Below are 115,343 nucleotides of genomic sequence, written 5' to 3' on the forward strand. Positions count from 1 at the left end.
GCGCGGCGACACCTCCATCCCCCTGCGCGCCCACTACGACAACCTCTACATCGACACCTGGACCCCCACCCTCGACATCACGATCATCTTCCGCACCCTCGGCCGCGTCCTCCTCAGCGGCAGCTGACGGCTCGCCGGACTACCTGGTCACCGCCCCGGCCCGCCCGACATACTGCGGCCGGCACAACCGCGAGAGAAGCGACCGATGAACCCGAGCACCGGAGGGGGACCGCTGAGCAGCGACACCGAGCGTGCCGCGTCCCCGGCCACCGACGGGGGCGCGGTCTCGGCGCGTCCGGGCTGGCGGCGGTTGTTCAGCCCGGCCGGGGTCGTCGGGCTGATGGTGCTCCTGATCTGCGTGCCCGTCCCGCTGGGCGGCGGCGCGTTCCCGGCGGACGCCCTGGCCGGGGTCCTGCTGGTGGTCGTGGGGATCACGGCGCTGCGGGACCGGTTGCGGCTGTCGACCACCACGGCCGCGCTGCTGGGCGCGACGGTGTTCGCGGCGTCGATCGTCGCGCTCACCGGCACGAACGCCGCAGAGAGCTTCGAGGCGTGGGCCCGCTACCTGCAGCTGTTCGCGCTGGTGCCGCTCGTGGTGGTGCTCTCGATCCGGGACCGGGCAGGCGCCGAGATCGTCGTCCATTCGATGATCCTCGCCGGGGTGATCCAGGGCGTGGTGAGCATCGTGCAGGTCGCCACCGGCTCGGGTGCGACGTTCCAGGGCTCGAACTCGCGCGCGACCGGCACGTTCGGGGGCGAGGACGTCATCGCCGCCTCGGTGATCATCGGCATGGCGATCACGGTGTGCGTCGGCCTCGCCATCTCCGCGACGGGCCGGCGCAGGCTGGTGTACATCGGCACCGCGCTCGCACTGCTGCTGCCGCTGGGGCTCACGCTGAGCCGCGGCAGCTGGCTCTCGACGGGGTTCGCGCTGGTCATCGTGCTGATGTTCGCGGGATGGCGGGTGTTCGTCGCGACGGCGGTGATCGGCGCCGCCGCACTGGTGGTGCTCGTCGGCGGCTTCGGCGTCGGGCAGGACCAGGTGGGCGAGCGGCTGACGTCGATCGGGGAGGCGGACTCGTCCACCAACGACCGCATGGCGCTGTGGCAGACGGCCGTCGACATCTGGATCGACCACCCCGTGACGGGTGTGGGGCTCAAGGAGTTCCCCCGCTACCGCGACACCTACGCGCCGCTGGACCTCAGCTCGGGCTCCACCGTCGGGCAGTCCGGCGGCAGCGGTGACGGGCTGGGCCAGCAGGAGCTCCTCTCGCCGCACAACCAGTACCTGCTCGTGCTCTCCGAACAGGGCGTGGTCGGGTTCCTGCCGTTCGCGGCGCTGCTGCTGGTGTCCACGATGACGGCGGCCCGCGCGGCCTGGCAGGGCCCGCGCGCGGCGCGCGGTCTCGGCGCGGCGATCGTCGGCCTGTCGTTCTGGCAGCTCTTCCAGTTCGTCTACGGCGACCTGGGCGGCGCGACGAGCCTGGTGACGTCCGTGGTGATCGGGCTCGCGCTGTGGTTCGGGCTCGAGCAGCGCGCGGTGGAGTCAGCGCCGTCAGCGCCGTCAGCGCCGTCGGGGACGTCAGCGCCGTCGGGGACGTCAGCGCCCTCGGCGCAGTCTTCGGAGGCCGCCTCGTGAGCGCCCCCAGCGAATCCGTCGTCGCGCGCGCCGCGGCCGTCTCGGCGCTGCTCGCCGGGATCGGCTCGGCGTTCGGCCTGGGCCGCGACGTGCTCGTCGGGGCCCTGTTCGGCGCGAACCAGCAGACCGACGCGTTCTTCGTCGCCTGGACGGTGCCCGAGGCCACGGCCCCGCTGCTCATCGAGGGCACGATGGCGTTCGTCATGGTGCCCGCGTTCGGGCGGGCCCTCGCGGCGGCGGAGTCGGCGGCCCAGGGGCGCCGGACGGGCAAGCTCGACGACGACGGCGACCCGATGCGGGAGCTGATCGAGGCCACGTTCCTGCGGATCGTCGTCGGGCTGGGGCTGGTCGCGGTGCTGATCGCGGTCGCGGCGCCGTGGCTGATCGGCGTGCTCGCCCCCGGCCTGGAGGACCCGGGGCTCGCCACGAACTGCCTGCGCGCCGTCGCCGTCACCGTGCCGCTGTTCGGGATCGCCGGCTACCTCGCTGCGGGGCTGCGCACCCACTACGTCTTCGCCCCGCCCGCGGCGCTCAATCTCGCCTACAACGTCGGGATCATCACGACGATCCTGCTCACCTACCAGTGGCTCGGCGTCCTGGGTGCGGCGATCGGGATCTCGGTGGGCGCGGTGCTCATGGTGGTGATCCAGGCGCCGTCCGCGGTGCGCAGGCTGCCGATGCCGCGCACGTTCTCGCTGCGCAAGACCACCACGCTGCTCGCGTTCGCCGCGTTCCTGCCGGTGGCGGCGCACTCGCTGGCCCGGCAGGCGCAGGTGCTCGTGGAGCGGTTCGCGGCCGCGCCGCCCGCGTGGTTCGGGGCTCCGCTGGCCGAGGGCACGATCTCGCACCTCAACTACGCGCAGAAGATCGCGCAGATCCCCATCACGCTGTCGTTCATGGCCGCCGCCGTGACCTTCCCGATCTTCGCGAAGAGCGTGGCGAGCGGCTCGCTGCACGAGGCCCGGCGCCGCATGGAGATCGACACCGCGGTGCTCGGCGGGATCGCTCTGCTCGTCATCGCCTACCTGAGCCTCTACGCGACCCCGGTCGTCGAGGTGCTGTTCCAGCGCCGGGAGTTCGACGCCGAGGACACCGCGGCGACGGCGGCGATCCTGCACGTCTACGTGCTGGGCATCCTCGGCCAGGCGCTGGTGAGCCTGCTGGTGCGCCCGTTCTTCACCTACCAGAGCCGGATCTGGTTCCCGGCCGTCGCGATGCTGTGGGGCCTCCTGGTCACCGTCGTGGCGACGTTCCTGCTGGTGGGGCCGTTCGGGGCGCAGGGGATCGCCGGGGCGAACGCGCTCGGCATCTCCGTCACCGCCGTGATCCTCGCCGTCGGCGCCCGGACGCGCCTTTCCACCGCGCCGACCCTCGCCGCCTACGGGCGGATGGCCCTGCTGGCCGTGCCCGTCGGGATCGCCGCGCTCGCCGGGCTCGGCGTGCACTACCTGCTCGCCGGTGCCCCCGCGATCGTGCTCGCCGGCGTGGGCGGGATCGTCATGGTGGCGGTGGCCTGCGGGCTGGTGGTGCTCGCGCTGCGGTGGCGCGGCAGGCGCGCACTCGACCCGGGAGGCAGGCCGTGAGGTTCCCGTTCGTGCTGATGTACCACTCGGTCGGCCCCGGGGTGAGCCCCGAGGAGGACCCCTACCAGCTCACCGTCACCCCCGAGCGGCTCGACGCCCAGCTGCGCGCCCTGCACCGCCAGGGCAAGCGGGGCATGTCGATGCGCGACCTGCTCGCCGCCGGTGGCCGCGGCGTCGGCCTCACCTTCGACGACGGCTACGTCGACTTCGTCGAGCAGGCCGTGCCCGTGCTGCGCCGCCACGGCGCCACGGCCACCGTGTACGTCCTGGCCGGTCGCATCGGCGGGGACAACTCCTGGGACGCCGACGCGCCCCGCAAGCCGCTGATGACCGCCGCACAGGTCCGCGAGGCCGCGGACGCCGGGATGGAGATCGGCTCGCACGGCCTGATGCACCGCCACCTTCCGCAGCTCACCCCGGACGAGCTCACCGAGGAGCTCGCGGGCAGCCGGGCCCGGCTCGCCGACCTCGCGGGCGCAGGCGTCGACAGCTTCGCCTACCCCTACGGCGACGTCGGGCACCGGGAGGTGGCGGCGGCCCGTGCCGCGGGTTACGACCACGCCGTCGCCGTGGACGCCCGCGCGGTCGGCGCGTCGCGCCACGCCATGCCGCGCAGCTACGCCGGTCAGCGCGACGGCGGGCTGCGGCTGCTCGCCAAGCGGGCCCGCGCGCTGGTCCGGGAGGTGCGCGGATGAAGGTCCTGCACGTCATCACCGGCCTGGACGCGGGCGGTGCCGAGCAGTGGCTGCGCCTGCTGCTGCGCCACAGCGCGGCGGACGCGGACGTCCTGGCCCTGACCAACGCCGGGGTCCTTGCCGACGCGATCCGCTCCGACGGGGTGGCGGTCACCGATCTCGGCATGCGCGGCAACCGCGACGTGGCCGCGATCCCGCGGCTCGTGGCGCACGTCCGTCGCGGCCGCTACGACCTCGTCCACACCCACCTCTACCGCGCCCAGCTCTACGGCGCGATCGCCGCGCGGCTGGCCGGGGTGCGCCGCGTCGTGAGCACCGAGCACTCGCTCAACGACACCCTCATCGAGGGCCGTCCGACGGACCGTCCGGGCGTGCGCGCGCTCTACATGACCGGGGCGCGGCTCACCTCGCGCGTGATCGCGGTGTCCGAGCCTGTCGCGCGCCGCCTCGTGGCCTGGGGCGTGCCGCGGGAGCGGGTGCGCGTGGTGCCGGTCGGCATCGAGACGGCGGAGTTCGCGTTCGACCCGGCCGCCCGCGCGGCCGTCCGCGCCGAGCTGGGGATCGCGCAGGACGCGGTCGTCGTCGGCGGCGTGGGACGGATGGTGGAGCCCAAGCGGTTCGACATCCTGCTGCGGGCACTCGCACCGTTGCCCGGGGTCACCGCCCTGCTCGTCGGCGAGGGACCCGCCCGGGAAGGGCTGGCGGCGCTCGCGGCGCAGCTCGGCATGGCGGACCGCGTCCGGTTCGCGGGCAGGCGCGTCGACGTCGCGCGCGTGCTGTCGGCGATGGACGTGTTCGCGTCGCCGTCGCCGGAGGAGACGTTCGGCGTGGCGATCCTCGAGGCCATGGCGTCCGGGCTGCCGGTCGTCTACGCGGCAGCACCCGCCCTCGACGCCCTGCCCGAGCAGGCTCGCGCCGGGGCGACGCTGACGCAGGCCACGCCCGCTGCCGTCGAGGCCGCCGTGGTGGCGTTGCTGGGCGGCGGCCGTCCGGTGGATCGGCCGGCTGATCGGCTGTCGGATCGGCTGTCTGATCGGCTGTCGGATCGGCTCAGCCCACCGGCGGCGCTCGCCGACTACGATGGGGCGACGCTGGCCCGCCGCATCGACCGGATCTACACAGAGTGTCTGGGTCCGGCGCGGTCGGCGTCCGGGCGGACGGGCTGAGGGGAGCGCGGCATGGCTCGCGGTATCGCGAGGTCGGGAGGGCGACGGTGAGCCTGCGCTGGGTCATCGCCGTCCTCTGCGTCCTGCTCGGGGTGGCGGGCGGGTTCGCCTACACCCGGCTCGTCACGCCCTCCTACGAGTCCACCGGTTACGTCATCGCCACCGCCCAGGCCACCACGACCACGCAGGGCACCATCCCGGGCGACGAGCGTCGCGCGGTGCAGGTCGCGCAGACGCTGTCGCGCCTGGTCGACCAGCAGGAGGTCCGGGCCGCCGCGGCCACCGCCGCCGGGCTCACCCCCGATCAGGTCGGCAAGCAGGTGCAGGGCCGGGCGATGCCGGAGTCGTCCACCATCGAGATCACCGGCACCGCCACCACGGCGGACGGCGCTGCGCGGCTGGTCAACGCCGTCGCGGACGAGCTCGTCAAGCTCAACACCGACCGCATGGCCGCCACCGGGGTCACCCTCGCGGTGCTCAGCCCGGCGTCGGTGCCCACCTCACCCAGCTCACCGGTGCTCGTCCTGGACGTCGGCGTCGGCGCGGGCGCGGGCATCCTGTTGGGCGCGCTGTACCTGCTCGCCACCGGCGGGTCGCGGCGGTCGCGGGGGCAGGCCGCACCTGTCCCGCTGCCGGGCGCGTTCCCGGTCGGGCCGCCCGTCCCGCCGCCGGGGCCGGGGGCCCAGCAGGGCTTCCCGCAGGGGCCGGGGCCGCAGCCCTACCCGCTGCAGCAGCCGCCCGCGAGGCCACCCCAGCCGCAGCCCAACCGCCCCGGCGGGGCGCCCGGGTTCCGCCAGCCTCCGCCGCCCCCGCCGCGGCAGGGCATCGCGCGACCCCCGGGGCCGCGCCGCTGATCCGGTCCCACCCACACGCAACGAGAGGCGCGTTCGTCCCACTCAGCTGGACGAACGCGCCGTTCGTTGCGACCGGATCAGAACGTGAACGGCATCCGTAGCACGCGGTTGTCGAAGCTGGACGCCGCGATCGTCGGCTCGCCCGCCATCCGCACCTCCGGCAGCCGCCGCAACAGCTCGCCGAACATCGCCTTCATCTCGGTACGGGCCAGGTGCGCCCCGAGGCAGAAGTGCGCCCCACCGCCGCCGAACCCGACGTGCGGGTTGGGCGCGCGGGTGACGTCGAAGACGTCCGCGTCCGGGAAGACCTCCTCGTCGCGGTTGGCGGAGACGTAGAACAGCACGACCCGGTCCTCGGCGCGCAGGGAGTGCCCACGCCACTGCGCGTCCCGGGTGACGCGGCGGCGGAACTGCCGGATCGGGGTGGAGAAGCGGACCATCTCGTCCACGGCGCCGGGCAGGAGGGCATCCAGGTCCCCGAGCAGGACCGCGCGCTGGTCCGGGTGCTCGGTGAGCAGCTTCAGGCCCAGCGCGATCGCGTTGCGTGTGGTCTCGATGCCCGCCACGAGCAGCAGCGAGAAGAACGAGCCGAGCTGTCTGCCCGACAGGCGCTGCCCGTCCACGTTCGCGGTGACGAGCGCGGAGACGAGGTCGTCGCGCGGGTCGCGGCGGCGCTCGCGGCCGACGGCACGCACGAGCATGTGCAGCTTCGCGAGCGCCCGCAGGTTCTGCCCGGGCAGCCGCAGGAGCGGCCTGCGCACGCCGATGAACTCCGTGGAGTCGCTGACCTGCGCGAGCACCCACTCGCGGTCCTTCGGCGCGATGCCCATCATGTCGCAGATCGTCCGCACGGGCAGCTGTGCGGCGACGGCGTGCACGAAGTCCTCGGGCCGCTGCGCGATCACGTCGTCGACGATCTCGCGGGAGGCGACGTGGATGTCGTCGACGATCGCGGCGACGCGTCTCGGCGTGAACGCCTTGGACACGACGGTGCGCAGGTTCTTGTGCGCCTTGCCGTCCATGTTGACCATCGACTCGCCGAACACGGCCTTCACCCACGCGGGCGGCTCCGGTGTCGTGACGGCGGGCTCGTTGGAGAACAGGTCGGAGTCCTTGCTGGCGGCGACGACGTCCGCGTGCCGGACGAGGGCGTGGTAGCCGCGCCCGCCGGCCGGGGTCACGAACACAGGGTGCTCCAGGCGCCGCAGCCGGGCGAACACGTCGCGCCGCTCCGCCTCCGGTCGTTCCCAGAAGCGGGGATCGGCGAGGTCAGCGGCGAGCTCGGCGGCAGCCCCATCGGACGTGACTTCGTCGTGATCGGACATGGCGGCCAGTCTGCTCCGTCCGGGCGGCGCCGAGGAAGTCACTGTGCCTTACGGTCCGGTGCAGGTCGATGACCACGGACGGCCGCTGCTGGTCATCGAGCGTCGTGATCGCCATAATTCCCGCGGCCGTGAATCTGGGGGCGACTGTGACACGTGCGGTGAGGCCGCAGCTCGGCATCGACCTGGGCGACGGGTGGTTGGCGCGGGTACACCGCAGCGACGCCGCGCTGCACGAGGTCGCGCAGGAGTGGGACGCGCTGTGGCAGCGCTGCCCGTCCGCCACGCCGTTCCAGGCCAGGGCCTGGCTCACGGCCTGGTGGCGCCACTACGGCAGCCCGGGCGCGCTGCGGCTCGCGGTCGCCCGCCGCGACGACGAGCTGGTCGGCCTGGGTGCGTTCCACTCCAGCCGGGGCGGACAGGTCCTCGTCCCGCTCGGCGGCGACCTGTGCGACTGGACGGATGTGCTCGCGGACCCGTCCTGCGAGGCGCAGGCCCTCGACGCGCTGTCGGCGGCGCTGCTGTCCGAGCCGGGCTGGCGGGTGATCGACCTGCCCGAGGTGCGCGCGGACGCCGTCGCGCTGCGCTGGGCGGCGCGGTGGCGCGGCACCGTCCGCCACGAGGCCGGCTCGATGTGCGCGGAGCTGCCCGCCCGCCCGTTCGACGACGTCGTGGCGGCGATCCCGGGCTCGTCCACCCGCCAGTCGATGCGCCGCTCGCTGCGCAAGATGGACGCCGCGGGGCTCACCGAGACCGCCGTGGATCGCGACGGCGCGCCGGACGCGGTGGTGCGGCTGCTCACCCTGCACGCCGAGCAGTGGGCCGAGCGGGGCGGCATGACCCCCGAGCACGGCAAGCCGCGGTTCGCCCGCTTCCTCACCCTGGCGGTGCCGGACATGGTGGCCGGCGGGCAGGCCACGCTCACCGACTACCACCTGGACGGCGAGACCGTCGCCACGAACCTCAACCTCGTCGGCGCGGACATCGTCGGGGGCTACCTCTACGGTGCCCGGCCGGACCTGTTCGGCCGCGTCAACGTCACCGCGATGCTCATGCGCACCTCGCTGGGCGACGCCGTCGCCCACCACGCGAGCACGTTCAGCATGCTGCGCGGCCGCGAGACCTACAAGAGCACCTGGCAGGCCCACGAGGCGCCCAACCAGCGGCTCCTGATGGGCCGGCCCGGCCGCCGCGAAGTGGTGGCGTACGCGGCAGCGCTGCGGGCCCGCGCCGGGCTCGCCGACGTCGCCCGCGAGCGGGTGCCCGCGGTGCGGGAGGGGCTGCTCAAGGCCCGCAGCTGGCTGCGCAACCCCGCGCGGGCCCGGGAGGAGATCGCGGCGGCGGCGAAGGCCGGTGGCGTGAAGGTGCGCGCCGGGCTGGGCCGGGCCGGGGAGGAGCTGCGCGATCCGGCTGCTCTCGCCGGGAAGGCCGCCGCGGCGGGCCGGGCCGCGCGGGACAAGGTCGGGGGTGCGGCGAAGGAGGTCGCGGGCGCGGCCCGGGAGAAGGCCCCCGCGGTGCGCGACACCGTGAAGGACACGACGAGGGATGCGCTGCGCCGCACCCGGGACGCCGCCACGACACTGCGCCGCAGGCACGCCACGCCGGCCGCGGACCCGGCCGCCGCAGAGCCCGGCCCGGCACCGACCCCCGAGCCCACCACACCCCCGGCCGACCCGCCGGCGCAGGGGTAAGGCTCGCGGTAAGAGAAGTCTTACCCGGGGCAACGAGACCCTTCCCCCGCGGCGATGTCGACGAGAGCGTGATCGGACGACCCTGAATCCCGTCAGAAACAGGCGGGACCAGGGGAGTCACGATGACCAGCACGACGATCGACACCACGATCACCGTCGAGCTGCGCACCGGCGCGACCACCCCGTCGGTCCTGCACGTCGCGCAGCCGGTCGACGGCGGCGTCGCCCGCTACGTCGTGGACGCGGCCACCGACCAGATCGCCCGCGGCTGGACCGTCACGGTCGCCTGCCCCACCACCGGTTGGCTGCCCGAGGAGCTGGACCGCCGCGGGATCGCCCGCGTCGAGTGGAACGCCCGCCGCGCCCCCGGCCCGACCGTCCCCGCCGAGACCGCCGCCCTGCGCCGCATCGTCGCCGACGTCACCCCCGACCTGGTGCACCTGCACTCCGCCAAGGCCGGCCTCGCGGGCCGCCTGGCCCTGCGTGGCGCCCTGCCGACGCTGTTCCAGCCGCACGGCTGGTCCTGGCTCGCCGCCAGCGGCGCGATCGCCACCGCCTCGCGCATGTGGGAGCGCGTGGCGACCCGCTGGGCCGACGCCGTCGTGTGCGTCGGTGCCGGCGAGGCCGCCCAGGGTGTGGACGGCGGCGTTCGCGGCCGCGTCGAGGTCGTCCGCAACGGCGTCGACCTGGACCGCTTCGAGGTCGCCGACACCGCCGCCCAGGCTGCCGCCCGCGCCGAGCTCGGTCTCGACATCACGGCCCCCCTGGGCGTCTGCCCGGCCCGCTGGGCGCGCCAGAAGGGCCAGGACGTGCTGCTGGCCGCGTGGGCCGCCGTTCGCGAGCGCTGCCCCAACGCCCAGCTCGCCCTGGTCGGCGGGGACACCCCGGCCGGCCTGGTCGACGAGCTGCCCGAGGGCGTCGTCCTCGTCGGCGACGTCACCGACGTCCGCCCGTGGCTCACCGCCGCCGACGTCGTCGTGCTGCCGTCGCGCTGGGAGGGCCTGTCGCTGGCGCTGCTCGAGGCCATCGCCACCGGCCGCTCCACCGTCGTCTCCGACATCCCCGGCCTGGCCGACGTCGTCGACGCGACCATGGGCGCCACCGTCCCCGTCGAGGACGCCGCCGCGCTGGCCGACGCCCTCGCCGCCCGGCTGGCCGACCCGGCCCTGACGATGACCGAGGGCACGGCCGCCGCCGCAGCCGCCGCCGGTCTGGACGCGCGCATCACCTTCGAGACGCTGGCCGGCCTGGTGCAGGACGTGCTGTCCCGCCAGGGCGTCGCCGCCTGAGACCCGGGGGGTCGGGAACGCGGTTCCTCGGGGCGCTGGTTCAGCGCCCCGAGGAACCGCCGGTGTGTGCCGGCGAAGCCGGGTCGACGGCTCGCTGTCCGCTCAGGGCGCGCTGAGCCGCCCTTCCCGTGTCGAGTCGACGTGCGCCCGGTGCTGGGCCACCAGGCGCTCGGCGGTGGACAGCATGATCGCCGGGGGTCGTCCGCCTGCCACGCACGCCGGGCACGTCGTCAGGCACAGCACTTCGGCGGGGACGGGCCGCGCCGCCGCGGGCCGAGAACGACGGTCGCTGAACGATCCTCAGTTCCCGAAGTACTGCTGCAACACCGCGGCCGACTGCGGGTTCGGGCAGGTGCTGCTCTCCGGCCCCGTCGCCAGGACGGCGTGCGGGCAGTAGTTCGTGTACGTCGAGTAGACGGTGTCGTGGGTCTGGATCCACTCCGACATCCGGCGGACGTACTCCGGGTTGTCGCCGTTGCGGAACAGGCCCCACTCGGGGAACGAGATCGGCTTGCCGCGCTGGGTGGCGAAGTCGACGTGGTCCTGCAGGCCGTAGTCCTCGCTGACGAACTCGTCGAACGGTGCACCCATCGGCTGGTCGTAGGTGTCCATCCCGATGATGTCCACGACGTCGTCGCCGGGGTAGCACTGTGTCCACGGGATGGCGTCCTCGCCGCGGCTGGGGTTGAAGTCGAACACGAACTGCTGGCCGGGCGCCGAGCGCATCGCCCCGACGACGCGGCGGAAGAACTGCTGCCACGCCTCCGGGTTCGGGGCGCAGCGGTGGGAGTAGGTGGTGCCGTTCATCTCCCAGCCGGGGACGATCACGGCGTCCGCGAGGCCCAGCTGCACCAGCCGCTGGCCCAGCGTGCGGTAGACGTCGTCGAACTGGCCGTTCGCCCCGGCCGCGAGCAGGTTCGCCACCTGGGCGTCGGTGAGTGCCTGGCCGCCCTGGCGGGCCGTCTGCTCGTCCGCCTCGTTCGGAGCGGCCATGGGCACGTTCAGCACGAACAGCGCGTCCGGGTTCTCCGCCTTCCACCGCGCCCAGGGCTGCAGCAGCTGCGGGGAGCCCATGACGTCCTGGAACGTGGCGCCCGGCAGGTAGGTGTGGCCCACTTCGAGGCGCCGGCCGCCGAGGAACTCCTCGAACTCCGGCATGCGGTCGATGCCGAGCTGGTCCGAGCCGAGGAACACCCCGAACAGCTGGCGCTGCGACACCGCGCCGGCGCCGGGGGCGACCGGCACCGGCGAGGCCATCGGGTTCGGGTTCAGCTTGTCGTTGATCAGGCTGGCGCAGCCGGCGCACAGCACGACGACGAGGGCGACCACCGCGGCGCGCAGCCCGACCCGCCGTGCCGTCCGCTGGCTGGTCAGCTGCTTGGTCCTCGGCCCCCGGCGCACGCGGGGGAGCCTAGCGGAGGGGGAGGTGTGTCCCCCGTGTTGTCCGCGGACGACCAGGGCTCCGGTCAGCGGCTCGTCAGACCAGCCCGAGCGTGACGAGCAGGTCCGCCAGCAGCACGTCCGGTGCCTCCGGCGCGAGCCCCCTCGCGGTGAACCACGCACCCACCCGGGCAACGTCGCGGTGCACGTAGTCCGGCCCGCGCGGGTTGGCCACCACCGACACGACCTGCGGCAGGTCGATGAGCACCAGCCGCCCGTGGTGGACGAGCAGGTTGTAGGCCGAGAGGTCGCCGTGGGTGAGGCCGTGCCGCGCGAGGCCGCGCAGCCCCTCCACGAGCTGCTCCCACAGCAGCGCCAGCTCGTCCGGGGCGGGGCGCAGCTGGGCGAGCCGCGGCGCCGCCGTGCCGTCGGGGTCGCCGACGAACTCCAGCAGCAGCTCGGTGCCGTGCACCTGCACCGGGTAGGGCACCGCGACGCCGTCCGACCACAGAGTGGCGAGCGCGCCGAACTCGGCGTCGGCCCACTGCCCGGACAGCAGCTCGCGGCCGTACCCGGTGCGGCGCGCCATCGCACGGGTCTCCCGGGAGCGGCGCACACGTCGGCCCTCCAGGTAGCCCGCGTCGCGGTGGAACAAGCGGTGCTCCGCGCTGCGGTAGCGCTTCGCGGCCAGCAGGCAGCGGCGGTCCGTGCCCGGCACGGCCCGCTCCACGAGGTGGACGTCGGCCTCCTTGCCGGTCTTCAGCACGCCCAGCTCGGTGTCCACGGCGGCGTGCTCGGTGACGACCCACGGCGGGCGGGGGACGGGGCCCTGACGGGCCTGGTCGAAGGTGGACCAGCGGTCCCCGTCGGGTGGGGCGTCGGCGTCGGTCACGTCCCAGGCGGGTGGGGCGGACCGGCGGGGGGTCTCGGGTTCGGCGTCGTGGTCGTCGAACCGGCGGCGGGAACGGGTGTTGCGATCGCGCAACGGGGGGCTCCAAGGGAGGTGTGCCCCGCGCGCGGAATGGTCACCCGGACGCGGGGGAGGGGATCGGACGGGGGCACGCACCGTCCCGGGCGATCTCGGACACGACGCACCTCCTCCCGTTCGAACCCTGCCGCTGCCCGCGGCCCGCACACCGTGGCGTCCCGGTGGGGGCTGCGGCAAGCGAATTACGCGGGGACGACCACCTGCAGCGACCCGGCGCGCCGCTCCACCCGCATCCCGGCGCGGCGGGCCACCGCGGCCACCCCGGCGGCGTCGCCCGGCTCGGCTCGCGACGACACCAGCACCCGCGCCAGCAGCCCCTTGTGCGCCTTGTTGAAGTGGCTGACGACCGTCCGCCGCCCGTCCGGGTGCTCGGCCAGCACGGTCACCGTCACCGCGCCCTGCACCCGCGCCAGGGCCGCGTAGGAGCCCGAGCGGAGGTCCACGACCAGCTCGCCGGCCGCAACGACGTCCGCGAGCAGCGGTTCCAGCACCGGCTTCCAGCGGGCCGCCGCCGTCGGGCCGCCGGGCAGCGTGGATCCCGCCGAGAACCGGTAGGCCGGGATCGGGTCGGCGAAGCGGACGAGCCCGAACAGCGCCGATCCGACCACCAGACGGTGGCGGGCGCGGGCCAGCGCGGCGCCGCGCAGCGAGGCGACGTCGAGCGCGTCGTAGAGGACGCCGGTGTAGCGGTGCAGCGCGGGCATCGTCGGCGACGTCCACAGCGCCGCGTTGCGCGCGATCTCGGCGTCCTGCCGGGGTGAGAGGCCCAACGCCGCACGGGCGGCGGCCGGGTCGGCGGCGAGCTTCACCAGCTCGTCGGCCAGGTCGCGGCGGGTGTGCGTCAGCTCAGGGAAGGACAGGCACGCGAGATCCAGCGGCGGGCCGTCGCCGCCGTCCCGTTTGGTCTCCGACGGCGGCAGCAGGACGAGCACGTGGGGCAGGGTAGGCGTGCGACGGTGGAGTAACGTCGCAACCCTGTCCACGACGATGGAGCTCCCCGCCGCCACCGGTGCCTGGCGCGAGGGCGATCCCGCAGGCAGGCGCCGCTGGCTCGCGCTGCCCGGACCGCTGACCCTCGAGGCCGGTGAGGAGCTGCCGGACGTCCGGATCGCCTACGAGACGTGGGGCGAGCTGAACGCGGACGCCTCCAACGCCGTCCTCGTCCTGCACGCCCTCACCGGGGACAGCCACGTGGCGGGCCCCGCGGGAGACGGCCACCCGACGCCCGGGTGGTGGGAGGAGGCGTTGGGGCCGGGGAAGGCGCTCGATCCGGCACGCTGGTTCGTCGTCGCACCGAACATCGTCGGTGGCTGCCAGGGCACCACCGGCCCCTCCTCCACCGCCCCGGACGGTCGGCCATGGGGCAGCAGGTTCCCGCTCGTCACGGCCCGCGACACCGTCGCCGCCGAGGTCGGCCTCGCCGATGCGCTCGGCGTCCGGCGCTGGGCGCTGGTCGTCGGCGGCTCCATGGGCGGCATGCGCGCCCTCGAGTGGGCCGCCACCCAGCCCGACCGAGTCGAGCGGCTCTGCCTGCTCGCGAGCCCCGCCGCCACCTCCGCCGAGCAGATCGCCTGGGCAGCGCCGCAGCTCGCGGCGATCCGGCAGGATCCCGGCTGGCAGGGCGGGGACTACCACGACGCGCCGCCCGGCCGCGGCCCGCACCTCGGCCTCGGCATTGCGCGGCGCATCGCGCACCTGAGCTACCGCAGCCCCCTCGAGCTCCAGACCCGCTTCGGCCGCGAGGCACAGGAGGGCGAGGACCCGTGGCGCGGTGGCCGCTACGCCGTCGAGTCCTACCTCGACCACCACGGCGCCAAGCTCGTGCGCCGCTTCGACGCCGGCAGCTACGTGCGGCTCACCGAGCTGATGAACGCCCACGACGTCGGGCGCGGGCGGGGCGGAGCCGCCGCGGCGCTGTCCCGCGTCACCGCCACCACGCTCGTCGCGGGGGTCAGCTCGGACCGGCTCTACCCGCTCGAGCAGCAGCAGGAGCTCGTGGCCGGCATCCCGGGCGCCGGTCCGCTGCGGGTGATCGACTCCCCGTACGGCCACGACGGCTTCCTCATCGAGGCCGCCGTCGTCGACGGCCTGCTCACCGAACTGCTCGCGTCCTGACAGGGTACTTACGGGACCTACCCGAGCACCCCGTGGTGTCCTTACCCTGGCGGGGTCGCCGGACCGCGGCGACGCTGCGCTGACCTGCGGGCTGACGGTGGTGGCGGACGGCGGTGGACTGACGACATGGGGACCCCGAACCCGGGCACGCGCGTGGACGCCGCACGCGCCGTCGTGCTTCCCGGCGATGGCGCTGCCATCCGCCTGCCGGGGCTGCTGTGCCTGCTGCGGCCGTCCACGGCCGACGCCCCGTCACCCGGGCTCGGGCACCTGGCCCGCCTCGTCGAGATCCTGACCGAGAACTCCGCCGCCCATCCCACCAGCCCGGGGCGGCCCCTCGCGCGGCGGCTCGGCCGCTGGCTCGGGTCGCTCGATCCCGGTCCGGACTTCGGCACGATCGCCGCCACCGAGGCGGGCATCGCGATCTTCCTGCACGGAGGGGTGGACGCCGTCGTCGGCGGGCAGCGCCACTCCGCGCGGGACTCCGGCGCCTGGCTGGACCGCCTGCTGGAGTACCCCGCCGGGCCGCTCGTGCTCCTGCCGAGCGACGAGCCGACCCCGGACAACTCGCCGCGGGGCGTGTTCGACCTGCGCGGCGGGGTCGTCCCCGCGGGGACGGTGCTGCTCGTGCCGCGGTCGGGGACGCTGCCGTCGGTGCTCGCGACTCCCGCGGTCGGCGGGTGCGCGGACGGGCGTGGTGCCGCCGAACCCGCCGCCGCAGAGCCCGCTGTGGTCGCCGAACCAGCCGCCGCCGAACCCGCCGCCGAACCAGCTGTGGCCACCGCCAACGCCGCCGAACCCGCCGCGGCCGCCGGAGCTGTCGAGGTGGACGTGCCGGCCGTGGCCGGGGTTCCCGCGCCGGTGGCGGCCGGTGGGGGGCCGGCTACCGCGATGGCGGTGGCGAGCACCCCGCCCGCCCCCTTGCCCGCCGTGGGCCGCACGCTCGCCGTGCCCCCGCCGATGCCGTCCGGCGAGCCGGTCGCCCTCCCCGAGCCGGCCTCCGCGACCACCGGGCTCGCCGGGCCCGTCACGTCCGCAGGCCGGCGCCACGCCCGCATCTCGCCGATCCTCGGCGTCGGACCGGACGAGCCGCCCCGCGCCCCGCTGGACACGGGTGCACCGCCGCACACACCGTGGCCCACCTCGGGGGACGGCGCGCCGGAGAGCCTCCCGGACGGCGCGGACGGCGTGCCGATGGCCGCCGGGTTCCGCTGCGCCCGCGACCACCTCAACGACCCGCGCAACCACTTCTGCGTCGTCTGCGGCATCCGGATGAACGAGCGCACCGGCGTCGTGGAGATCGGGCCACGTCCCCCGCTGGGGGTCCTCGTGTTCGACGACGGCTCCACCTACACCCTCGACGCGGACTACCTGCTCGGCCGCATGCCGGAGAGCGACCCGCGCGTCGTCGGCGGGGAGCTGCGCGCGCTGCCCGTCGAGGACCCGCAGGCCCAGCTGTCCCGCGGCCACCTGGTGATCAAGCTGGACGGCTGGGACGTCACCGCGATCGACGAGTCGACGAACGGCACGCTCGTGGCGTACGCGACGGACCGGGCCTGGTCGCGGCTCACCCCGCGCACGCCGCTGCGGCTGCTGCCGGGTACGCGGGTGCGGGTGGGCGGGCGCAGTTTCGTGTTCGAATCCCCCTCGGGCGTCCGATGACCACCGGCGCGGGATACGGTGCGATGGTTCGTCGATTCGGCCGGGGGTGGTGGACGTGAGCTCGTTCCTGGAGGTCTGGCGGCCTGCGGGCTCGGATCTCGTCCCGCTGTCCGGCGAGCGGATCACGATCGGGCGCTCCGAGGAGAACGACGTCGTCCTGTCCGACGACGGGCAGGTGTCGCGCGTGCACGCGGTCCTGGAGCCGCTCGCGGGGGGCTGGAGCGTGCGTGACGTCGGTTCCAGCAACGGCACGTTCGTCAACGGCAAGCGGCTGGCGAGCGAGGTGCGCCTGACCGCGGGCGACGAGGTCCGCGTCGGCCGTACCCGGATCGTGCTGCGCGGCAACCCGGGGGCGAAGGACCCGGGGGCCACCGAGACGACGGTGCTGCCACCCCAGCTCACCCCCCGCGAGCGGGACGTGCTCGTGGCGCTCTTCCGGCCGATGGCCGCGGGGGAGATGTTCGCCGAGCCGGCGTCCACGCGGGCGATCGCCCAGGAGCTGTGGGTCTCGGAGGCCGCGGTGAAGCAGCACCTCCTGCGGCTCTACGACAAGTTCGGCGTGGTGGACGGCGAGCGGCGCCGCACGCGGCTGGCGAACGAGGCGATCCGCCGGGGCGCGATCAGCCTGGCCGAGGTGCGGGCGGCGCCCGCCCCGCCGGGGGCGACGCCCACCTCGTAGCCGCAGGACCGGCCGCACCTCGACCATGATCGCCAGGACCGGTGCAGGACGCTCGTATGTGAGCGCCCTGCACCATTTCCGGCGATCATGACGGCCGACGCGGGCTGGTCGATCAGGTCGCCGGGTCGGGCACCCGGGCGTCGACGACGATGCGCGCGACCGTCTGGTCCAGGTCCTCGTCCGCCTCGACCTCGCCGGGCCACACCCGCACGACGGTGGCCGCCGTACCGGTCGGGCCTGCCGTGAGGCCGGGGACGGTGCCGGGAACGACGACCAGCGCGCCCTCGGAGCCGGCGGGCGCGGCCTCGGCCGCGATGCCGTGGCGGCGCAGGGCCTCGACCGCCGCGGACGCACGACGCCCGGAGCGGCGATCGTCGGTCGCGCCGACGAGCAGTCGGCTGCCTCGGGCGAGAGCGGCCTGGGCGCCGATCCGGATGGCGGCCCGCCCGGCGGCCGAGCCGTCGACGAGGACCAGGACCGGCCCGTCCTGCGCCGCACCGGGGCGGACCCGGCCGCGGACGGCGGCGTGCAGGTCCGGCAGGTCCGCGTCGCTTGTGGCAGCAGCGTCGGGGTCGTCGCCCTCGGGGACGAGCACCACGTCGGCCGCGACGGCCTCGCCGACGCGGGCCAGCTCGGCGCGCGGATCGGTGGCGAACCGGGCCACGACCGAACACTGCACGCGCCCGCCGGCCTCGACGTCGTGGGCGATGCTGCGCAGCGCGTCCCCGGCCGCGGCGATCAGCGCCAGCTCGTTGCCGAGCCCGCCGCCGACCTCCAGCTTCGGCTGGGCCGGGAGGATCCGGCACAGCACCACCCGGGCAGGCTGCTCGTGCCCGGCGGCATCCGCGCCGAGCCGGGCGAGCGAGGCGGCCGCGGCCGCGGGCCCGTCCGGACCGCCGGCCTCCTCCGGCACCGCGACGACGACGGTGTAGGCGTCGACCTGGCCGAGCTCCTCGCGCTCGGCCGCGGCGATGTCGCGCTGCACGATGCGGTCCGGGTAGACGATGTTGAGCAGCGGCGAGGCCATCGCGGTGGTGATCAGGGCCATGAGCACCATCAGCGTGAACAGGTTCTGGTCGAGCACGCCGAGCTGGACGCCGACGGTGAGGATGACCAGCTCCGTGAGCCCGCGGGTGTTCATGAGCAGGCCCAATGCGCCCGCCTGACGCTTGGGGATGCGGCGGGTGCGGGCGGCGGCGTAGGCGCCGATGAACTTGCCGCCGATCGCAACGAGCAGGATCAGCACGAGCTCCCAGACGCCGATCAGGCCGACGGCGCCGATGTCGACGCGCAGACCGGTGACGACGAAGAACACCGGCAGGAGCAGCAGCAGGCTGATCTGCTCGATGCGCTCCAGGATCTCGCGGGTGAGCCCGGCCGCGCCGCGCCGCGGCATCGCGGTGCCCAGAATGAACGCGCCGAAGATCGCGTGAACCTCGATCTTCTCGGTGATGTACGCGCTGATCAGCAGCAGCACGAGGACGATCGCGAGCATGTCCGCGGTGAGCCGGCCCTCGCGGTTGTACCAGGGCACCATCCGCGACAGCAGCGGGCGGATCACCAGGAACATGAACGCGGCGAACAGCGCCGTCAGCCCGAGGATCTTCGCGACCGAGAGGAAGTTGCCGTCCGCCGCACCGACGGCGACCACCACGGCGAGCAGCGACCACGCGAGCACGTCGTCGACGGCGGCGCAGGCCAGGGCGAGCACGCCGACGGTGGTGCGCTGCATTCGGCGCTCGGTGAGGATCCGGGCCAGCACGGGGAAGGCCGTGATCGACATGGCGGCGCCGAGGAACAGCGCGAACGGCAGGAACGCGATGTCCTCCGTGCTGCCGTCCGGGTTGGTGAACACGCCGTGGTTGGCATACAGGTAGGTGGACAGCAGCAGACCGAGCGAGAAGGGCAGCACCACGGAGGTGAGCGAGACGGTCAGCGCGGTCGCGCGCCGCTGCCGCAGGGTCGACAGGTCGACCTCGAGGCCGACGAGGAACATGAACAGGATCAGCCCGATCTGGGCGATCACGTTCAGGTAGGGCCGCACCTCCATGGGGAACAGCACCAGCGGCAGGTTCCCGGGCAGGAGGCCCAGCAGCGTCGGCCCGAGCGCGATGCCGGCGACGATCTCGCCGATCACGGCCGGCTGGCCGACACGTTGCGCCAGGCGGCCGAAGACGCGCGCCATCGCCACGATGATCGCGATGTCGAGAAAGACGTAGATGAGGATCTCTTTGGCCGACATTGACCTGGGCCCCCTGGCTCTCCGGCACGGGTCCCCGATGCGGGATCCACCCCGCTCCCCGGCCGGTCGCGGGGGATGCTAGCCCCGGTCGCGCGGCGTGAGGAAGGTATGAGGTCCCCACCTCGCGGGTGGGGTGAGCCCCACCGGAAACCGGAACCGGGACGACCGGCCGCCGGGGCGCTCGCTACCCTTCGACGGGTGCTGACCAGGATGTCGTCGCTGTTCCTGCGGACCCTGCGCGAGGACCCGGCCGACGCGGAGGTGCCCAGCCACAAGCTGCTGGTCCGCGCCGGCTACGTCCGGCGCGTCGCGCCGGGGGTCTACTCCTGGCTGCCGCTGGGGCTGAAGGTGCTGCGGGCGATCGAGGAGATCGTGCGCGAGGAGATGGACGCCATCGGCGCCCAGGAGATCCAGTTCCCCGCGCTGCTGCCGCGCGAGCCCTACGAGGCCACGAACCGCTGGACCGAGTACGGCCCGAACATCTTCCGGCTCAAGGACCGCAAGGGTGGCGACTACCTGCTCGGGCCCACCCACGAGGAGCTGTTCACGCTGGTCGTGAAGGGTGAGTACAGCTCGTACAAGGACTACCCGGTCATCCTGTACCAGATCCAGAACAAGTACCGCGACGAGGCGCGGCCGCGCGCCGGGATCCTGCGCGGGCGGGAGTTCCTCATGAAGGACTCCTACTCGTTCGACCTCACCGACGACGGTCTCGCCGAGTCCTACCGGCTGCACCGCGACGCCTACACGCGGATCTTCGACCGGCTCGGGCTGCGCTACGTCGTGGTCAAGGCGACGTCGGGCGCGATGGGCGGCTCGGCGAGCGAGGAGTTCCTCGCCGAGGCCGAGACCGGCGAGGACACCTACGTGGCGAGCCCCGGCGGGTACGCCGCGAACGTCGAGGCCGTGACGACGACACCCCCGCCCGCCCGCGCGGTCGAGGGCCTGCCCGAGGCGCAGGTGCACCACACCCCGGACACCCCGACGATCGAGTCGCTGGTCGACTTCCTCAACGGGGCGGGCCTGGGCCGCACCTTCACCGCGGCGGACACGCTGAAGAACGTGCTGGTCAAGATCCGCAGGCCTGGGGCTCAGGAGTGGGAGCTGCTGGCCGTCGGCGTGCCGGGCGACCGCGAGGTCGACATGAAGCGGCTGGAGGCGGCGCTGGACCCCGCCGAGGTGGCGCTGCTCGACGAGGCGGACTTCGCCCGCAACGGCTTCCTCGTCAAGGGCTACATCGGGCCGGGAGCGCTCGCCGCGAACGGGGTGCGCTTCCTCGTCGATCCCCGCATCGTGACCGGCACGGCGTGGGTGACGGGCGCCGACAAGGCCGACCACCACGTCGTCGACCTCGTCGTGGGCCGGGACTTCACCCCGGACGGCACGATCGAGGCCGCCGAGGTGCGCGAGGGCGATCCCGCTCCCGACGGCAGCGGGCCGCTGTCCGCCGCGCGCGGCATCGAGATCGGGCACGTGTTCCAGCTCGGCCGCAAGTACGCGGACGCGCTGGGGCTCGACGCGCTCGGCCCGGACTCGAAGCCCGTCCGGATCACGATGGGCTCCTACGGCATCGGGGTGTCGCGGCTGGTCGCGGTGATCGCCGAGCAGAGCCACGACGCGTCCGGGCTGATCTGGCCGCGGGCCGTGGCGCCGTTCGACCTGCACGTGGTGATCGCCGGCAAGACCGGCGAGATCGCCGCGGGCGCCGAGCGGCTCGCGGCGGACCTCGAGGCCGCGGGCCTGCGGGTGCTGCTGGACGACCGCTCGGCCAGCCCCGGGGTGAAGTTCACCGACGCCGAGCTGATCGGGGTGCCGACGATCGTCGTCGTCGGCCGGGGGCTCGCGAACGGCCTGGTCGAGGTCAAGGACCGCCGCAGCGGCGAACGCACGGAGATCCCGGTGGACGGGGCCGTCGCGCACCTCGCCGCGCTCGTGCGGGGCGCGTGACGGCTCACCCGGTGCGCACCGACGCCCGCCGCCACCAGTCGTAGAGGGCGGCGGCGTCGGCGTCGTCGCGGCGCACGTAGCCCATCGTGAGCGTGCCGTCGTCGATCCAGAGCAGGTAGGCGGCCGAGGGGCCGCCGCCCCGGGCGGCCACAGCGCACGCGATCCAGCCGCCACCGGTCACGGGACCCGCCGCCCCCGCGGCGAGGCGGGCCCGCACGGTCCGGCCCTGCGGGCAGCCGTCGACGGTCCCGCTCTCGGTCAACCGGCTGTTCCCCGCACCGACCTGGCGGGCGAACTCGCGCTGGAGGGCGTCGGCGCTCGGGAACCGTGCGAACTCCGCCACCTGTGGGCCGTCGGCGGGGCCGTCCGCACAGCGGACGAAGGCGACGGCGCCGGTCGCGGCCCGCTGCTCGGGGACCGCCCGGCAGTTCGCGCCGGAGAACCCGGCGGGGAGCGACGCGAGCAGCATGGAGTCGGGGTCGGTGGTGCCGCCGCCGCGCAGGTAGGCGACTGCGGCGGTGCCGGCGACCGCGAGGGCCGCCACCACCGCCACCACCGCCACCACCGTCACCGCCGCCCGGGCGAGCCGGGCCGGGCGCCGCCGCGGCGGCACCGCGACCGGGACCGCGACGTGGCTGACCTGCCCCACGGGCTCGGGGCGGCCCGGTGGCTCCGGCTCGGCCTGGTCGGCCGCACCGGCCCGCCCCAAGCCCAACGGCTCGGTGCGGCCCGTCGACGACGCCGCCTCGGGCGCCCCGAGCAGCGGCACGTGGCGCGAGGCCGAACCCATCGCGGCACGGGCCGCCCCGGCGAGCCGGCCCGCGGTGGCGTAGCGGTCCTCCGGGTCCTTCGCGAGCCCGGTGGCGATCACCTCGTCCAGCCCGGGCGGTACGGCCGCGACGATCTCCGACGCAGGCGGCGGCAGGGCGTACAGGTGCGCGGCGACGAGCGCGACCGCGTCGCCGGTGTAGGGCGGACGGCCCGTCAGGGCCTCGTGCAGCACGCAGGCCAGCGCGTAGACGTCGACGCGGTGATCGCCGTCCGCTCCACGCAGCCGCTCGGGGGCGATGTAGGCGGGCGTGCCCGGGACGACCCGCTCGCCGCTGCGGGTGAGCTCGCGGCGCGCGCCCGCGATGCCGAAGTCCAGCAGGTAGGCGAACACGTCCGTCGCATCCAGCACGCCGGAGTCCGGGGTGGTGAGCAGGATGTTCGACGGCTTGATGTCGTGGTGCACCAGCCCGATCGCGTGCGCGGCGTCCAGCGCCCTGGCCACCTGCCCGACCACGGCGACGGCGACGTCCGGGGCCAGGGGGCCGTGCTCGGCGAGCCATGACCGCAGGTCCACGCCCTCGACCAGCCGCATGTCGACGTAGAGCCTGCCGTCGATCTCGCCGTAGGAGTGGATGGGGACGACGTGCGGCTCGGTGAGCCGGGCGGCGAGCTCGCACTCGTGGTGGAACCGCGCCGCGTAGCCGGGCAGCTCGCCCAGGTGCTCGGCGAGCAGCTTGAGCGCGACGAACCGGTCCGTCGCCCCGTCGTAGGCCCGGTGGACCTCCCCGGTGCCCCCGTGGCCGAGCAGCGTGTCGAGGCGGTAGCGCCCGAAGGTGAGCGACGATCCTGGCGCGGGTGCGGTGTCGTCGTCCGGCATCAGAGCAGCCGGAAGTTCGCTCCGGCCCACCAGTCGTAGAGGACGGCGGCCTTGCCGTCGGCACGGGTGACGTAGCCGAACGAGCGCGTCTCCTCGTCGCTCCACAGGAGGTAGGCCGCGCCGTTCCCGCGGGCGACCACGCACGCCACCTGCCCGCTGACGACGTTGGTGTTGGTGTTGCGGCCCCAGGGGCCGAGGTTCGTGCGCCCCTCGCGGCAGACGTCGATCTTCTCGCTCGGCGAGGCCACGATGCGGGCGTCGCCCGCGGCGCGCAGGAACTCCTGCTCCAGGGCGTCCGTGGTGGCGAACCGGGCGAACGAGGCCGTGCCAGGCCCGTCCGCGGGGCCGTTGTTGCAGTTGACGTAGGCGACGGCGCCGACCTTGTCGCGGGTCTGGGGATCCGGGTCGCAGTTGGCGTCGGAGAACCCGGTGGGCAGGCCCGCGAGCAGCTTCTCGTCCTCCGTGAGCGGCGCGCGCGAGGTGGTGGTGGACCCGCTGGAGCCGGACGTGCCGCCGGTGGTGGGCGTGTTCAGCTCGGACAGCAGCGAGACGGCGCCGATGGCGACCACCGCGGAGAGCAGCAACGCCGTGAGCACCAGCGGGATCGACGTCCGCTTGCGGCGTGCCGGTGCCGGCACGGGGGTGACGACCGGTGGGGCGAACGCCTGGTGGGGGATGGGCGGCGGGATCGCGCCGTAGGTGGGCTGCGGGGCCTGGCGCGACGATGTCGCGTAGGCGGGGCCGGCCGAGGTGCCCGTCACGGGCCGGGCCGGGCGCCGCGTGGGCGTGTCGATCCGTTCGGTGCGGGGCGTCGGCGGGCGCTGCTCGGCGAGCCCGGGCCGGGGCGTGGTGACCGGCGTGCCCGTGCCGACGGTCCCGACAGCCCCGGCGACGGTGCGGTCACCCAGGTTGACGGTGCGGTCAGCCGGCACGTGCGGGTGGACGCCCGACGCCTGGCTCGCGGCGATGACGGCGCGGGCGGCGCCGGCGAGCGCCCCGGCCGTCGCGTAGCGGTCGGCGGGCTCCTTGGCCATGCCCCTGGCCACCACGTCGTCCAGCCCGGTCGGCACACCCGGTCGCAGCGTGGACGCCTTCGGCGCCGGGGCCTGCAGGTGCGCGCGCATCAGCGAGGGCAGGTCGCCCTCGAACGGCGGCCGCCCCACCAGGGCCTGGTGCAGGACGCAGGCCAGCGAGTAGACGTCCGCACGCGGGTCGCCCTCCACCCCGCGGAACCGCTCCGGGGCCACGTAGCTGGGCGAGCCGGGCATCACCCCGGCCATCGTGAGCGAGAGCTCGTCCGGGCTCAGCGCGCCGTCGCGGGCGCGCGCGATTCCGAAGTCGAACAGGTAGGCGAACACCGACGCCGCGTCGACCTCGACGCCGTTCGTGACGCCCGCGAGCAGCACGTTCGACGGCTTGATGTCGCGGTGCACCAGTCCGTCCTTGTGCGCGGCGTCCAGCGCCTGCGCCACCTGCCCGACCACCGCCACCGCGACGTCCGCCGCCAGCGGGCCGTTCGCGCGCAGCCACGCGGACAGGTCCGTCCCGTCGACCAGCCGCATGTCGAGGTAGAGCCGGCCGTCGATCTCGCCGTAGTGGTGGATCGGCACGACGTGCGGCTCGTTGAGCCGGGCCGCGACCTTGCACTCGCGGCGGAACCGCGCCTGGTACTCGTCGTCCTCCGCGAGATGGGCGGGCAGCAGCTTCAGCGCGACCATCCGGTCGGTCTTGGTGTCGTAGGCGCGGTAGACCTCGCCCATCCCGCCCCGCCCGAGGAGCTCCTCGATCCGGTAGGGACCGAACATCGACTGCAGCATCCGGCCCCCTTCCGTCGTTCGTGCCCGCGTGGTCGTCACCATGCGGTGGGACCTCGCCGAAACCATAACTCGGACGTCGATGCCCCCGGTCCCATGAGATCCATGAACCGGCCTTTACCCTGCGACAACACTGTGGTGCCGATTCACTCGGTCGGCGGCTAACGAGCCGACGCGCGTGATCGAGAGTCTTGGTGCCACCCGGCCGGTCCCGGCCGGGGCGAGCAGGGGAAAGGGAACCCGAGATGCGCGAGGACACCGTCCAGCTGCCGGGCGCGGGGCGGATCCCCGACCCGGAGCCCTCGCCGCGCGGCGGCGCGGGAGACCTCACCGACGAGCTGATCCACACCGACTGGTGGACCGACGACATGGTCGCCAGAGCCGGGATCCCGATCGTCGACATCCCCTTCGTGTCCTTCGGTGGGGGCATCGGCTCGTTCGTGACGGTGGACTACCTGCGTATCTGCGGGGTGCCGACGTCGTCGATGCGGGTCTTCACCCAGCTCGAGACGCCGTGGGAGAGCTACGAGTACCTCACCCGCGTCTCCCAGATCCCGCGCGCTGAGCGGTTGCGCAGCGACTCCGCGTCGACGCCGGACAACATCTGGGGCTTCCCCAGCTACGCCGTGCGCGAGGCGTTCTCGGCGAAGTCGCTGCGGAAGTTCGTCGAGCCGCTGTTCCAGATCGCCGTCGAGCCGATCTTCACCGACTACTACACGCCCAAGGCGGGGCAGGCCTTCGCGTCGATGGAGAAGGAGTACCACCGCATCGGCTACCCCGAGGTGGTCGTCAAGGCGCAGGTGCGGATGGTGCGTCGCCGCCAGGGCGGGGGCTACTTCACGCTCATCACCCCGCCCGAGGGGGCCTCGCGCACCCGGCGCGTCGCCTACCGCAGCCGGTTCGTGCACGTCGCGATCGGCTACCCGGGCCTGAAGTTCCTGCCCGACCTCATGGAGTACCGCGAACGCTTCCGGGACTACGGCAGCGTCGTCAACGCCTACGAGCCGCACGAGCAGATCTACGAGCGCCTCCACGCCGCCCCCGGCGTCGTGCTCGTCCGCGGCGGCGGCATCGTCGCCTCCCGGGTGCTGCAGCGCCTCATCGACGACCGGGACGCCCGCGGGCTGCAGACGCAGATCCTGCACGTGTTCCGCACCTACATCACCACCGCGCACGGCCCGAACCTCTGGATGCGCCGCAAGGGCGGCGACGGCTGGGCGTACCAGGGGTTCAACTACCCCAAGTCGGTGTGGGGCGGCCAGCTCAAGGCCCGCGTCCGCAAGCTCGAGGGCAAGGAGCGCGCCGACCTGTACAAGATCTTCGGCGGCACCAACACCCCCAAGCGCAAATCCTGGCAGAAGCAGATGAAGCGCGGCCGCCGCGAGGGCTGGTACCGCGACTTCCAGGGCGAGATCGTCTCCATGCAGCCGGACGGGCCCGGATTCGTCCGCGTCGAGCTGAAGACCGCGAACGGCCCGCAGACCGTGCGGGTCATCGGCGTGATCGACTGCACCGGCCTGGAGGCCGACATCCGCGAGCACCGCGTGCTCGCGGACCTGCTGGACCACAGCGGCGCCGGCCGCAACCCGCTGGACCGTCTCGACGTCGAGCGCACGTTCGAGGTCCGCGGAACCCGTAGCGAGCCGGGTCGGATGTACGCCTCCGGCACCGCTACGCTCGGCGGCTACTTCCCGGGCGTCGACACGTTCCTCGGGCTGCAGATCGCGGCCCAGGAGATCGCCGACGACCTCGCACGCCTGAAGTTCTGCAAGAAGCTCGGCCCGTTCCGCTCCACCAGCCAGTGGTGGAAGTGGGCGCGTGGCAAGCGAATCTGAGGGGGAGACGTGCTACCCACGCTCAACGGACGCATCCAGACCCGGATCTTCCTGCTCGTCGTCGTCGGCGGCATCTGGACGCTGATCCTCACCCCGGTCCTGCCCGGCCTGCCCGGCCCGCTGTCGGCGGACTACCGCGTGACGTTCACGATCCTCGTCGCGACGATCGTGCTCGGCATCGGCTGGGAGCTGATCTACCACTTCATCCAGCAGTTCCGCTGGGAGAAGGACTGGCCCACGTTCTTCGGGCTCATCACGGTGGTGAACGAGGGCCTGCTCGTCTGGATCCTGCTGCAGCTCGATCTCGTCCCCGGGATCGACGGGCCCGCGGTGCCGATCGGCGCGTACGTCATCCTCTTCGTCACGACGTGGCTGTGGGTCTGGCTGATCGCGAACGGGCCGATGCGGGTGCCGTTCATCCACTGGCGGTTCCGCGGCGGAAGGCTGGTGTAGGAGATGGGCGACTTCGAGGGCCTGCGCGCGGCGGTCGCCGCGGGCGACGGTGTGGTCGCGCGGTTCCCCGGCATCGTCGTCGTCGCCCAGGGCGAGGCGGACGGGGAGGCGCACGTGCGCCGTCTGCTCGACATCTGCCGGGAGAACGCGGGGGAGGCGCCGGGCCGGATGCTCGCCCGTCGCCTCGCGACGTGGCTCGGCGGGTCGGACGGGCCGCCGGACACGCTGCGGTTCGGCACGCTGTCCGCGACCGGGGACGACGGGCTCGCGGTGTTCTGCTACGGCGCGGTGAGCATGGTCGCCGAGCCCGGCGACACGGGTGGCCAGGGGGCCACGATCTCCGGAACGGACGCCGCCGCCTGGGCGGACCGCCTGCTGCCGCGCCCGGACGCGCCGGTGCTGCTCACGCTGGACGGTGCGCCCGTCCAGCCCGGGCTGCCCGCGTCCGTGCACGACCTGCAGGCGGGGATCGTCCCCGGGGCGGCGGTCGTGCTGCTGGGAGCGGACGCACGGCTCGCGGTGGCGCCCGCCGATCCTGCCGCGAGCGTCGCGCAGCGCGAGCCGGGGTCGTTCGGGTCGGGCGCTGGTCGGGAGGGCGTCGAGGCTCCCGAGACACCTGCGGAGTCCGCCGACCCGGGCACCGCTCCCGCTGACTCGCCGGAGGCGGCGGACGCTGCGGGGTCGACGGTGGTGCCGGACGCGGCCGCGGCTCCTGCGGCTCCTGCTGTGCCTGCTGTGCCTACTGCTGAGGGCACGGTGAGCGAGGCTCCCGTCGCGCCGTCCGTCGCGGACGGCGACGAGCCCACCCAGCTCACCCCGGCCCCGCCCCTCTCGGCGGAGCCGCCGACGCAGTTCCTCCCGCCCCCTCCCGGGCCGGACCCGGACACGCAGCCCCGCCCGCCCCGGCGCGCGGACACCATCCTCGGTGGCCCGGCCCCCGAGCTGCGCCCACCGCTGGAGGCCGGCGGGGCGCCCGGCACCCCGCTGCCGGACGACGAGCCGACGTCGATCGCCACGCCTCCGCAGGCCCGCGGGCACCTCTGCTCGCGCGGGCACCTGAACGACCCGCGCTCGCACTTCTGCGTCATCTGCGGGATCCGCATGAACCAGCAGACCGGCGTGCTCGTTCTCGGACCGAGGCCGCCGCTCGGCCTGCTGGTCTTCGACGACGGCGCCACGTACACCGTGGACGCCGAGTACCTGCTCGGCCGCATGCCCGAGGTCGACGAGCGTGTCAGCTCCGGAGCCCTGCGGTCGATCTCGATCGAGGACCGCTCTGGTGCGGTCTCCCGGGTGCACGCCGAGGTGCGGCTCAACGACTGGGACGTCCTCCTGTCGGACTGCAACTCGCGCAACGGCACGCACTACGCCGCGCCCGGCGAGCAGGCATGGACGGCGCTGCGGCCGGGCGAGACCCACCGGCTCACGCCCGGCATGCGGGTGCGCCTGGGCGGTCGCACGTTCGTCTTCGAGTCGCCCTCGGGCGTCCGGTAGAGGAGGCACACATGGACGTTCCGGCCACTCCGGCTGCCCTGGCCACCGAGCGGGCGACCTCGCCCACGCCGGCGGCCGTCGCGGACTACGAGATCGTGCGGCTGCTCGGCGAGGGCAACCACGGCCGCTTCTACCTCGCCCGGCCCCCGGCCCGGCTCGGCCTGGACGACGAGTTCGTCGCCCTGAAGGTGTTCGGCGACCGCGTCGGCGAGCAGGCCTACGAGCGGGGCGTGCGGGAGCTGCGGGCGTTCGCGGCCGTCCGCTCGCCGTACCTGGTGCGGGTCTTCGACGCCGTGCTGGAGGACAGCTTCGTCTACGCGATGGAGTACTTCCCGCTCGGCTCGCTCGCCTCGCCCGCCCGTCCGCTGTCCCAGGCCGCGGTGCTCGGCGCCTTGGAGCACGCCACGCGCGCGGCGCACGCCCTGCACGAGTCAGGGCTCGCCCATGGCGACATCAAGCCCGCGAACATCCTGCTCGCCGAGGGCGATGAGCCGGGGGGCGGCGACGAGATCGGCGGCCGGCTCTCCGATCTCGGCCTCGCCCGGTTCCTCAATCCCGGCAACACCCTCACCGGCATGGGCCGCGCCAGCTCAGTGGAATTCACCGACCCGGACCTGCTCGCGGGTGCGCGGCCGTCGCGCCGCACCGAGGTGTGGGCGCTCGGCGCGACCATCCACCGCGCGATCTCCGGCACCGGGCTCTACGGCGAGCTGCCCGACGCCCAGCCGCTTCTCGCCATCCGCAAGGTGCTGTCCAGCAAGCCGGCGATCGACCCCGCGCTGGCCGCCGACGTCGCCGACCTGGTGCGCGCCTGCCTCGCGGCGGACGACGCCCGGCCGGCGACGGCGGAGGAGGTGGCGGACCGGCTCGCGGCGATCAGCCGGTAGCGCGCGGGCGCGGGTTCGTCAGGTCGGGTCCGGCCTGCCGGGGCGCGTGCGCTTCGCAGAGCCCGCCCGGGCGCTTCGCAGGGCTTGGGTGCGCTTCGCAGGGGCCGCCGGGGTGCTTCGCAGGGTCGGGGTGCGCCTCGCAGGGGCTGCAGCATCTGCGAGGCGGGTGCACCCTCTGCGAGGGGGGCGGTGTAGCTCTGAGGCCGGCGGCCCCGCCGGGGCGGGTGTGCTTCGCAGGTTCTTGGTGCGCCTGGCAGAGCCCGTCCGCGCGGGGCCGCGGTTCGCCAGGTCGGGTCCGCCCTGCCGGGGCGGGAGTGCTTCGCAGGGCTTGGGTGCGCTTCGCAGGGCTCGGCCGTGTGCCTCGCAGGGTTGGGGTGCGCCTCGCAGGGGCTGCAGCATCTGCGAGGCGTGTGCACCCTCTGCGAGGCTGGCGCTGTAGCTCTGAAGCCGGCGGGACCCGCCGGGGCGGGAGTGCTTCGCAGGGCTTGGGTGCGCTTCGCAGGGCTCGGCCGTGTGCCTCGCAGGGTTGGGGTGCGCCTCGCAGAGGCCGCCGGGGTGCTTCGCAGGGTCGGCGTGCGCTTCGCAGGGGCCGCCGGGGTGCTTCGCAGGGTCGCCGTGCGCCTCGCAGAGGCCGCCGGGGTGCTTCGCAGGGTCGGCGTACGCCTCGCAGAGGCCGTCGGGGTGCTTCGCAGGGATGGCACACGCCTCGCAGGGGCTGCAGCATCTGCGAGGCGTGGGCACCCTCTGCGAAGTGGGCTGCGCACCCTCCCTCGGTGACGGCGGCGCGGCGGTGCACGATGCCGCGGCGGTCCGGCGGGCACCGGCCGGTCCCGCCGGGCAAGAGACCGGCACCGCCCCCGCTCCCGCCGGGCAGCTCAGATCAGCAGGTACGCCAGCACGGCGATGATGATCGCCACCGCCAGCGCGAGGATGATCAGCGGCATCCGTGAACCGCGCGCCGCCTGCGGGGACATCTCCCAGTTCGGGGGCGGGAACTGCCCGCTGCCGAACGGGCCGGGGCGACCCGGGGGCGGCCCGGGCACCGTCGGGTGCGATCGCGGGGAGCCGACCAGGGGCCGGACGCCCGCGCTGTTCGCGCCGGGGCTCGCCTGCTGCCCGCCCGCACCGGCGCCCCGGCCACCGGGTGCACCGTGGCTGCCGCCCGGTCCGCCGCCGTGCCGGGCGGGTCCGGGGTGACCGGTGGGGCCGGGAGTGTGGGGTGGCCTGTTCAGGCGGGTGGGTGCGTCGGCCGGATAGCCGCCCGCGCCGCGCGCGGGCTCGCGCGCGGCGTCCCGCCTGCCGTCGCGGCCCGGTGGGTGGCTGCCTGGCCGCGCGGACTGGCCGCCCGGTGTCCCGCTGCCGGGTCGTGCCTCCGAAGCGCCGCCAGCGCCGCCAGCGCCGCCAGCGCCGCCAGCGCCGCCAGCGCCGCCAGCGCCGCCAGCGCTGCCAGCGCCGCCCACCCGGGGATCGGGTGCGCCCCGGCCCCCTGCGGAGCCGGATCGCGGGTCGGACCCGCCGGAGCGGGCGGCAGGAGCGCCCGCGGCGGGGAGCGTGTCGTCGCCGGCGGGCCCGCCGTCGCCACCGGGCGGGGCGGCGGAGCCGCCCGCCCCGGGCCGGGCGTCGGAGCCGCCGGGCCGGGCGCCGGGACCGCCTGCTGCAGGTCGGGCGTCGGCACCACCCGGCCTGCCGTCGCGAGCCGCCGCGGGCCGCGCATCCTTCGGGCGGCTCGGCGACCCCTGCACGGCGGGGCGCGGCCCGGAGGTGGGGCCGGAGTCCGGCGCATGGTGCCCGGACGGAGGCCCCGGAGGCGGCGGTACCTCGCCGCGGCGGACGAGGATGGTCTCCTCACCTGCGGCGACGGGCCGCGCCGGGGGTTCCGGCACGGGCACCGGCCCGGTGAGCGCGGCGCGGGCAGCTGCCGCGAGCGCTCCCGCGGAGGCGAACCGGTCGCGCGGGTCCTTCGCCATCCCCCGGGCGACGACGTCGTCGAGGGCGGCGGGGGCTCCGGCGGCGGAGGGCTTCGGCGGCGGCTGGCGCAGGTGGGCGTTCATCCGGGCGGCGAGCCCCTCGACGGGGTAGGGCCGGTCCCCGGTGAGCGCCTCGTAGAGCACGCACGCCAGGGAGTAGACGTCGGCCCGGCCGTCGACGGCCTCCTCGAGGAACCGCTCGGGGGCCATGTAGTCCAGCGTGCCGACGGCGGTGCCCGCCTTGGTCAGCCCTGCGGCGGTGTTGCCGGAGAGCGCGCGTGCGATGCCGAAGTCCACGAGGTAGGCGAAGGCCTCCTCGCCGGGTTCGACGGCGGCGAGCAGCACGTTCGAGGGCTTGACGTCGCGGTGCACGAGGCCGGACTTGTGCGCCGAGTCCAGGGCGCGCGCGACCTGGGAGATGATCGCGACGGCGTCCGGGGGCCGCAGCGCGCCGTCCCGGTCGATGACCTCGCCGAGGTCCTCGCCCTGGATGTAGCGCATGTCGAGGTAGAGCTGCCCGTTGATCTCGCCCCAGTTGTGGATGGGGATGACGTGGGGGTCGTTGAGCCGGGCGGTGACCTGCGACTCCCGCAGGAACCGGATGCGGTACTCCTGGTCGTCGCCGAGCTCGGCGAGCAGCAGCTTGAGCGCCACCGTGCGGTCCTGGGCGGTGTGGTAGGCCTCCCAGACCTCGCCCATGCCGCCCCGGCCGATGAGCCGGTCGAGCCGGTACGGCCCGAAGGCGCTGGCGGGGGTGCTCACCAGGGCAGCGTACCGATCCGGTCAGCCCGCCAGGAACGACAGCCGCACGGAGCGCACCGGGTTGTCCATGTTGGTGTCCACAAGGCACACCGACTGCCACGTGCCCAGCGCGGGGCGCCCCCCGAGCACCGGCACCGTCACGAACGGGGCGACGAGGGCGGGCAGGACGTGGTCGCGGCCGTGGCCGGGGCTGCCGTGGCGGTGGCGCCAGCGGTCGTCGGCCGGCAGGAGGTCACGCAGCGCGGAGAGCAGGTCCGGGTCGCTGCCCGCGCCGGTCTCGATGACGGCGAGACCCGCGGTGGCGTGCGGGACCCAGACGTGCAGCAGGCCGTCGCGGGCGCTGCCGGCGCGCAGGAACTCGGCGATGTGCCCGGTGAGGTCGACGACCGCCTCGCGGTCGCCCGTACGGATCTCGACGACGGTGCTCTCCACGCGCGCAGACCCTACGGGCCGCTCACCCCAGGCCGGGGAAGTCCGGGACCGCCGGATGCTCGCCGGTGATCCGCCGCCACCGCGCGCAGCGCACGGTCGCCGCCGTGAGCGTCGTGACGGCGACCTGGCGCAGCTCCACGTACGCCGTGTGCTCGAGGACGGAGCGCCACGCGGCCATGACGTCGGTCTCGGCGACGGCGGCGAGCGCGGCCGCCGACGCCGCGTCCGTGACCGGCTTCGGCACGGCGTACGCGGGCAGCGCCGAGACGGGCCGCTTGCCGACGTCGGTGAGGGTCTGGGCGACCCGGCTGCGCAGGTCGCGGTGCGCGTCGGCGTCCGCGCGGGCCTGGGCCGCCTGGTCGGCCGGGAGGAACGCGACGACGAGCGAGTAGCACCACAGCGCGGCGTGCTCGGCGGCGAGCGCGCCCTGCAGCGCGTCGGTGGCGGCGTCGTCGATGGGCGGCCGGTTCGTGCTCACGCGAGCACCGCCGCGTGGGCGGAGCAGCAGGCGGCCACGGACGCGACGAGGCCGACGCGGTCCGCGGGCAGGTCCAGCACGACCCGCGCGGCGTCCTGCCCCGCGCCGGTGAGCGCCGTGCGCAGGGCGACGAGGGTGACGGCGCCGGCGGGCGGTGCGGCCGGTGCGGCCGGTGCGGCGCCACCCGACCGTCGGGTGATCTCGGCGTCCAGGGCGTCGGCGTGGGCGGTGCGCGCCGCCACGATCTCGCGCACCTGCGCGGTGCTCGCCCCGGCAGCGACATCGGCGGCGACGGCGTCCGCGAGGGCGGCATCGGCACGTGCCTGTGCGGCGAGCGGGACCAGCGGGTCCGGGGCGCCGTCCTCGAACAGGCCGCAGCCGGCCGTCGCACCGATCCCGCCCGACACGATCGGGGCCAGCACGATCGCCGCCAGCACCTGCCGGCGGTTCGGTCCTCGCATGTCGCGATACCCTGGCAGACCCGTCGTCGTCGATCGACGGCGGGCGAGCGCGGACCCGAGCAACCCGACGACCTGAGCCCAGACCCGACCCGCAGGAGTACCGAGATGCCAGCCCCCCGCCCCGAGCAGCTCACCGAGCAGCTGCACGGCGCGCTGGAACCGGTCGTCGCCGGCACCGGCTTCGAGCTCGACGAGGTGGACGTGCGCGCCACGGGTCGCCGGCGCACCGTCCGCCTGGTCGTCGACTCCGAGGACGGGGTGGGTCTGGACGACGTCGCCCGCGTGAGCCGGGCGGTGTCGGCCGTGCTGGACGAGAACGAGCACCTGATCGGCGGGTCCTACACGCTGGAGGTCACCTCCCCGGGCGTCGACCGCCCGCTCACCGCTCCCCGGCACTGGCGGCGCGCGCACCTGCGGCTGGTCGCGGTGCGAGGCGCGGACGGCACCACGCTCACCGGCCGGGTCGGGGACGCGGGAGAGACGTCGGTCACCCTGCTGGTGGACGGCACGCCCGTGCAGCTCCGCTACGCCGACGTGGCGCACGCCCGGGTCGAGGTCGAGTTCCGGCCGCCGCCGGAGGACGAGCTGCGCCTGCTCGGTGCCCAGCCCACCGTGCCCACCGCCACTCCCGGAGGGACGGCATGAACGTCGACATCGCGGCCCTGCGCGCCATCGAGCGCGACAAGGACATCCCGTTCGAGACCGTCATGGAGGCGATCGAGACGGCGCTGCTCACCGCGTACAAGCACACGGAGGGCCACCAGCCGCAGGCGCGCATCGACGTGGACCGCAAGACCGGTGTCGTGCGCGTGATGGCGCAGGAGCTGGGTGAGGACGGCCAGGTCGACCGGGAATGGGACGACACCCCGGAGGGCTTCGGCCGGATCGCGGCGACCACCGCCCGCCAGGTGATCGTGCAGCGCCTCCGCGACGCCGAGCACGAGCGCACCTACGGCGAGTACGCGGCCAAGGAGGGCGAGATCGTCGCCGGGGTCGTGCAGCGCGACGCCCGGGCCAACGCCCGCGGGGTCGTGGTCGTGTCGCTGGGGCAGACGGAGGGCGTGCTGCCGCAGGCCGAGCAGGTGCCGGGGGAGCAGTACCGGCACGGCGAGCGGATCCGCTGCTACGTGGTGGCGGTGTCGCGGGGAATGCGTGGGACGCAGATCACGTTGTCCCGTACGCATCCCAACCTCGTGCGCAAGCTGTTCGCACTGGAGGTCCCCGAGATCGTCGACGGTTCGGTCGAGATCGTCGCGGTGGCGCGCGAGGCGGGGCACCGCACGAAGATCGCGGTGCGGTCGACGGTGCCGGGGGTGAACCCCAAGGGTGCCTGCATCGGCCCGATGGGCGCGCGGGTGCGCGGCGTGATGAGCGAGCTGGCCGGCGAGAAGATCGACATCATCGACTGGTCGGAGGACCCGGCGACCTTCGTCGGCAACGCGCTCTCGCCGTCGAAGGTGGTCTCGGTCACGGTGCTCGACGCCCGCACGAAGACGGCGCGGGTGATCGTCCCGGACTTCCAGCTGTCCCTGGCCATCGGCAAGGAGGGGCAGAACGCCCGGCTCGCGGCCCGGCTGACGGGGTGGCGCATCGACATCCGCAGCGACGCGGACCCGCGGGTCACGGCGCCTGCCGCCGCGGCAGGCCCGGAGGCGGGGGCCTGAAGCCCGCCGGGCGCGATCGCGGAAGCTTCGGCACGCTCGTCACGGCGGGCGATGGGGGCCCCGGCCAGGTCGGGCGCCGGGCGGGCGACGGGGTACACTCTCCGCAGCCGGTACGGACCTGCGTCGGGTGCCGCACCCGCGCACCGGCCGGCAGCCTGTTGCGAGTCGTTGCCGTGCACGGGGTGCTCACCCCGGACCCGGATCGGCGGCTTCCCGGGAGGGGTGCCTGGTTGCACCCCGAGCGGGAGTGCCTGCACCGTGCCGAACGTCGATCGGCGTTCTCCCGCGCACTGCGCGTGGAGGGCCCGCTGGACGCCGGGGCGGTGCGCAGGTACCTGGAGCAGGTGTGTGCGGGGCCGGGGACACCCCCTGGCCCGTCAGGAGCGGAGAGCAGGGTCGACCCGTCATGAGCCAGTCGTGAAGATCGCACCATGAACGTGCTTCGACACTAGGTTCGAGGTCGCGCGGGCATGCGCCGCCGGCCTCCGGAAATTCGAGGAGTGCAGTGGCAGGCAAGGCCCGTGTGCACGAGCTCGCGAAGGAGCTCGGGGTCAGTAGCAAGGTCGTTCTCAGCAAGTTGCAGGATCTCGGCGAGTACGTGAAGTCCCCGTCCTCGACCGTCGAGGCCCCCGTGGCGCGCAAGCTGCGGGAGGCGATGTCCAACGGGTCGTCCGGTGGCGACGCCCCACGCCGCCGCCCTGGCGGCGGCCGTCCGCGCCCGGGTGGTGGTGGCGCCGGTGGTTCGGGTGCGCCCGCGCCGTCGCAGCGCCCGTCCGGCGGCCCGGTCCCCGGCCCGCCGCGGCCGGGTCCCCGTTCGCCCCAGCAGCGGCCCGCGGCGGCGGCCCGGTCGGGCTCGGCCCCCGCGGCGCCGGCCCGCCCCGCGCAGCCCGGCCCGTCGGTGGCCCCGGCGCAGCAGCCTGCGCGCCCCGCGGCCGACCGGCCGAACGCGCCGAAGCCCGGCCCGCGCCCGGCTCCGCCGCGTCCCGCCGAGCCCGAGCGCCCGGCGCAGCAGCCCGTCGAGCCGCAGCGTCCCGCCGCGGCGGCGGGACCGTCCGCGCCCGTCGCGCCGGCGCAGACGCCTTCTGCGGCATCGGCGCCTGCTGTGCCCTCAGTGCCGCCCGTGCCTTCTTCGGACGGTGGCACCGGTGCCGCGGTCGTCCCGCCGCGCCCGGCGGCGCCGCGTCCCGGCCCGCGCACGCCGCGCGTCGGCAACAACCCCTTCGGTGTCGGCTCCGGCGCCCCGCCGCGCTCGACCGCGCCGCGTCCGGGCCCGCCGCCGTCCGCGCCCGCCCACGGCCAGGGCACCGCGCCCGGGCAGACCGGCGGTCGTAGCGGCGGCCCCGGCCAGGGCGGGCCGCGTCCCGGCCCGCGTCCGGGCGGCCCGCGCCCGTCGCCGGGCAACATGCCTCCGCGCCCGAACCCGGGCATGATGCCGCCGCGCCCGGCCGGTCGGCCGGGTGGTTCGGCGGGTGGCCGCGGTGGCCCCGGTGGCGGACGTCCCGGTGGCCCCGGTGGCGGACGTCCGGGCGGTCCGGGGGGCCGTCCCGGCGGTGGCGGCGGCGGCTTCCGTGGCGGGGGCCAGGGTGGCCCCGGCGGCGGTGGCGGCGGCGCTCCGGCGGGCGGCGGCTTCCGCGGCGGTCCCGGTGGCGGCGGTGGCCGTCCCGGTGGTGGCGGCGGTCGTGGCCGCGGCGGTGCCGCGGGTGCGTTCGGGCGTCCCGGCGGCCCGGCCCGCAAGGGCCGCAAGTCGAAGCGGCAGAAGCGCCAGGAGTACGACGCCATGCAGGCGCCGTCGGTCGGCGGTGTGCGGCTGCCCAAGGGCCGCGGCGAGACCGTCCGGCTGCCCCGCGGCGCGTCGCTCACCGACTTCGCCGAGAAGATCAACGCGAACCCGGCCTCCCTCGTGCAGGTGCTGTTCCACCTCGGCGAGATGGTGACGGCGACGCAGTCGGTCTCCGACGAGGTGCTCGAGCTGCTCGGCACCGAGATGAACTACAACGTGCAGGTCGTGAGCCCGGAGGAGGAGGACCGGGAGCTGCTCGACAGCTTCTCCATCTCCTTCGGCGAGGATGCCGGGGGCGAGGAGGATCTGGAGATCCGGCCGCCGGTCGTCACCGTCATGGGTCACGTCGACCACGGCAAGACGCGCCTACTGGACACGATCCGCAAGACCAACGTCCGCGAGGGCGAGGCCGGCGGCATCACCCAGCACATCGGCGCCTACCAGGTCGACACCGACCTGGACGGCGAGGAGCGGCTCATCACGTTCATCGACACCCCGGGTCACGAGGCGTTCACCGCCATGCGTGCCCGCGGTGCGAAGTCCACGGACATCGCGGTGATCGTGGTCGCGGCCGACGATGGCGTCATGCCGCAGACGGTGGAGGCGGTCAACCACGCCCAGGCGGCCGACGTGCCGATCGTGGTCGCGGTGAACAAGATCGACGTCGAGGGCGCGAACCCGGCGAAGATCCGCCAGCAACTCACCGAGTACGGGTTGGTCGCGGAGGAGTACGGCGGCGACACGATGTTCGTCGACATCTCCGCGAAGCAGGGCACGAACATCGAGCAGCTGCTCGAGGCGATCCTGCTCACCGCGGACGCCGCGCTGGACCTGCGGGCCAACCCGAACATGGAGGCCCAGGGCGTCGCGATCGAGGCGCACCTCGACCGCGGCCGTGGTCCGGTGGCCACGGTGCTGGTGCAGCGCGGCACGCTGCACGTCGGCGACTCGATCGTCGCGGGCGACGCCTCCGGGCGCGTCCGGCGGATGCTCGACGAGCACGGCAACGACGTCGACGAGGCCCTGCCGTCGCGTCCGGTGCAGGTCATCGGCTTCACGTCGGTGCCGGGCGCGGGCGACACCTTCCTCGTCGTCGAGGAGGACCGGGTGGCCCGCCAGATCGCGGACCGGCGCCGCGCCCGCGAGCGCAACGCCGAGCTGGCGTCGCGGCGCAAGCGGGTGTCGCTGGAGGACCTCGACGCCGCGCTGAAGGAGACCAGCCAGCTCAGCCTGATCATCAAGGGCGACAACTCCGGCACCGTGGAGGCGCTGGAGGACGCGCTCATGAAGATCGAGGTGGGCGACGAGGTCGAGCTGCGGGTCATCCACCGCGGCGTCGGCGGCATCACCGAGGGTGACGTCAACCTCGCCACCGCGTCGGACGCCATCGTCCTGGGCTTCAACGTCCGGGCCGAGGGCAAGGCGACCGAGCTGGCCAACCGCGAGGGCGTGGAGATCCGCTACTACTCGGTGATCTACCAGGCCATCGAGGAGATCGAGCAGGCGCTCAAGGGCATGCTCAAGCCGGAGTTCGAGGAGATCGAGCTGGGCCGGGCGGAGATCCGCCAGGTGTTCCGCTCCTCGCGGTTCGGCTCGATCGCCGGTTGCCTCGTGATGAGCGGGACGATCCGGCGCAACTCGAAGGCCCGCCTGCTGCGCGACAACATGGTCGTGGCGGACAACCTGTCGATCGCCTCGCTGCGCCGGGTCAAGGACGACGTGACCGAGGTCCGCGAGGGCTTCGAGTGCGGTCTGACGCTCGGGAACTTCAACGACATCAAGGAAGGCGACGTCGTGGAGACCTTCGAGATGCGGGAGAAGCCCCGGGCCTGACGGTCCCGGCCGGGTGCGCGGCCGACGCCGCGCACCCGGCGGCCGTCACCGGTCAGCCATGTACGTGGGAACGCTGGAGCTGGACGTCCTGCTCGGGGACGTCCGCTCGCTCAAGGAGAAGCGCTCGCTGGTGCGGCCCGTGGTGGCCGAGCTGCGACGGCGGTTCGACGTGGCCGCCGCCGAGGCGGGTCACCTCGACCTGCACCGGCGCGCCCTGATCGGGGTGGCGTGCGTGGCACCGGACGCGGGCCACGCCGTCGAGGTGCTGGAGCGGTGCGAACGGCTCGTGGCGGCACGCCCCGAGCTGGAGCTGTTGTCGGCCCGGCAGCGGATGCTCGGGCCGGACGACGAGTAGGAGAAGTGTCACCCGGGTCCGGTTCGACCGTCCCGGGCGGCCGGTTCGAGGAGGATCACCATGGCCGATCAAGCCCGCGCGCGGCGGCTCGCCAAGCGGATCTCGCAGATCGTCGCCCACGCCCTCGAGCACGAGGTCAAGGACCCGAGGCTCGCGATGGTGACCATCACGGACGCGCGTGTCACCGGAGACCTTCGCGACGCCACGGTCTACTACACGGTGCTCGGCGCGACCGTGGACGCCGTCCCGGACACCGCCGGTGCGGCCGCAGCCCTGATGAGCGCCACCGGCGTGCTGCGTTCCCGCGTGGGCGCGGGTACGGGTGTGCGCTTCACCCCGACCCTGACGTTCGTGCCGGACCAGGTGCCCGACGAGGCGCGCCGCATGGACGAGCTGCTCGCCCGCACCCGTGAGGCGGACGCCGAGGTGGCGCGCCTGGCGGCGGGCGCCACCCCCGCGGGCGACCCGGACCCGTACCGCACGCCGCGCGAAGCGGAGGCCGACGAGGGCTGATGCCCGGGCCGGGTGGCGACCGCCGCCGCCCGTACCCCGGCGCCGCGATCGCCGCCGATCCGGCCGCCGCCCCGCGGCTGACCTAGGCTCGCGGGCGTGACGAGCCGCGGGGGCCTCGTGCTCGACTCCGCCCAGGGGTGGCTGACGACCGCGGCGGCGTTCGTCGCGATGGCCGCGGTGTTCGGCGTCGCCTACAGCTTCGGCGCGTTCTTCGCACCGATGGCGGCCGAGTTCGGCGCGGGCAGCGGCACGACGTCGCTGGTCTTCTCGATCACCGCGTGCTGCTGGTTCCTCCTCGGTTCGGTGAGCGGTCGGGCGGTGGACCGGCTCGGCCCGCGACCGGTGCTGCTGGCCGGCGCCGTGGCGCTGGCCGGGGGCCTGCTGGTGACCTCCACGGCCGAGCGGCTGTGGGTCGCCTATCTCGGCTACGGGCTCGGCGTCGGAGTGGCGGTCGCGTGCGGGTACGTGCCGATGGTCGCCACCGTCGGGGCGTGGTTCGACCGGCGGCGCGCGCTCGCCGTCGGGGCCGCCGTCGCGGGCATCGGGGTCGGGACGCTCGCGGGCGCCCCGCTCGCGGCCCACCTGATCGCGGTGTACGGCTGGCGGCGGGCGTTCGTGCTGCTGGGTCTCGGCGGGGCGACCCTGCTCGTGGCGGCGGCGTGCGTGGCGCGCCGCCCGCCGGTGATGCCGGGAGCACCGCCGCGCGCACTGCGGGAGGTGGTCCGGACCCGGGAGTTCCGCCTCATGTACCTGGCGACGTTCCTCGCCTCGACGGCGCTGTTCGTGCCGTTCGTGTTCCTCCCGGCTTCGGCGGCCGCGGGCGGGGTGGACCCGGTCGCCGCCGCGGGCCTGATCGGCGTGGTCGGAGCGACGAGCGTCGCGGGCAGGCTCGCGATCGGCGCGCTCGGCGACCGGATCGGCCGGGTGCGGACGTTCCGGGCGTGCTTCGCGCTGATCGGCGCCAGCTTTCTCGTCTGGCTCGCCGCGACCTCCCTGCCGTGGCTGGTCGCCTTCGCCGTCCTGCTCGGCGTCGGCTACGGCGGCTGGATCGCGCTGCAGCCGACGGTGATGGCGGACTGGTTCGGCGTCCGGGGACTCGGGGCGGTGGTCGGCCTCGTCTACACCTCGTCCGGTGTCGGCGCCCTCGTCGGACCGCCGCTGGCCGGTCTCCTGGTCGACGCGACGGGCGGCTACCGGTGGGCGATCGCCGCGGCGGGCCTCTGCGGGTGGGGCGCATTCCTCGCCCTGCTGCCGCTCCGGGCGCGCGGGACGTGGTGATCGTCACGTCGGGGCGGGCCGCACGACGGGCCCGCCCAGGCATCCGGATACGGTGACGGCCGTGGTAGCCGAGAGCGGAGCCGCCGATCGGCCCAGTCGAGGAGCCCGCCGTGCGTTCCTGCGTGCGGCCGTGCGCCGTCCCGCGGCGGTCGGCGCGGTCGCCCCCAGCTCCGTCGGGCTCGCCGAGTTGCTGGCGTCCGTGGTGCCCCGGTCCGGGGGGCCCGTCGTCGTCGAGCTGGGCCCGGGCACGGGCGCGGTGAGCGCGGCGATCGACCGTCGCCTGCCCGAGGCGGGACGCCATCTCGCGGTCGAGCTCGATCCGGGGATGTGCGAGTACCTGCGGCGTACCCGCCCCACGCTCGAGGTCGTGCCCGGGGATGCGCGGCAGCTCTCCGCCCTGCTCGCCGAACGCGGCGTCGGCCGGGTGGACGCGGTGGTGAGCGGCCTGCCGTGGGCGCTGTTCGACCCGGCCACGCAGGCGTCGATCCTCGGCGAGGTGGCCCGGCTGCTGGCGCCCGCCGGGGCGTTCACCACGTTCGCCTACCTGCACGGCATGCCGCTGCACGCGGCGCGTCGCTTCCGCCGCACCCTCGCCGACACGTTCGACGAGGTCGTGGTCAGCAAGACGGTGTGGCGCAACCTGCCGCCCGCCTTCGGCTACGTGTGCCGGCGCCCGCATCCGCCGGGGTGAGCGGGCGCGTCCCGTTCCGGGAGGTGTTGCGCCTGGCTGCGCCCGCCCTGCCCGTGCTGGCGGCGGAGCCGCTGTACCTGCTCGTCGACACCGCCGTGGTCGGGCGGCTCGGTGCGGTCCCGCTCGCCGGGCTCGCGGTGGCGGGGGTGCTGTTCGCCCAGGTCACGAGCCAGCTGACCTTTCTCGCCTACGGAACGACGGCCCGGGCGGCGCGGCTGCACGGTGCGGGACGGCGCGCCGACGCGGTGGCCGAGGGCGTCCAGGCGACGTGGCTCGCGCTCGGGGTGGGCCTCGCGGTGCTCGCGGTGGGCCAGCTCGTGGCCGGGCCGGTGACCCGCGCGCTCGGCGACGGCGGTGAGGTCGCGCGGGCCGCGGAGTCCTGGCTGCGCGTGGCGCTGCTCGGCGCGCCGTTCGTGCTCGTGGCGCTGGCCGGCAACGGGTGGATGCGCGGCGTGCAGGACACCACCCGCCCGCTGCGCTACGTGCTCGCCGGGAACGGGGTCTCCGCGAGCGCGTGCCTGGTGCTCGTGCACGGGATCGGCGCATGGCCGGGCATGGGGCTCGTCGGTTCGGCGGTGGCGAACGTGGCCGGGCAGGCGCTCGGCGCGACCCTGTTCCTCGCCGCGCTGGTACGCGAACGGGTTGTCGACCCGTCGGTCGGGCTGCGCCCGGTGCCCGCACTGCTGGGCGCCCAGCTCGTCCTGGGCCGCGACCTCCTCGCGCGAAGCCTCGCCTTCCAGGCCTGCTTCCTGTCCGCGACGGCGGTCGCGGCCCGTTTCGGTGCGGCCGCGGTGGGGGCGCACCTGATCGTGGTGCAGCTGTGGGCGTTCATGGCGCTCGTGCTCGACGCCGTGGCGATCGCCGCCCAGTCGCTCGTCGGGGCGGCGCTCGGCGGCGGCGATCCGCGGCGGGCCCGCTCCGTGGCCTGGCAGGTCGGCGCGTACGGGCTGGTCCTGGGCATCGGGTTCGGGGCGCTCTTCGCCGCGCTCGCCGGCGTCCTGCCCGCGGTGTTCACCTCCGATCCCGCGGTGCTCGCGCTGGTGACCGTGCCGTGGTGGTTCTTCGTGGCGCTGCAGCCGGTCGCCGGGGTCGTGTTCGCCCTGGACGGGGTGCTGCTCGGCGCGGGGGACGCCGCGTTCCTGCGCACGACGACGCTCTTCGCGGCCGTGGCGGCGTTCCTGCCACTGGTGTGGGCCTCGCTCGCGTTCGGCTGGGGGCTGGCCGGGATCTGGACGGGCCTCGCCGGGTTCATGCTGGTCCGGCTCGCGGCGGTGACGCTGCGCGCCCGGTCGGACCGCTGGGCCGTCCCGGGCGCGGTGCGGGGATGAGCCCGGTGCGGCCGAGGACCGGGCGGCACCCGGGATCGTCCGAGGGCGCGGGTGGGGCAGGATCGCGGCGTGGAGTCCGGCCTCGTGATCGTGGACAAGCCCGGTGGCCTCACCTCGCACGACGTGGTGTCGCGGCTGCGCCGGATCCTGCGCACCCGCAAGGTCGGGCACGCGGGAACGCTGGACCCGATGGCCACCGGCGTGCTGGTCTGCGGCGTCGGGCGGGGCACGAAGCTGCTCGGCCACCTCGCGCTGGACACCAAGGCGTACACGGCGACGATCCGGCTGGGCGCGTCCACGACGACGGACGACGCCGAGGGCGACGTGCTCGCCACCGCCGATGCGGCGGGCGTGACCGACGAGGCGATCCGCGCCGCCATGGCGGGCCTCACCGGCGCGATCGAGCAGGTGCCCAGCAGCGTGAGCGCGATCAAGGTCGACGGCCGCCGCGCGTACGCGCTGGTCCGTGCGGGGGAGCAGGTCGCGCTCCCGGCGCGGCCGGTGACCGTGTCGGCCTTCGATCTGATCGCGCGCCGCGCAGCGGAGCTGGACGTCGCCGTCGAGTGCTCGTCGGGCACGTACGTGCGCGCGCTGGCCCGCGATCTCGGGTCGGCGCTGCAGGTCGGCGGGCACCTCACGGCGCTGCGCCGCACCCGGGTCGGACCGTTCACGCTCGCGCACGCCCGCACGCTGCCGGAGCTGGAGGCGCAGCCGGGCCTGCAGCTCGGGCTGGACGCGGCCGTGGACGTCGCCTTCCCGCGTCGCGACCTCGACGCCGCCCAGGCGGTCGACATCTCCCACGGCCGTCCCCTGCCCGGCGTGGGGGTGGCGGGGACGTACGGCGTGTTCGCCCCGGACGGTCGCGTGCTGGCCCTGGTGGGGGAGCGCGACGGCGCGGCGCGGCCCGTCGTGGTGCTCGCCCCGGCCGGGACGTGAGCCGCCGGTTCTCCTAGGCTGCGGATCGTGCAGCGCTGGCGGGGGCTCGAGTCCGTGCCCACGGGATGGGGGCGCAGCGTCGTCACCGTCGGGGTGTTCGACGGCGTGCACCGCGGGCACCAGCAGCTGATCGCCCGGGCGGTGGCGCGCGGCCGGGAACGCGGCCTGCCCACCGTGCTGGTCACGTTCGACCCGCACCCCGCCGAGGTCGTGCGGCCGGGCAGCCACCCGGCCCGGCTCACGAGCCTGCGCCGCCGCGCGGACCTCGTGGAGGAGCTCGGGGTGGACGCGTTCTGCGTGCTGCCGTTCACCCCGGAGCTCGCGCGCACCGAGCCTGCCGAGTTCGCGCACGAGGTGCTGGTGGACCGGCTGCACGCGGCGGCCGTCGTGGTGGGGCGCAACTTCCGGTTCGGCCACCGCGCCACGGGTGACGTCGCGCTGCTGGTGCGGCTCGGCGAGCGGTTCGGGTTCGCCGTCGAAGGTCAGGAGCTCATCACGGACTCCGGCGCGGGGAACGGCGTGACGTTCTCGTCCACCTACATCCGGGCCTGCATCGACGCGGGCGACGTCGGGGCGGCCCGGGCCGCGCTCGGGCGCCCGCACCGCGTCGAGGGCGTCGTCGTGCACGGCGAGCGGCGCGGCCGCGACCTCGGCTTCCCGACCGCGAACATCGCCTCGCCGCCGTTCACGGCCCTGCCGGCGGACGGCATCTACGCCGGCCGGTTCGCGATCGGGGAGCGGCTGCTCCCGGCGGCGGTCTCGGTCGGCACGAACCCGACGTTCTCCGGTCGCGTGCGCACCGTAGAGGCGTACGTCCTGGACGTGGACGAGGACTTCTACGGCTACCACGTCGGCGTGGACCTGGAGCACCGACTCCGCGGCCAGGAGCGGTTCGACGCGCTGGAGCCGCTGATCGCGCAGATGCGCCGCGACGTCGAGCGCACCCGGGAGCTGCTCGGCGGCTGACGGGTTTCGCCGTTCCGCCCCGCGCGGGGTGCCCGTGCTGCGAGGATCCGCGCCATGATCACCTCCGAGGTTCCGCCGGACGCTCCGCTCCCGCGCCGCCGCAGCCCCGAGCCGGACGCGCGGCGGATCGCCGCCAACCGGGAGCACCAGCGCGAGCTCTACGGCGCCCCGGTCGGCGAGCTCGTGCGCCGCCTCGTCGAGGTGCTCGGGGTGAGCCAGGCGCGGCTCGCGCGCACCCTCGGGATGAGCCCGGCGATGCTGTCGCAGCTGGTCAGCGCGCGGCGGGTGAAGATCGGCGACCCGGTGGTGCTGGCCCGGCTGCAGATGCTGGACCACCGCTGCGCGGCACTCGCCGCGACACCGCCACAGGCGGAGGCGGTGGACCGGTTGCTCGCCGAGGTCGGCCGGGCCCGGTGGCGCTGGGCCGGGACGGACGGGGCGCGCGCCGCGGCGTCCGGCCGGGTCCGGGCGGCCGAGGCGGCCGCGGTCGCAGCGGCCCGCGTCCCGTGCCCGGTGGAGGCGTTGCGGCGGGTCTACCCGCCCGCGCGGCTGGCCGCCGCCGCTGCCGTCCTCGGGCCCGCGTTCCCCGAGCTCGCCGACGTGCTGCGACGGGCCGCCGTCCGGCGCTGACCAGCGCTGCTGGTAACGTTGAGTCCCGGGTCCGGCTGCAGTCCGTGGCGGCCGCGACCGTCTTCCCGACCCGCGCGCCTGGCCTCCCCGGCGCTCGACGGGTCCGGCCCCACGGTCCGCCGAGAAGAACGAGAGGTACCACGTGGCTCTCACCGCCGCGCAGAAGAAGGAGATCCTGGACACCTACGGTGTCCACGAGGGCGACACCGGGTCGCCCGAGGCGCAGGTCGCGCTGCTCACCAAGCGCATCAGCGACCTCACCGAGCACCTCAAGCAGCACCGTCACGACCACCACTCGCGTCGCGGCCTGCTGCTCCTGGTCGGCCGCCGCAGGCGGCTGCTGCAGTACCTGGCCAAGGTCGACGTCGCGCGCTACCGGTCCCTGATCGAGCGCCTCGGCCTGCGCCGATAGCACCCCACCCGGCCGGCCCGTCCCCTGATGCGGGGCGGGCCGGCCCGGGTCACGCACCGAACTCCATACGCGCCACCCCGTCGGCATCCACCGACCCGCCGGTCCTCGGTAGTGGCATCCGGGCACGCCCGGCTGCTTCGATCGAAGACCGGCTCGCGACAGACCGGAACAGCACCGGCGGTGCGGCGCCTCCCGATTCACGAGGAGACTCCCACCCACATGACCGATGTCCACTCCGACGAACCGGCCACCGATCTGGGCGACACCGTCCACGAGGCCAGCGCCGTCATCGACAACGGCAGCTTCGGCACCCGCACCATCCGGTTCGAGACCGGGCGGCTCGCGCGCCAGGCCGCCGGCTCCGTCGTCGCCTACCTGGACGACGAGACCATGCTGCTGTCCGCCACCACGGCGTCCAAGCAGCCCAAGGAGCACTTCGACTTCTTCCCGCTGACGGTGGACGTCGAGGAGCGCATGTACGCCGTGGGGCGCATCCCCGGCTCGTTCTTCCGCCGCGAGGGCCGCCCGGGCACCGACGCGGTCCTCACCTGCCGGCTGATCGACCGGCCGCTGCGCCCGTCGTTCGTGGACGGCCTGCGCAACGAGATCCAGATCGTCGTCACGGTGATGAGTCTGGACCCGCAGGATCCCTACGACGTCGTGGCGATCAACGCCGCGTCCGCGTCCACGCAGCTCGCCGGGCTGCCGTTCAGCGGGCCCATCGGCGGCGTGCGCGTCGCGCTGATCGACGGGCAGTGGGTGGCGTTCCCCACCCACGAGCTGCTGGACCGGGCCGTGTTCGACATGGTCGTCGCGGGCCGCGTCGTCGGCGAAGGGGCCGGCTCCGATGTCGCGATCATGATGGTCGAGGCCGAGGCCACGACCTCCACGATCGAGCTGGTCGCGGGCGGTGCCACCGCCCCCACCGAGGAGGTCGTCGCGTCCGGGCTGGAGGCGGCGAAGCCGTTCATCCGCTCGCTGTGCGTCGCCCAGCAGCAGCTGGCGGACGCCGCCGCGAAGCCCACCGGCGAGTTCCCGCTCTACCCCGCCTACCAGCCCGACGTGTACGACGCGGTGGCCGAGGCCGTGAGCGAGGACCTCGCGCAGGCCCTCACGATTCCCGGCAAGCACGCCCAGAACGACCGGATCGCCGAGATCAAGCTGGCGGTGCTGGAGAAGCTCGGCGCTGCGTTCGAGGGGCGCGAGAAGGAGATCGGCGCCGCGTACCGCTCGGTGAACAAGAAGCTGGTGCGCCAGCGGATCCTGCGCGACCAGGTCCGCATCGACGGCCGCGGCCTCACCGACATCCGGCCGCTGTCGGCCGAGGTCGAGGTCGTGCCGCGGGCCCACGGCTCGGCGCTGTTCGAGCGCGGCGAGACCCAGATCCTGGGCGTCACCACGCTGAACATGCTGCGCATGGAGCAGCAGATCGACGCGCTCGGTCCGGAGACCCACAAGCGCTACCTGCACCACTACAACTTCCCGCCGTACTCCACCGGGGAGACCGGCCGCGTCGGCTCGCCGAAGCGGCGCGAGATCGGCCACGGCGCCCTCGCCGAGCGGGCCCTGCTGCCGGTGCTGCCCAGCCGCGAGGAGTTCCCGTACACGATCCGGCAGGTGTCGGAGGCGCTGAGCTCCAACGGCTCGACGTCGATGGGATCGGTCTGCGCCTCGACGATGTCGCTGCTCAACGCCGGTGTGCCGCTGAAGGCGCCGGTCGCGGGCATCGCGATGGGCCTGGTGTCGGACGAGGTCGAGGGGAAGACCACCTACGTCGCCCTCACCGACATCCTCGGTGCCGAGGACGCGTTCGGCGACATGGACTTCAAGGTCGCGGGCACGTCGGAGTTCGTCACCGCGCTGCAGCTGGACACCAAGCTGGACGGCATCCCGTCCGAGGTGCTGGCCGCGGCCCTCGCGCAGGCGCGTGACGCGCGCCTGACGATCCTCGAGGTGCTCTCCGAGGCGATCGACTCCCCGGACGAGATGAGCCGCTACGCCCCGCGCGTCACCGCCATCAAGGTCCCGGTGGACAAGATCGGCGAGGTCATCGGCCCGAAGGGCAAGATGATCAACTCGATCACCGAGGAGACCGGTGCCGACATCTCCATCGAGGACGACGGCACGATCTACGTCGGTGCCGCGGACGGGCCGTCGGCGGAGGCCGCCATCGCGCGGATCAACGCCATCGCCAACCCGCAGCTGCCGAAGGTGGGGGAGCGGTTCCTCGGCACCGTGGTCAAGACGGCCGCGTTCGGCGCGTTCGTCTCGCTGGTGCCGGGCAAGGACGGGCTGGTCCACATCTCGAAGCTGGGCAACGGCAAGCGGATCGCCAAGGTCGAGGACGTCGTGAAGGTCGGCGACAAGATCCGTGTCGAGGTGTCGGACATCGACAACCGCGGCAAGATCAGCCTCCTGCCGGTGCAGGAGGAGGCGGCCCCGGTCGACGCCGCGCCCGCCGAGCCGGCCGAGGTCTGAGCCGGTTGACCGACCTGGTCACGCCGGGGGTGGGCGCGCCCGCCCCCGGCGTTCTCCGTTCCGAGCTCCCGGGCGGCCTGCGCGTCGTCACGGAGGCGGTCGCGGGCGTGCGCTCGGTGTCGCTGGGCATCTGGATCGGCATCGGTTCCCGCGACGAGTCGCCGGCCCAGGCGGGTGCCGCGCACTTCCTGGAGCACCTGCTGTTCAAGGGCACCCGGCTGCGCAGCGCCGCGTCGATCGCGGAGGCGTTCGACGCGGTCGGGGGTGACCTCAACGCGTTCACGTCGAAGGAGCACACCTGCTACTACGCGCAGGTGCTCGACACGGATCTGGCGCTCGCCGTCGACGTCCTCGCCGACGTCGTCACGGACGCCCTGCTCGATCCGGCGGACGTCGAACTGGAGCGCGGGGTCGTGCTGGACGAGATCGCGATGCGCGACGACGACCCCGAGGACCTGGTCGGGGAGATGTTCGACGAGGCGCTGTTCAGCGGGCACCCGCTGGGCCGGCCCGTCATCGGCTCGGAGGCGTCCGTGCGCGGCATGGCCCGCGACACGCTGCACTCCTTCTGGCGCGACCATTACCGGACGCCGCGGATGGTCGTCGCGGCCACGGGCAACCTCACGCACTCACACGTCGTCGGCCTCGTCGGGGCGGCCCTGGGTGCGGCGTGCGTCCGCGCGGGTGCGGGGGTGGCGTCGGTACCGCCGCGGCGTCCCGACCCGGCGGACCTGGTGGAGCGGCCCCGGCTGGTGCTGCGCGGCGAGGACACCGAGCAGGCCCACCTCATGCTCGGCGTTCCCGGGGTGTCGCGATACGACCCGCGCCGGCCCGCCCTGGCGGTGCTCAACTCCGCCCTGGGCGGCGGGCCGAGCTCGCGGCTGTTCCAGCAGGTCCGCGAGCGCCGCGGCCTCGCGTACTCGGTGTACTCGACCTACACCACCTACGCCGACACCGGCAGCGTCGCCGTGTACGCCGGGTGCGCGCCCGCGCGGCTCGGCGAGGTCGCGAGCGTGGTGCTGGAGGTGCTCGCCGAGGTCGCCGCGGGCGGGATCAGCCCGGCGGAGGTGGCCAGGGCCCAGGGCAACCTGCGGGGCGGGCTCGTCCTCGGACTGGAGGACACGCCGTCGCGGATGAACCGGCTCGCCCGTGCCGAGCTCGACCACGGCCGGCAGCGCACGATCGCCGAGAGCCTGGACCAGATCGCCGCCGTCACGCCCGCGGACGTCGCCGCGCTCGCGAAGGAGCTGCTCGCGGCGCCGCTCACCACTTCTGTCGTCGGCCCCTACGACGACGAGGCGGAGCTGCCGGCGAGCCTGCGCTCCGGGTAGGCGCCGGACACGGCCGCCGGGCAGCTGGGCCGACCGACGCACCGCGCAACTGCCCTTCGCGCTGAGCCGGACGGCCGCTGTCTCACTGGACTGATCGGCCCAGCTGCGCGGCCGGGCACCTCGAAGGGCAGGTCCGACGCCGCTCGCCCGACCGCGCCTACTAGATTCCTGGTGAGCCGTGTTCGTGTGGATCCCTGGGGGCAGGGAAGGGTCCACATCTTCCCTTGCGCACAGGGGTCGGCGGCACCGCAGACGAGGGGGCAACCGGGTGACCCAACCGCTGAGCCGAGAGCGCATCGTGCGCGCGACCCTGGACCTGATCGAGCGCGACGGGCCGGACGAGGTGTCGATGCGGCGCATCGCGAACGAGGTCGGCGCGGGGGTGATGTCGCTCTACAACCACGTGCCGAGCAAGGCGGCGCTCCTCGACGCCGTGGCCGAGCACATCCTGCTCGATCTCGAGTTCGCGGCTGATCCGGACGCCGAGTGGCCCGACCAGGCGCGCACGCTGATGCGCAACCTCCGCGCCATCGGGCGCCGCTATCCGCGCAGCGTCATGCTCGTCGTGAGCCGCCTGCCCGGAACCGCCGCCGGGATGGTGCCGGTCGAGCGTGCGCTCGCCACGGCCCGCGCGGCCGGGTTCGAGGGGCGCGCCGCGGTGAACGTGATGCGCGCCTTCGTCAACTTCGCGCTCGGTTGCCTCGTCCACGAGGCGGGACGGGCGGCGTACGCGGTCGCACCGGGGATCGAGCTGCTGCCTCCCACCCTCGTCAACGTGCGGGCGCTGCTGCCCGAGCTCTCGGCCTACGACGCGGACGCGGAGTTCGAGTTCGGCATGGAGATGCTCATCGGCGCCATGGCGGCGCTGCACCGGACCGGACAGCCCGGATGACGGCATGATGGCGCCATGAGGGCCCCCCGGCGTACGGCATGGTGACGACGGTCGTCGCGGCGCTGCTCGTCGTCGTCGGGATCGTCGGCATCGTGGTGCCGGTACTGCCGGGCCCCGTGCTCGTCTTCGCCGGGATCGCCGTGTGGGCCGTGCCGCGAGGCGACACCGTCGGCTGGACGGTCCTGGGGATCGCGACCGCGGTGCTCCTGCTCGGCCAGGTCGTCAAGTACCTGCTGCCGGGGCGGCGGCTGCGCGACGCCGGCGTGCCGACGAGGAGCATCGTGGCCGGGGCCGTGCTCGGCATCGCCGGGTTCTTCGTGGTCCCCTTGCTGGGCCTGTTCCTCGGTTTCGTGCTGGGCGTGTTCCTCGCCGAGCTGGCGCGGCTGCGCGAGTCGTCCGCGGCGTGGCCCTCCACCAAGCACGCTCTGGTCGCCGTGGGATGGAGCATCCTCATCGAGCTCGCCTCGGCGCTGATCGCCACGGCGGTGTGGGTCGGGGCGATCGTCGCGACGTGAGCGGGGTCGGTCCGCGTGCCCGCGCCCTGATCGCCGGGGCGGCTGTCCTCAGAGCTCGGCGGCCTTGTCGTCCGTTCCGAGCGGCGTCGAGTCGTCGCCGGAGAGCGCCAGGCGGCGAACGCGCCGGAGATGCGCTGCCACCCGTCAGCGTTCGTCGTGGCGGCGCAGCGCGTCGATGCTGGCCTGCATCGCGTCGAGCCGGGCGTGCAGCACCGCGAGCTCGGCGGTGAGCACGGCGACGGCGCCCGCGTCGTCCGGCGGCACGGCGGGCGGGGTGGGGTCCGGCGGCTCGGTGCTCACGCCGAACCGGCCGCCCCCGAGGCGGGCGAACTCGCCGGGCTCGAGGACCGGGCGCGTCCCGGTGCAGGACGGGCAGACCGGGAGCAGGCGCCGCCACCCGACCGTCCCGGTGCCGGTGTCGGACAGCAGCCCGGCGGCCCGGCCGCAGGCGCAGCGCCCGATCCGGACGGCGCGGACGCGTTGACGGGAGTAGCGCAGGCCGCGCTCGTGGCGGCGGTAGCGGCCGGAGACCGCGACCTTCAGCAGCACCGCGCCGGCATGGTCCGGATCGCACGCCAGGTCGAGGGCGGAAGACGCCTCGTGGAAGCAGTAGAACCCGCAGTCGCACCAGCGCGACGGCGGCGCGTGCCGTGATCCCTGCACGCAGACGGCCTCGTCGACGGCGAGGTAGACGTGCCCGCGCCCGACCGTCACCCCGCTGAAGCCGGCGCGGGTGCCGTCCGCGGACAGCATCGGGTAGGCGAGCTTGAATCCCTGCAGGGGCCGGTCCGAGTGCTCCCGCGGCACGCGGCGGGGCACGGGTCAGGCCGTGACGGGCTGTGCCGACGTGACGACCGGCGCGTCGACCCCCTCCGAGACGGTGACGGCCGCCTCTGCGGTCTCGGCGGGCTCCGGCACGTCGACGCGCTCGGTGTCCACCGCGTAACCCTCGGCGAGCTTCTTCCCCAGATTCATGGATCTCAGGCTGACTCGCGAGGGTCACCTTTGTCCAGGCGTGTGCACCATCCGGCCCTACGCTGCTGCCGTGGACGGGATCGACGGGATCGACGGGATCGCGGTGGGAGTGTTGGGTGCGCGGGGCCGGATGGGCACGCAGGTGTGCCAGGCGGTCGAGGAGGCGGACGGGCTCGCGCTGGTGGCGCAGGTGGACGTGGGCGACCCGATCGAGGACCTCGTCGACGCGGGCGTGGAGGTGGTCGTCGACTTCACCCATCCCGGCGTCGTACTGGACAACGTGCGTTTCTGCCTGGAGCACGGCATCGCGGCGGTCGTGGGCACGAGCGGCTTCGACCAGGAGCGGCTCGCGACCGTCCGGGCCTGGCTGGACGAGGTGCCGGGCCACGTGCTCGTCGCCCCGAACTTCGGCGTCGGTGCGGTGCTGATGATGGACTTCGCGCGGCGCGCCGCGCCGTTCTTCTCCTCGGTCGAGGTGATCGAGCTGCACCACGCCGGCAAGGTCGACGCCCCGTCCGGGACGGCGACGCGCACGGCCGCCCTGATCGCCCAGGCCCGCGGGCTCGGCCGCGGGGGCGACCCGTTGCCGGACGCCACGACCACCGAGATGGCTGGGGCGCGCGGCGCGACCGTCGAGGGGGTGCGGGTCCACTCGGTGCGGCTGCCGGGCCTCGTGGCGCACCAGGAGGTGCTGCTCGGTACGCCGGGCGAGCTGCTGACGATCCGTCACGATTCGTTCGACCGGGCGTCTTTCATGCCCGGCGTCGTGCTGGCGGTGCGGGCGGTGCAGGACCGGCCCGGGCTGACGGTGGGCATCGAGCCGCTGCTCGGCCTGTGAGTGGGGAGCGGAGGCCCCGCCTGTGAGCCGGCACCGATGAGTTTCCGGCGCGGGCGTCGTCGGTAGCGCATGACTGCGAAGTTCGACCTCGAGCCCGCCGCGTCCGCCGTCGCCACGCTCCTGGACGGCGTCACCGATGAGGACCTCGTCCGGCCCACGCCGTGCGACTACCCGGTCGCCGCGCTGCTGGACCATCTCGTCATGCTCACGGGGGCGTTCACCGACACCGCCCGCAAGGTCGCGGGCCGCGACGGCCCGCCGCCCGGGCCGGACGCCGCGCGCCTCGACCCGCAGTGGCGCACCACCCTGCCCCGCCGCCTGGACGAGCTGGTGCTGGCGTGGCGGGAGCCGTCGGCGTGGGAGGGCATGGCCTCCGCGGGCGGGGTGACGTGGCCCGCCGAGGTGATGGCCGTCGTGACCCTGGACGAGCTGGTGCTGCACGGCTGGGACCTCGCCCGCGCCACGGGGCAGCCGTTCGAGCCGGACCCGGTGAGCGCCGAGATCGTGCACGGCTTCACCGCCCAGTTCGACGGATCCGGTGGGGACGGGCTGTTCGGCCCGCGCGTGGCCGTGGCGGCCGACGCCCCGCTGTTCGACCGCGCCCTGGGCAACGCGGGGCGCGATCCCGGCTGGACGCCCTAGGGACGCGCCCTAGAGACGCACGGCCTCCCCGCGCGTCTCCCGGGTGCGTGCGAGCACGAGCAGCCCGACCACGGCGCAGGCTGCGCCGAAGAGGCCCGGGGCAGCTGCCCAGCCCGTGGCGACGACGAGCAGCCCGGCGATCGGCGCGCTGCGCCACCGCATCGTCGGGTCCCGGCCGGTCCCCGTCCTGACGACCGGCCACTAGTCGATCTTCCCGACCAGCTCCAGGTCCAGCGATCCGGTGATCCGCAGCTCGCGCAGCTCGCCCTCGCCGGTGTCGAGGACGCGCACCTGCCCGTCGGGGCCCCAGCCTGCGGACGCGTAGAAGCGGCGGGTGACCTCGTCGACCTCGGCGACCCACGCCATGCCGAAGCGGGCGCCGAGCCCGCTCAGGTGCGCGGCGGCGGCGGCGAGCAGGCGCCCCCCGTGCCCGCGGCGCCCCCACCGGGCCTCGACGACCAGCGCGGCGATCTCGGCCCACTCCGGTGCCTCGTCGCTGGCGGCGGCTGCGCAGAACCCGACCGTGAACCGGCCCTCGGTGGCCACCAGCACGCGCGAACGGCCGCCCGCCGCGACCGCGGCCGTCCAGGCCTCCCGCGCGGCGGGACCCGAGACGTGCTCCAAAGCGGCCTCCGGCAGCAGGCCCGCGTAGGCGAGCTGCCAGGTGCCGGCCTGCAGCCGCACGATGTCGTCGACGTCCGCAGGCGTGGCGGGCCGGACCGCGGCGGTGGCCATGGGCCATGTCTACCCGGCGGAGCCCCGCGGCGATCGTCGGGGGCGAATCACCGCGACAGGACGTCGTTGGCTATGGCAACGTCACGCGCGTGCGGTGGTCGTGGACGGCGCTGGGCGTCGTGTACGTGGTCTGGAGCTCCAGCTACCTGGCCATCCGCTTCGTCATCGAGACGATCCCGCCCCTGCTCGCCAGCGGGATGCGGTTCCTCGTCGGCGGGGCGCTGCTCGCGGTCGTGGTCGCGCTCGTCGCCGGGCGGTCGGCGCTGCGGATGACGTGGCCCCAGTTCGGGACGGTGGCGCTGTCGGGCCTGCTGCTGCCCGCGTGGGGCAACGGGCTGGTCTCCGTCGCGCAGACCCAGGTGGCGTCCGGGTTGGCGGCGCTGCTCCTGGCCGCGGTGCCGCTGTGGATCGTGGTGCTGCGTGCCGTGACGGGCGACCGCCCCGGGCGGGCCACCGTGATCGGGGTCCTGCTGGGTGCGGTCGGGCTGGCTGTGCTGCTGCTCGTCGGCCCGACGCGCGGATCGGCGGGCGTGTCGGGAGCCGCCTGGTGGGGTCCGTGGCTGGTGCTCGTGGCGGGCCTCGGCTGGGCAGCGGGTTCGTTCGCGACGACGCGGCTGCCGGTGCCGCCGAACCCGTTCGCGACCGCGGCCGTGCAGATGCTCGTCGGTGGGGTGATCGTGCTCGTCGCGGGCCTCGCCGTGGGGGAGCGCCTGGACCCGGCCGCCGTGACGGCCTCGTCGTGGTGGGGGCTCGCGTACCTGGCGGTCGTCGTCGCGCTGGGGGCGTACGCGGCCTACGCCTACGCGCTCGCGACGCTGCCGGTGTCGACCGTCGCCACCTACGCCTACGTGAACCCGGTGCTCGCCGTCGTGCTCGGGGTCGTCGTGGCAGGCGAGCGGTTCGTCCCGCTGCAGCTGGCGGGCGGCGCGGTCGTGCTGACAGCGGTCGTGATCGTCGTGGCGGCCGAGCGCACCGTCCGGAATCGTCAGGGTGACCTGGCAGCATCCAGAACGTGACCACTCTCGGCCCCGCCGCCGCCCGCCGGGCCGTGCTCGCCGCCCAGGGCTTCGCGGACGCGCGGCCCTCCGGTGCGGTGACGCGCCGCCACGTCGCCCGCACCGTCGAGCGGCTGCGGCTGCTGCAGCTGGACTCGGTGAACGTCGCCGTCCGCGCCCACTACATGCCGCTCTACAGCCGGCTCGGGCCCTACGAGCAGGCCCTCGTCGACGACGCGGCCTGGTCGCACTCGGCGCGGCGGCCGCGCCTGCTCGTCGAGTACTGGGCGCACGAGGCGTCCCTGTTGCCCGTGGCAGACCGGGCGCTGCTGCTCTCCGGGGCCAAGCGCGCCGGCTGGTGGCGCCACTACGGCGAGCTGGCGCGGCGCAACCCCGCCCTCGTGGAGGACGTGCTCGCCGTGGTGAAGGAGTACGGCCCCGTCGGTGCGGGCGAGCTCGAACGGCTGCTCGGCGGCGACACCGGACGGCCCCGTCCGCCCGGGGTGTCGTGGTGGGAGCGCTCGGACCTCAAGCGGATCTGCGAGTACCTCTTCGGCACCGGGGAGCTCACGACCGGCGCGCGTCGCCACTTCCAGCGCCTCTACGACCTGCCCGAGCGCGTCCTCCCGCCCGAGGTCCTCGCCGCACCGCCGGTGGCGCCGGACGACGCGGCCCGCCGCCTCGTCCTCGGCGCCGCCCGCGCCCTGGGTGTCGCGACGGAGCCCGATCTGCGGGACTACTACCGGCTCGCCCCGGACCGCAGCCGCGCGGCCGTCGCCGAGCTGGTCGACGCGGGCTCGCTGGAGGAGGTCGCGGTGGCGGGCTGGCGCGGTCCGGCCTACCGGGTGCCCGGGGCGCGGGTGCCGCGGCGGATCGAGGGGCGGGCGCTGCTGTCCCCGTTCGACCCGCTGGTCTGGGAGCGCGAGCGCACGGAGCGGATCTTCGGGTTCCGCTACCGCATCGAGATCTACGTGCCGGAGCGCAAGCGCGAGTACGGCTACTACGTGTTCCCGTTCCTCCTGGACGGGGAGCTGGTGGGCCGGGTCGACCTGAAGGCCGACCGCGCAGCCGGGGTGCTGCGCGTCCCGGGCGCGTTCGCCGAGCCCGGAGCGGACGGCCTCCGCGTCGTCTCGGAGCTGGTGGGGGCGCTGCGCGAGATGGCGGGATGGCTCGGGTTGGACGGGGTGGTGCCGGGCGAGCGGGGGGATCTGGCCGCCCCGCTCGCCCGCGCCCTGGTGGCGCCCCGTGGCCGGGCGCCGGCGTCGGGGTGAGGCGGCTCGGTCAGGGGGCTGCGGGGTTGGGCGGATGCGGTTCCGGGCGGATGCGGTTCCGGGCGGGTGCGGTGTCCGGCGGGTGCGGTGTCCGGCGGGTGAGCGAGTCGGCGTGGGCGCGTGGGGTGGCCAGGTGTCGGCCTGGTCGCACCCTGCCGGTCTGTCTGCACCTTCGCAGGGGTCCGGGGCCGCTTCGCAGGGGTCCGGCTCGTCTACGCAGAGGTCGGGGCCGCTTCGCAGGGTTCGGGGGCCCGCTTCGCAGGGGCTGAGTGCGGTTCGCAGGGGCTGCAGGGCCTGCGAGGGGTGTTGGGGGTCTGCGAGGGGTGGCGCGGCTCGGGCGCGCCGGCTTCGCAGGGCTCGGGGCTGCTTCGCAGGGCTCGGGTGTGCTCTGCAGGGGCGCCCGGTTGCGCTCGCGGTCTGGTGATCCGGGCGAGCCTCGTGGGTTCGGCGGCGAAGGCTCGCCTTCGCAGGGGTCCGGGTCGCTTCGCAGGGGCTGCGGCGTCTGCGAGGCGGGTGTGGGCGCTGCGAGGGCCCTGCGAGGGGCGTGTGGCGGGCGTCCAGTGCTGGGCGCAGGGGCCGCGGCCGGGTGATCAGGCCACGGCCCCTGCGCGGTGCTCAGGCCACGGCCCCTGCGCGGTGCTCAGGGCGCGACCGCTGCGCGGTGATCAGACCGGGACCGCAGCCCGGGTGATCAGCATGTCCCCGCTGCCGGTACGTCCCCGCACCCGCAGCGTCGGCGCCTGCTGGGGCGCGATCTTCTCCACGGTCAGGTCGCTGCGCGCCTTGCCCGAGCCGGTCGACAGGTCGAGCTCCGCGCCGACACCGGGGTGCACCGCGACGGTGAGCCGTCCCGAACCTGTGGCGATCTCCACCGAACCCGAGCGGGCGTCGGTGACCTCCACGTCACCGGATCCGGAGCGCACCCGCAGCTCGCCCGCGGTCTCGCCGATCCGGACGTCGCCGCTGCCCACCTTGATGTCGGCCTGCCCGGTCGCGGCGGCCACCGTGATGCCACCCGAACCGGTGCGCACCCGCGAGTGTCCGCCGATCGGCCCGAGGCTGACGTCACCGGAGCCGGTCTTGACATCGCTCTCGGCCGCGGCGCCCGTCACCAGGACGTCACCGGCTCCCGTTCGGACTGTCAGCCGGGAGCCCTCGGGCGCCCGCACCGTGACGGCGAGCGGCACCACCCGCAGCGGCAGCTCCTCCGGGCTGCGCACCGTGAGCCGGCGCGCGACGGCGGACCAGGTGACCTCGGTCGCGGCGACGGCGTCGGTGGCGAGCCGCTCCGGGTCGCGGATCGGCAGGTCGAACGCGCCCTCGAACCTGTCGAACGCCGCGTTCTGCCCGAGCCAGCTCAGGATGTTGCCGATGCCGCGCGACCAGCCGGTGCCCGCCGACGGATCGTGACGCACCTCGACGTGCACGCCCCGGGGCGGTGGCCCGGCTGCGGTGTCGGTCCCGGACCCGGCCGGCGAGCCCGGCGGCGAATCCACCGGGGAGTCCGCCGGGGGCCCGGCCGACGAGCCCCCAGAGTCCGCCGCGCCCGTGCCCGCTGAGCCCGGTGTGCCGCTCGCCGGATCGCCCGCGGCGCCTGCCGCGCCCGCGCTACCTGCCGCCTCTCCGCCGGTGCCCTCGTGCGCCCCGGCGCCGGAAGCTGCCGCCCCGGGCGCGGCCGCGCTTTCGACCCCCGGGGAACCGGCCGCACTCCCGGCCCCCGCCGCACTTCCGGCCCCCGGCGCGCCAGCCGCGCTTCCGGCCCCCGGCGCGCCGGCCGCCCCCGACCCGGAGGTGCCCTCGGCCCCCGCCGCCGACTGCGGCCCAGCCGACTCCAGCACCACCCGCACGCGGCCGACGTCCACGGAGAGCTCCAGGTCCACCGGGCCGTCGACCGGCCAGAACTCCTCGCGGACGTAGCCCGCGGCCTCCGGCATCTCCCACGGCCCGGTCATCCCTGCACCCACCCTCGCAGGTTGCGGTCGTCGCGCCGGTCCCGGCGGCGGTGACGCTGGTCGGCGCCCTGCAGCGCGCCCTGGACGGCCTGCGCCACCCACGAGTTCAGCGAGACTCCCTGGGCGGCTGCGGCCTGCTCGGCCTGGCTCTTGATCTGCTCGACCAGCCGCAGCGTGATGCGGCTGATGTCGTCCCCGCCGGGCCGGAACGGCGGCGGCGGGGGAGGCGACGGCGGGGTGTCGGTGCGCTCCGCCCGCTCGGTGCGCTCGGCCTCGCCCGAGACCGACACGCGCACGTCGCGCCCGTCCAGGCGGACCTCGACGGTGCGGTCGCCGAGCGCCTCGGTGACCTCGGCGGCGAGGTCGGCGAGCGCGTTCATGAGGGTGAGGCGGGCGGCGGGTTCGATGGCGCCCGCGAGCAGCCCCGCCGTGCGCCGGGTCTGCTCGTCGCCCGCCGCGGCCGCAGCGGCGAGATCCTCACGCAGCCGCGCGACGTACTGGCTGAGATCCATGACACCACCATGACGTCAGATGTGACGTCAGTCAAGGAATTCGGTGACATCACCGTGAGCGGTCCGCGGACCTGTCAGTGCCGTTGGTTACCCTGCCGAGCATGCCCGAGACCGTGCCGCCGAGGGTCCAGCTCGTCGCGAGGACGGAGTTCCTGCCGCCCGAGGACGTGCCGTGGAGCACCGATGCGGACGGCGGCCAGGCGCTCGCCGAGTTCGCGGGCCGGGCCTGCTACCAGTCCTGGGGCAAGCCGAACCCGGTCACGGCCACGAACGCCGGCTACCTGCGCCACATCCTCGAGGTCGGGCACCTCTCGGTGCTGGAGCACGGGTCGGTGAGCTTCTACCTCACCGGGGTGTCGCGCTCGCTCACCCACGAGCTGATCCGCCATCGCCACTTCTCCTACTCGCAGCTCTCCCAGCGCTACGTCCCGGAGCGCAACGCCGCGATGGTCGAGCCGGACGCCATCGCCGCCGATCCTGAGCTGCACGCGCTCTTCGCCGAGGCCACCGCGGCGTCGGTGAAGGCCTACGAGGAGCTGCTCGCGGGCCTGGAGAAGCGGTTCGCGGACGTCCCGAACGCCACGCTGCGCCGCAAGCAGGCCCGCCAGGCCGCGCGCGCCGTGCTGCCGAACGCCACCGAGACCCGCATCGTCGTCACCGGCAACTACCGGGCGTGGCGGCACTTCGTCGCGATGCGCGCCACCGAGCACGCTGACGTCGAGATCCGCCAGCTCGCCGTCGAGTGCCTGCGCCAGCTCCAGGTGGCGGTGCCCAACGTCTTCGGCGACTTCGAGATCGCCACCCTGGAGGACGGCACCGAGATCGCGTCCAGCCCGTTCGTCACGGAGGGCTGAGGAGGGCTGAGGAGGGCTGAGGCCCGCGCCGGGCCTCCGCGTGGCCCGCCGCCCGATCCGCCCCCGGGTCCTGAGACCGAGCGTGATCACCATCGCTCCACGTCCCCGGCCGCCCCGAGCCCGCCGCGCGGCGCCCGTGAGCGGGGAATCACATGACCGGGAGCCGCTCTGCACGCCGGAACCGGTGAGCGCGGCTAGCGTGGGGGCGTGAGCCTCGCCGTCACGGAGCGCGCCGCCCTCGCCGACACCCTCGCCGCCGTCGACCCGCAGCGCCACACGCTCTGCGAGGGCTGGACGGCCCGCGACCTGCTCGCGCACCTGCTCGTCCGGGAGCGCCAGCCGTGGGCGTCGCCGGGGATCGTCGTCGACGCGCTGGCACCGCTCACCCGCAAGGCGATGGCGACGTGGGCGGACGTCCCGTGGGCCGAGGCGGTGGCGCTCTTCCGCGACGGGCCGCCGCTGTGGTCGCCCTACCGCGTCCCGGGGGTGGACGCGCTGGTCAACGGCGCCGAGCACTACGTCCACCACGAGGACGTGCGCCGCGGCGAGCCCGGCTGGGAGCCGCGCCCGCCGGACGCCACGCGCGATGCCGAGCTGTGGGCGATCCTCGAGCGCACCGCCCGGATGCTCTACCGCCGCAGCCCCGTCGGGGTGGTGCTGCGCCGGCCCGAGGGCACCCCGATCGTCGCACGCCCGGGCGAGCGGGCGGTGACGATCTCCGGCGAACCGGGGGAGCTGCTGCTGCACGGTTTCGGGCGCGGCGCGATCCGCGTCGAGGTGGAGGGAGCGGACGCCGACGTCGCCGCGCTCGCCGCCGCGCCCCGCGGTTTCTAGGCGGCCGGTTCCGGCCGCATCGCCTCCAGCATCGCGTCGAGCTCCTCCACGGGCCGCTGCGGCGGCAGCACCAGCGCCAACTGCTCGGCACCGGCTGCCCGCCACCGGTCGAGGCGGGCGCGCGCTGCGTCCGGTTCACCCCACACCACCAGCTCGTCCAGGAGGACCTCGGCGGACGCGGGCACGGTCGGCCCGTGCTCGGCTGCGGCGTTCACGACCTCGGCGACGGCGTCCGCGTAGCCCGCCCGTTCCAGCGTGCGCCGGTACAGCGGGCCCATCCTGGTCAGGTAGAAGCTCACCCACCAGGACGCCAGCTCGCGGGCCTGGTCGCGGGTCGGCGCGACGGCGACGGGCGGGCACAGCACGACATCCGGTCGCGGCCGTCCGGCCCGCGCCGCGCCCTTCTCCAACCGCCGGGAGTACTCGGGGAGCCCCGAGACCGGCAGCAGGAACGGGCACCACCCGTCGGCCACCTCCCCCGCGAGCTCGACGGCGGCCGGGCCGAGGCCGGCGAGGTGGATGGGCACGTCCGGGCGAGGATCGGTGGCCAGGCGCAGCGGGCGCCCGCCGTGCTCCCCGGCGGGGACGAGCCGCTCTCCGGCGAGCAGGCGGCGCACCTGGCGGGTCGTGTGCTCCAGGCGCCGGACCGGGGCGTCGAACGGCGTGTCGTGCAGCCCCTCGGCGAGCTGCGGGCTGCCCGAGCCGAGCCCCAGCGTGAACCGTCCACCCGAGATGTCGTCCAGGGTGGTGGCGAGCATGGCGACGGTCGCGGGGCTGCGACCCCACACGTTGAGCACCCCGGTGGCGAGCCGGATGCGTTCGGTGCGTACCGCGATCTCGGCGAGCAGCGCGCCCGCGTCGAGTCCCCAACCCTCCGCGACGTGCATGCTGGCGTACCCGAGCTCCTCCGCGCGCCGCGCCACGTGCACGACGACGTCGCGGCGGGTCTCCAGCGGTGTGACGGCGATTCCGGTCATGACGGCTCCTTGAGGGCGAGGATCACCCCGGTGATCTCCGGGATCAGGGTGTCGAGGGCCATCGGCTCGAAGCCGTGGCGGGCGACGCGCTCCCGCAGCTCGGTGCCGGTGAACGACACGGCGTCGGGGCGGTAGGCGAGGTACTGCAGGAACCACAGCGCCGCGGGTGCAGGCCCGCGGCGGTCGTCGTCGAGCAGGAAGTCGTGCACGATCAGCCTCCCGCCGGGGCGCAGGGCGCCGCGGGCCCGGGCGAGGACGACGTCGATCTCCGCGTCGGCCAGTGCGCTCAGCAGGTACGACATCAGCACGACGTCCTGGTCGCCCGGCCACGGGTCCCGCACGGCGTCGGCCGCGAGCAGCGTCACCGGCTCACAGGCGAAGGCGGCCGCGACCTCCACGACGCGGGGCAGGTCGAGCACCGTCGCCCGCAGACCCGGGTTGGCGGCGCAGAACGCCGTCGCGAACGCCCCGCTGCCGCCGCCGACGTCGAGCAGCCGCGCGGCGCCCGGCAGCGGGACGCGGGCCGCGAGCGCCCGGGCCGGGCCGAGCGACCCGGCGTGCTGGGCCGCGGTGAACACCTGCGCCTGACCGGCGTCGGCGAGCAGGCCCGCGAGGGTGTCGAAGGCGGCGCCGGTGCCGGTGATCCCGGCCGCGAGATGGGCCATGGCGGGGTAGATCTGCTGCGCGATCTGCAGCCGGAAGTACTCGCCCAGCCCGTCCGCGCCGACCAGGTGCCGCGCGCTCGCGGGCGCGTTCGCGAACGTGTCCCCGACCGCGACGACCAGCCCGACCGCGGCGAGCGCTGCCATCAGCGTCCGCATCCGGTGCGGCGGTACGCCGGTGTCGCGAGCCAGCTCCGCAGCCGTGCGCGGACCGCACGCGAGGTGGCTGAAGAGGTCCACGTCGAGGGCCGCGAAGAGTGCCTGTGAGGCCATGAAGCCGTAGGCCAGCCGGGAGAGCTCCCGCCGGTCGGTGACCGGCGGGGTCGGGGCCGCGAGCGTCATCGTTCCTCCCTCGTGAGTTCTGGTGGCCACCATCGGCCCCCAGGTCTCGCTAGGGTTGTGCCGAGCATGAAATCCGCAGGTCAGGAGGCATCATCGGCGACGACGTGGAGCTGCGGGTGCTGGGAGAGATCGACGTCCGGGTCGCCGGTGTCCCGGTCGAGCTCGGCCACACCCGCCAGCGCACGGTCTTCGCGGTGCTCGCGGTGGAGCTCAACCGGGTCGTCGCCGCCGAGGCGCTGATCCACCGCGTCTGGGCGGACCGGCCGCCCTACCGGGCCCGCAACGCGCTCTCGGCGTACGTCTCGCGGCTGCGGCACTGCCTGGACCCGGTCGCGGGCGTCCGGCTCTCGCGCGGGGCGGGCGGGTACGGGCTCGCGGCCGACCCGGACCGGGTCGACCTGCACCGGTTCCGCGCGCTGAGCGCCCGCGCCCGCGCGACCGGGCAGCCGGACGGGGCCGCCGATCTGTTCGCGGAGGCCCTCGCGCTGTGGCGCGGCACGCCGTTCGGGCCGGTCGACACGCCCTGGTTCGACGACGTTCGCACGTCGCTGCTCGCCGAGCGCTTCGCCGCGGAGCTGGACCGCAACGACGCCGCCCTCGCCGCGGGGCGCCACGCCGAGCTGCTCGTCGGCCTGCTCGATGCGGTGCGGGCGAACCCGCTCGACGAGCGGCTCGCGGGCCAGCTCATGCTCTGCCAGGCCCGCGGCGGGCGCCAGGCCGACGCCCTGGCCACCTACGCCCACCTGCGCGAACGCCTGCGCGACGAGCTCGGCGCCGACCCGGGGGCGGGGCTGCGGGCCGTCCACCAGCAGGTGCTCGCGGGGGAGCCGGCACCGCCGGTGGCCGCGACGCCGGTGGTGACCGTCGCGGATGTGGCCGGGCCGGGGCAGGCTGCCGCGCGGGGTGCGGGAGTGGGGTCAGCGGCCGGGCCGGGTGCGGCTGTGGCGTCGGCCGCTGCGCCGGGCGCAACCGTGGCGCCGGCCACCGTGCCTGGCGCTGTGCCTGGCACCGTGCCGGGCGCCGCCGCGGGGCCTGCCCGTGCTGCGCCTGCCGTCGCTGCGCCCGCCCCTGTTGCGCGGGTCCGGCCTGCCGGGCCTGTTGCGCCCGCGCTCCCGCGGCGGCCCACGTCGTTCATCGGGCGTCGCGAGGAGCTGGATGCCGTCGTCACGGCGCTGCAGCGGGGCCCGCTCGTGACGCTGGTCGGAGTCGGCGGGGTGGGGAAGTCGAGGCTGGCCCTGGAGGTCGCGGCCAGGGTCGAGTCGTCGTTCGCCGACGGCGCCCGGCTGTGCGAGCTGGCGGCCGTCGGCGACGGCGCGGCCGTCGGGCACGCGGTGGCGGCCGTCCTGCGGGTGCAGCAACGGCCTGGCCTGTCCATCGACGAGTCCGTGGTCGAGTACCTGCGCGGGCGCGAGCTGCTGCTGGTCGTCGACAACTGCGAGCACATCCTGGACCCCGTGGCCCGGCTCGTCGACGCCGTCGTGCGGGAGTGCCCTTCGGTGACGGTGCTGGCCACCAGCCGGGCCGCCCTCGGTGTCGAGGGGGAGCGGCTCGCCCCGGTGCAGCCGCTCTCCGACGCGGACGCGCAGCGGCTCTTCGCCGATCGCGCCGCTGCGCAGCGGCCCGGGTTCGCGGGCGACGAGACGGTGGCCGAACTCTGCCGCAGGCTCGACGGCCTGCCGCTCGCGATCGAGCTCGCCGCCGCGCGGATGCGGGTCATGAACGCCGCGGAGGTCGTGCGCAGGCTCGACGCCGGGCGGTTCGTCGGGGTCGCCGCCCGCGGCGCTCCGCCGCGCCACCAGAGCCTCGCCGCCGCCGTCGACTGGTCCTACCGGCTGCTGTCCGAGCCCGAGCAGCGGCTCTTCGCACGGTTGTCGGTGTTCGCGGGCGGGTTCGACGCCGCCGCGGTCCACGGCGTGTGCGGCACCGGCTCCCTCGACGACACGCTCGACCTCTTGATCGGGCTGGTCGACAAGTCGATGGTCACCGTTCTCGGTACCGAGGGCCGCACCCGCTACCGGGTGCTCGAGACCCTGCGCGCGTACGGCCGGGAACGGCTGGCCGTCGCCGGGGAGGAGACGGCGTCGGCCCGGCGGCATGCCGCGTGGTTCGCGGAGTTCGCCGGCGAGGTCGGGGCGGGGCTGCACGGACCCCACGAGCGCGCCTGGGTCGAGCGCGCCATGCCCGACCACGACAACCTGCGCACCGCCGTCGAGCGGGCGCTCGCCGACGCCGACGGCGACACGGCCCTGCGGCTGGTCACGTCCGCGTGGGAGCTCGTGCACCTGCGCGTCGGGTACGTGTCCGCGGGCTGGGCCGTGGACGCCCACGAGATCGCCGATCCCGGCCATCCCCTGCTCCCGGCCGCCGTCGGCGCCGCCTCCCGCGGCGCCTGGAACCGCGGCGACTTCACCGCCGCCCGCACGCTGGCCGCCCGCGCGGGCGGCCGGGTCCCCGGCCGCGGCACGGATCGCGTCGCCTACCCCGCGGACGTGCTCGCCGACGTGGCGCTCTACGAGGGCGATGCCGACGCGGCGTTGCGCCACTACACGTCGGAGGTGCGCCGGGCCCGCCGCCAGGACGACCCGATCCGGCTGGTCTGGACGCTCTACTACGTGGCGGTCTGCCACGCCGTCCTGCGCGAACCCGAGCGCGGGCTCGCGGCGGCGGCGGAGTCGGTGGAGGTCGCCGACACCACCGGCAACCCCACCGCGCTCGCGATGGCCCGCTACGCCCTGGGCCTCGTGCTCAAGAAGACCGAGCCCGCGCGGGCGCTGGAGCTGTTCGACGAGTCCGCAGCGCTCGCGGCGTCCGTGCGCAACTTCTGGTGGCACGGGATCGCGCTCATGGAGGCGGCGGCCACCCGTGCCGTGCACGGCGATCCCCACGCCGCCGCCCGCGCGTTCCTCGGCGTGCTGGATCACTGGGACCGTGCAGGCGACCGCACCCAGCAGTGGCTCAACCTGCGCTACGTCGCCCGGCTGCTCGTACGGCTCGGCGCGGACGGCGACGCCCTCGCGCTGCATCGCGCGCTCGTCGCGGCGGGGCGCCCGTCACCGCTGCACCGGGAGTGGGTCGCCGGGCACGCCGCACCCGGCCCGAGGGCCGCAAGGTCGGGTGCGGTGCCCTCAGGGTCGGGTGCGGCGCCGGTGGCGGACCTGGTGGCACTCGCGCGGCAGGCCCTGCGCCGGCACGGGTGACGGACGAACGGCGCGTTCGTCCCACTCAGCTGGACGAACGCGCCGTTCGTTGCGCGGGGGTGGGCCCTGGTGACCCTCGTGGCCGCGCGCTACAGCACCGCCGACAGGGCGGCCACCGTGGCCAGCCCGGCCACGACGGGCAGGACGAGCCCGCGCCACCGCCACGCCACCGCCCCGGCGACGACCGCCCCGGCCAGCACGGGCACCCGCCCGGCCAGCTCGGGCAGGGCCACCCCCGCCGCGACGCCCGCCCCCACCATGGCGGCGATCGCGGCCGGGCCCGCGTGCCCGAGGGCGCGGCGGACGGCCGCAGGGAGCCGGGAGGCGGGCAGCAGCGTGATCGCGGCGATGCGCATGAGGTAGGAGGCCACGCCGACCGCGAGCACCGCGACGAGGATCGCGGGGGCGCTCATCGCGGACCACCGCCGCACGTGCCGCCGCAGACGGGGACCGCGTGCTCCGCGTCGGACGGCGTCCGGCGGTCGCCCGGAGCGGGGTCCGGGGAGCCGGCGGGCCGGCCACGCCTTGCACGGCCTGGAGGTTCCCCGACGTCCGCGCGGTCGCTCCGGTCCATCAGCAGCCCGACCAGCATCCCCGCCCCGATCCCCGCCGCGAGCCCGACCCCGCCCGGCAGGGGTGCGCCCGCGATCGACACCGCGAGCGCCGTCGCCGCGACCGCAGCCGGTCGACAGGCCGCCAGCCGCGGCCCGAGCAGCCCCGCGAGTACGACGGCGGCCGCGGCGTCCAGCGGGGATCCGGCCGGCAGCATCGGGCCCACCACCCCGCCGATCCCGATGGCGGCCGCCCAGGCCGTCACGAGGAGCCCGCCCGCCGTCAGCCAGTAGCGCCGGAAGGCGGCGGGGTCGGAGAGGTCGTCGCGATCGAGGACCATGACGTAGGTCTGGTCGATGATGAGGGCGGGCGCGAGCCACCGGAACCAGGGTGGCTGGCCGCGGAACCGCGGCTCCAGCACCGCCGAGTAGAGCAGCAGCCGGGCGTTGATCAGCGCCGCGATGCCCACCGCGGCGGCGAGGCCGGCCCCGGCGGCCCCGAGGGTCAGCACGGCCAGGTGCGCCGCTCCTCCGAAGGTGGTGGCCGCGGCGAGGGCGTGCGGCAGGACGGGGAGTCCCGCATGGGTCGCGGTGGCCCCGATGACCAGCCCGAACGGGGCGATGCTCAGCGCGACCGGAACGACCTCCCGTGCCGCGCGGCCCGCTCGTCCCGGCGTGTCCGGTCCCCTCTCGTCGTCGAGTGCCGCCCGCGCGGCCGCTCCCACCGCGCAGGCGGCCGCTGCGTGCCCGATTCCGTCGCTCACCGTCCACCTCCTCGCGCCGCGGCGTGCGGCGACGGCTCCGAGCGTGGGCGCCGCTGCCTGCGCCAGGTCGTCACCGGTGTGAAACGCCCTGGTCGGTGCCTGTCACCAGCGGGCCTGTGACCTGCGCGTTTCACACCGGTGGCAGGTCCGCCGAGGCCGGGGGCGCGACGGTCATCCCCGTCAGGACCCCAGGGAAGGAAGCGCACATGACCAGCACAGCCACCGCCCCGACCGATGCTGCCGACCGTGCTCTCAAGGCGCGCCACCGCGCGCTCTGGGCGTCCGGGGACTACCCGGCCGTCGCGATCGACCTCATCCCGACCCTCGGTGCCACCCTCGTCGACGCGCTCGACCTGCGTCCGGGCCAGCGGGTGCTCGACGTCGGCGCCGGGTCGGGCAACGCCTCCGTACCCGCCGCGGCAACCGGCGCGACGGTCGTCGCCTCGGACCTCACCCCGGAGCTGTTCGGCCCGGGTCGGGCCGCAGCGGCCGAGCGCGGCGTCGAGATCGACTGGGTCGAGGCCGACGCGGAGAACCTGCCGTTCGACGACGCGTCGTTCGACGTGGTGTTCTCCTGCGTCGGCGCGATGTTCGCCCCGCGCCACCAGGCGGTGGCCGACGAGCTCGTGCGCGTCACCCGGCCCGGCGGGCGCATCGGGATGATCAACTGGACGCCCCAGGGCTTCATCGGGCAGCTCTTCGCCACGATGAAGCCGTACGCGCCGCCGCCCCCACCGGGCGCCTCGCCCGCCCCGCTCTGGGGCGACGAGCAGCACGTCCGGGCCCTGTTCGGGGACCGGGTGGACCTCACCGTCCGGCGGGACACGATCGTCATGGACCACAGCCCGACCCCGCTGGAGTTCCGCGAGTACTGGAAGCGCAACTACGGTCCGACGATCGCGGTGTACGCCGCGAACGCGGCCGACCCGCAGCGGTCCGCCGACCTGGACCGCGACTTCCTCGACCTGCTCACCCGCGCGAACACGTCGACGACCCGCGGCACCACCGCCTACCCGGCGGAGTACCTGCTGGTCACGGCGACGCGGCGCGCTGCGTAGGCCGCCTCCCGCGGCGCGCCGCCCGTTGACCCGGGCGGCGTTTCGCGGGCGGGGTACCGTCATCCCATGAGCCCGCGCGAACGAGAGCCCGCACCCACGCGCCAGGCGGGCCGCCCCTTCGGCCGCGTGCTGACCGCGATGGTCACACCCTTCGACGGTGACGGGCGTCTGGACCTCGCCCGCGCCGAGCGGCTCGCCACGCACCTGGTCGAGCTCGGCAACGACGGGCTGGTCGTCAACGGCACCACCGGCGAGTCGCCCACCACCACCGACGCGGAGAAGGCCGAGCTGGTCCGCGCCGTGGTCGGGGCGGTCGGAGACCGGGCCACCGTGGTCGCGGGCGCGAGCACCTACGACACCGCGCACAGCGTGCACCTCGCCAGGGCCTCGGAGAAGGCGGGCGCGCACGGGCTGCTGCTCGTCACCCCGTACTACTCGCGGCCCCCGCAAGCGGGGCTCGCCGCGCATTTCACCACGATCACCGACGCCGTCGACCTGCCGGTGATGCTCTACGACATCCCGCCGCGCAGCGTCGTCGCCATCGAGGCCGACACGCTGCGCCGCCTCGCCGAGCACCCGCGCATCGTCGCCGTGAAGGACGCCCGCGGCGACCTGCGGCACGGGGTGGAGATCATGACCACCACCGGCCTCGCCTACTACTCCGGAGACGACCCGGTGAACCTGCCGTGGCTCTCGGTCGGCGCGGTGGGCCACGTGAGCGTGATCGGCCACGTCGTCGCGGACCGCATCCGCGCGATGACGGACGCCTTCGAGGCGGGCGAGGTCGCGAAGGCGCGCGACATCAACGCGTCGATGCTGCCGGTGATGCGCGCGATGTCCCGGGTCGGCGGGGCGATCTTCGTCAAGACGGCGCTGCGGCTGCACGGCCTGGACATGGGCGATCCGCGCCTGCCGCTCGTACCCCCCACTCCCGAGCAGGTGGCGGCGATCGACGCGGATCTCGCCGAGGCAGGCGTCGACCTGCGTGCCAGGACGGAGGTCCCCGTCCCGTGACGACCCGCCGGCCCGTCCCCCGAGGGGCAGGACGCTGACATGACCCGGCCGCCCGCGCGGTCGGACCGCCCCCGGTCCGACCGCCGTCCCCGCCCGCCCCGGCGCGAGCCCGCTCCCCGCTCGACGCCTCCGGAACCGGTGCGGCCCGAGCTGCCCACCGCGCCGCCGCCCGCGCTCGCGGACGGCGGCCTGCGGGTCGTCGCGCTCGGCGGCATCGGCGAGATCGGCCGCAACATGACGGTCTTCGAGTACGACGGGCGGCTGCTCGTCGTGGACTGCGGCGTGCTGTTCCCGGCCGAGGACTCCCCGGGCGTCGACCTGATCCTGCCGGACTTCCGCGCGATCGAGGAACGGCTCGACGACATCGACGCGCTGGTCCTCACCCACGGCCACGAGGACCACATCGGGGCCGTGCCGTTCCTGCTGCGCCAGCGTCCGGAGATCCCCGTCGTGGGGTCGCGGTTCACCCTCGCGCTGGTCGCGGCGAAGTGCCGCGAGCACCGGCTCACCCCGCACCTGCACGAGGTGCGGGAGGGCGACCGCCTCCGGCACGGGCCATGGGACTGCGAGTACTTCGCGGTCAACCACTCGATCCCGGACGCGCTGGCCGTCGCGATCCGTACGCCCGCGGGCCTGGTGCTGCACACCGGTGACATCAAGCTGGACCAGCTGCCGCTGGACGGGCGGCTCACCGACCTCGCCGGGTTCTCCCGCATGGGCGACGAGGGCGTGGACCTGTTCCTCGTGGACTCCACGAACGCCGAGGTCCCGGGCTTCGTCATCGCGGAGCGGGAGATCGGGCCCGTCCTGGACGGGGTGTTCCACCGCTCGCCCGCACGGATCATCGTGGCCTGCTTCGCGAGCCACGTGCACCGCGTGCAGCAGGTCCTCGACGCCGCCGTGGCGCACGGGCGGCGGGTGTGCTTCGTCGGCCGGTCGATGGTGCGCAACATGGGGCTGGCCGCCGAGATGGGGTTTCTGCAGGTCCCGGAGGGGCTCGTCGTCGAGCTGGACGACGCCATGCACCTGCCCGACGACGAGCTCGTCATCGTCTCGACGGGGTCGCAGGGCGAGCCGCTGTCGGCGCTCTCGCGGATGGCGCGGGGCGACCACCGGTCGGTCGCGATCCGGCCCGAGGACACGGTGATCCTCGCGTCGTCGCTGATCCCGGGCAACGAGACCGCCGTGTTCGGCGTGATCAACGGGCTCACGCGGCTGGGCGCCACCGTGGTGCACCAGGGCATGGCGAAGGTGCACGTCTCCGGGCACGCCCCGGCCGGTGAGCTGCTGTTCCTCTACAACGCGGTGCGCCCGTCGAACGTCATGCCGGTGCACGGCGAGTGGCGCCATCTGCGCGCGAACGCCGCGCTCGCGGTCGCGACGGGGGTGCCGGAGGACAGGGTGGTGCTCGCCGAGGACGGCGTCGTCGTCGACCTGGTGGACGGCAAGGCGGCGATCGCCGGGCGGGTCGAGGTCGGGCGGGTGTACGTGGACGGTCTCGCGGTCGGCGACATCGGGGAGTCCACGCTGGGGGACCGGCTGGTCCTCGGCGAGGGCGGGTTCATCCAGATCACCGTGGCCGTGGACGCGACGACGGGCCGCGCGGTGGCCGCGCCGACGATCGCGGGGCGCGGCTTCTCCGACGACCCCAAGGCGCTGGACGCCGTCCTGCCGCTGGTGGAGGACGAGCTGTCGCGTACCGAGGCCGAGGGGATCACCGACACGCTGCGGATCGCACAGGCCGTACGCCGCGTCGTCGGCCGTTGGGTGGGGGAAACCTACCGGCGGCGCCCCATGATCGTCCCGACGGTGATCGCGGTCTGACGTCCCGGGGTTCCCCCGTCGAGAACGACGTTGTGCTGATCAACAAGCCCGTTTCGGCTGCACAACGTCGTTCTCGACGGAAACGCCACGGGGACAGGGGTGCGCCCGTCACCCTGTGCGGGTGATTGATCATCCTTTCCGCGGCTCGGACGCCGTCGACGCCGGCCTGCTCACCCGGGCCACCCTGCACTCCTCGCGTTACGCCGCCGTGTTCCGGGACGTGTTCGTCCCGGCCGACCTGCGGCAGGACCTAGGTCTCCGGTCCCGCGCGGCGTACCTGCTCGTGCCACCCGACGGCGCGCTCGGCGGCCACTCCGCCGCCGCCCTTCTCGGCGCGGGCTTCAGTCCCGAGAACGCGCGGGCCGAGATCATCGCGCCGCGAGGTGACGTCCGCCCGCGCCGCGGGCTGGTCGTGCGCCAGCACCAGCTCGAACCGGCCGACGTCTGCGACGTCGACGGGTGCCGCGTGACGACCCCGCTGCGGACGGCCTGGGACCTCGGACGTCGCTCGTCCCTGGCCGAGGCCGTCGTCGCGATCGACGCCCTCGCGCGCGTCGGCGGGTTCGCGCCGGTCCGGCTGCTGGACGGCCCGCCGGGCGCTCGCGGCCGCCGGCACCTGGCGCGCGCCGTCGGGCTGGCCGATCCCCGGGCCGAGTCGCCGCCGGAGACCCACCTGCGGCTGGTGTTGGTGCTCGGCGGGCTGCCCGTGCCGGAGGTGCAGTTCCGGATCCGGGACGGGTGTGGCGAGGTGGTCGCGCGCGCGGACCTCGCCTACCCGGAGGCGATGCTCGCCGCCGAGTACGACGGCTCGGACCACTTCGACGATGCCAGGTCCCGCAGCGACCGGGCCCGCGATCTCCTGCTGGGCGACCTCGGCTGGCTGACCCTGCGCTTCACCCGGGACGACATCGTCCGCCACCCGGAGCGGACCGTCGCGATCGTGCGCCGGCGGCTGGCCGAACGCTCGTCGAGAACGACGTTGTGCTGATCAACAGGGGGGTTTCGGCTGCACAACGTCGTTGTCGACGGGGGGACCCGGGCAGCAGGGCACGTTGCGAAACCGTGACGTCGCGCCGTGCTCTGAATCGGTGCTGAGACCTGGCCGACACTCTTTCGTACGCGTACGTTGCGAGCCACAACATATCCGGTCGGCGACGGCGCCGTCCGGGATGGAAGGGGTGCACATGCGCAGGACGAGCGCGATGGTGGTGGCGATCGGTGCCGGGCTTGCCATCGGCCTCACCGGATGCGGGGCGAACCAGGCGGCGAGCCCGAGCGGCGGAGGCGAGACCTCCGCCGCCCCGAGCGGGGTGAAGGTCGGCGTGATCCTGCCGGAGACCGCCACTTCGGCCCGCTACGAGAGCTTCGACAAGCCCCTGCTCGACAAGGCCATGCGCGAGGCGGGCCTTGACCCGGACATCCAGAACGCCCAGGGCGACGTCCAGAAGTTCTCCACGCTCGCCGACGGGATGATCAACGCGGGCGTCAAGGTGCTGGTCATCGACGCCCCGAACAGCGAGGTCGGCGCAGCGGTCGCCAAGAAGGCGCAGGCCGCGGGCATCCCGACCATCGACTACGACCGGCTCAACCTCGGCGGCACCTCCGACTACTACGTCTCCTTCGACAACGTCGCCGTCGGCAAGCTGCAGGGTGACGGCCTCGTCCAGGGCGTGGGCGCCAAGCAGGGCGCCAACATCATCGAGATCAACGGCGCGCCTACCGACAACAACGCGACGCTGTTCTACGAGGGCGCCGAGAGCGTGCTCAAGCCCAAGTACGACTCCGGTGAGTACAAGCTCGTCGGCAGCCAGCGCATCCCGGACTGGAACAACCAGCAGGGCGGCGTGACGTTCGAGCAGTTCCTCACCGCCAACGGCGGCCAGGTGGACGGCGTGCTCGCCGCCAACGACGGCATGGCGGGCGCGGTCATCACCGTGCTGAAGAAGAACGGCCTGAACGGCAAGGTCCCGGTCACCGGCCAGGACGCGAGCGCCGAGGCGCTCCAGGCGATCCTGCGTGGCGACCAGTACATGACCGTCTTCAAGCCGATCGCCCAGGAGGCCGAGGCCACCGCTTCGCTCGCCGCCTCCCTCGCCAAGGGCGACACGGCCGCCGCTGACGCGCTCGCCACCGGCTCCGTGCAGGACCCGCAGGGCAACCGCGCCGTCAAGTCCGTGCTGCTCACCCCCATCCTCATCACCAAGGACAACGTCAAGGTCGTCGTCGACTCCGGCCAGGTGACGGCCCAGGAGATCTGCGTGCCCGACGTCGCCGCCGCCTGCACCCAGCTCGGCATCGACTAGGCCTGGAGCGAACTCAGATGACGGCTCCGATCCTCGAGCTCCGCGGGGTCAACAAGAGCTTCGGCCCCGTGCACGTGCTCCACGACGTCGACTTCGCGGTACGGCCCGGTGAGGTCACCGCGCTCGTCGGCGACAACGGCGCGGGCAAGTCGACGCTGGTCAAGTGCATCGCCGGGATCCATCCGGCGGACTCCGGCGAGGTGTTCTTCGGCGGGAAGCCCGTGCACATCACGGGTCCGCGCGACGCCGCGGCGCTCGGGATCGAGGTCGTCTACCAGGACCTCGCGCTCGCCGACAACCTCGACATCGTCGAGAACATGTTCCTCGGCCGCGAGCGCGGGAAGCCGTGGTCGCTGGACGAGAGCAGCATGGAGCAGGCCGCCAGGGAGACGCTCGCGACGCTGTCGGTGCGCACGGTCAAGTCGGTGCGCACCCTCGTCTCGTCGCTGTCCGGCGGCCAGCGCCAGACGGTCGCGATCGCGAAGGCCGTCCTCTGGGAGTCCAAGGTCGTGCTGCTCGACGAGCCGACGGCCGCGCTGGGCGTCGCCCAGACCCGCCAGGTCCTCGACCTGGTGCGTCGGCTCGCCGAGCAGGGCCTGGGCGTGGTGCTGATCAGCCACAACATGAGTGACGTCTTCGAGGTCTCCGACCGCATCGCGACGCTCTACCTCGGCCGGCTCGTCGCGGACCTCCCGGCGGCCGACCTCACGCACAGCCAGGTCGTCGAGCTGATCACCGCCGGGCGCTCCGGTGAGCTCGGCCTGGCCCGCCCGGACGCGGTGACGATCTGATGGACGATCTGATGGACGATCTGATGGATCAGACGGGAGCGACGTACTGATGGCCGCACCCACCAGCCCGACCGGTCCCGCACCGTCGCAGGGCGCCATCGCGGACTTCGGCATCGACACGACCTCGCGCTCCACGGCCGAGGCGCTGCGCGACTACGTCGCCCGGGTGCGCGGGGGCGAGCTGGGATCGCTGCCCGCGCTGCTCGGCCTCATCGTGTTGACGATCTTCTTCTCGATCGCGTCCGACACGTTTCTCACGCTGGGCAACCTCGCGAACCTGCTCGCCCAGGGTGCGGGGGTCACGATCATCGCGATGGGCCTGGTGTTCGTCCTGCTGCTCGGGGAGATCGACCTGGCGGCCGGCACGGCGTCCGGGGTGTGCGCGGCGGTGCTCGCCCTGCACCTCACCTCGCAGGGCAACCTCCTGGGCGCCATGGGGTCGTTCGTGTTCGCCGCGTTCTGCCTGCTCCTGTTCCTGGCGGGGGCGCTGGCCGCGCAGCTGCGGCTGTGGGCGGCGGTCGTCGGGCCGGTGATCGCGCTCGCGATCGTGCTGCTCGGCGCCGGGCCCAACCCGTGGCTCGAGATGCTGCTCGCGGTGTGCGTCGGCACCTCGATCGGCATCCTCACGGGGTTCCTCGTCGCCCGGGTCGGCATCCCGTCGTTCGTCGTCACGCTGGCGCTCTTCCTCACCTGGCAGGGCGTGATCCTGCAGCTCATCGGCGAGGGCGGGACGTTGGGCCTGCGCAACGACACCCTGTTCGCCGTCGCCAACGGCAACCTCGGCGTCGTCGGCAGCTGGGTGCTGTTCGTGGTCTCCGTCGGCGGCTACGCCGCGGTGGTGCTCGGACGGCACTGGGCGCGGCTGCGCAAGGGGCTCGTCACGCAACCCACACCGCTGGTGCTCATCAAGGTCGGGGTCACCGCGGTGCTCGCGGCGGTCGCCACGTACCTGCTCACGCAGAACCGCTCGCAGAGCCCCACGATCGAGATCCTCGGCGTCCCCTACGTCGTCCCGATCGTGCTGGTGTTGCTGGTCGTGGGCACCTACGTGCTGGACCGCACCGCGTTCGGCCGGCACATCTACGCGGTCGGCGGCAACGCGGAGGCCGCCCGGCGCGCGGGCATCAACGTCCCGCGCATCCGGGCGAGCGTCTTCGTGATCTCCGGTGCGGTGGCCGCCGTCGGCGCGATCGTGTACTCGTCGAAGGTCGGCTCGGTCGACCCGACCGCGGGTGGCGGCACGACGCTGCTCTTCGCCGTCGGCGCGGCCGTCATCGGTGGCACGTCGCTGTTCGGCGGCAAGGGGCGCGTCTCCACGGCCGTCATCGGTGGCGCGGTGCTCGCCATGGTCGGCAACGGGCTGGGCCTGCTGCGCCAGCCCGCGGCCGTCGTCCTCATCGTCACCGGGCTCGTCCTGCTGCTCGCGGCGAGCGTGGACGCGCTCTCGCGACGGCGGTCCGCGGCAACCGGCCGCTGACCGGCGACCAGGGACCGTCGGGGACCCTTCGGGCGTGTCGACCGTGAGCATGTCCAGCGTCGAGGGGGCGCGGCCCGACGACGCACGCCGGCACAACCGCACCGCGGTGCTGCGCAGGCTGCACGTCGACGGGCCGTGCACCCGAGCCACGCTCGCGGCCGAGCTGGGCCTCAACCGCAGCACCATCAAGGCCGTCGTCGACGGGCTCGCCGAGTCCGGGCTGGTCGCGGAGCGGCTCCCGGCGCGGCGCAGCGGTGCGGGGCGGCCGTCGCTCCTGGTGCTGCCGCGGCCGCTCGCGGCCGTCGTGGCGTCGGTCGACATCCGCACGGACGCCGTCGCGGTCGCCCTGGTCGGCCTCGGCGGGGAGACGCTCGCCCGGCTGGGCTGGCGGCTGCGCCGGGGGCCGGGCACCGACACGGGGACGCCGCCGGAGGTGCTCACCCGGATCGTCGAGTCGGCGCACCTGCTCATCGAGGAGGCTGGCGTCGCCCCGGCCGCGGTCGGGGTGTCCGTGCCCGGCGTCGTCCGGCGCGCGGACGGTCTCCTGCGGGTGGCGCCCAACCTCGGCTGGGCCGAGGTGCCGCTGGGGGAGCGGCTCACCAAGGCGCTCGACACGCCCGTGCACGTCGCGAACGACGCCGATCTCGGCGCGCTCGCCGAGCACACGCGGGGGGTCGCCCAGGGGGTGGGGGACGTCGTGTTCGTCGCGGGGGACGTCGGCGTCGGCGGGGGCGTGATCAGCGGGGGAGTTGCCCAGCGCGGGGCCGCCGAGATGGGGCACATGGTCGTGCGGCCCGGCGGGCGGCCGTGCCACTGCGGCGCGCACGGCTGCTGGGAGACCGAGATCGGCGCCGCCGCCCTGCGCCGGGTCCTGGACCTCGCGCCCACGGCGGGCCGCGGTGAGCTCGTCGCCGAGCTGCGTGCGCTGGCGGCGGACCCGGCGGCGGCCCGCACCCGGCTCGCGGACCTCACCGCCTGGCTCGGGCTCGGGCTGGTCAACGTCGTCAACCTGTTCGCGCCCGAGCTGATCGTCCTCGGCGACCTCCTCGCCGAGCTCCCCGGTAGCGTCCTGGACGATCTCGACGCCCACGTCGGCGAGCACAGCCTCGTCGGGCGCGCGGTCGGCGCGCGGGTGGTGCGTTCCGCGCTCGCGCCCCGCGACGTCCAGATCGTCGGGGCGGCGGAGCTCGCGTTCGCGCCGATCCTCTCGGCGGTGTGACCTGTCACGTGGGTCCGGGTGACCAGGTCACGAGCAGCGCCAGGGTGCACGGCCACCGGGGAGCCGGATGCGTCGCGCTGGTGCAGCCGAGGCAGCGGCCGTCCGGGCCCTCGACGTGGCGTTCGCGCAGGCGGGCCTGGGTGGTCGGCCACCGGCGCAGCAGGACGGCGGCCTCGGCGAGCCGATCTTCTGGCGTCATGCCGCGTAGGGTCCGGATGAGAGATCGACTTCGGGATCCCCCGGTGCGGGATTCCCGGATCCGCGTTCCCGTCTGTCACGATCGGTGACGGCACGGATCCGGGGGGTGAGGTGGCGGGGCGCAACGGGTCGCAGGTGCGGCGCCGGATCCTGGCGCGCGAGCTGCGGAAGCTGCGCGAGGCGGCCGGGCTCACGCTGGAGGAGGCCGCACCCCGGCTGGACTTCTCCGACAGCACGCTCAGCCGCATCGAGAACGCCCAGCAGGGCGCGAACGTGCACGCGGTCAAGAGCATGCTCGACCTCTACGACGCGGGGGACCGCTGGGAGGAGCTGCTCGCGCTCGCCCGGGTGGCGAAGCAGCGGGGGTGGTGGCAGGCGTACGGGCTGGGTGGTGGTGGCGCGTCGTACGTCGGCTTCGAGACCGAGGCCGGCCGCGTCCGCGACTTCACCGTCAGCTACGTGCCCGGCCTGCTGCAGACCGCGGACTACGCCCGGGCTCTGTTCGCCGCCGGGATGGTGTGGGATTCCGGCCAGGCGCTGGAGAACGCCGTCGCGGTCCGGACCATCCGCCAGGAGCGGCTCACCGATTCCGAGAACCCGCTGCACCTGGAGGCGATCATCGACGAGGCCGCGCTGCGCCGGCCGGTCGGCGGCCCGGCGGTGCACCGGGCACAGCTGGAGCACCTCCTGCGGGCGGTCGAGCTGCCGACCGTCACCCTGCAGGTGCTGCCCACCCGGGTCGGCGCGCACCCGGCCCTGGCGTCGCCGTTCACCCTGCTCAGCTTCGGCGACCTCGGCGAGCCGGACATCGCCTACGTGGAGCACACCCTCGGCGCAGTGACCTTCGACAAGGAGCCCGACGTCGCCCGCGCTAGGCTGTTCTTCGACCGGCTGCGGGCCGAGGCCCTCGGGCTCGCCGACTCGGCGGCGCTCGTCCGGGGGGTCCTCGACGGCAGCGGCTGAGCAGGGACGGGAGGCGCTGTGGACGGCGCGGACATCCGCTGGTTCAAGAGCAGCTTCAGCAGCGGGAACGCGAACGGCTGCGTCGAGGTGGCCTTCCTGCCGGACGGGCGGGTCGCAGTCCGCGACACGAAGAACCGGGAGCTGGCGCCCCACCACTACACCCCGGCCGAGTGGGACGCGTTCCTCGCCGGCGTGCGTGCCGGCGAGTTCGACCGGCCCTGACGGCTACTCGGGGCGACCGAACTCCTGCGCCACGAAGTTGCCCCGCGCGTCGTACCCCACGCCGATCGTCACGTAGTCGCAGTTCACGATGTTGCGGCGGTGCCCAGACGAGGCCATCCACTCGCGCATCGTCGTCTCCGGGTCCGGGTAGCCGCGGGCGATGTTCTCCGCGCCGGGCTCGTCGTGGCCCGCCGCCCGGATCCGTTCGTCGAACGTGCTCCCGTCGCTGCCGACGTGCGACATCTCGTTGCGGTCTGCCATGTCCCGCGCGTGCGCCTGCGCCGCAGCGGCGAGCCGGTCGTCCGTGGCCACGGTCCCGCACCCGGCCCGGGCGCGCTCGTCGTTGGTGAGCGCGACGATCCGGCCCGCCCAGCCGGTCTCGTCGGGGGCGGCGCGCGGCGGCGACACCGGGGAGGGCGCGGGGCCGTCCGGTGGCGTCCGCGCGGGCTCCTCGCTGCGCTCGCCGGCGTGCGGACCGCCGAGCAGCGGCGGCAGCGGCAGCGGCGGCAGAGCCTGCGCCACGCCGGTGAGCAGCAGCGATGCCGCCATCGATGCGGTGATCGATGCGGTCGCGACGGCCGCGAGCAGGATCCGGTGCGCGCGTCGGGTCATGCCCTGCCAACGATCGACATCTCCGCTGGTTAGCCTGAACTGTGCACCTCAAGAGCCTGACGCTGAAGGGCTTCAAGTCCTTCGCCTCGGCGACGACGCTGCGCCTGGAGCCCGGGATCACCTGCGTCGTCGGCCCGAACGGCTCGGGCAAGTCCAACGTCGTGGACGCGATCAGCTGGGTGCTGGGCGAGCAGGGCGCCAAGGCGCTGCGCGGCGGGAAGATGGAGGACGTGATCTTCGCCGGCACGTCCGGCCGGGCCCCGCTGGGCCGCGCGGAGGTCACGCTCACGATCGACAACTCCGACGGTGCGCTGCCGATCGAGTACTCCGAGGTGTCCATCACGCGGCGGATGTTCCGCGACGGTGCGGGGGAGTACGAGATCAACGGCTCGTCCTGCCGGCTGCTCGACATCCAGGAGCTGCTCTCCGACTCCGGTATCGGCCGCGAGATGCACGTCGTCGTCGGCCAGGGGCAGCTCGACGCGATCCTGCAGTCCAAGCCCGAGGACCGCCGCGCCTACATCGAGGAGGCTGCGGGCGTCCTCAAGCACCGCAAGCGCAAGGAACGCGCCCTGCGCAAGCTCGACGCGATGCAGGCCAACCTCACGCGGCTCACCGACCTCACCGCAGAGCTGCGCCGCCAGCTCAAGCCCCTCGGGCGGCAGGCGGAGATCGCGCGCAAGGCGCAGGCCGTGCAGTCCGAACTGCGGGACGCCCAGTTGCGCCTCGCCGCGGACGACATCGTCACCCTGCGCGACGAGCTGGCCCGCGACGAGGCCGACGAGGCCGCCGCCCGCGCCCGGCGCGCCGAGGTGGAGGCGGAGCTGTCGGTCGCCCGCGTCGAGCAGGAGAGGCTGACGGCGGCGCTGGCGCAGGACGCGCCGCGGCTGGCCGCCGCCCAGGACACCTGGTACCGGCTCTCCGCCCTGGCCGAGCGGCTGGCGGGCACCGTCCGGCTGGCCGAGGAACGGGTCCGGCACCTCGCCGACCCCGGGGAGGCGCGCCGCGAGGGGCGTGACCCGGACGAGCTGGAGGCCGAGGCCGAGCTCGTCACCGAGCAGGAGGAGCAGCTCGTCGCTGCCGTCGTGGAGGCCCGCACCCGGCTGGACGAGGTGCTCGCCGAGCGAGCCGAGCAGGAGAAGGTGCTCGCCGCCGCCGAGCGGGCGCACCTGGCCGCCGTGCGTGCGCTCGCCGACCGGCGGGCCGGGCTCGCCACCCTCGCCGGGCGGGCGGAGGCGCTGCGCAGCGGGGCTGCGGCCACGGCGGCGGAGATCGAGCGGCTCTCCGAGTCGCTCGGGGAGGCGCAGGAGCGGACGGACACGGCGGAGTCCGAGCTGGCGCAGGCCCGTACCGGGCTCGGGGACTCCGACGACGACGTCGAGGGGCTGGAGGAGCGTTGCGCCGGGGCGGCCCGGTCGCGGGAGGCGGCCGTGGAACGCGTCGCCGAGCTGGTGGCGCGCGAGCGGGAGGCCGAGCAGCGGCTCGCCCGGTGGGCGGCGCGGGTCGAGGCGCTGCGATCGAGCCTCGCGCCGCCGGACGGGAGTGCGTCGCTCGTGGGTGAGCGCGGCCCGGCGGGCGTGCTGGGGACGGTGCCGGAGCTGGTCGCGGTCGAGCCGTGGGCGCGGTCCGCGGTCGCTGCGGTGCTCGGGGAGCTCGCGGGTGCGGTGGCCGTCCGGTCGCCGGAGGCGGCGGCGGAGGCGCTGGCGCTGCTGCGAGCGGGGGACGCGGGACGCGCGGCGCTGGTCGTGGCGGGGCCGAGCGGCGGGTCGGCCGGTGGCGACGCAGCCGCTCACGCCCCGGGCGCGGCGGCGGGCGGCGCTCCCGGCGCGGCGGACGCGCGCGGCGTGGCTCCGGCCGGCGGGCGGTGGCTCGCGGACGGCGTCGGGGACGGCCCGGTGGCGGGCGCGCTGCGCCGGCTGCTGGACGGCGTCGTCCTCGTGGCGGACCTGGACGCGGCCCGCGCCGTCGTCGCCGGGGACCTGTGCGGCGCGGGGGACCGGTCGGGCGCGGGGGACGCCTCGCACACACCTCGTGGCGGTGACACACACGGCCGGCGGTCTGTGCCGGCACGCGGAGATGTGTGCGACCGCGATCCGGCGGGCTCTGGGGTGGCCGCGGGGGGCGCGCCCGGGGCCCCGGGCGCACCAGGCTTCCCGCCGGGCGCGGCCGGCTTCCCGCCGGGCGCGGCCGGCTTCCCGCCGGGCGCGGCCGAGTCGCGCGCCGCCCGGGGGCCGCTGAAGGCCGTGACCGCGGACGGGGACGTCCTTGGCCCGCACAGCGCGGTGGGCGGATCCGCGGCGGCCACCGGGGCGCTGGACGTCCGCGCCGCCGTCGACGAGGCCCAGGCGGAGACGGACCGGGCCGAGCAGGAGCTCCACCACCTGCGCCCGGCCCTCGACGGGGCCCGCGCGGAGGAGGCGGCCCGGCTACGGGACCTGGAGGCCGCCCAGCGCGAGCGGGCGGCCCTCGCGCAGCGGCGCGCCGCCGCGTCCGCCCAGCTCGGGCGCCTGGAGCAGGCGCTGCGGTCGGCCGAGGCGGAGGCGCAGCGGCTGCGGGCCCGCCGCGACGAGGTGGAGTCGCGCCGCTCGGACGCCCTGCTCGCCCTGGAGGCCGCCGAGCAGCAGCTCGCTCTCGCCGAGGACGAGCCGGTGGCCGAGGAACCGGACACTGAGGTCCGCGACGCCGCCGCCGAGGCGGTGGCCGCCGCCCGCAGCGAGGAGGTGGAGGCGCGGCTGGCGTTGCGCACCGCGGAGGAGCGGGCCCGCGCCATCGCCGGCCGCGCGGACTCGCTGCGCCGCCAGGCCGCGTCGGAGCGCCAGGCCCGCGAGCGCGCGGCCGCGGTCCGGGCGGCCCGGGAGCGCAACGCGGCCGTCGCGCGCCTGGTCGTGGACGCGGGGACGCAGGCCCGGGCCCGGATCGAGGCCTCGCTCGCTGCGGCGGCCCGCGAACGGGACGCGATCGCCGCCGCCCGCGCCGAGCGGGAGCGGGCGCGCGGCGAGGTCGCGCTCACCACGACGCGGCTCGGGGCCCTCGTGGAGAAGCTCACCGACGCCGTCCACCGGGACGAGGTGCTGCGCGCCCAGCAGCGCATGAAGCTCGACCAGCTCGCCACGGCCGTCCTCGAACGCCACGGCCTCGGCGTCGAGGACCTGGTCGCCGAGTACGGTCCCGACGTCGACCTCCCCCCGCCCGCGGACGTGGTCGCCGAGTACGAGGCGGCGCGGGAGCGGGGCGAGGCGGTCTCGGCGCCACAGGGCACGTCCTACGACCGCGCCGTCCAGCAGAAGCGCCTCCAGCGCGCCGAGCGCGACCTCGCCCTGCTCGGCAAGGTCAACCCGCTCGCCCTGGAGGAGTTCGCGGCGCTGGAGGAGCGCTACACGTTCCTGTCGACCCAGCTCGAGGACCTCAAGGACACCCGCCGCGACCTGCTCACCGTCGTCCGCGAGGTGGACGCCAAGATCCTGGAGGTCTTCGCGGCGGCCTACGAGGACGTCGCGCGGGAGTTCGAGATCGTCTTCGAGACGCTCTTCCCGGGCGGCGCGGGCCGCCTCTCGCTCACCGATCCCGAGGACATGCTCACCACCGGCATCGAGGTCGAGGCCCGCCCGCCGGGCAAGAAGGTCAAGCGGTTGTCGCTGCTGTCCGGCGGGGAGCGGTCGCTGACGGCCGTCGCGCTGCTCGTGGCGATCTTCCGCGCGCGCCCGTCGCCGTTCTACGTGCTCGACGAGATCGAGGCCGCGCTCGACGACGTGAACCTGCGGCGGCTCATCTCGTTGCTGGAGGAGCTGCGCGAGTCCTCCCAGCTCATCGTGATCACCCACCAGAAGCCGACGATGGAGGTCGCGGACGTCCTCTACGGCGTCGCGATGCGCGGCGACGGCATCACCACCGTGATCAGTCAGCGGTTGCGGCCCGCGACACTGCTCTGACCGCGGTCCCGTGCGTCGCCGTGCACACCGTGGCGTTCCCGTGCACATGTCGGGCGGGGTGCACGGCCGCGCCGGCGTGTGCACGGTGCGGGGGCGTGTGCACGGTGGGTGCCGGTGCGCGGGTGAGCGCCGGGAACTGCCCGGTGATCATGGACGTGCCCGGCGGGGTCGAGCGGGCCCATGACAGGGTTGTCGGGTGACCACCGAGACCCTCTGGATCGTCGTCGCGGTCGTGGCGGCGCTCGTCCTGATCGCGCTCGTCGTCGGCCTGATCCTGGCGCGGCGGCGGCGGCGGATCAGCCTCCGGGAGCCCCAGGAGGACGGGGCCGCCGAGGCTCCGCGCCGCGGTGGCACGTACCAGGCGGGAACCGGGTTCAGCTTCTCGGCCGGGACGGGTACGGCCACGCCCCCGCGGCCCCGCGAACCGCGGGCACCCGACGGGGGAGCGGCGCCCGCCCGGCCCGGTGCCCCGGAGACCGGCACCGCGGCGAACGGTGCCACGGCCGCACCGACGGCCCCGACGGCGAACGGCACCACCGCCGCCCCGGCCCGGCCGGACGGCCCGGCGGCCCCCACAGCACCGCCGGCCAACGGCACCACCGCCGCACCCACGGCCGAGGACGCCGCCCGGGCCGATACCGCCCCGCCCCCGGCGGACACGGCCCCGGCGGACACGGCCCCGCCATCCGAGGACACCACCCCAGCGGCCGCGGACACGGCACCCGCGGACACGGCCCCGGCACCCGCGGACACACCCCCCGCGGCGCCTCCCCCGCCCGGCACCACCCCCGACACCCGGACCGGCGCGTCGTCCAACGGCGCGGCGACCGCCGCCCCGCCCCGTCCGGGCGCGGCGCCGGACACCGGGGCCCCGGCACCCGCCCACCCGGCGACGACCGTCGCGCCGCCCGAGGCGGCGGCACCCACCGCACCGATCGCGCCGGCCACGCCAGTCCCGACCGAACCGATCGCACCCACGGCGGGCCGTCTGGAGCGGCTGCGCGGGAAGCTGGCCCGCTCCCGATCCGGGTTCGGCCAGGGCCTCCTGGGCCTGCTGGGCGCGGGGGAGCTGGACGAGGACTCCTGGGAGGACGTCGAGGCGACCCTCCTGCAGGCCGACCTCGGCCCGGAGATGACGGCCGAGCTCGTCGAGCGCCTCCGCAGCGAGCTCGCGAGCCGGGGGGTACGCACCGCGGAGCAGGCTCGCACGCTGCTGCGCGACGTCCTCACCGACGCGCTGGCCGTCGACCTGGACCGGTCCGTGCGCGCGCTGCCGCACGACGGCAGGCCCGCGGTGCTCCTGGTCGTCGGGGTGAACGGCACCGGCAAGACCACGACGACGGGCAAGCTCGCCCGGGTCCTCGTGGCCGACGGTCGCCACGTCGTCCTGGGGGCGGCCGACACCTTCCGGGCCGCGGCGGCCGAGCAGCTCGCCACGTGGGGCGAGCGTGCGGGTGCCACCGTGGTGCGCGGTCCGGAGGGCGCCGACCCGGCGAGCGTCGCCTTCGACGCGGTCAAGCAGGCCCACACCGAGGGTGCGGACGCGGTGCTGCTCGACACCGCGGGTCGCCTGCACACCAAGACGGGTCTGATGGACGAGCTGGGCAAGGTCAAGCGGGTGGTGTCGCGGCAGGCCGAGGTGGACGAGGTGCTGCTCGTCCTGGACGCCACCACGGGCCAGAACGGGCTGATGCAGGCGCGGGTGTTCGGCGAGGTCGTCGAGGTCACCGGCATCGTGCTCACGAAGCTGGACGGCACCGCGAAGGGCGGGATCGTCTTCCGCGTGCAGCGCGAGCTCGGGGTCCCGGTGAAGCTGGTCGGCCTCGGCGAGGGACCGGACGACCTCGCCCCGTTCGTCCCGGGGGCGTTCGTCGACGCCCTGCTGAACTGATGCGGATCGCCGTCACGGGTGCGTCGGGGCAGTTCGGCGCGAGCGTCCTCGCCGAGCTGATCCGGCGCGTCGGGACCGACGACGTCGTCGCGCTCTCGCGCACCCCGAAGGACCTCCCGGGCCTGGAGACGCGCCGGGCGGACTTCGACGATCCGCAGACCCTCGGCCCGGCCTTCGCCGGGGCGGACCGGCTGCTGATCGTCAGCACGGACCGGATCGGCCACCGCCGGACCCAGCACCGCAACGCGATCGCCGCGGCCGTCCGGGCCGGCGTGGGGCACGTGTTCTACACCTCCGCCACGGCCGTGGACGCGCCCGGCAACCCGTCGCCGGTGATGCCGGACCACGCGGTGACGGAGGCGGCGCTCGCGGCGTCCGGGCTGCCGTACACGGCGCTGCGCAACGGCGTCTACACCGAGACGCTACTGCTGGCGGCGCGCCCCGCGGTCGCGGCGGGGGTGTACGCCACGAACGCGGGCCAGGGCGCCACGAGCTACGTCACCCGCGGGGACCTCGCCGCGGCGACGGCGGCGATCCTCGCCGACCCGGCGGACCCGGGCACCGCGATCGAGCTGACCGGCGCGGAGGCCGTCACCGGGGCGGACGTGGCGGCGATCCTCTCGGCGCTGACCGACCGTGAGGTGCGCTACCAGCCGCTCACCGACGAGGTGATCGAGGCCGGGATGGTCCGGGCCGGGCTGCCGCCGGAGGCGGTCGCGATGGCGGTCGGCTTCGGCCGGGCGGCGCGGGAGGGCTACCTCGGCCGGGTCAGTGATGCGGTCGGCCGTTACCTCGGACGGCGGCCGGTGAGCACGGCGGAGTTCCTGGCGGCGCACCGGTCGGCGCTCGTGCCGATGCCACCTTCGGTCTAACGACATGCGGATGTAACGCGCCGGGTGCGTCCGTTCACATCTCCGAAACGTGATCACGAACTGTCGGAAACACGGGTTACCGAGGCTTTGCCCACCTGCCGCATGGACGCAGCGGCGAAACGGGAGGAGTGAAGGTGCCTGGTGTGCCCGATACCGGCGATACCGCCTGGATGATGACGGCGACAGCCCTGGTGTTGCTCATGACGCCGGGCCTCGCGCTGTTCTACGGCGGCATGGTGCGCAGCAAGAGCGTGCTGAACCAGATCATGATGAGCATCTCCGCGTTGGGCCTCATCGGCGTGCTCTGGGTGCTCTACGGCTACTCGATGGCCTTCGGCAACAGCGTCGGTGGCCTCGGCCTGGTCGGCAACCCGGCGGAGTTCGCCGGCCTGGCCGGCCTGACCGAGGGGACCTACCTGGCCGACACGGAGGCCGTCCCCCCGGTCGATGTCGCGATCCCGCTCGTCGGCTCGATCCCCTCGGTCGTGTTCGTCGCCTTCCAGGCGACGTTCGCCATCATCACCGTCGCCCTCATCTCGGGTGCCGTCGCGGACCGCATGAAGTTCGGTTCGTGGCTGATCTTCGCGGGCATCTGGGGAACGATCGTCTACTTCCCCGTCGCCCACTGGGTGTTCGCGTTCGACGGCGTCACCGCCGGTGAGGACTCCACCGGGGGCTGGATCGCCAACCAGCTCAAGGCGATCGACTTCGCCGGTGGTACCGCGGTCCACATCAACTCCGGTGCCGCCGCCCTCGCCCTGGCGATCGTGATCGGCAAGCGCCGCGGCTGGCCGCGCGAGCCCATGCGCCCGCACAACCTGACGATGGTCATGCTCGGCGCCGCACTGCTGTGGTTCGGCTGGTTCGGCTTCAACGCGGGTTCGGCCGTCGGCTCCGGCGCGATCTCCGGCTTCGCCTTCATCAACACCCTGGTCGCCACCGCCGCCGCCATGCTCGGCTGGCTCGTCACCGAGAAGATCCGCGACGGTGCACCCACCAGCCTCGGCGCCGCCTCCGGCATCGTCGCCGGCCTGGTCGCGATCACGCCGTCGTGTTCGTCGGTGTCGCCGCTGGGCGCGGTCGCGCTCGGTGTGATCGCCGGTGTCGTCTGCGCGCTGGCGGTCGGTCTGAAGTTCCGGTTCGGCTACGACGACTCGCTCGACGTCGTCGGTGTCCACCTCGTCGGTGGTCTGGTCGGCACGCTGCTCGTCGGCTTCCTCGCCACCGAGAGCTCGCCCGCCGGTGTCAACGGCCTGTTCTACGGCGGCGGTGTGGACCAGCTGTGGCGCCAGGCCGTCGGTGCCTTCGCGGTGCTCGCCTACTCGTTCGTGCTCACCCTGGTCATCGCCTTCGTCCTCAAGGCCGTCATCGGCCTGCGGGTCTCGGACGAGGCCGAGGCCACGAGCGTCGACGAGACCGAGCACGCCGAGACCGGGTATGACTTCTCTTCGCTCGGCGGTGGCGCCGGGCTGGGCGCGAGGCCGCTGCCGACCGGCTCGGCCGTTCCCGTCAGCGCCGGCAAGGAGGGCTGAGACATGAAGCTGGTCACCGCGATCATCAAGCCGTTCGTCCTCGAGGACGTCAAGAGCGCCCTGGAGCAGCTGGGCGTGCTGGGCATGACCGTGAGCGAGGTCCAGGGCTACGGTCGGCAGAAGGGCCACACCGAGGTCTACCGCGGCGCCGAGTACGCCGTCGACTTCGTGCCGAAGGTCCGGGTGGAGGTCGTCGCGGACGACAACCTCGCGGACAAGGTCGTCGACGCGGTCGTCGAGGCCGCCCGCACCGGCAAGATCGGTGACGGCAAGGTGTGGGTCACCCCCGTCGAGAACGTGGTCCGGGTGCGCACCGGCGAGCGAGGGACGGACGCCATCTAGTCCCCGTCCTGTGCACCAGCGATTCTGATCGACTCAACCGGCCGCTCCGTGACGCCATCGCTCACGGAGCGGCCGGCGGTCGCACTGGCGTACCAAGGGGGTATCGCGACGTGGTTGTCGCCGGCACGGGCTCCGCACAGGACCTGGCCCAGGCGAAGGCCGTGCTGTTGGACACGGGCAAGCGCAGGCTGAGCCCGGAGGCACTGCGCGCGGCACTGGTCGACCTGCACGACTTCTGGCTCGCCTCGCGGGCCGCCGCCATCGGTCTCACGGACCGCGCGGCGCTCGTGGCCGTCGGGGCGCTGGGACGCCGCGAGCTCGCCCCGTACTCGGACCTCGACCTGGTCCTGCTGCACGACGGCCGCAAGGACATCGACCGCATCGCGGACCAGCTGTGGTACCCGCTGTGGGATGCGGGCATCGGGCTGGACCACTCGGTGCGCACCCCCGGGCAGGCCGTACAGGTCGCGACGACGGACCTGCGGGCCGCGTTCGGCCTCCTCGAGATGCGGCACATCGCGGGTGATCCGGAGCTGACGGAGAAGGTCTCGGCCGCGGTCCGGCAGGCGTGGCGGGCGGGCATCCGCGGCCGCCTGGACGAGATCACGGAGCAGGCCCGCGACCGGTGGGCCAAGGTCGGTGACGTCGCGCACCGGATCGAGCCGGACCTCAAGCACGGCCACGGCGGGCTGCGCGACGTGCAGCTGCTGGACGCGCTCGCGATGGCGCAGCTCCTGCAGCGCCCGGCACGCGACGTGCAGGAGGCGCGCGACCTCGTCCTGGACGTCCGTACCGAGCTGCACCGCCTCGCCGGGCGGGCCCGCGACGTGCTGCGTGCCCAGGATGCCGACGAGGTGGCCTCGGTCCTGGCGCTCGGCGACCGCTTCGACCTGGCGCGGGCGCTCTCCGGGGCGGCCCGCGCGATCGCCTTCGCCGCCGAGGTGGGGCTGCGCTCGGCGAAGGCCGCACTGCCCCGTCGGGGTCTCGCGGCCCTGCGGCGGGCTCCCGTACGACGCCCTCTGGACAACGGCGTCGTCGAGCACGCCGGCGAGGTCGTCCTCGCCAGGGACGCCACCGCCGCGCGCGATCCCGCGCTGGTGCTGCGGGTGGCGGCGACCGCGGCCCGCACCGGGATGCCCGTGGCGGCTGGCACCCTGCACCGGCTCGCCGACACCGCTCCGGAGCTGCGCGAACCGTGGCCGCGGGCGGCGCGTGAGGAGCTGCTGTCGCTGCTCGGCACGGGCCGCAAGCTCGTCGACGTCGTGGAGTCGCTGGACCGCACGGGCCTGTGGGGGAGGCTGTTCCCGGAATGGGGTGCGGTGCGCGACCTGCCACCGCGCGACCGCGCGCACATCTGGACGGTCGACCGGCACCTCGTCGAGACCTGCGCCCAGGCCGGACGGCTCACCACGACGGTGGCGCGGCCGGACCTGCTGCTCATGGGGAGCCTGCTGCACGACATCGGCAAGGGCCGCGACGGGGACCACTCGGTGGTGGGGGAGTCGCTCGCGATCCAGATCGGCAACCGCCTCGGCTTCCCCGAAACGGACGTGGCCGTGCTCGGGTCCGTGGTGCGCCACCACCTGCTGCTGCCGAACACCGCCACCCGCCGCGACCTGGACGATCCGGCGACGATCAGCCGTGTCGTCGAGACGCTGCAGGGCGACGCGCTGGTCCTGGACATCCTCGAGGCGCTCGCGGAGGCGGACGCGCTGGCCACCGGGCCGGGTGTCTGGAGCCCGTGGAAGGCAGGTCTGATCCACGAGCTGGGACGCCGGTGCCGCGCCCTCCTGGACGGCCGTCCGGTCGGCTCGGCCGCGCCGCGCAGCGGCCTCGGGGTGGAGCTCGCCGCGGCGGTCGCGGGCGGCGGCGGGCCGCAACTGCGGTTCGCCCGGGACGGGGTGCCCGCGGGGGTCGTCGTCGCGGTCCCGAACGTGCCCAGGGCGCTGGCGGCGGTGGCCGGGGTGCTGGCGCTGCACTCCCTGGAGGTGCACGCCGCCGAGCTCGGCACGAACGGCCGGCTGGTGGGTGAGCACACGTCTCCCGACGTGCGGGTGTTCGAGCTGACGGTGTCGCCGCGGTTCGGTGGGCTCCCCGACGCGGCGCTGGTGCGCGCGGACCTCTGCCGGGCGCTCGACGGCACCCTGTCGCTCCCGGAGGCGCTCGCCCGCAAGGAGCGGGACTACGCGCCGATGGCGCCCACGGAGGAGACCACCCCGCGGCCTCGCGTGCTGTGGTTCGACGACGAGGCCACCGGTGCCGTCGTCATGGAGCTGCGCGGCACGGACCGGATCGGGCTGCTGTACCGCATCGCGGTGGCGCTCGCCGACTGCGAGGTGGACGTCCGCTGGGCCCGCGTGTCGACGCTCGGCGCGTCGGTGGTCGACTCGTTCTGCCTCGCGGGCTCGGGCGCGCAGGGCACCGTGGCGGAGGCGGAGCGGCGGCGGATCGAGAAGGCCGTGGTCGCGGCGGTGACCTGAGCGGGATGCCGCATGCCCGGGCCGAGCGGGTGTCCGTCCGGCGAGCGTGCACTCAGTCGGCCCCTGATCGGACCGGATGCACACTCGGCGCGCCGCCCGTCCGCCGGGTGTGCAGCCGATCCGCGGGCGCGGGTGCGGCCGAGGCACGCGCCACGGTGAGCCGGGCGTCGGCGGCGGCGAGCAGCCGGTGCCCGCTGGCGAGCACGCCCGCGGCGAGCAGGACGGCGAGCGCGCCGAGCCAGAACGGCAGCGCCACGCCGTAGCGCTCGGCGAGCAGCCCGGCGGCGAAGGGGGCGAGGCCGCCACCGATGAACCGGATGAACCCGTACGCGGCCGACGCGACCGGGCGCTCGACCGGTGCAACGAGCATGACCGCCTGCGTGGTGAGCGTGTTGTTGATACCGATGAGGGCGCCCGCGGCGATCACTGCGACGACCAGTGTGGGCACGGAGCCGGTGCGCGCGGCGATCACGGCGAGCAGGCAGGCGAACAGCAGCAGGTTGGCGTAGAGCGTGGGCGCGGTGCCGAAGCGGCGGTGCAACACCGGTGCCACGAGCACCGAGAAGATCGCGACGAGCAGGCCCCAGCCGAAGAAGACCGCGCCGAGCTGGTAGATCGACAGGTGCATCGGGAACGGGACGTAGCCGAGCATCGTGAAGAAGCCCCAGTTGTAGAGCAGCGCGGTGAGGCCCATGGTCAGCAGCCCGCGGTGGCGCAGGGCGCGCAGCGGCGCGGAGAGGGGCTCGGGCGCCTCGACGCGCGGGGTGGCCGGCACGAACAGCGCCGTCGCGACGAGGGCGACCGTCATGAGCGCGCACACGCCGAAGAACGGACCGCGCCAGCTGATGTCGCCGAGCACCGCGCCGAGCAGCGGCCCGCAGGCGATCCCGACGCCGAGCGCGGTCTCGTAGAGCACGATCGCGCCGGCGAAGCCGCCACTGGCCGAGCCGACGATGACGGCGAGGGAGGTGGCGATGAACAGGGCGTTGCCGAGCCCCCAGCCGGCGCGGAAGCCGACGATGCCGCCGATGGTGTCGGACGCGCCGGCGAGCCCGGCGAACACGACGATGAGCACCAGCCCGGCGACGAGGGTGGACTTGGCGCCGAGGCGGCTGGAGACCCAGCCGGTGACGAGCATCGCCACCGCGGTGACGACGAGGTAGCTGGTGAACAGCAGCGTGACCTGGCTGGGCGACGCGTTCAGCTGGGAGGACAGGGCGGGCAGGATCGGGTCCACGAGGCCGATGCCCATGAAGGAGATGACGCAGGCGAACGCGACGGCCCAGACGGCGCGGGGCTGGCGGAGAAGGCTGGGGCCGAACAGCGATCGCTGCACGGGTACTGAGCATAGCTAATTAGTTGCGCGACGCAACCGTCGTGCGAACCCGCTCACGCCGTTCGGCGATCCGGTGGCGCCGGCCGGCCACCGCGCGAGGATCCCGGGCGGCGGTGCCGGCGCCCGATCGGGACCACCAGCGGGGTGCCCGAGACCGGGTCCGCCACCACGTGCGCGTCCAGCTCGAACACCTCGCGCAGCAGCTCCGCGGTGAGCACGTCCCCTGGCGGGCCCGCGGCGACGATCCTCCCGTCGCGCATCGCGACGAGCCGCCCCGCGTACCGGGCGGCCAGGTTGAGATCGTGCAGCACCATCACCACGGTGCGGCCGCGCTCGGTGTGCAGGCGTTCGACGAGGTCCAGGACGTCGACCTGGTGGGCGAGGTCGAGGAAGGTCGTCGGCTCGTCGAGCAGCAGCAGGTCGGTGCCCTGGGCGAGCGCCATCGAGATCCACACCCGCTGGCGCTGGCCGCCGGAGAGGGTGTCGATGGTGCGCTCGGCGAAGTCGGTCATGCCCGTCCAGCCCAGCGCCTCGGCGACGGCGGACTCGTCGTCGGAGGACCACTGCCGGTACCAGGTCTGGTGCGGATGGCGGCCGCGGGCGACGAGGTCGGCGACCGTCAGGCCCTCCGGTGCCACCGGAGTCTGCGGCAGCACGCCGAGCACCTTCGCGACCTCCCGGGTCGGGATGCGGTCGATCCGCTCGCCGTCGAGCAGGACGTGGCCGCGCCGCGTGGGGATGAGCCGGGCGAGCGCGCGCAGCAGCGTGGACTTGCCGCAGCCGTTCGGACCGATGACGGCGGTGATCGTGCCGTCGACGACGTCGACGTCCAGCCCGTCCACCACGACGGTGTCGCCGTAGGCGAGCTCCAGGTCGCGAGCCTCCAGCCGCGTACGCCCTGACGTCATGCGGTCACCCCTCGGTTGCGGTGGACGAGCAGGTAGAGCAGGTAGGGCGCGCCGATCACGGCGGTGACGATCCCGACGGGGAGCTCCACGCCCAGACCGGTGCGGGCGACGAGGTCCGCCGCGACCAGCAGCAGGGCCCCGTACACCGCCGACGCCAGCAGCGGTGGGCGCGCCGAGCCGACGAGCCGCAGGCAGATCTGCGGCACCACCAGCGCGACGAACGCGACCGGTCCTGCGGACGCCGTGGCGACGGCGGCGAGCGCCACCGCGACGAGCACGAGGCCGCCGCGGGCGACATTGACGCGCAGGCCGAGGCCGCGCGCGGTGTCGTCGCCGAACTGCAGCGCGCCGAGCGCGAACCCGAGCAGCAGCGCGATCGGCATCAGCACGACCAGCGCCCCCGCGACGGGGACGACGTGCTCCCAGCCGCGGCCGTTGAGGGAGCCCGTGAGCCACACCGTGGCGCGCGCCGCCTCGTAGACCTCGGCGACCACCAGCAGCCAGGAGGTGATCGACATGGCCACCGCCCCGACCCCGACGCCGACGAGCACGAGCCGGTAGCCCTCGATGCCGCGGCGCCAGGCCAGCGCGTACACGATCGCGGCGCTGACGATGCCCCCGAGGAGCGCCGCGAGCGGCACCCCGATCTGCGCGAGCGGGCCGGCGAGGGTGCCCATCGAGCCGCCGAGCACGATGACGGCCACCGCGGCGGTGCTCGCGCCCGCGGTGACGCCGAGGATGTCGGGGCTCGCCAGAGGGTTGCGGGCGACGGCCTGGGTGAGCGCGCCGGACACCCCGAGCGCGGCGCCGACCAGGACACCGGTGAGCGTGCGGGGCAGCCGCAGCTCCAGCACGATGAACTGCTGCGGCCCGTCCCCGCCGCCCGCGAGGACGGCGAGCACCTCGGTGAGCGAGATCGGGAAGTCCCCGCGGCCGATGTTGGCCGCGGCCGCGAGCACCACGAGGCCGATCCCGATGACCGTGACCGCGATCATCCGCGGGCGCCACACCCCCGAGATCCGGCCGACGCGGACCGGTGTGCGCCCCGGGACCTGGGCGGGGGGTCGTTCGAGCAGGGCCGGACTCACAGCTGCACCAGCTTCCGCCGCCGCACGAGTGCGACGAAGAACGGTGCGCCGACGAACGCCAGCACGATCCCGACGTGCAGCTCTCCCGGGCGCACCACCACCCGGCCGACGACGTCCGCGGTGAGCAGCAGCACCGCCCCGGCGAGCCCGGACGCGGGCAGCAGCCAGCGGTGGTCCGGCCCGGTGAAGAGGCGGACCACGTGCGGCACGACCAGCCCCACGAAGCCGATCGGCCCGCAGGCCGCCACCGCGGCGCCGGTGAGCAGCGTGATCGCGACGAGGCCGGTCCAGCGGGCCACGGCGAGGTTCTGCCCGAGGGCCCTGGCGACGTCCTCGCCGAGCGAGAGCAGGTTGAGCGCGGGGGCGTTCGCGAACGCGAGCACGAGCCCGACGAGCAGGAACGGGGCGACCTGGCCCGCGATCGCGGCGTCCCGTCCGGCGAGGGAGCCGACGGCCCAGAACCGGAACGCGTCGAGCGTGCGGGTGTCGGCCAGCACCAGCGCCGAGGTGAGCGCGCCCAGGAGCGCGCTCACCGCGACGCCGGCGAGCGCGAGCGTCACCGGTGTCGGTCCACCGCGGCCCAGTGAGCCGAGGACGAACACGAGCACGCTCGCGCCGAGCGCGCCCGCGAAGGCGAACCAGACGTAGCCGTAGAGGCTCGTGATGCGCAGTGCGAAGATCGCGACGACGACGAGGAACGCCGCACCCGCGCTGACCCCGAGCAGCCCCGGGTCGGCGAGGGGGTTGCGGGTGTGGCCCTGCATGAGCGCGCCCGCGACGCCCAGCGCGACCCCGACCCCGAGGCCGAGCAGGGTGCGCGGCACCCGCAGCGCCCGGACGACGACGTCCTCCTCGGTGCCGGTGGGGGACCACAGCGCGTCCCACACCACGCCGAGAGGGATCGGTTTCGCGCCGACCGCGAGGCTCGTGAGCACGGCCAGCAGCAGCAGGCCGACCAGCGTCGCGACGAGGGCGAGCCGCCGCGCGCGGATGGCCCCGCCCGCGGTCGAACCGGGCCGGGCCGTCGTCACCGTCACCGGGCGTCGCACCCCTCACTCGACCGTGACACGCTGAACTGAGGGAAGGCTAACAAACAGATCGACAGCCAGGAAGCGTCGATCATGCGTCTCCGGCCCTGTCGACCATGTCCTCGTCTGCGGCCCGACGGGCGGCACGCTCCTGCGCCAGCCAGAACACCTGGCGCTCCTCGCAGCCCGGCCAGTCACGCAGCGAGCACGTCGAGCAGTACGCCGGCGCATCGGGCAGCCGCGGGAACCGGGCGCGGTAGGCACGCGCGCGTTCGGTGAGCGCGGTCTCGCCCGTCTCGTCGGTCTCGCCCGTCTCGTCGGTCTCGCCCGTCTGGCTGGTCTCCCCGGTCTCGTCGGACTGGTACGCCAGGCAACAGCCCCCCTTGCGACCGAGGTACGTCCAGCCGTCCGGGGTGTCGGCGACCCGCAGGTCCGGCACCTTCCGCCACGGCCGGGACGGGGTGCGGACCGCGTACTGCATCCGGTCGGCGACGGCGGCGTCCACGGGGAGGTGGATCTGGTGGAGCACCGGCAGCCCGAACCGGTCGCCGACCTCCACCCACAGCGCCGGGCGGCCGACGCGGGCCAGGCACCGGCACGCCTCGACGATCGGCTCGGCGGCGACGGTGAGCGCGCCGACCGCCGCCTCCGCAAGCGCGCCGTCGTCGGCCACCACCTCGACGTCGGACAGCTCGGCCCACGGGTGCCCCTCCGCGACGGCGACCCTCGCCGGGCCGGGATCGACGCGGTCCGGCAGCCCGCCGTCGTCCAGGCGGAACCGGGCCCGGCCGGGGCGGACCAGCAGCGCCGCCGACGCGGTCGCGAACACGAACCCGACGACGTCGGCGATCCCGCCCGCGAACCAGGAGGCCAACCACTTCGCGGCCGCGGCGGGCGCGGCGCCGTCCGCGACCAGACCGGCGTGGAGGTCGTGCAGCGCGGCGGCGTCGTCGTCCAGCAGCGCGCCGACACCGGTCCACCGACGCGGGGTCGCGGCCCCGGGGCCGTCGGCGTCGTGGGCCGCCTGGTGGGCGGCCAGGTGGGTCTCCAGCCACCGCAGCGGCGTCGCGGCAGGAAGCAGCGGAGCGAGCGGGAGGGCGGCGAGGGTCACGCGCGACAGACTAGGGGATGAGGATAGGCAAACCTCAACCAGAAGCGGATCACGCCGCGAGGATCCGCTCCAGCTCGGCGAGGAGCGCCCGTACCTGCTGCACGCCCCCCTCCGCCGCCACCGGGTCCGGGTCGATGCGGTGCACCCGCCCCGCACGCACCGCGACGGAGTCCGCCCACACCGGGTCGAACGTCACCGCGTCCAGGTCGTGACGGTGACGCGCGGGATCGCTGCCGACCGGGAAGCACAGCAGCACGTCGGCGTCCAGCAACGGGCTGCGGCGCCGGGTCGGGTGGACGAACCCCAGGCGGGCCAGCACGGTGCCCGGGAACCGGTCCGGGCGCGACAGCCGTGTCACGCCGTCCTCGTCGATGCCCACCAGACCGAGCACCGGCCACCGGCGGGCGACCGGAGCGAGCCGTCGCACGGCCGCCGCGATCTCCCGGTCCACCGCCGACAGCAGCTCCTCGGCCCGCTCCGTCCGGTCCACCACCGCGGCCACCGCGCGCAGGTTGCCCTGCCAGTCGTCGGTGTGCTCGGCGAGCGGCGGCGCGACCACCGGGGCGATCCGCCTGCTCAGCGTCGGCGCGAGGTCGTCGAGGTCACCCGGCCGCGCGAGGATCAGGTCCGGGGCGAGTGCCGCCAGCTGCCGGACGCTGAAGTGCGCGAACCTGCCCACGACCGCGATGTCGCGGGTGTCGAGGGGTGTGAGGAACGACGGCAGCCGGGCCGGCACCGACTCCGACGTCGTCGCCACCACGGGGACGCCGAGCGCGAGCAGCATCGGCAGCGTCGTGAAGTCGTCGTGGGCGAAGACCCGGCGGGGCTGCGCCGGCACCTCCACCGTCCGGCCGGCGGCATCGAGCACCCGGCGCCGCCCCGCACCGTGGGGGGAGCCGGTGAGCGGGGCGTGGACGGCCGGGTCCATCAAGGTCGCGTCGAGCAGGGTGAGGAAGGCGCGGGCGGCGGCGTCGGTGATCGCGGGAGTCCCGCGGAACGGCAGCCCCGACGCCGATCCCGACGGGGTGGGCAGGAGGCCGGTCACCGGGGGACACCGCTGAACCAGCGCGCGAGCCGGTCGATCTGGCGCAGCCGCGCGAGCCGCACCAGCGCCGACTCCAGGACGAACTCCGGGCCGACCCAGGCGGCCCGCTCCGCGGGGACCTCCATCAGGGGCGTGCCGGCGACGCGCAGCCAGAAGTCCGCCTCGGCGACCTTCGCGGGATCGTCGAGCAGCGCACCGACGCCGGCCGCGTGCAGCGCCGCTCCGGCGGGCGAGTCGGCACCCAGCATCGTCGGGCCTCCCGGGCCGGGCGCGATGACGGCGACCGTCGCGCCCGCCAGCACGCTGCCGGCCACGACGGCGGCGACCTGGCTCGCCAGGTAGCCGTGCCCCGCGATCGCCTGCTCCGCCTCGGCGTCGCGCCGCAGCGCCGCGCCGAGGGCGAGCAGCTGGTCGTCCACCGGCAGGCTCGGATCGACCAGCACCGCCCGGGCGTCACCCGATGGGGGGACGGCCGTGTGCAGGACGATGTCGGGCCGGGTCTGCGCGAGCGCTGCGGCCAGCGCGTCGCCGTCCGCCGGGTCCGGCCGGGGGACCCCGTCGAGCCGGTAGCCGAGATCGGCGATGACCGGATCTCCCGGACCGCGGGCGGCGAGCACCGGGTCCGCGCCGAGCAGCAGTGCGGCGTGCAGCTCCTCGGCCCCCGAGGCGCAGGCGATCCGCGCGGGGCCGCTCGGGGCGCCCGCTGCGGAGGCGCACCCGCCCACCGCGACCACGGCCAGCCCGGCGCCGAGGGCGACGAGCACACGTCGGCGACCCGTCGGGTACGACACCATCCGCGCCCTCCACGGCGAACTTCCCCCGAGCAGCGTGAACAGTTCCGCCCCCGGATACAGTGAAGCAAGCGTTACCTAAGATGACAACGGGTGGTCGTCCACGTTAGCCCGGTCGGCTGCCCGACCACGCTGTCCACAGTGCTGCGTAGCGACCACCGGCTGCCACCAGATGATCATGCGGCCCGATCTCCACGACCCGGCCCGCCTCCACGACCGCGATCCGGTCGGCGCCCGCCGCCTGGGTGAGCCGGTGGGCGACCACCAGCGCCGTCCGCCCCGCCGTCGCACGCAGCGCCGCGGCCTCGAGGACCCGGGCGCCCGCGCTGCCGGCCTCGGCCGTGGCCTCGTCCAGGACGACGACGGGCCGGTCCGCGAGCACCACCCGCGCCAGCGCGAGCTGCTGGGCCTGCAGCACCGTGAGCGCGTGCCCGCCGTCGCCGACGACGGTCGCGAGAACGTCCGGGAGCGCCTCCACCCACTCCCGGGCCCCGACGAGGTCGAGCGCGGTGAGCAACGCGGCGTCCGGGGCGTTCGGATCGGCGAGCCGCAGGTCCTCGGCGAGCGTGCCTGCGAAGACGTGCACCTCCTGGGTGACGAGCGCGACCGTCCGCCGGGTGCCGCCCGGCCCGAGCTCGGCCGGGGTGTGCCCGCCGAGGTACACCGCGCCGCCGCCGGGGGTGTGGATGCCGCTCACGAGCTTGGCGATCGTCGTCTTGCCCGCCCCGCTCGGACCCACGAGCGCCAACCGCTCACCCGGATCGAGGGCGAGGTCGACGCCACTCAGCACCTCGTGGTCGCGCCGGTACGCGAAGCGGGCACCGGCGACCTTCACCGAGGCGTCGCGCGGGGTCGCGGGCAGTGCGGGCGCGGCGGGCGGTTCCAGGGAGGCGACGCCGACCAGGCGGCCCAGCGCCGCCGCCGCGTTCTGGGCGTCGTCGAGCAGCCCGAGGAGCTGGTTGAACGGGTTGAAGAGGCGGTGGAAGTACAGTGCCGCCGCCGTCGCGACGCCGACGCTGGTGACCCCGGCCTGCACGGTGAGGAACCCGGCGGCCAGCACGCTGGTGAGCCCGACGCACTCGGCGGCGTTGAGGGAGGCGAAGAACCGCGACCGCAGCCGCGCCGCCACGAGCGAGCGCTGCACCGCGACCTCGGAGACGGTGTCGACGCGGGCACGGTGCTCGCGCTCCAGCCCGAACGCCGCCACCGTGCGCGACCCGGACACCGTCTCTGCGAGCGCCGCGGTCAGCTCGCCGCGCGCCACCCGCTCGGCGGCGTACACCGGTGTGGAGCGGCGCAGGTACCAGCGCGTGGCCGCGACGTGGATCGGGAGCACCGCGAACCCCGCGAGCGCGAGGCGCCAGTCCAGCACCCCCATCCCGACGACGGTGAGGGCCACCGTCAGCGCCGCCCCCGCGAGCGTCGGGAGCGCCTCGCGCAGGCCGTCCGACACCGACTCGACGTCCCCGCTCACCCGCGCCACGAGATCGCCGCCCCCGCCGCGTTCGACGTCGGCCAGCGACACCCCGAGCGCCCGCTCCAGCACCCGCTCGCGCAGCGTCGCGAGGGCCGTCTCCCCGACCCGCGCGACCAGTACCACACCCCACCCGGACAGCACGGACTCCGCGATCACCGCGGCGAGCAGCGCCACCACCAGCAGGTCGAGGCGTTCGACGGCGCCGCCACCGACCACGATGTCGACGATCGCGCCCAGGATCGGCGGGGCGAGCAGGCCGGCCGAGGTGCCCGCGACCAGGACGGCCGTCGCGCCCCACACCGCTCCGCGCCGCCCCGCCAGCAGGCGGCGCACCGCCGTCCACGTCTCGCGGGGGCCGGCGGTGGGCAGGAGCTCCCGCGCGGTCATCCGAGCACCAGCTCCCGGTAGCGGGGATCGGTGACGAGCGTGGTGTGCGCGCCCTCCGTCGCCACCCGCCCTCCGTCGAGCAGGACCACGCGGTCGCACGCGTCGAGCAGCGCCGGGCTGGAGGCCACCACCACCGTCGTGCGCCCGCGGCGCAGCCGGACGACCCGCCGGGCGACCGCGTGCTCGGTCGCGGCGTCGACGGCCGTCGTCGGGTCGTGCAGGACGAGCACCGGTGGGTCCGGCGCGAGGGCACGGGCCAGCGCCACCCGCTGCCGCTGCCCGCCCGAGAGCACGCGCGCGCCGTCGTCGAGCCGCGCGTCGACGCCGTCCGGGACGGCCGCGGCGACCTCGGCGGCGTCGCTCGCGTCGAGCGCGGGGCGGAGGTCCGCGCCCGGCCCGGCCGCCGCCGCGACGTTCTCGCCGAGCGTGCCGGAGAACAGGACCGCGTCGTGGTCGCCCACGAGGACGTCGCGGCGCAGCGCTCGCAGCGGCCGCCGCCGGAACGCCACACCGTCCAGGAGGACGCTGCCGGTCTCCGGGTCCCGCCTGCGGGCCAGCACGTCCAGGAGCGCTGCAGCCTCCGCCGGGGTGGCGACGACGCCGACGTGCTCGCCCGCGGCGACCAGCAGGTCCAGGCCGGCGAGCGGGCCCGCGACGACCCCGTGGAGCTCCAGCTCGCCGCGGACGGGGCCGGGGGGCTCCTCGCAGTGGGGGTCGTCGAGGGCGGGTGGGACGACGAGCAGGGCCCGCATCCGCTGCGCGCTCGCCCGTGCCGCCGCGGCCATCGCGCCCGCCTCCGCGACCATCTGCAGCGGAGCCGCCAGGAACTGCGCGAGCCCCACGGCGGTCACCAGCTCGCCCACGCTGATCCGCCCCTCGAGCGCGAGCCGCCCGCCCACGGCGGCCACGACGACCAGGAACAGCCCGGACGTCGCGAGCGTCAGGCCCGTGTAGCCGCCGAGGAAGCGCGCGGACCGCAGCCGCGCGGAGAGGGCCTCCCGGCTCGCGCGCCGGTACCGCGCCGTCGCGGCGTCCTCGACCCCGAGGCCCTTGAGGACGCGCAGGCCGCGCAGCAGGTCCGTCGCCACCCCCGTGGCCGAGGCGACGGCGTCCTGCTCGGCCTCCATCCGGCCCGTGAGCGGGCGCGACAGCAGCGCCACCATGCCCAGCACCATCGGCAGCCCGACCAGCACGACGAGCGCCAGCGGGACCGAGATCGCCAGGAGCACCACGGCACCGCCCACCAGCGGGGGGATCGCGGCGAGGCCCAGCCCGATCGCGTACGCGACGTTGCCGACGGCCTCGGCGTCGTTCGAGGCGAGGCTCACGGTGTCCCCGGAACGGGCGTCGATCCCGCCGCGGGCGTCGTGGACCCGCGCGACCACGCGGTGGCGGACGTCGTGCGCGATCCGTTGCGACCCCACCTCGAGCAGGTAGTAGCCGTACAGCCCGGCCGTGCCCAGGAGCAGGAAGAGCGCGATCAGGACGAGCGCCCAGCGCAGCATCGCCCCGCCGTCACCCGTGACGACGGCGCGGTCCACCACCGTCCCGATCGCCAGCGGGACGGCGGTCTCCGCCGACTGGTGCAGCATCGCGAGCACGCTGCCCACCACGATCGGGACCCACTGCCGCCGCAGCGCCGGGCCGACGACGCGTATCGCCGACGTCACCGCTGCGACGCCGGTGGGCGGTGGGCGAGGGAGCGGCCGCCCTCGCGGTGGGCGGACGGGTGCATCGGCATCGGGGCTCCGGGGGTGTGCCGGGACGCGGGGGGTTCTTCGGGATTCGGACGGGGTGCGGTGGGATCGCTCACCCGAAGGTGGAGAGCCAGGCCTCGTCGCACGTCGCGGACCGGGCGAAGGCGATCAGCCTGCGCAGCGTCCGGCGCAGCGCCTCGACCCGGTCGACGGGGTCGGGGAACGCGATCCGGTGGTGGCCGACGCCCGCGGTTCCCGCGATCCGCATCGTCAGCCCCCAGCGGTCCAGGCCGATGGGGGCGATCTCCGTCGCGCCGGTCAGCGCTTCCGCTCCGAGCAGCGTGCACAGCCACACCAGGTCCTCCTGGCGGGTGGCGAGCATCTCGCGCAGCAGCGAGTCCTCCACGGACGCGAAGGGATCGGCCGCCGCCGTCCGGTACTCGGCGAGCCCGACCGTCGCGCCGTCGAGCAGGATGCCGGCCGGCTCGACGCGCAGCAGGGCGCACTCGTCGAGGGCGTCGAGGAAGCGCCGGTCCGCGGCGAGCAGCCGGTCGGCCTCCGCGGTCGGGACGGCCGTGACGGTGCCCCGGATCTCGACGCGGTGGCGCACCCGGTCCGGGGCCCGCAGGAGGTGCAGCTGTGCGGCGTGCAGCGCGACGCGGACGGGCTGGCGGACCGCGCCCGTCGGGGTGCACGTGAGCGCCTCGGCGGGCGTGGCCGTGACGAGGAGCAACGGGCGGCCCTCGGGGTCGGTGCCGTGCCGGGCGACGGTCCAGTCCGACCCGTGGGCCGAGACGGTGACCGTGGGCGCGACGGCGAGGACCGTCCGGGCGCGTTCGGCCGCCGGGGGCGCGGCCGGGGAGGGGCAGCGTCGGTGTCTCGCCATGGACTGAGGATAGGCTGTGCTTATTCGAGAGGGAACGGGGCGGGTCGAGGTCACGTTGCCTCCGTCGGGGAGTGCGCGGGCGTCACGGCGCGAGATCAGGGTCGGCGGTGCGCGCCGCCGCGGTGACCGCCTCGACGTCCGCGGTGTAGGCGGCGTGGCTCCAGTCCTCCAGCTTGCGCCAGGGCGCGAACTGGCGGGCCCGCACGGCCGGGAGCGTGCCGAACACCGGAAGGGCCGCGAGCGCGTCGGGCTGCAGCGACGACGTGTCCGGGTCGTAGAGGACGAGGTCCGCCGGGTATCGGGTGCCCTCCTCGACGCTCACCGCCTCCCAGAAGAAGCCGGTGAAGTCCTGGTTGACGTCGGTCGCGGCGGGGCTCGCGGGGGAGACGAGCCGCAGCCCGAGCTGTCCGAGCTGGCGCAGGCCGGGGAACTGCTCGGGGCGGGCGAACCAGAGCTGGTTGTCGTAGGCGGTGAGCGCGACCGCGGTGAGGCCGGGCTTCGCGGCGAGGGTGGAGCGCAGCTCGGCGGCCGCGGCGGCGTAGCCGTCCCGGGGCCCGGCAGGCGGTTCGACGCCGAGCGCGCGGGCGAGCTCCTCGAAGCGGCCGACGACGGCCATCGGGTCGCGGACGCCGTCGAACGCGACGATCGGGGCGATCGAGGCCACCCGCTCCTGCATCGCCGGGTCGGCGAAGCCGAACAGCGGGCCGTCCTGGCGCGGGTCGAACGCGGTGACGACGAGGTCGGGACGGGCGGCGGCGAGCGACTCCAGGTCGAGCTGGCCGTACGTCGTCCCGATGGCGGTGACGCCCGAGGTGTCGAAGGCATGCAGGCTCACGCTGTCGGCCAGTGCGGAGCCCGCGAAGATCCCCGTGGGGGCCACGCCGAGGTGCCACAGGGCGGCCCCGGTGGTCTCGTAGGCGACGATCCGCTGCGGGCGGGCGGGGCGCTCGATCCGCTCGCCCCTGTCGTCGGTGAAGCTCCACGCAGCCGCACCGGCCGCACCGGCCGGGCCGCCGGGCCCGCCGGCGCAGGCGGCCGTGGCACCGGCGAGGGCGGTGGCCATGCCGAGGCCGGTGGCGGCCAGGAAGCCGCGTCGGGTCAGCGGCGGGACGGTGGGAGTCACGCGGGCACCTCCGGGATCACGGCGCGGCAGGTCGCGGGGGAGTACCGGATCCGGCCGCGCACGTCGACGGGCCGGCGGCCACCACGGTCGGTATTCGGACGGGCACCCGGCGACACTATGTAGTGAGCCTTACCTGAGCAACAGGTAGGCGATCCTGATTCGCGCGGGTGGAACGTTCGGGGGCGGTTCGGCGTTGTCCCGTCCGTGACCCTGAGCGGGCCCGGGAGGGCCCTCGTCCTCGTTGCGGGCATCCCCGGCGCCGGCAAGTCGACGCTGCTGCGCAGGCTCACGCCCGGGCCGGACCTCGCCGTCGTGGACTCGGAGTCGCAGCGCGACGTCCTCGCGCGTCGCCTGCCCGCCGGCGTGCCGTACGCGCGCTACCGGCCGCTCGTCCACGTCCTGCACCGATTCGCGATCGTCGCGGCCGCCGTCGCCGGGCCGGCCGCCGTCGTCGTGCACCTGCCCGCCACCGGCGCCTTCCTGCGCGCGTTGCTCGCCCTGCTCGCGCTCGTCACCGGCCGCGTCGCGTACCTGGTCTGGCTCGACGTCGCGCCCGAGGTCGCGTTGGCCGGTCAGGAGGGGCGGGGGCGCATCGTCCCGTCGGGCTGCTTCGCCGCGCACGCCCGCCGGGCCCGCGCAACGTCCGCTGCGCTCGCGGCGGGGCACGTCCCCTGGGGCTACGAGCGGGTGCTCGTGCTGGACCGCACCGCCCGGACGGACCTCCTCGGCGTACTGGCCTCGTGCGGCGCGGTGGACGGCACGCCCGGCAAGTAGGCTCGTAGGCGTGTTCGCGACGCTTTCCGAGCGCCTCTCCGGCGCGCTGGCCGGGCTGCGGGGCAAGGGCCGCCTCTCCGACGCCGACATCGACGTCACCATGCGCGAGATCCGCATCGCGCTCCTGGAGGCCGACGTCGCCCTGTCGGTGGTCCGCGGCTTCGTCTCGCGGGTCAAGGAACGGGCCAAGGGCGCCGAGGTCTCGGGTGCGCTGAACCCGGCCCAGCAGGTCGTCAAGATCGTCAACGAGGAGCTGATCGCGATCCTCGGCGGGGAGACCCGCCGGGTGCGGCTGGCCAAGGAGCCGCCGACCGTGATCATGCTCGCGGGCCTGCAGGGCTCCGGCAAGACGACCCTCGCCGGGAAGCTCGCCGCGTGGTTCCGCAACCAGGGGCACACCCCACTGCTCGTGGCGTGCGACCTGCAGCGGCCCAACGCGGTCAACCAGCTCCAGATCGTCGGCGAGCGCGCCGGGGTCACGACGTTCGCGCCACATCCGGGCGCGTCGGCGACCGGTCAGGCCGCAGCGCCGGGCATCGGCGTCGGCGACCCCGTGGACGTCGCGCGCCGGGGCGTGGCGCACGCCCGGGACAAGATGTTCGACGTCGTCATCGTCGACACCGCGGGCCGCCTCGGGGTGGACGAGGAGCTGATGCGGCAGGCCGCGGACATCCGCGACGCCGTGCAGCCGGACGAGACGCTCTTCGTGGTGGACGCCATGATCGGCCAGGACGCCGTCGCCACCGCGGAGGCGTTCCGCGACGGTGTCGGCTTCACCGGGGTGGTGCTCACCAAGCTCGACGGCGACGCCCGCGGCGGTGCAGCGCTCTCGGTGCGGGAGGTCACCGGCCAGCCGATCCTCTTCGCGTCCAACGGCGAGAAGCTCGCGGACTTCGACGTCTTCCACCCGGACCGGATGGCCTCGCGCATCCTCGGGATGGGCGACCTGCTCACGCTCATCGAGCAGGCCGAGCAGGCCTTCGACGCCGAGCAGGCCGCCGCGAGCGCGCAGAAGATCACCACCGGCGAGCTGTCGCTGGAGGACTTCCTCGAGCAGATGCTCGCCATCCGCAAGATGGGCCCGATCGGCAACATCCTCGGCATGCTCCCCGGCGCCAACACCGGCGCGATGAAGGACGCCCTCGCCCAGGTCGACGACAGGCAGCTGGACCGGCTGCAGGCGATCATCCGCGGTATGACACCGGCGGAACGGGCCGATCCGAAGATCATCAACGGGTCCCGGCGGCTGCGCATCGCGAACGGCAGCGGGGTCGCGGTCAGCGAGGTCAACGAGCTGGTCAACCGGTTCTTCGAGGCCCGCAAGATGATGAAGCAGATGGCCGGGCAGATGGGCTTCGGCGGCGGCCGCAGCGCCACCCGCAAGCAGGCCAGCAAGCGCAAGAACGCGAAGAAGGGCCGCCGCGGCCCCACCCCGGCCCGCTCCGCCCGGGCCCTGCCGGACCTGTCGCAGATGCCGCCCTCGCTGCGCGACCTGCCGCCCGGCCTGGGCGGGCTGGACCAGCTGCCGCCCGGCTTCGATCCGTCGAAGCTCAACTTCCGGAAGGGCAAGTAGGGGTGTACCGGCTCCGCGGCGTCCTGCTGCCGGACGGCTCGGCCGAGGAGATCCTCGTCGATCGCGGCGTGATCGTGGACGGGCCGCTGCCCGGCGCCGAGACGGTCGCGGACGGCGGGTGGATCGTCCCCGGCCTGGTCGACGCGCACTGCCACATCGGCCTGGGCTCGGCCGGCCCCGTCGACCTGGACGAGGCGGACGCGCAGGCCCGCACGGACCGGGACGCCGGCGCGTTGCTCATCCGGGACTGCGGCTCCCCGGTGGACACCTCACCCCTGCAGGCCCGCGAGGACCTCCCGGAGATCATCCGCGCCGCCCGCCACATCGCCCGGCCGAAGCGCTACATCCCCGGCCTCGCCGCGGAGCTGGACGACCCCGCGCTCCTGCCCGACGTCGTCGCCGAGCAGGCCGCCGCGGGGGACGGCTGGGTCAAGCTGGTCGGGGACTGGATCGACCGCTCCGCCGGCGATCTCGCGCCCCTCTGGCCGGACGACGTGCTGGTCGACGCGATCTCCGCCGCGCACGCCGCGGGCGCGCGGGTCACCGCCCACGTGTTCGGCACGGACGCCCTGCCCGGCCTCATCCGTGCCGGGATCGACTGCATCGAGCACGGCACCGGCCTCACCGAGGACCTGATCGCCGAGATGGCCGCGCGCGGCACCGCGCTGGTGCCCACGCTGATCAACGTCGACACGTTCCCCGGCATCGCGGAGAGCGCCGCGCGCTACCCCACCTACGCCGCGCACATGCGCTCGCTGCACGCCGGCGCACGGTCCGTCGTTGCCAGGGCGTACGAGGCGGGTGTGCCGGTGTACGCGGGCACGGACGCAGGCGGCGGGATCACGCACGGGCGGATCGCGGACGAGATCGCCGCCCTGCACGCTGCGGGGATCCCCGCCGCGGACGCGCTCGGTGCCGCCTCGTGGCGGGCGCGGGAATGGCTGCGCCGGCCGGGGCTGCACGTGGGCGGCCGGGCCGATCTCGTCGTGTACCGGTCCGATCCGCGGGCCGATCCCGGCACGGTGCGCGAACCGGCGCTGGTGATGCTGCGGGGGCGGATCGTCAACGCCGCGTAGGGGCGTGCGTCCGGGCCCGCCCTGCGCCCCCCAGCACCTCGCAGCATCACGCGGCACCGCGCAGCCGTCCGGGCGGCTGCGACGTGCACTCCGGTGCTGCGCGGTCGCCCGCGCGGTCCGCGCACGGCAGGGCCGACCGGGGTCATCACGCTGGTCGCAACGGGCTCATCCGCTGTCGGCCGTTCGTCGCTGCGTACCGTCGGGTGTCGCCGCGGCCGGTTCTCCCCAGCCGGACGTGGCCCCCGCAAGGCCGTCCGAGACCCCAGCCTCGGCCCCCGAACGGAGCGGTGCGACATGTCCCAGCAGTGGCACGTGCCCGGCTACGCCGAGGTGCGTGAGCTCGGCAGCGGCGGTGGCGGCACCGTCGTGGAGGCCCGCTCCTCCGCGGGTGAGCCGGTCGCCGTCAAGTACCTCGGCGCCGACCTGCTCGCGGACGACACGTTCCGCGCCGCGTTCCGCGCCGAGGCCCGGCTGCTGTGCGACCTCGAGTCGCCGCACGTCGTCCGCCTGCACGAGTACGTCGAGTGCGCGGTCGGCGCCGCGATCGTCATGGAGCTGGTGGACGGGCCCTCGCTGCGTGCCCTGCTCGCCGACCGCGGGCCCGTCGAGCCGCAGGCCGCCCTGGCCCTGCTCAAGGGGGCGCTGCTCGGCCTGGCCGCCGCGCACGCCACAGGGGTGGTGCACCGCGACGTCAAGCCGGCCAATATCCTCGTCGGGCCGGACGGCTCCAGCCGCCTCGCGGACTTCGGGGTCGCGGCCCGTTCCGGCGGAGCCACCGACGGCTCCGGCACCCCCGCCTACATGGCGCCCGAGCAGTGGCAGGGCGGCCGGGCGAGCCCGCGCGGCGACGTCTACGCGGCGACGGCGACGTTCGTCGAGTGCCTCACCGGGCGCCCGCCCTACCCGGCTACCGATCTCGCCACCCTGCGCGACCAGCACCTGCACGCCGCCGTCCCGACCGGGATCCTGCCCGAACCCGTGCGCAGCCTCGCCCTGCACGGTCTCGCGAAGCACCCGGCGGACCGTCCGGCGGACGCCGAGGCGTTCCTGGTCGAGCTGGAGCACGCCGCCGTCGACGGCTACGGCGAGAACTGGGAGGAGCGGGGGCGCGAGGGCCTTGCCCGGCGCGCCTCGCTGCTGCTGCTCCTGGTGCGCGCCGCCGTCCCGGTCGCGGGGACGGCGATCGGTGCGACGGTCCTCGGCGGGGCGGCACGGCGGCTGCCGGTCGCCGTGCTGTCCGGGGCCGCGGCGGCGGCGATCGCCATCGGCGTGTTCATGGTGGGGGAGCCCCGAGTGACACCACTGTCCACCCCGACGGGGATCGTCGGGGTGGCGGGCTCGGGTGCCGTGCCCGGTGCCGGTCCCGGCTCCGCACCGCCCGTCGGGAGCGGTGGGGACAGCTCCGGCGGCGGGTCCGCGCCGTCGCCGGGCGGCGGGTCGGGCCCTGGCGCACCGGGTGCCGGCTCGACCGGCGCGCCCGGAGACGGGGGCGGCTCGGGTGGCGGTGACGCCGGTGGCGGCTCGGACGGGGACGGCCCGGGCGGCGGCGGCTCGGACGGCGGTGACGCCGGTGGCGGGGACGGGGACGGCCCGGACGGCGGCGACCGGGATGGGGACGACCCGCCCGGCCGCCCGCCGGTGCGCCCGCCCGCCGGCCCGGTGGGTGGTCCGGTCGAGCCGCCGGACCGGCCGCGGCCGCCCGTCGACCGGCCCGGCGACCCGTCGGGCGGCCCCACCGGCCCGACCGACGGCCCGAGCGCCGACCCGGGCGACGGCGGCGGCCCGGGTGCCGGCCCGAGTGCTGACCCCGGTGACGGCAGCGGCGCACCGGGTGACGGCAGCGGCGCACCGGGTGTCGGCAGCGGCGCCCCGGGTGCCGGCCCCGGTGACGGGGAGGGCGGCGGCCCGGGTGCCGGCCCGGGTGCCGGCCCCGTCCTGCCCCCCGGCCCCGTCCTGCCCCCCGGCTGCGTCCTCGACGAGATCTACGGAGTCCTGTGCCCTCCGGAATGAACCCCGCCCGCGTCCGGGCGCCCGCGATCTTCGGGCCCTACCGGCTGCTGGAGCTGCTCGGCCGCGGCGGCATGGGCGAGGTCTACCGTGCCCACGACACCGCGACGGACCGCACGGTGGCGCTCAAGCTGCTCCCGGAACGCTCGGCCGCGGATCCGCACTACGTGGCGCGCTTCCGCCGGGAGTGCCGGATCGCGGCCCGGCTGAACGACCCGCACGTCGTCCCGATCCACGGGTTCGGCGAGATCGGGGGCCGCCTCTACCTGGACATGCGCCTGGTGGAGGGCACCGATCTCGCGACGTGGCTGCGCGACCACGGCCCGCTGACGCCGCAGGCAGCGGTCGCGACGATCGGGCAGGTCGCCCGCGCGCTCGACGCCGCGCACGCGGCCAGGCTGGTGCACCGCGACGTGAAGCCCTCGAACGTGCTGCTCGCGGGTGCCCGCACGCCGCCGCTGCAGGAGCCGTTCGCGTACCTGTTCGACTTCGGCATCGCCCGTCCCCGCGCCGGCACCGCGGGCCCGGACGCCGTCGCGCTCACGGGCGCGGGAGCCGTCCCCGGGTCGCCGAGCTACGTCGCGCCCGAACGCTGGGACGGCGTCGAGGGCGAGCCCGCCGCGGACGTCTACGCGCTCGCCTGCGTGCTCTTCGAGACCCTGACGGGCCGCCCGCCGTTCACCGGCTCCGCACCGGCGCTGATGCGGGCGCACCTGCAGGACCCGCCGCCGATGCCGAGCGCGGTGCGCCGTGACGCAGGCGGCGGCGTCCCCGTCGGGTTCGACGCCGTGGTGGCGCAGGGGATGGCGAAGGACCCGCGGCGGCGCTTCCGCACCGCGGGAGAGCTCGCCGCGGCGGCGCAGCGGGCGCTGGGACCGGACCCGCTGGCGGTCCGCACGATCCGCGCCGACAGCACGATGGCGAGCGCGCTGACGGTGTCGCCGCGCGGGTCCACGAGGGTCCCGCCGGTGCCCCGGCCGAGGACGGCCCCCGACACCGCCCCCGGCACGGACCCCGACCCCGCCGCCGACCAGGTCACCGTCCACTTCACCGGCACGGCCCCGAAGCGCAGGCCTGCCCGCGGGCGCCGGGACGGGCGCCGCCGCGGGGGAGCGCTCGGCGGGCTCGTCGTCACGTCGTCGGTGGTCGCGGCGACGGTCGCGTTCGCGCTGCTGCCGGGCGGCGCGCCGCTGCAGGTCACCGGCGCCACCGTGACCGCTGCCGAGCCCGGCCGGGCCTGCGACGTGACGGTGGACGTCGTCGGCACCGTCCTCACGACCGGCGGGCCGGGGACCCTCTCCTACACCTGGACGCGCAGCGACGGGGAGACCACGGGCGTGCTGACGCAGGAGGTGGCGGCCGGGCAGACCTCGGTGGACGTCCACCTGCTCTGGACGCTCAGCGGCCGCGGCCGGCATGACGCGACGGCGACGCTGCGGGTGCTCGAGCCGAACCCGGCGCAGGCGGAGGGCTCGTTCACGTACTCCTGCCGCTGAGTGCCGTGATCACCGTCCGTGTGACACAGCCTGCACCGGTGCACGCCATGTCACGGAAGCGGTGATCACAGCCTCGAACAGGTGTGCGACCCTGCCGGGGGGCCGCCCGGTTTCTGTCGGTGGCCGCGCCTAGCATGGATCGTGGGCCGTCCCCACGCCTTACCGGCACTGCGGTGCCGGCAGCACCGAGACCCCGACATCCGGGAGGGAACCCCCCCGTGGCCGATCGCCTGGTCGTCCGAGGCGCACGCGAGCACAACCTGCGCGGCGTCGATCTCGACCTGCCGCGGGACAGCCTGGTGGTGTTCACCGGCCTGTCCGGTTCGGGGAAGTCGAGCCTGGCGTTCGACACGATCTTCGCCGAGGGCCAGCGGCGGTACGTCGAGTCGCTGTCGGCGTACGCGCGGCAGTTCCTCGGGCAGATGGACAAGCCGGACGTCGACTTCATCGAGGGCCTCTCGCCCGCGGTGTCGATCGACCAGAAGTCCACGAACCGCAACCCGCGCTCCACCGTCGGCACGATCACCGAGGTGTACGACTACCTGCGGCTGCTCTACGCGCGCGCGGGCGTGCCGCACTGCCCGGTGTGCGGGCACGTGATCGAGAAGCAGACGCCGCAGCAGATTGTCGACCAGGTGCTGGCGATGCCGGAGGGCAGCCGGTTCCAGGTGCTCGCGCCAGTGGTCCGCACCCGCAAGGGCGAGTTCGTCGACCTGTTCTCCTCGCTGCAGTCGCAGGGCTACTCCCGCGTGCTGGTGGACGGCACCGTGCACCAGCTGTCGTCGCCGCCGAAGCTCAAGAAGCAGGAGAAGCACGACATCGCGGTGATCGTCGACCGGCTCGCGGTGAAGGGATCGGCCAAGCAGCGCCTCACGGACTCGGTGGAGACGGCGCTGCGGCTCGCGGACGGCCTGGTCGTGCTGGACTTCGTGGACCTGCCGGCGGACGACCCGCAGCGCGAGCGCCGCTTCTCCGAGCGCATGGCCTGCCCGAACGGGCACCCCCTGGCGCTGGACGACCTGGAGCCGCGCACGTTCTCGTTCAACTCGCCCTACGGCGCGTGCCCGGAGTGCCACGGCATCGGCACGAAGCTGGAGGTCGACCCCGAACTGGTCGTGCCGGACCCGGAGCTGAGCCTCGCCGAGGGCGCTATCGCACCCTGGTCGGCCGGGCACTCCGCGGAGTACTTCGGGCGCCTGCTGGAGGGCCTCGCGAACTCCGTCGGGTTCCGGATGGACACGCCGTGGCGCAAGCTCTCGGCCGCGGCGCAGAAGGCCGTGCTGCACGGCGCGGAGGAGCAGGTACACGTCCGCTACCGCAACCGGTACGGCCGCGAGCGTTCGTACTACGCGGCCTACGAGGGCGTCATCCCGTTCCTGGAGCGACGGCTGGACCAGACGGAATCGGAGTCGCAGCGGGAGCGCTACGAGGGCTACATGCGCGAGGTGCCGTGCCCTGCGTGCCGGGGCGCGCGGCTCAAGCCCGAGGTCCTCGCCGTCACGCTGGCGCACCGGGAGCACGGCGACAAGTCGATCGCCGAGGTGTCGGCGATGTCGGTGGCGGAGTGCTCGCGGTTCCTGGACGGCATGGTCCTGGACGCCCGCCAGGCCATGATCGCGGGCCGGGTGCTCAAGGAGGTGCAGGCGAGGCTCGGGTTCCTGCTGGACGTCGGCCTCGACTACCTGTCGCTGGACCGGGCCGCGGGCACGCTCTCCGGCGGCGAGGCGCAGCGCATCCGGCTGGCCACGCAGATCGGCTCCGGCCTGGTCGGGGTGCTCTACGTGCTGGACGAGCCGTCGATCGGCCTGCACCAGCGGGACAACCGCCGCCTCATCGAGACGCTCACCCGCCTGCGGGACCTCGGCAACACGCTCATCGTCGTCGAGCACGACGAGGACACGATCCGCTCCGCGGACTGGGCCGTCGACATCGGGCCCGGCGCGGGTGAGCACGGCGGGCAGATCGTCTACAGCGGCCCGGTCGGCGGGCTGGAGTCGCACGACACGTCGCTCACCGGCGCGTACCTGTCGGGGCGGCGCTCGATCGCGCTGCCGGAGATCCGCAGGCCGATCGACCGCAAGCGGCAGCTGACGGTCGTCGGCGCGCGTGAGCACAACCTGCGCGACATCGACGTGGAGATCCCGCTGGGCCGCCTCGTGTCGGTCACCGGCGTGTCGGGGTCGGGCAAGTCGACGCTGGTCAACGACATCCTCGCCACGGTCCTCGCGAACAAGCTCAACGGCGCCCGCCAGGTCCCGGGCCGGCACACCCGGATCACCGGCCTGGACGGGCTGGACAAGCTGGTGCGGGTCGACCAGTCCCCGATCGGGCGCACCCCGCGGTCCAACCCCGCCACGTACACGGGCGTGTGGGACAAGATCCGCACGCTCTTCGCGTCCACCACCGAGGCGAAGGTGCGCGGCTACCAGGCAGGCCGGTTCTCGTTCAACGTCAAGGGCGGGCGCTGCGAGGCGTGCTCGGGCGACGGCACGATCAAGATCGAGATGAACTTCCTGCCGGACGTCTACGTCCCGTGCGAGGTCTGCAAGGGCGCCCGCTACAACCGCGAGACGCTCGAGGTGCACTACAAGGGCAAGACGGTCGCGGACGTCCTCGCGATGCCGATCGAGGAGGCCGCGGAGTTCTTCGCGCCGATCACCACGATCTCGCGCTACCTGCGCACGCTGGTCGACGTCGGGCTCGGCTACGTCCGGCTCGGGCAGCCGGCACCCACGCTCTCCGGCGGCGAAGCCCAGCGCGTCAAGCTGGCCTCCGAGCTGCAGAAACGCTCCAACGGCCGCACGATCTACATCCTCGACGAGCCGACCACCGGCCTGCACTTCGAGGACATCCGCAAGCTGCTGCTCGTCATCAACGGCCTGGTCGACAAGGGCAACACCGTCGTCGTCATCGAGCACAACCTGGACGTCATCAAGACCTCGGACTGGATCGTCGACATGGGTCCCGAGGGCGGCTCGGGCGGCGGCACCATCGTCGCCACCGGCACCCCGGAGCAGGTGGCGGCCCACCCGACGAGCTACACCGGCCAGTTCCTGCGTGGGCTCGTCGCCCCGGAGGAGGCGCCGCCGCCGCGGCGACGGAAGGCGGCAGCGACGCGGTGACCGCGGTGATGCGGGCGGCGGTCATCGGCGCCGGCGTCGTCGGGCTCTCCACTGTCGCGGCGCTGCGCGCCGCCGGGGCCGAGGTCACCTGCTTCGAGCGCGGGCCGGCCGTGATGGGAGAGCGGTCGGCAGGGTCCACCCGCATCTTCCGCCTCGCCCACGAGGATCCGGCGCTGGTCCGTCTCGCCCGGTGGGCCCGCGCGATCTTCGGGGAATGGGAGTCGGCGGCAGGGCGCCGGATGATCGGCCCCGAGGGCTGTGTGGTGAGCGGGACGGCCGTCGCCGGCATGGCGGCGGGCCTGCGGGCCGCTGGTGCGCGCAGCGAGCTGGTGGAGCCGGCAGGCGCCGCCCGACTGCGACTGCCGGCCCGAGAGCCGCCCGCGGTGTCGCTGATCGACCCGGAGGGCGGGATCACCGACGTGGACGCCGTGCGCGCCCATCTCGGCGAGCGGGCCGCGGACGTGCTCGTCCACGAGCCGGTCCGGTCGGTGGAGCCGCACGGCGCGGGGGCGGTGGTCCGGTCGGCGTCGGGGTCCCACCGTTTCGACGCCGTGGTCGTCGCGGCGGGCGCGGGCACCCCGGCGTTGGTGGGTTCCCTCGGTCTGGACGTGCCGTCGACGCTGGCGCACCACGTGCGGTTCACGCTCCCGGACCCGGGCGCCCCGCCGGATCGGCCCTGCTGGATCGACGACCCGGCCGGCGGCCTGCACACCTACCAGCACCGCAGCGGCCCGCGGCAGTGGACGGTCGGCGCGTCGATGGACCCGGCGCTGGTCGCCTGGGAGGTCGGGCGGGAGGCGGCCGAGGCCGCGTCCCGGCGGGCCGTGCTCGCCCACGTGCGCGAGCGGCTCACGGTGGAGCCCCGGATCGTCGGCAGCCTGTACTGCACCACGACGGCACCGCCGCAGGGCGACGGTTTCGTCGTGCAGCGCACCGGGTCGGTCCTCGCGGTGCACGGGGCCAACCTGTTCAAGCTCGCCCCGGTGGTGGGGCGGGCGCTCGCCGCAGCGGCTGTGGACGGCTCCACTCCCTCGGCCGCCTCGCTGGCGGCGAGTGCCGGGTAGGGCCGCGGCCCCCGGTGATGCTGATCCGTCACGGCGGCTTCGCAGGGTCCGCACACGCCTCGCAGACCGCGGTGCACGCCTTCGCAGGGCCCGCACACGCCTCGCAGATGCCGCAGCCCCTGCGAGGCGTGTCGGGTCGCTGCGAGGGTCCGGGGGCCGGGGCGCGGGCACGGCGATCCTGCAGGAGGACGGCAAGCCCGTCGCCGGCCGACCGCGAGCGGGCAGTCCGGTCGAGGTCGTCGCGGCGGCGACCTCCGCGAGCCCGGGCGAGGCGGTCGCCACGGCTGGCAGCTGCCTGTCCGCGCGTGGCATCACCCGCGGTGAACCTGTCCGGGCGAGGGCACGGGTGACCCGCCCGTCGGCCCGCCCCCGGGCTCGCCGACACTGGCGCGGTGACCGGTCGCCCTCTCCTCGCCCTGCTGCTCGTGCTGGCGGTCGCCGCCTGCACCCCGACGCCGGGAGCCGGGGCGGGGGACGGCGAGACGAGCACCGGCCCGGCCGTCCCGCAGGCGGACGCGTTGGTGTCGACGCGGGTCGGGCTGCCCGCCGGGGCTTTGCCCGAGCTCGCCGTGCCCTGGGACGGGGCACTGCTGGTCGGGGTGGTCCGCGAGGACCAGGAGCCGCGGCCGGCTCTGCTCCGGGTGACGGGCGAGAGATCCGCCGAGGTCCCGCTCGTCGCCGCCACCGGCTACGGGCGGTCGGCGAGCTGGGTCGCCCTCGCCGTGGACGGCGAGCGGATCCTCGGCGTCGGCGCGGACCGGGGCGGGGCCCACGGCAACCCCCGCTGGAGCGTCTGGACCGGCGACGCGGACGGCGTCCAGGAACGCGAGCAGGCGTTCAGCACGTTCGGCGGCTGGGGCGCTGGCGAGCTGGTGGACGCGGTCGCCCGGCCGGACGGCGATGCCCTCGTCGGGTCCTGGCAGGGCGACGTCGCCGGGCTGGACGTCGCGGTCTGGACGCGCTCCGGGGAGGAGTGGACACGGTCGCCGTCGACGGGCACCTCGCTGCAGGGCACGCGGGCGTCGGTCGTCGCGGCGCTGGCCGTCGCCGGCGCGCCGGACGGCCTGATCATCACCGGGTGGGTCTACGGCACGGCGCCGGGCGGGACCCAGGCGCCGGTGGTGTGGCGCGCCCCCGAGCCCGGCGGCCCGTGGACGCGCGAGGCGCTGCCCGCCGCGGGCGGCCGTGGTTCGGCGATGGCGGTGCGCTGCACCGACGGGGGAGCGGACGGGACGTGTGTCGTCGCCGGGCAGGTCGACGGCAACCTCGCGCTGTGGCGGTCGGTGGCGGAGGGCGGGTGGATCCGCGTGCCGGGCCTGCCGTCGCTGCCGGTCGACGAGTCCGTCCGGCTGCCCGCGCCGCTGCTGCGCCCCGACGGCGTGGACCAGGTCGTGACCGACGAGGGCCGGCCCGCGGTGCTGAGCGTGGCGTGGGACGGGCA

At 75.0% G+C, this 115,343-nt stretch carries 97 protein-coding genes (1 of these 97 running past the window's edge); 63 read left to right on the plus strand and 34 right to left on the minus strand.

The window, feature by feature from the left end:
* Positions 1–205 precede the first annotated feature (205 nt).
* From AB7J25_RS04020 to AB7J25_RS04040, 5 genes are read left to right on the plus strand one after another with little or no spacing between them, the layout of a single operon-like run.
* A complete protein-coding gene (locus AB7J25_RS04020) occupies positions 206–1,639 on the plus strand; it encodes an O-antigen ligase family protein (protein ID WP_428505123.1) in 1,434 nt (477 codons plus the stop codon).
* On the plus strand, positions 1,636–3,222 hold the full coding sequence (gene murJ / locus AB7J25_RS04025) for a murein biosynthesis integral membrane protein MurJ (RefSeq protein ID WP_428505125.1): 1,587 nt from the start codon (positions 1,636–1,638) through the stop codon (positions 3,220–3,222). Before AB7J25_RS04020 ends, murJ begins: the two co-directional genes overlap by 4 nt.
* Positions 3,219–3,917 (plus strand): polysaccharide deacetylase family protein, encoded by a 699-nt coding sequence (locus AB7J25_RS04030; protein ID WP_428505127.1) that lies wholly within the window; start codon positions 3,219–3,221, stop codon positions 3,915–3,917. The genes murJ and AB7J25_RS04030 overlap by 4 nt, the downstream gene beginning before the upstream one ends.
* Positions 3,914–5,083, plus strand: a complete 1,170-nt coding sequence (locus tag AB7J25_RS04035) for a glycosyltransferase (RefSeq protein ID WP_428505129.1) — start codon at positions 3,914–3,916, stop codon at positions 5,081–5,083. Before AB7J25_RS04030 ends, AB7J25_RS04035 begins: the two co-directional genes overlap by 4 nt.
* Positions 5,084–5,130: 47 nt before the next feature.
* Complete coding sequence (locus AB7J25_RS04040; protein WP_428505131.1) at positions 5,131–5,937, plus strand: YveK family protein; 807 nt, start codon at positions 5,131–5,133, stop codon at positions 5,935–5,937.
* A 77-nt stretch (positions 5,938–6,014) separates the two neighbouring features.
* Here the strand turns inward: AB7J25_RS04040 and AB7J25_RS04045 are convergent, their stop codons facing one another.
* A complete protein-coding gene (locus tag AB7J25_RS04045) occupies positions 6,015–7,262 on the minus strand; it encodes a cytochrome P450 (protein ID WP_428505133.1) in 1,248 nt (415 codons plus the stop codon).
* Positions 7,263–7,420: 158 nt separating this feature from the next.
* On the opposite strand from AB7J25_RS04045, the gene AB7J25_RS04050 reads away from it, so the two are divergent.
* Entirely contained in the window at positions 7,421–8,950 is a 1,530-nt protein-coding gene (locus AB7J25_RS04050; RefSeq protein WP_428505135.1) for a GNAT family N-acetyltransferase, read from the plus strand.
* 122 nt (positions 8,951–9,072) lie between these two features.
* Complete coding sequence (locus AB7J25_RS04055) at positions 9,073–10,239, plus strand: glycosyltransferase (RefSeq protein WP_428505137.1); 1,167 nt, start codon at positions 9,073–9,075, stop codon at positions 10,237–10,239.
* Between the two features lie 300 nt (positions 10,240–10,539).
* Here AB7J25_RS04055 and AB7J25_RS04060 read toward each other — a convergent pair whose 3' ends face one another.
* The 3 genes from AB7J25_RS04060 to yaaA all read right to left on the minus strand — a co-directional run bounded on the left by AB7J25_RS04060 (position 10,540) and on the right by yaaA (position 13,539).
* Positions 10,540–11,640, minus strand: a complete 1,101-nt coding sequence (locus AB7J25_RS04060) for a glycoside hydrolase family 26 protein (protein WP_428505139.1) — start codon at positions 11,638–11,640, stop codon at positions 10,540–10,542.
* A 76-nt stretch (positions 11,641–11,716) separates the two neighbouring features.
* Positions 11,717–12,604 (minus strand): serine protein kinase RIO, encoded by an 888-nt coding sequence (locus AB7J25_RS04065; protein ID WP_428505141.1) that lies wholly within the window; start codon positions 12,602–12,604, stop codon positions 11,717–11,719.
* Between the two features lie 185 nt (positions 12,605–12,789).
* Positions 12,790–13,539, minus strand: a complete 750-nt coding sequence (gene yaaA, locus AB7J25_RS04070; protein WP_428505143.1) for a peroxide stress protein YaaA — start codon at positions 13,537–13,539, stop codon at positions 12,790–12,792.
* A gap of 55 nt (positions 13,540–13,594) precedes the next feature.
* Here yaaA and metX point away from each other — a divergent pair, with 55 nt between their 5' ends.
* The 3 genes from metX to AB7J25_RS04085 all read left to right on the plus strand — a co-directional run bounded on the left by metX (position 13,595) and on the right by AB7J25_RS04085 (position 17,063).
* Positions 13,595–14,722 carry a homoserine O-acetyltransferase MetX gene (metX, locus tag AB7J25_RS04075; RefSeq protein WP_428505145.1) on the plus strand — a complete coding sequence of 376 codons (1,128 nt, stop codon included), beginning with the start codon at positions 13,595–13,597 and terminating at the stop codon, positions 14,720–14,722.
* A gap of 126 nt (positions 14,723–14,848) precedes the next feature.
* Positions 14,849–16,384: a hypothetical protein gene (locus tag AB7J25_RS04080; protein WP_428505147.1), complete on the plus strand. Its 1,536-nt coding sequence runs from the start codon at positions 14,849–14,851 to the stop codon at positions 16,382–16,384.
* 55 nt (positions 16,385–16,439) lie between these two features.
* Positions 16,440–17,063, plus strand: coding sequence for an FHA domain-containing protein (locus AB7J25_RS04085; RefSeq protein WP_428505149.1), 624 nt, complete (start codon positions 16,440–16,442; stop codon positions 17,061–17,063).
* Between the two features lie 112 nt (positions 17,064–17,175).
* Here AB7J25_RS04085 and AB7J25_RS04090 read toward each other — a convergent pair whose 3' ends face one another.
* Positions 17,176–19,305 carry a cation:proton antiporter gene (locus tag AB7J25_RS04090; protein WP_428505151.1) on the minus strand — a complete coding sequence of 710 codons (2,130 nt, stop codon included), beginning with the start codon at positions 19,303–19,305 and terminating at the stop codon, positions 17,176–17,178.
* Between the two features lie 198 nt (positions 19,306–19,503).
* On the opposite strand from AB7J25_RS04090, the gene AB7J25_RS04095 reads away from it, so the two are divergent.
* On the plus strand, positions 19,504–21,252 hold the full coding sequence (locus AB7J25_RS04095) for a proline--tRNA ligase (protein WP_428505153.1): 1,749 nt from the start codon (positions 19,504–19,506) through the stop codon (positions 21,250–21,252).
* Positions 21,253–21,256: 4 nt separating this feature from the next.
* On the opposite strand, the gene AB7J25_RS04100 is transcribed toward AB7J25_RS04095, so the two are convergent.
* On the minus strand, positions 21,257–22,900 hold the full coding sequence (locus AB7J25_RS04100; protein ID WP_428505155.1) for a protein kinase domain-containing protein: 1,644 nt from the start codon (positions 22,898–22,900) through the stop codon (positions 21,257–21,259).
* Entirely contained in the window at positions 22,900–24,717 is a 1,818-nt protein-coding gene (locus tag AB7J25_RS04105; protein ID WP_428505157.1) for a serine/threonine-protein kinase, read from the minus strand. The genes AB7J25_RS04100 and AB7J25_RS04105 overlap by 1 nt, the downstream gene beginning before the upstream one ends.
* Before the next feature lie 242 nt (positions 24,718–24,959).
* On the opposite strand from AB7J25_RS04105, the gene AB7J25_RS04110 reads away from it, so the two are divergent.
* From AB7J25_RS04110 to AB7J25_RS04125, 4 genes are read left to right on the plus strand one after another with little or no spacing between them, the layout of a single operon-like run.
* On the plus strand, positions 24,960–26,549 hold the full coding sequence (locus AB7J25_RS04110; protein WP_428505159.1) for a hypothetical protein: 1,590 nt from the start codon (positions 24,960–24,962) through the stop codon (positions 26,547–26,549).
* A 9-nt stretch (positions 26,550–26,558) separates the two neighbouring features.
* Entirely contained in the window at positions 26,559–27,002 is a 444-nt protein-coding gene (locus tag AB7J25_RS04115; protein ID WP_428505161.1) for a hypothetical protein, read from the plus strand.
* 3 nt (positions 27,003–27,005) lie between these two features.
* On the plus strand, positions 27,006–28,496 hold the full coding sequence (locus tag AB7J25_RS04120) for an FHA domain-containing protein (protein WP_428505163.1): 1,491 nt from the start codon (positions 27,006–27,008) through the stop codon (positions 28,494–28,496).
* An 11-nt stretch (positions 28,497–28,507) separates the two neighbouring features.
* A complete protein-coding gene (locus tag AB7J25_RS04125) occupies positions 28,508–29,383 on the plus strand; it encodes a serine/threonine-protein kinase (RefSeq protein WP_428505165.1) in 876 nt (291 codons plus the stop codon).
* 875 nt (positions 29,384–30,258) lie between these two features.
* Here AB7J25_RS04125 and AB7J25_RS04130 read toward each other — a convergent pair.
* From AB7J25_RS04130 to AB7J25_RS04145, 4 genes are read right to left on the minus strand one after another with little or no spacing between them, the layout of a single operon-like run.
* Entirely contained in the window at positions 30,259–32,112 is a 1,854-nt protein-coding gene (locus AB7J25_RS04130) for a protein kinase domain-containing protein (protein WP_428505167.1), read from the minus strand.
* Between the two features lie 21 nt (positions 32,113–32,133).
* Complete coding sequence (locus AB7J25_RS04135) at positions 32,134–32,544, minus strand: secondary thiamine-phosphate synthase enzyme YjbQ (protein ID WP_428505169.1); 411 nt, start codon at positions 32,542–32,544, stop codon at positions 32,134–32,136.
* 22 nt (positions 32,545–32,566) lie between these two features.
* A complete protein-coding gene (locus AB7J25_RS04140; protein WP_428505171.1) occupies positions 32,567–33,022 on the minus strand; it encodes a ferritin-like domain-containing protein in 456 nt (151 codons plus the stop codon).
* On the minus strand, positions 33,019–33,483 hold the full coding sequence (locus AB7J25_RS04145) for a hypothetical protein (RefSeq protein ID WP_428505173.1): 465 nt from the start codon (positions 33,481–33,483) through the stop codon (positions 33,019–33,021). The genes AB7J25_RS04140 and AB7J25_RS04145 overlap by 4 nt, the downstream gene beginning before the upstream one ends.
* 105 nt (positions 33,484–33,588) lie before the next feature.
* Here AB7J25_RS04145 and rimP point away from each other — a divergent pair, with 105 nt between their 5' ends.
* From rimP to AB7J25_RS04230, 17 genes are all read left to right on the plus strand, one after another.
* Complete coding sequence (gene rimP / locus AB7J25_RS04150) at positions 33,589–34,128, plus strand: ribosome maturation factor RimP (protein ID WP_428505175.1); 540 nt, start codon at positions 33,589–33,591, stop codon at positions 34,126–34,128.
* Positions 34,125–35,147 (plus strand): transcription termination factor NusA, encoded by a 1,023-nt coding sequence (gene nusA / locus AB7J25_RS04155; RefSeq protein ID WP_428505177.1) that lies wholly within the window; start codon positions 34,125–34,127, stop codon positions 35,145–35,147. Before rimP ends, nusA begins: the two co-directional genes overlap by 4 nt.
* On the plus strand, positions 35,066–35,557 hold the full coding sequence (locus tag AB7J25_RS04160) for a YlxR family protein (RefSeq protein ID WP_428505179.1): 492 nt from the start codon (positions 35,066–35,068) through the stop codon (positions 35,555–35,557). The genes nusA and AB7J25_RS04160 overlap by 82 nt, the downstream gene beginning before the upstream one ends.
* Positions 35,558–35,652: 95 nt before the next feature.
* Positions 35,653–38,760 (plus strand): translation initiation factor IF-2, encoded by a 3,108-nt coding sequence (infB, locus tag AB7J25_RS04165; RefSeq protein ID WP_428505181.1) that lies wholly within the window; start codon positions 35,653–35,655, stop codon positions 38,758–38,760.
* A 58-nt stretch (positions 38,761–38,818) separates the two neighbouring features.
* The gene (locus AB7J25_RS04170) at positions 38,819–39,115 is read left to right on the plus strand and encodes a DUF503 domain-containing protein (RefSeq protein WP_428505183.1); all 297 of its coding nucleotides are present in this window, start codon (positions 38,819–38,821) and stop codon (positions 39,113–39,115) included.
* Between the two features lie 60 nt (positions 39,116–39,175).
* Positions 39,176–39,628, plus strand: a complete 453-nt coding sequence (rbfA, locus tag AB7J25_RS04175; protein ID WP_428505185.1) for a 30S ribosome-binding factor RbfA — start codon at positions 39,176–39,178, stop codon at positions 39,626–39,628.
* Positions 39,629–39,724: 96 nt separating this feature from the next.
* Positions 39,725–40,906: an MFS transporter gene (locus AB7J25_RS04180; protein WP_428505187.1), complete on the plus strand. Its 1,182-nt coding sequence runs from the start codon at positions 39,725–39,727 to the stop codon at positions 40,904–40,906.
* 61 nt (positions 40,907–40,967) lie between these two features.
* Positions 40,968–41,597, plus strand: coding sequence for a class I SAM-dependent methyltransferase (locus AB7J25_RS04185; protein ID WP_428505190.1), 630 nt, complete (start codon positions 40,968–40,970; stop codon positions 41,595–41,597).
* Positions 41,594–42,925 carry an MATE family efflux transporter gene (locus AB7J25_RS04190; protein WP_428505192.1) on the plus strand — a complete coding sequence of 444 codons (1,332 nt, stop codon included), beginning with the start codon at positions 41,594–41,596 and terminating at the stop codon, positions 42,923–42,925. Before AB7J25_RS04185 ends, AB7J25_RS04190 begins: the two co-directional genes overlap by 4 nt.
* Positions 42,926–42,994: 69 nt before the next feature.
* On the plus strand, positions 42,995–43,861 hold the full coding sequence (truB, locus tag AB7J25_RS04195) for a tRNA pseudouridine(55) synthase TruB (protein ID WP_428505194.1): 867 nt from the start codon (positions 42,995–42,997) through the stop codon (positions 43,859–43,861).
* Between the two features lie 27 nt (positions 43,862–43,888).
* Positions 43,889–44,827 (plus strand): bifunctional riboflavin kinase/FAD synthetase, encoded by a 939-nt coding sequence (locus tag AB7J25_RS04200; RefSeq protein ID WP_428505196.1) that lies wholly within the window; start codon positions 43,889–43,891, stop codon positions 44,825–44,827.
* A 54-nt stretch (positions 44,828–44,881) separates the two neighbouring features.
* Positions 44,882–45,457, plus strand: a complete 576-nt coding sequence (locus AB7J25_RS04205) for a helix-turn-helix domain-containing protein (RefSeq protein WP_428505198.1) — start codon at positions 44,882–44,884, stop codon at positions 45,455–45,457.
* 142 nt (positions 45,458–45,599) lie between these two features.
* On the plus strand, positions 45,600–45,869 hold the full coding sequence (gene rpsO, locus AB7J25_RS04210) for a 30S ribosomal protein S15 (RefSeq protein WP_428505200.1): 270 nt from the start codon (positions 45,600–45,602) through the stop codon (positions 45,867–45,869).
* A 219-nt stretch (positions 45,870–46,088) separates the two neighbouring features.
* Entirely contained in the window at positions 46,089–48,347 is a 2,259-nt protein-coding gene (locus AB7J25_RS04215) for a polyribonucleotide nucleotidyltransferase (protein ID WP_428505202.1), read from the plus strand.
* A complete protein-coding gene (locus AB7J25_RS04220) occupies positions 48,344–49,678 on the plus strand; it encodes a M16 family metallopeptidase (protein WP_428505331.1) in 1,335 nt (444 codons plus the stop codon). The genes AB7J25_RS04215 and AB7J25_RS04220 overlap by 4 nt, the downstream gene beginning before the upstream one ends.
* 268 nt (positions 49,679–49,946) lie before the next feature.
* Positions 49,947–50,570, plus strand: coding sequence for a TetR/AcrR family transcriptional regulator C-terminal domain-containing protein (locus tag AB7J25_RS04225; RefSeq protein ID WP_428505204.1), 624 nt, complete (start codon positions 49,947–49,949; stop codon positions 50,568–50,570).
* 38 nt (positions 50,571–50,608) lie between these two features.
* A complete protein-coding gene (locus AB7J25_RS04230) occupies positions 50,609–51,085 on the plus strand; it encodes a DUF456 domain-containing protein (RefSeq protein WP_428505206.1) in 477 nt (158 codons plus the stop codon).
* A gap of 144 nt (positions 51,086–51,229) precedes the next feature.
* On the opposite strand, the gene AB7J25_RS04235 is transcribed toward AB7J25_RS04230, so the two are convergent.
* Together AB7J25_RS04235 and AB7J25_RS04240 are read right to left on the minus strand one after the other, a co-directional pair.
* Positions 51,230–51,904, minus strand: a complete 675-nt coding sequence (locus AB7J25_RS04235; protein WP_428505208.1) for a hypothetical protein — start codon at positions 51,902–51,904, stop codon at positions 51,230–51,232.
* A 3-nt stretch (positions 51,905–51,907) separates the two neighbouring features.
* Positions 51,908–52,060 (minus strand): hypothetical protein, encoded by a 153-nt coding sequence (locus AB7J25_RS04240; protein ID WP_428505210.1) that lies wholly within the window; start codon positions 52,058–52,060, stop codon positions 51,908–51,910.
* Between the two features lie 70 nt (positions 52,061–52,130).
* Here AB7J25_RS04240 and dapB point away from each other — a divergent pair, with 70 nt between their 5' ends.
* Together dapB and AB7J25_RS04250 are read left to right on the plus strand one after the other, a co-directional pair.
* Positions 52,131–52,898, plus strand: a complete 768-nt coding sequence (gene dapB, locus AB7J25_RS04245) for a 4-hydroxy-tetrahydrodipicolinate reductase (protein WP_428505212.1) — start codon at positions 52,131–52,133, stop codon at positions 52,896–52,898.
* A 69-nt stretch (positions 52,899–52,967) separates the two neighbouring features.
* Positions 52,968–53,540, plus strand: a complete 573-nt coding sequence (locus AB7J25_RS04250) for a TIGR03086 family metal-binding protein (RefSeq protein WP_428505214.1) — start codon at positions 52,968–52,970, stop codon at positions 53,538–53,540.
* Between the two features lie 9 nt (positions 53,541–53,549).
* Here the strand turns inward: AB7J25_RS04250 and AB7J25_RS04255 are convergent, their stop codons facing one another.
* Positions 53,550–53,702, minus strand: coding sequence for a hypothetical protein (locus AB7J25_RS04255; RefSeq protein WP_428505216.1), 153 nt, complete (start codon positions 53,700–53,702; stop codon positions 53,550–53,552).
* 39 nt (positions 53,703–53,741) lie between these two features.
* A complete protein-coding gene (locus tag AB7J25_RS04260; RefSeq protein WP_428505218.1) occupies positions 53,742–54,275 on the minus strand; it encodes a GNAT family N-acetyltransferase in 534 nt (177 codons plus the stop codon).
* A gap of 89 nt (positions 54,276–54,364) precedes the next feature.
* On the opposite strand from AB7J25_RS04260, the gene AB7J25_RS04265 reads away from it, so the two are divergent.
* The gene (locus AB7J25_RS04265) at positions 54,365–55,291 is read left to right on the plus strand and encodes an EamA family transporter (RefSeq protein WP_428505220.1); all 927 of its coding nucleotides are present in this window, start codon (positions 54,365–54,367) and stop codon (positions 55,289–55,291) included.
* Complete coding sequence (locus tag AB7J25_RS04270; protein ID WP_428505222.1) at positions 55,288–56,541, plus strand: winged helix-turn-helix domain-containing protein; 1,254 nt, start codon at positions 55,288–55,290, stop codon at positions 56,539–56,541. Before AB7J25_RS04265 ends, AB7J25_RS04270 begins: the two co-directional genes overlap by 4 nt.
* A 665-nt stretch (positions 56,542–57,206) precedes the next feature.
* On the opposite strand, the gene AB7J25_RS04275 is transcribed toward AB7J25_RS04270, so the two are convergent.
* Positions 57,207–58,505 (minus strand): DUF4097 family beta strand repeat-containing protein, encoded by a 1,299-nt coding sequence (locus AB7J25_RS04275; protein ID WP_428505224.1) that lies wholly within the window; start codon positions 58,503–58,505, stop codon positions 57,207–57,209.
* On the minus strand, positions 58,490–59,005 hold the full coding sequence (locus AB7J25_RS04280; protein WP_428505226.1) for a toxin-antitoxin system HicB family antitoxin: 516 nt from the start codon (positions 59,003–59,005) through the stop codon (positions 58,490–58,492). The genes AB7J25_RS04275 and AB7J25_RS04280 overlap by 16 nt, the downstream gene beginning before the upstream one ends.
* A 101-nt stretch (positions 59,006–59,106) precedes the next feature.
* On the opposite strand from AB7J25_RS04280, the gene thyX reads away from it, so the two are divergent.
* Together thyX and AB7J25_RS04290 are read left to right on the plus strand one after the other, a co-directional pair.
* Positions 59,107–59,859 (plus strand): FAD-dependent thymidylate synthase, encoded by a 753-nt coding sequence (gene thyX, locus AB7J25_RS04285; protein ID WP_428505228.1) that lies wholly within the window; start codon positions 59,107–59,109, stop codon positions 59,857–59,859.
* A gap of 207 nt (positions 59,860–60,066) precedes the next feature.
* Positions 60,067–60,693, plus strand: coding sequence for a TIGR03085 family metal-binding protein (locus AB7J25_RS04290; RefSeq protein WP_428505230.1), 627 nt, complete (start codon positions 60,067–60,069; stop codon positions 60,691–60,693).
* Here AB7J25_RS04290 and AB7J25_RS04295 read toward each other — a convergent pair.
* Positions 60,690–61,670 carry an LLM class flavin-dependent oxidoreductase gene (locus AB7J25_RS04295; protein ID WP_428505232.1) on the minus strand — a complete coding sequence of 327 codons (981 nt, stop codon included), beginning with the start codon at positions 61,668–61,670 and terminating at the stop codon, positions 60,690–60,692. The two genes, AB7J25_RS04290 and AB7J25_RS04295, sit on opposite strands and share 4 nt — an antisense overlap.
* Positions 61,667–62,674 carry a methyltransferase gene (locus AB7J25_RS04300; protein WP_428505234.1) on the minus strand — a complete coding sequence of 336 codons (1,008 nt, stop codon included), beginning with the start codon at positions 62,672–62,674 and terminating at the stop codon, positions 61,667–61,669. The genes AB7J25_RS04295 and AB7J25_RS04300 overlap by 4 nt, the downstream gene beginning before the upstream one ends.
* A gap of 104 nt (positions 62,675–62,778) precedes the next feature.
* On the opposite strand from AB7J25_RS04300, the gene AB7J25_RS04305 reads away from it, so the two are divergent.
* On the plus strand, positions 62,779–65,871 hold the full coding sequence (locus tag AB7J25_RS04305; RefSeq protein ID WP_428505236.1) for an AfsR/SARP family transcriptional regulator: 3,093 nt from the start codon (positions 62,779–62,781) through the stop codon (positions 65,869–65,871).
* Between the two features lie 89 nt (positions 65,872–65,960).
* Here AB7J25_RS04305 and AB7J25_RS04310 read toward each other — a convergent pair whose 3' ends face one another.
* Both AB7J25_RS04310 and AB7J25_RS04315 read right to left on the minus strand, forming a co-directional pair.
* Complete coding sequence (locus AB7J25_RS04310) at positions 65,961–66,284, minus strand: AzlD domain-containing protein (protein ID WP_428505238.1); 324 nt, start codon at positions 66,282–66,284, stop codon at positions 65,961–65,963.
* Entirely contained in the window at positions 66,281–67,186 is a 906-nt protein-coding gene (locus AB7J25_RS04315; protein ID WP_428505240.1) for an AzlC family ABC transporter permease, read from the minus strand. The genes AB7J25_RS04310 and AB7J25_RS04315 overlap by 4 nt, the downstream gene beginning before the upstream one ends.
* Positions 67,187–67,392: 206 nt before the next feature.
* Between AB7J25_RS04315 and AB7J25_RS04320 the strand changes: the two genes are divergently transcribed.
* The 8 genes from AB7J25_RS04320 to AB7J25_RS04355 all read left to right on the plus strand — a co-directional run bounded on the left by AB7J25_RS04320 (position 67,393) and on the right by AB7J25_RS04355 (position 76,872).
* On the plus strand, positions 67,393–68,244 hold the full coding sequence (locus AB7J25_RS04320; RefSeq protein ID WP_428505242.1) for a class I SAM-dependent methyltransferase: 852 nt from the start codon (positions 67,393–67,395) through the stop codon (positions 68,242–68,244).
* A gap of 66 nt (positions 68,245–68,310) precedes the next feature.
* Positions 68,311–69,258 (plus strand): 4-hydroxy-tetrahydrodipicolinate synthase, encoded by a 948-nt coding sequence (gene dapA, locus AB7J25_RS04325; RefSeq protein WP_428505244.1) that lies wholly within the window; start codon positions 68,311–68,313, stop codon positions 69,256–69,258.
* Positions 69,259–69,297: 39 nt separating this feature from the next.
* The gene (locus AB7J25_RS04330; RefSeq protein ID WP_428505246.1) at positions 69,298–71,082 is read left to right on the plus strand and encodes a ribonuclease J; all 1,785 of its coding nucleotides are present in this window, start codon (positions 69,298–69,300) and stop codon (positions 71,080–71,082) included.
* 121 nt (positions 71,083–71,203) lie between these two features.
* A complete protein-coding gene (locus AB7J25_RS04335) occupies positions 71,204–72,070 on the plus strand; it encodes a DUF559 domain-containing protein (protein WP_428505248.1) in 867 nt (288 codons plus the stop codon).
* A gap of 196 nt (positions 72,071–72,266) precedes the next feature.
* The gene (locus tag AB7J25_RS04340; protein ID WP_428505250.1) at positions 72,267–73,385 is read left to right on the plus strand and encodes a sugar ABC transporter substrate-binding protein; all 1,119 of its coding nucleotides are present in this window, start codon (positions 72,267–72,269) and stop codon (positions 73,383–73,385) included.
* Between the two features lie 17 nt (positions 73,386–73,402).
* Positions 73,403–74,176 (plus strand): ATP-binding cassette domain-containing protein, encoded by a 774-nt coding sequence (locus tag AB7J25_RS04345; protein WP_428505252.1) that lies wholly within the window; start codon positions 73,403–73,405, stop codon positions 74,174–74,176.
* Between the two features lie 49 nt (positions 74,177–74,225).
* Positions 74,226–75,653, plus strand: a complete 1,428-nt coding sequence (locus AB7J25_RS04350; protein WP_428505254.1) for a sugar ABC transporter permease — start codon at positions 74,226–74,228, stop codon at positions 75,651–75,653.
* A 49-nt stretch (positions 75,654–75,702) separates the two neighbouring features.
* Positions 75,703–76,872, plus strand: a complete 1,170-nt coding sequence (locus AB7J25_RS04355; RefSeq protein WP_428505333.1) for an ROK family protein — start codon at positions 75,703–75,705, stop codon at positions 76,870–76,872.
* A gap of 4 nt (positions 76,873–76,876) precedes the next feature.
* On the opposite strand, the gene AB7J25_RS04360 is transcribed toward AB7J25_RS04355, so the two are convergent.
* Positions 76,877–77,071: a hypothetical protein gene (locus tag AB7J25_RS04360; protein WP_428505256.1), complete on the minus strand. Its 195-nt coding sequence runs from the start codon at positions 77,069–77,071 to the stop codon at positions 76,877–76,879.
* Between the two features lie 110 nt (positions 77,072–77,181).
* Between AB7J25_RS04360 and AB7J25_RS04365 the strand changes: the two genes are divergently transcribed.
* Positions 77,182–78,033 (plus strand): helix-turn-helix domain-containing protein, encoded by an 852-nt coding sequence (locus AB7J25_RS04365; protein ID WP_428505258.1) that lies wholly within the window; start codon positions 77,182–77,184, stop codon positions 78,031–78,033.
* 18 nt (positions 78,034–78,051) lie between these two features.
* Entirely contained in the window at positions 78,052–78,255 is a 204-nt protein-coding gene (locus AB7J25_RS04370; RefSeq protein WP_428505259.1) for a DUF397 domain-containing protein, read from the plus strand.
* Positions 78,256–78,258: 3 nt separating this feature from the next.
* Here the strand turns inward: AB7J25_RS04370 and AB7J25_RS04375 are convergent, their stop codons facing one another.
* Entirely contained in the window at positions 78,259–78,867 is a 609-nt protein-coding gene (locus AB7J25_RS04375; RefSeq protein WP_428505260.1) for a CAP domain-containing protein, read from the minus strand.
* Between the two features lie 41 nt (positions 78,868–78,908).
* Between AB7J25_RS04375 and AB7J25_RS04380 the strand changes: the two genes are divergently transcribed.
* From AB7J25_RS04380 to AB7J25_RS04405, 6 genes are all read left to right on the plus strand, one after another.
* On the plus strand, positions 78,909–82,796 hold the full coding sequence (locus tag AB7J25_RS04380) for an AAA family ATPase (RefSeq protein WP_428505262.1): 3,888 nt from the start codon (positions 78,909–78,911) through the stop codon (positions 82,794–82,796).
* Positions 82,797–82,992: 196 nt separating this feature from the next.
* Positions 82,993–84,687, plus strand: a complete 1,695-nt coding sequence (gene ftsY / locus AB7J25_RS04385; protein ID WP_428505265.1) for a signal recognition particle-docking protein FtsY — start codon at positions 82,993–82,995, stop codon at positions 84,685–84,687.
* A complete protein-coding gene (locus tag AB7J25_RS04390; RefSeq protein ID WP_428505267.1) occupies positions 84,687–85,559 on the plus strand; it encodes an NAD(P)H-binding protein in 873 nt (290 codons plus the stop codon). Before ftsY ends, AB7J25_RS04390 begins: the two co-directional genes overlap by 1 nt.
* A 143-nt stretch (positions 85,560–85,702) precedes the next feature.
* Positions 85,703–87,091 (plus strand): ammonium transporter, encoded by a 1,389-nt coding sequence (locus tag AB7J25_RS04395; RefSeq protein ID WP_428505269.1) that lies wholly within the window; start codon positions 85,703–85,705, stop codon positions 87,089–87,091.
* Between the two features lie 3 nt (positions 87,092–87,094).
* On the plus strand, positions 87,095–87,433 hold the full coding sequence (locus AB7J25_RS04400) for a P-II family nitrogen regulator (protein WP_428505271.1): 339 nt from the start codon (positions 87,095–87,097) through the stop codon (positions 87,431–87,433).
* Between the two features lie 110 nt (positions 87,434–87,543).
* Positions 87,544–89,913 carry a [protein-PII] uridylyltransferase gene (locus tag AB7J25_RS04405; protein WP_428505273.1) on the plus strand — a complete coding sequence of 790 codons (2,370 nt, stop codon included), beginning with the start codon at positions 87,544–87,546 and terminating at the stop codon, positions 89,911–89,913.
* Between the two features lie 52 nt (positions 89,914–89,965).
* On the opposite strand, the gene AB7J25_RS04410 is transcribed toward AB7J25_RS04405, so the two are convergent.
* The 11 genes from AB7J25_RS04410 to AB7J25_RS04460 form a co-directional block, all read right to left on the minus strand.
* Positions 89,966–91,249, minus strand: a complete 1,284-nt coding sequence (locus tag AB7J25_RS04410; protein ID WP_428505275.1) for an MFS transporter — start codon at positions 91,247–91,249, stop codon at positions 89,966–89,968.
* A 53-nt stretch (positions 91,250–91,302) separates the two neighbouring features.
* On the minus strand, positions 91,303–92,157 hold the full coding sequence (locus AB7J25_RS04415; protein WP_428505277.1) for an ABC transporter ATP-binding protein: 855 nt from the start codon (positions 92,155–92,157) through the stop codon (positions 91,303–91,305).
* Positions 92,154–93,245: a FecCD family ABC transporter permease gene (locus tag AB7J25_RS04420; RefSeq protein ID WP_428505279.1), complete on the minus strand. Its 1,092-nt coding sequence runs from the start codon at positions 93,243–93,245 to the stop codon at positions 92,154–92,156. The genes AB7J25_RS04415 and AB7J25_RS04420 overlap by 4 nt, the downstream gene beginning before the upstream one ends.
* The gene (locus AB7J25_RS04425; RefSeq protein ID WP_428505281.1) at positions 93,242–94,282 is read right to left on the minus strand and encodes a FecCD family ABC transporter permease; all 1,041 of its coding nucleotides are present in this window, start codon (positions 94,280–94,282) and stop codon (positions 93,242–93,244) included. Before AB7J25_RS04425 ends, AB7J25_RS04420 begins: the two co-directional genes overlap by 4 nt.
* A gap of 82 nt (positions 94,283–94,364) precedes the next feature.
* Complete coding sequence (locus tag AB7J25_RS04430) at positions 94,365–95,384, minus strand: hypothetical protein (protein ID WP_428505283.1); 1,020 nt, start codon at positions 95,382–95,384, stop codon at positions 94,365–94,367.
* A 49-nt stretch (positions 95,385–95,433) separates the two neighbouring features.
* Positions 95,434–96,429, minus strand: coding sequence for an ABC transporter substrate-binding protein (locus AB7J25_RS04435; protein ID WP_428505285.1), 996 nt, complete (start codon positions 96,427–96,429; stop codon positions 95,434–95,436).
* Positions 96,426–97,223, minus strand: a complete 798-nt coding sequence (locus AB7J25_RS04440) for a hypothetical protein (protein WP_428505287.1) — start codon at positions 97,221–97,223, stop codon at positions 96,426–96,428. Before AB7J25_RS04440 ends, AB7J25_RS04435 begins: the two co-directional genes overlap by 4 nt.
* Positions 97,224–97,326: 103 nt before the next feature.
* Positions 97,327–99,084 (minus strand): ABC transporter ATP-binding protein, encoded by a 1,758-nt coding sequence (locus AB7J25_RS04445; RefSeq protein ID WP_428505289.1) that lies wholly within the window; start codon positions 99,082–99,084, stop codon positions 97,327–97,329.
* Positions 99,081–100,754 carry an ABC transporter ATP-binding protein gene (locus AB7J25_RS04450; protein ID WP_428505291.1) on the minus strand — a complete coding sequence of 558 codons (1,674 nt, stop codon included), beginning with the start codon at positions 100,752–100,754 and terminating at the stop codon, positions 99,081–99,083. The genes AB7J25_RS04445 and AB7J25_RS04450 overlap by 4 nt, the downstream gene beginning before the upstream one ends.
* Before the next feature lie 139 nt (positions 100,755–100,893).
* Positions 100,894–101,667 (minus strand): DUF2470 domain-containing protein, encoded by a 774-nt coding sequence (locus AB7J25_RS04455; RefSeq protein WP_428505293.1) that lies wholly within the window; start codon positions 101,665–101,667, stop codon positions 100,894–100,896.
* Between the two features lie 82 nt (positions 101,668–101,749).
* The gene (locus AB7J25_RS04460) at positions 101,750–102,790 is read right to left on the minus strand and encodes a hypothetical protein (protein ID WP_428505295.1); all 1,041 of its coding nucleotides are present in this window, start codon (positions 102,788–102,790) and stop codon (positions 101,750–101,752) included.
* A gap of 204 nt (positions 102,791–102,994) precedes the next feature.
* Here AB7J25_RS04460 and AB7J25_RS04465 point away from each other — a divergent pair, with 204 nt between their 5' ends.
* The 8 genes from AB7J25_RS04465 to AB7J25_RS04500 all read left to right on the plus strand — a co-directional run.
* Positions 102,995–103,564 (plus strand): AAA family ATPase, encoded by a 570-nt coding sequence (locus tag AB7J25_RS04465; RefSeq protein ID WP_428505297.1) that lies wholly within the window; start codon positions 102,995–102,997, stop codon positions 103,562–103,564.
* Between the two features lie 10 nt (positions 103,565–103,574).
* Positions 103,575–105,137 (plus strand): signal recognition particle protein, encoded by a 1,563-nt coding sequence (gene ffh / locus AB7J25_RS04470; RefSeq protein ID WP_428505299.1) that lies wholly within the window; start codon positions 103,575–103,577, stop codon positions 105,135–105,137.
* A gap of 2 nt (positions 105,138–105,139) precedes the next feature.
* Positions 105,140–106,213 (plus strand): amidohydrolase family protein, encoded by a 1,074-nt coding sequence (locus AB7J25_RS04475; RefSeq protein WP_428505301.1) that lies wholly within the window; start codon positions 105,140–105,142, stop codon positions 106,211–106,213.
* A gap of 294 nt (positions 106,214–106,507) precedes the next feature.
* A complete protein-coding gene (locus AB7J25_RS04480) occupies positions 106,508–108,223 on the plus strand; it encodes a protein kinase domain-containing protein (RefSeq protein WP_428505303.1) in 1,716 nt (571 codons plus the stop codon).
* On the plus strand, positions 108,220–109,716 hold the full coding sequence (locus tag AB7J25_RS04485; RefSeq protein WP_428505305.1) for a serine/threonine-protein kinase: 1,497 nt from the start codon (positions 108,220–108,222) through the stop codon (positions 109,714–109,716). Before AB7J25_RS04480 ends, AB7J25_RS04485 begins: the two co-directional genes overlap by 4 nt.
* Positions 109,717–109,934: 218 nt before the next feature.
* Positions 109,935–112,838: an excinuclease ABC subunit UvrA gene (gene uvrA / locus AB7J25_RS04490; protein WP_428505307.1), complete on the plus strand. Its 2,904-nt coding sequence runs from the start codon at positions 109,935–109,937 to the stop codon at positions 112,836–112,838.
* The gene (locus tag AB7J25_RS04495) at positions 112,835–113,902 is read left to right on the plus strand and encodes an NAD(P)/FAD-dependent oxidoreductase (protein ID WP_428505309.1); all 1,068 of its coding nucleotides are present in this window, start codon (positions 112,835–112,837) and stop codon (positions 113,900–113,902) included. Before uvrA ends, AB7J25_RS04495 begins: the two co-directional genes overlap by 4 nt.
* 392 nt (positions 113,903–114,294) lie before the next feature.
* Positions 114,295–115,343: the 5' portion of a hypothetical protein gene (locus AB7J25_RS04500; protein WP_428505311.1), read on the plus strand. The gene runs 265 nt beyond the window's last position; the window shows 1,049 of its 1,314 coding nt (coding positions 1–1,049); it begins with the start codon at positions 114,295–114,297; its stop codon lies off the right edge, out of view.

Source organism: Pseudonocardia sp. (assembly GCF_050246655.1).
In the GTDB taxonomy this organism is placed as follows: domain Bacteria; phylum Actinomycetota; class Actinomycetes; order Mycobacteriales; family Pseudonocardiaceae; genus Pseudonocardia.

Coding starts and splice junctions, on each gene's coding strand:
- AB7J25_RS04020 (WP_428505123.1), top strand. CDS start 206: ATGAACCCGAGCACCGGAGGGGGACCGCTGAGCAGCGACACCGAGCGT.
- AB7J25_RS04035 (WP_428505129.1), top strand. CDS start 3,914: ATGAAGGTCCTGCACGTCATCACCGGCCTGGACGCGGGCGGTGCCGAG.
- AB7J25_RS04045 (WP_428505133.1), bottom strand. CDS start 7,262: ATGTCCGATCACGACGAAGTCACGTCCGATGGGGCTGCCGCCGAGCTC.
- AB7J25_RS04055 (WP_428505137.1), top strand. CDS start 9,073: ATGACCAGCACGACGATCGACACCACGATCACCGTCGAGCTGCGCACC.
- metX (WP_428505145.1), top strand. CDS start 13,595: ATGGAGCTCCCCGCCGCCACCGGTGCCTGGCGCGAGGGCGATCCCGCA.
- AB7J25_RS04080 (WP_428505147.1), top strand. CDS start 14,849: ATGGGGACCCCGAACCCGGGCACGCGCGTGGACGCCGCACGCGCCGTC.
- AB7J25_RS04090 (WP_428505151.1), bottom strand. CDS start 19,305: ATGTCGGCCAAAGAGATCCTCATCTACGTCTTTCTCGACATCGCGATC.
- AB7J25_RS04100 (WP_428505155.1), bottom strand. CDS start 22,900: ATGCCGGACGACGACACCGCACCCGCGCCAGGATCGTCGCTCACCTTC.
- AB7J25_RS04105 (WP_428505157.1), bottom strand. CDS start 24,717: ATGCTGCAGTCGATGTTCGGTCCCTACCGGATCGAGGAGCTCCTCGGG.
- AB7J25_RS04110 (WP_428505159.1), top strand. CDS start 24,960: ATGCGCGAGGACACCGTCCAGCTGCCGGGCGCGGGGCGGATCCCCGAC.
- AB7J25_RS04120 (WP_428505163.1), top strand. CDS start 27,006: ATGGGCGACTTCGAGGGCCTGCGCGCGGCGGTCGCCGCGGGCGACGGT.
- AB7J25_RS04125 (WP_428505165.1), top strand. CDS start 28,508: ATGGACGTTCCGGCCACTCCGGCTGCCCTGGCCACCGAGCGGGCGACC.
- AB7J25_RS04145 (WP_428505173.1), bottom strand. CDS start 33,483: ATGCGAGGACCGAACCGCCGGCAGGTGCTGGCGGCGATCGTGCTGGCC.
- rimP (WP_428505175.1), top strand. CDS start 33,589: ATGCCAGCCCCCCGCCCCGAGCAGCTCACCGAGCAGCTGCACGGCGCG.
- nusA (WP_428505177.1), top strand. CDS start 34,125: ATGAACGTCGACATCGCGGCCCTGCGCGCCATCGAGCGCGACAAGGAC.
- AB7J25_RS04170 (WP_428505183.1), top strand. CDS start 38,819: ATGTACGTGGGAACGCTGGAGCTGGACGTCCTGCTCGGGGACGTCCGC.
- rbfA (WP_428505185.1), top strand. CDS start 39,176: ATGGCCGATCAAGCCCGCGCGCGGCGGCTCGCCAAGCGGATCTCGCAG.
- AB7J25_RS04205 (WP_428505198.1), top strand. CDS start 44,882: ATGATCACCTCCGAGGTTCCGCCGGACGCTCCGCTCCCGCGCCGCCGC.
- AB7J25_RS04215 (WP_428505202.1), top strand. CDS start 46,089: ATGACCGATGTCCACTCCGACGAACCGGCCACCGATCTGGGCGACACC.
- AB7J25_RS04230 (WP_428505206.1), top strand. CDS start 50,609: ATGGTGACGACGGTCGTCGCGGCGCTGCTCGTCGTCGTCGGGATCGTC.
- AB7J25_RS04240 (WP_428505210.1), bottom strand. CDS start 52,060: ATGAATCTGGGGAAGAAGCTCGCCGAGGGTTACGCGGTGGACACCGAG.
- AB7J25_RS04250 (WP_428505214.1), top strand. CDS start 52,968: ATGACTGCGAAGTTCGACCTCGAGCCCGCCGCGTCCGCCGTCGCCACG.
- AB7J25_RS04255 (WP_428505216.1), bottom strand. CDS start 53,702: ATGCGGTGGCGCAGCGCGCCGATCGCCGGGCTGCTCGTCGTCGCCACG.
- AB7J25_RS04260 (WP_428505218.1), bottom strand. CDS start 54,275: ATGGCCACCGCCGCGGTCCGGCCCGCCACGCCTGCGGACGTCGACGAC.
- AB7J25_RS04280 (WP_428505226.1), bottom strand. CDS start 59,005: ATGGATCTCAGCCAGTACGTCGCGCGGCTGCGTGAGGATCTCGCCGCT.
- thyX (WP_428505228.1), top strand. CDS start 59,107: ATGCCCGAGACCGTGCCGCCGAGGGTCCAGCTCGTCGCGAGGACGGAG.
- AB7J25_RS04295 (WP_428505232.1), bottom strand. CDS start 61,670: ATGACCGGAATCGCCGTCACACCGCTGGAGACCCGCCGCGACGTCGTC.
- AB7J25_RS04300 (WP_428505234.1), bottom strand. CDS start 62,674: ATGACGCTCGCGGCCCCGACCCCGCCGGTCACCGACCGGCGGGAGCTC.
- AB7J25_RS04310 (WP_428505238.1), bottom strand. CDS start 66,284: ATGAGCGCCCCCGCGATCCTCGTCGCGGTGCTCGCGGTCGGCGTGGCC.
- AB7J25_RS04320 (WP_428505242.1), top strand. CDS start 67,393: ATGACCAGCACAGCCACCGCCCCGACCGATGCTGCCGACCGTGCTCTC.
- dapA (WP_428505244.1), top strand. CDS start 68,311: ATGAGCCCGCGCGAACGAGAGCCCGCACCCACGCGCCAGGCGGGCCGC.
- AB7J25_RS04330 (WP_428505246.1), top strand. CDS start 69,298: ATGACCCGGCCGCCCGCGCGGTCGGACCGCCCCCGGTCCGACCGCCGT.
- AB7J25_RS04340 (WP_428505250.1), top strand. CDS start 72,267: ATGCGCAGGACGAGCGCGATGGTGGTGGCGATCGGTGCCGGGCTTGCC.
- AB7J25_RS04345 (WP_428505252.1), top strand. CDS start 73,403: ATGACGGCTCCGATCCTCGAGCTCCGCGGGGTCAACAAGAGCTTCGGC.
- AB7J25_RS04350 (WP_428505254.1), top strand. CDS start 74,226: ATGGCCGCACCCACCAGCCCGACCGGTCCCGCACCGTCGCAGGGCGCC.
- AB7J25_RS04355 (WP_428505333.1), top strand. CDS start 75,703: ATGTCCAGCGTCGAGGGGGCGCGGCCCGACGACGCACGCCGGCACAAC.
- AB7J25_RS04360 (WP_428505256.1), bottom strand. CDS start 77,071: ATGACGCCAGAAGATCGGCTCGCCGAGGCCGCCGTCCTGCTGCGCCGG.
- AB7J25_RS04375 (WP_428505260.1), bottom strand. CDS start 78,867: ATGACCCGACGCGCGCACCGGATCCTGCTCGCGGCCGTCGCGACCGCA.
- AB7J25_RS04390 (WP_428505267.1), top strand. CDS start 84,687: ATGCGGATCGCCGTCACGGGTGCGTCGGGGCAGTTCGGCGCGAGCGTC.
- AB7J25_RS04400 (WP_428505271.1), top strand. CDS start 87,095: ATGAAGCTGGTCACCGCGATCATCAAGCCGTTCGTCCTCGAGGACGTC.
- AB7J25_RS04415 (WP_428505277.1), bottom strand. CDS start 92,157: ATGACGTCAGGGCGTACGCGGCTGGAGGCTCGCGACCTGGAGCTCGCC.
- AB7J25_RS04440 (WP_428505287.1), bottom strand. CDS start 97,223: ATGGTGTCGTACCCGACGGGTCGCCGACGTGTGCTCGTCGCCCTCGGC.
- AB7J25_RS04445 (WP_428505289.1), bottom strand. CDS start 99,084: ATGACCGCGCGGGAGCTCCTGCCCACCGCCGGCCCCCGCGAGACGTGG.
- AB7J25_RS04455 (WP_428505293.1), bottom strand. CDS start 101,667: ATGGCGAGACACCGACGCTGCCCCTCCCCGGCCGCGCCCCCGGCGGCC.
- AB7J25_RS04480 (WP_428505303.1), top strand. CDS start 106,508: ATGTCCCAGCAGTGGCACGTGCCCGGCTACGCCGAGGTGCGTGAGCTC.
- AB7J25_RS04485 (WP_428505305.1), top strand. CDS start 108,220: ATGAACCCCGCCCGCGTCCGGGCGCCCGCGATCTTCGGGCCCTACCGG.